Origin of the sequence: Streptacidiphilus sp. EB129, assembly GCF_041262645.1 — a bacterium.
Taxonomy (GTDB): Bacteria; Actinomycetota; Actinomycetes; order Streptomycetales; family Streptomycetaceae; genus Streptacidiphilus.
On sequence record NZ_JBGCCS010000012.1, the window covers coordinates 1 to 112,738 of the forward strand.

The window sequence follows — 112,738 nt, forward strand, 5'->3', positions numbered from 1 at the left end:
CTGCCGGTGTTGTTGGTCCAGCCGCCCGCCGGGAACTGGTCGGACATGGTCTCGTGCCACTCGTGGCCGAGGGTCATGGTCCAGCCGTCAAGGGTCCCGGGGGAGTTGACGAAGCCGACGCCGCAGCCGGAGCCGGAGTCCATGTTGTAGGGCTGGTTGGAGAAGGCCACATCGCCGTAGGGCGAACTCACCGCGCCGCCGGTCAGCGAGCTGTCGCCGGTGTAGTCGTGCCAGGCGCAGTACTGGCCCTGGTAGTTGTCCGGGTTGGTGCCGGTGGGCGACAGGATCACGTAGTAGGCGTCGCGGTTGGCCGCGGCGGTGGTGTTGCCGAAGTGGCCGGCCGCGTTGACGGCCTCCTGGCCGAGCTGGTGGCCGGTGGAGGCGCTGGGCGAGGCGGCCGAGTTGTCGTACCAGACGCCGGAGAGCACGCCGCCGCTCTGGTAGGGGACGTAGCTGGCGCCGGAGGCGGGGCAGCTGACGGCGCCGGTGGCCACGCCGTTGCCGTCGCACCACTGGGTCAGGTCGGCCGACCACAGCTCGTTGCCGGTGCCGATGCCCTTGAACATCTCCTGGGCGACCGGCGCACCGCCGTCCGCGTCGTTGGAGAAAGTCGCGTCACCGCTGCCGTTGGTGCTCTGCGAGCCCCACTGGTTGCCGTAGAACACCAGGTAGACCTTGGCGTGGCCGTCCAGGACGCCGACACCGTTGGTGCCGCCGCCGTAGGACAGCGTCTCCGGACCGGTGGCAGCCTGCGAGGAGGCGTGCGAGGCGGCCCAGGAGTCCATCTTGGAGTTCTGCGAGAGCGTCGGGAGGACACCGTGCCGGTAGGAGTGCTGATAGGCCGGGCTGTACGGGTTGGCCGCCGGTGACGCAGCAGCGGAAGCCGGTGGGGCAGCCATACCGAGCGCTGCCACACCGGCCAGGGAGAGCGACGCGAGGCCGGTGAAGGCCGCTCGCGCCGTTCTGCGACGAAGGGGTATGCCCATGGTGTGGGGATCCTCTCTCGTGGGCGGCCCGCGGGCTGCCCGGGAAGCGGAACCGGAGGCGAAGTGTCTTCAGATATGTCGTGCACGCATCAACCGAAAGAATGCAGGGCTGCGCCTGCTGTGACGGTGAACGAATCTGAGTGGCTGTCACCACCGAGTGTGGTGCGTGCTGCAAGCTAGAGAAGCAGGGGCGTGTACATGCGTCAATACACCCATCAGGTCCGTTTTGGGTAGAAAAGATCAACGATCTTACTATCTGGTCGATAGCGGCACGTCGAAGGCGTCGACGCGCGTAGTCTTCGAGCCGGCACACTCGGCCCGATATGATGGTCGACCAGTCCTGTACGTCGCCTGTGCGCCTGCGCACCTGACAAGGTGTTCAGGCGGTGTGCGAGAGTGATCCCATGCACCTCGTGCCTCCCGCGCGGGCCCACCAGCCCTCGATCGACGACCATCGCGCCTGCCAGGCCATCGAGGCTCTCGGCACTCCCGAACACCTCGCCGCCTGGTCAGCGCGCTTTTCGTTGCTCGGCGACCCGCACCGGCTCGCGATCCTGCTCTGCGTCGGCCACGCGGGTCCCATCAGCGTCACCGATCTCGCCCTGGCCACCGGCATGAACGCCACCGCCGTCTCCCAGGTCCTGCGGTTGCTCCGGGCCTCGGGGACGGTCACCGGTACGCGTGACGGGCGTGTGATCCGCTACCGGCTCACCGACCGTGCCCTCGACCCCCTGCTCGCGATGGCCACCCTCGGCCCCGCGGAGGCATCCGCCGCGCCACCCGCCGGCCGGAGCTGAGGCAGGCGGGCTCCGGGCCCGCGCCGTCGCGTGGCCGGGGGAGGGTCAGGGCGCGGGGCGGGTGGCGCCCACGAAGCGCGGTCCCCAGAACGGGTCGTGGAAGACGTCGTTGAGGACGCGGACGACGGTGCCGGTGTGCTCCGCGTGGATCATCGCGCCACCGCCCAGGTAGATGCCGACGTGGTGGATCGGTCCGCCGGGTTCGGCGAAGAACAGCAGGTCGCCGGGGATCAGCTCGTCCGTCTCCAGGTGCCGTCCCGAGTCCCGTTGGCGGACGCTGTAGTGAGGCAGACTCACGGCCCCGCCGGTGGCCTGGTACCAGGAGTACAGCGCGAGGCCGCTGCAGTCGAAGCCGACGGTGTGGTCGGCCTGGCACACTCCGTCGAGGTAGCCGTTGTCCTGGTCGCAGAACCCGACGGTCGGCCCATGGGTGTCACCGCCGCCCCAGGAGTAGGGCGTCCCCAGGGTGGTGAGTGCCATGGCGGCAACCGCCTGACCCCGGACGCGCTCCAGAGCATCGGCCACGCACGTTCGGCCCGCACCGCTCCAGAGGGCGGACACGGACGCGAGCGAATCGTCAGGAGTCTGGAGCCGAACCGGACAGGGCAGGGGCCGGGCATCCGCGTGCACCGCGCCGGTCGGCACGAGCAGCAGCGACAGCGCCACGATGCCGACGGCGGCGGACCGGGCGGCCCATGGCCGCCGCGGGCGGCCTGCTGCCTCCCCACCGCCGACGGCGGGCGGCACTGCCTTGCGGGACTGCAGGGACATCCGGGTACTCGCCTTCAGGATGACAGCGTCGACGTCCGTTCCCGGCAGACCTTCGCAGGCCCGGCGGGCGCCGTCCGGGACACGCACCGCCGGAGTCCTCCGGCCGGCGCAGCGGCTTCATTCGATCGGCCCTCCGTCGCCGGGGGCGCGCTGTTGCTCCTGGGGGCTTGAGGCCGTCCCGGCCGCCCTTCTCCTACCTGCCGACCCGCTGACCGCTCACCCGGGAGCGGCACCGGGACGGACGGCATGGGCGAAACGGCGGAGGCCCGCAAGGCCGGATCCATTCCGGCTCGGCGGGCCTCTCAGCCTGTTGTCGCCCGTTTCTCCCGGGACGCCTGATGACGTCCCGGGTGCCCTTCCGGTTATGCGCCGGCGGCCGCGGTGTAGCGGGCACGGTTGTCCGCTCCGAGGTGCTCGGTGACGATGCCCGCCGCCACCATGCTCTTGAGAACGTTGCGGAAGTTGGTCGCGTCGGAGGACTTCCACTCCGAGCCCATCACCGCGCGCGACACATCGGCGGCCGACTGGGGTTCCTGCGCGGCCTGGAGCAGTGCCGTGATCTTCGTGCGGTCCGCGCGCACCGACTTGTCGGCCGGCGTGGCTGCGGATTCCTTGGCGGTGCGCCGTTTGGCGGCGGGGCGCTTGCTCGCGGACGCCGGTGCCGGCTTCTGCGCGGTCGCCTTCGTGTCGACGGCCTTGCGGGTGCGCTTCCGGGGTGCCGCCGCCTCTTCGGCAGCGACCACGCTGTCGGCGACGATGGCGCCGGCGGCGGCCGCCGCGTCGACCTCGGCGTCGGCGGGGGCCGGGGCCGGGGCGTCGGCGGGAGCGGTCACGGTCGCGATGGGCGCGGAGCGGGTCGCAGACCGCTTCGAAGCAGCCCGTTTGGCAGTGCCCTTCACGGACTTCGTCTTCTTGGCGGCCGCGGGGCCCTGCGGCGTGGGAGCGGTGGCGCCGTAGAAGGCCGTGCCGGACTGAACCGACTTCGCCGCGAGGCCCGCCTCGGTGAGCACGGCCAGGGCACGACGGACGGACTGGACCGCGGCGTTGTCGGCGCCCGGGCCGTTCACGCCCTCGACGATCTCCGCGACCGTGTGCACCCCGGAGGTCGCCTCCAGGTAGCCCAGGACCTCACGCTGACGTGCGTTCAGCTCTCGCGGCGGTGCCGGCTCCGATGCGTCGGCGACTTTCTGCTCCGCGGCCTCGACCGGCTCGGTCGGGGCCGTCCCGGTGGCGACCGGCGCTTGAACGGCCTTGCGCGGCGCGCGAGTCTGCGGAACGGCTGCGGATTCCGTCACCGCCTCGTCGAGCTCACTGAGTTTTGCCGCCAGAAGTTGACGGCTCGCCATCAGCATCTCGATGGCCTCGTGCCGGGAGGCGAGTTGTGTGGTGAGTTCCGCCACCTCGACTCGGGCCGCCTGGAGTTCGCCGTCCAGCTGGCTCAATTGTTCGCTGAGGTAGCCGCGAATGCCCGCGACCACCGACTCAAGCTTGGTGATTGGTGATTCCATGAGCTCGCCTTACCCATCATCGAAAAAGTTGTGTTCCGCGATAGTACGCACAACTGATCAGAGTTGCGTTCCCGCCTGCTGAATTTTCATTCGCCCGTGGGACGGAGGATTGCTGCGGCGCCGCCCCGGGTTCCGTCTGTGCTTGTCTGGTCGCCCTGTTGACCACTCCTGGGAATCCGGCGCAACTGCGGCGCCGCGCGAGGGCATTCGGTGCTCGGCGCGCAGTGGTTCAGAGTGCAGTGGTTCAGAGTGCAGTGGTCAGAGCGCGAGCATGCGGTCCGTGGCGCGAACCGGTGCGGGCAACGCGGTGGCACCGGACAGGTAGCGGTCGACGGCGGCGGCCGCCGAGCGGCCCTCGGCGATCGCCCAGACGATCACCGACTGGCCCCGGCCCGCGTCGCCCGCGACAAAGACGCCCGGCACGTCGCAGGCGAAATCCGGGTCGCGGGTGAACGCGCCGGTGCGGGTGAGCCCGAGTCCGAGTTGCTCCATCAGCCCGCTGTCCCGCTCCGGGCCGGAGAAGCCCAGCGCCAGCAGGACCATCTCCGCCGGGATCACCCGCTCGGTCCCCGGGAGCGCGCTGCGGGTCTCCCCGTCGGCGTCGGCCAGGTGCAGCGCCTGGACGCGGCCTTCGCCGTCGCCCTCGAACCGCAGGGTCGAGGCAGCGAAGACGCGTACGTCCCGGTCGTCCCCGGCGCGGCTCTCCTCGTGCGCCGGGGAGACCCGATGGATGCGCGGATAGGTGGGCCAGGGCTCCTCGGGCGAACGCTGCTCGCCCGGTTGCGGTCTGATGTCGAGTTGCACCACGGAGGCCGCCCGCTGCCGCAGCACCGTCCCGAGGCAGTCGGCGCCGGTGTCGCCGCCGCCGACGATCACCACACGCCTGCCGCGCGCACTGAGCGGCGGCTCGGCGTAGTCGCCCTCCTGGACCCGGTTGGCCAGTGGCAGGAACTCCATGGCCTGGTGGATGCCGGCCAGTTCGCGCCCGGGCACCGGAAGCTCGCGGGGGGTGGTGGCCCCGACCGCGATCACCATCGCGTCGTAGCGGGCCAGCAACCGCCCGGCGTCCACGTCGGCCCCGACCGCGACGCCGGTACGGAAGATCGTCCCCTCCGCCCGCATCTGGGCGATGCGGCGGTCCACGTGGTGTTTCTCCAGCTTGAACGCGGGGATGCCGTAGCGCAGCAGCCCGCCCGGCCGGTCGTCGCGCTCGTACACCGCGACGGTGTGCCCGGCCCGGGTGAGCTGCTGCGCGCAGGCCAGCCCGGCGGGCCCGGAGCCGATCACCGCCACCGTCCGGCCCGAGAGACGGTCCGGCGGCACCGGCTGCACCCAGTCGTGGGCCCAGGCGTACTCGGCGATGGCCGCCTCCACGTTCTTGATCGCCACCGGATCCGCGTTGATGGCCAGCACACAGCCGTTCTCGCACGGAGCGGGGCAGGTCAGACCCGTGAACTCGGGGAAGTTGTTGGTCGCGTGCAGGCGCTCGCTCGCCGCCGCCCAGTCCTCCAACGAGACCAGCATGTTCCACTCGGGGATGAGATTGCCCAGCGGGCAGCTGCTGTGGCAGAACGGAATGCCGCAGTCCATGCAGCGTCCCGCCTGCTCGCTGATGATCGGCAGCAGTCCGTGCGGCGCGTGCACGTCCCGCCAGTCCCGGAGCCGTTCCGGGACCGGGCGCAGCGGCCAGTTGCGGCGTGGACTTCTGAGAAAGCCCCATGGGTCTGCCATGGCGGGCTCCGATTGCCCTGTCGGTCCTGAAGGTGTCGGTCCTGAAGGTGGCGGTCACGAAGGTGGCGGTCACGAAGTGGAGGGTGGCCCGTGGCTGCGCGGGCACGTCCGTCGTAGCGGTGGCGGAGCGGGAATCGCGACGTCACCGGCGCCCCGCTCCCTGGCTACCACGATACGTTTGCGTCCGGTCCTGTGCCCAGGCTGCGGAGACGGCAGGGCCTCCACCTGGTCTGCACGGTGATCCGCGGCGCCGTGCACCTGTCTGAAACAAGCAGGTGCTCCGACCCCGGACGCCCCTCTACCACCGGGGCGCCGTTTGCTTCCGTGGCGGGTGGCCGTACGCTGGGCGTTCCCATGCACATCTGAGGCGTGGACATCATGGCCGAGGAGATGAACATGGCACAGGGACGTACCGGTATCAGAGGCGCCCGGATCGGGTCGGGCCCGATGGGGGAGTCGGAGCGCGGTGACCTCGCACCTCGCACGGCGGTGTCGTTCTGGTGCGGCAACGGCCACCACACCGAGCCCAGGTTCGCGGTCGGCGCGGCGATCCCGGAGGTGTGGGACTGCCCGAAGTGCGGACTGCCCGCCGGGCCCGACCCCGACAACGTGCCGGGCGCCGTCACCAGCACCCCCTACATGACCCACCTGGGCTACGTGCGGCAGCGCCGCACCCAGGAGGAGGGCGAGATCCTGCTCAACGAGGCACTCGCCAAGCTGCGCGGAACCATCTGACCGACGCCGCACCGGGACGGCCGCGCCGCGGCCCCGCCGCTGACGGCTGCCACCGTGGTCGCCCCCAGGATCGGGGGCGACCACGTCAACGTGCCGCCTGTGGGTGAGTGGGTGTCAGGTGATGGTCCAGTGCTGGAGGGCGGAGCCGGTGTCGGGCTGCTGGGTGACCAGGGCGCCGTTGCCCGTCGAGGCGGTGCTGAGCAGCAGGCCGCTGTTGAGGGAGGCGATGGCGTAGCCGCCGCCCGCCAGCGCGGTGAGGGTCCAGTGCTGGTTGCTGTTACCGGTGCAGGTCCACTGGATGACCTGGGCGCCGGCCGCGGTGGATCCGCCGCTGACGTCGGCGCACAGCCCTGAGGCCTGGTTGACCAGGGTGTAGGAGCCGTCGGCCTGCTCGGTGAACGTCCACTGCTGGTTGGCGCCGCCGTGCAGGCCCCAGGTGATGAGCTGGGTGCCGGCCGTGGTGGAGGAGGCGGGGTCGTCCAGGGCCTGGCCGGAGGTGGTCAGCGTGTGCGCGCCGTTCAGGTCGTGGAAGACCTCGAACTCGTAGAGCGAGTAGCCCCAGGACGTGCCGCGCTGGGTGCCGTACATGCGGATGTAGCGGCCGGTTCCGGTGAAGCCGGTGAGTGTCTCGGTGCCTCCGGTGCCGTTGGTCCTGGTGTAGAGGGTGGTCCAGGTGGAGCCGTCGTCGGACATCTGGATCTGGTAGTCCTTGCCGTAGGCCGCCTCCCAGGCCAGTACGACGCGGTTGACGGTCTGGACCGAGCCGAGGTCCACCTGGAGCCAGGTGGGGTCGGTGTAGAGGCTGGACCAGCGGGTGGTGGGGTTGCCGTCGGTGGCGTTGCCCGGGGGGAAGTCCGGGGTCTCGACGCTGGAGGCGGTGGTGGGCCTGCCCTGCGCCAGGTCGCCGGGGATGACCGGCGTGGGCCACAGCGGGTTGCGCCCGACGGCGTCCATGATCGGGACGAAGGCGGCGTAGGTGGCGACGGGCTTGGGGGAGCCCCAGGTCATCTGCGCCAGGTCGCGCAGCGGGTACTTCAGGTTCGCGGCGGTCTGGTCCACGGTCTCGGCGGTCGGCTGGTCGCACCAGACGTGGATGACGGACCCGAGGTTCCTGGAGGCGTCGTTGATCGTGGTGGAGCCCTGGAACAGGTCGGGGTTCCACGACTCGTACATCCACGTGGTGTCCGGCTTGGCGCCGCCGTAGACGTAGTACGTGGGCGTCCACGACTCGTTCGCGACCGTGTGGCCGGCGTCGATGAGCTGTTGCGGGGTGAGGCCGTAGTTGTACCAGTACTCGACCGTGATGTCGGCGTTGGGAGTGATGGTGCCGTCGCCGGACTTGATCCCGTCGTTCCACATCCGCATGGTCTTGCCGCCGGCCCGGACGATGCTGTCGGCCCAGTTGACGAAGCCGTAGTAGGTGTCCTTGGCGGTGGCGTTGGCGCCGTAGTGCTGTCGGGCGTAGGCGAGCAGCTGCGGGTAGGAGCTGTAGTCCGCGCCGTACTCGTCGGCGCCGAGGTGCCAGTACGGCGAGGACGTGAACAGCGGCAGGTACTCGGTGATCAGGTCTTTCATCAGGGTGTAGGACGCCGGGTTCGACAGGTCGATGTCGCTGGAGTCGGGTGTGCTGCCGTCGGGCAGGTGCAGCTTCAGCTCGGGGTGCGCGGTCAGGATCGCGTCCATGTGCCCGGGCATGTCGATCTCCGGCACGATCGTGACGTGGTAGGCGTTGCCCAGCGCGATGATGGCGGCGATGTCCTGCTTGGTGTAGTGCTGCGGCGAGGTGATCTCGGGATGGGTGGTGCTCTCCAGCCGGAACCCGAAGGTGTCCGACAGGTGCAGGTGGAAGTAGTTCTCCTTGAGGTAGGACATGTCGCGGATCTGGTTCTCGACCCAGTCGGTGGGGAAGAAGTTCCGCCCGGTGTCGATCATCAGCCCGCGTTCGGCCTTGACCGGCCAGTCCTGGGCCGTCCCGGCCGCGATCGTCGGGCTCTGGTGGAGCAGTTGGAGCACGGTCCGGGTTCCCCAGAACTCACCGGTGGAGGTGGCGCCGGCGATGGTGACGGCTGCGCCGACCGTCATCTGGTAGCCCTCGGACGGCAGGGAGGTCGCCCCCAGCGTCAGGGCGATGTCACCGGGGCCCGGGGTGCCCTGGACGACGGCGACGGTGCGTCCTTCCAGCGCCGTCAGGTCGGCGGCGAAGGTCTTCGCGTCGCCCGAGACCTGCGCGCTGTAGGCCGGATCGACGACGACCCGACTCGCCGTCCCGAAGGTGAACGATCCGGTCCCGGCGGTCCACTTCTGCAGCGCCGGAACGGTCTGCGGTGCGGGCGCGGCGGCTGCGGCCGACGCCGGGGACGCGGTGGTGGCGAGTGGAGCGGCCGCGGCTAAGAGTGCCGCGGCGACGAGGAGTCTGATGAATCGCATGGCCTGCCCGGTCCTTGGAGGGAGTGGTGCTCGACGATGATCGACGCCTGTTCGCTTCTGCTCGATCACTAGGACTAGCGGACAATATTGAGCAACCGACGTGCAGGCGCAAGGGCTTCGCCCAGATTGGTCTGGACAACATGCCCGGCGAAGGCCCCGGGCTCCAGGTCGGGACCGGAGTCGGCCGCGCGGAACCTAGCCGACGGTCCGGCAGTGACCGGGCCGGGCGTAGGAGGTCACCACCAGTCCGCGGACGGCGGTGCGGGCGCAGACCTGGAAGTCGGCGGCCAGGACGGCCTGCTTCGTGGCGTCCTGCCGGCTGGCGCTCGGCAGCGCGCCGCCGGCGGTCCGGACGGTGATGATCCTGGCGGTACGCAGCATGGCGGCGCGGATGTCCTGCGGGGACTTCTCGATCCCGCCGAGCGTGCCGGAGTCGGCGACGTCCCCGGACAGCGCGAGGTCGGTCAGTCCGGCGTAGTCGCCGGGGTAGGACAACTCGGACTGCCTGCGTTCGAGTGTCAGGAAGAGCACGCCCGCTCCGGGGGTGGCGTAGCCGTGGACCGCGCGGGCCGCCGCGGCGAGGTCGTCCGGCCAGGCCTGCGGGGTGCGCCACTTCAGCTCGACCGGCAGCAGGAGCAGCAGCGCCGCCGGGACGACCAGCAGCACCCGCCAGCCGAGGCGTGGAACGGAGCTGCCGAGCCGGTCGAGCGCGGCTCCGATCAGCAGGGCGAGGCCGAGGTACTCGAAGAGGACGTAGCGGTCGACGTACACCGGGTGGACCACGGTGACGAGGAACAGCACGGCCTGCGGGAACAGCAGCAGGGGCAGTGCGAGCGCCCGCAGGGTCATCCCGCCACCGGTGCGCGGCGTGCGGCCGGTGCGAGGCGTGCGGTCGGTGCGCGGCGTGCGGGCGGTTCGGCCGACCCGGGGCGTGGGTGCGAGGATCGCGCACAGCAGGCCGAGCGCGCTGATGCCCACCGCGAACAGGACCGTGCCGGTACGGGGCGGCAGTATCCAGGTGATCTGGCCGGACTGGGTGGAACTGAGCAGGGCCAGGGGGACGAGGCCGAGTCCCACGGCCGCGACGGCGCAGACCCAGCCCCACGGGAGGCCGCGCCGCCCCCGTACCCGCAGCAGGCTGATGCCCTGGGCCGCCACGGCCAGGACCACGTACTCGTGCAGCAGGCAGGTCAGCAGGGTGACGCCTGCGTAGGCGGCCCAGCGTGCGGCGCCCGGGCGGTCCAGGGCGCGCAGCAGAAGCAGCGCCGAGGCGGCCACCCCGGCGCAGATCATCCCGTAGGAGCGGCCGTCCTGGGCGTACAGCTGGATCGAGGGGAAGACGGGGAAGACGAGTCCCGCGGCGAGTCCGGCGCGCGGGGTGGCGAGCCGGCGGCCGAGCAGGGCGACGCCTGCCGCCGCCGCTGCCACCCCGAGGACCGAGGGCAGCCTCAGCGTGATCAGCCCGCCGCCGAACACCGTGAACAGCAGGTGCAGTCCCAGGTAGTAGAGCGTGTGGACGGCGTCGACCTGGTGGACCAGCTGCCAGATCTGGGCGGTGCCGCGATGTGCCACCTCGTAGCTGACGGCCTCGTCCAGCCAGAGGCTGTCGCCGCGCCGGATGCCCCACAGGCCCAGCGCGAGCGCCAGCGCGGCCGGGGGGAGCGCGATGGCCGCCGTACGACCGATCCGGGCCCGCGTCCCGGCGGCCGCGGGTATCGCCGCATCGTCGTGCGACGGGTCGGCGGTCCCGCCGACGGCGATCGGACCCGGCCGGCCGCGCAGCGCGCCGACCCGGGCGGAACGATCAGCGGTCCGGTGGTCCGGGAGGGGAATGGCGTCCATGGCGAGCGAGTGTCTCAGTCTCGTCTGAGTATTCGATTCACGCGGTTCGCATGCCCGGCGGTGCGCATGCGAAGGGCTCGCGCGCCGTGGGTGTCGCTCCTGCGGCGCAGTCCGCCGCGCGCCCACCGGGCACCCCGGATACGTTGGCCCTGACCACGCCGCGCGGGCGTCGCGGACGACAGGAGCCAGTGATGGTGGACCAGACATGGGCGGACCCGCGGCTGACGCCGGGTACCGAGCTCGTGCCCGAGATGGACCTCCCGGAGCCGGGCGCGCAACGCCGCTGGACCGTGCTGCTGCGCTGGCTGCTGGTGATCCCCCAGCTGATCGTGCTGACGGTGCTGAGTATCGTCGGCTGCTTCGCGGTGATCTTCGGCTGGTTCGCGGCGCTGGTCCTCGGGCGGCTGCCCGGTCCCGTCCACGGCTACCTGGCGGGCCTGCTGGTCTACGAGACGCGGGTGCACTCGTACGCCATGCTGCTGGTGGACCGCTATCCGCCGTTCGGCTTCGACGCTCCGGAGTATCCGGTGCAGGTCGAGGTGCACCAGGGGGAGCTGAACCGGCTGGCGGTGCTGTTCCGGTTGATCCTGATGATCCCGGCGGCGATCGTGCAGAGCCTGGTGACCTCGGGCTGGTACGCCTTCAGCTTCATCACCTGGGTGATCACCCTGGTGCTGGGCCGCATGCCGCTCCCGCTCTTCCAGGCGACCGCCGCGACGGCGCGCTTCGCGATGCGGTTCTCGGCGTACTCCTCGCTGCTGACGGCGGCGTACCCCAAGCGTCTCTTCGGCGACGAGGCCCTGGCGCTGCCGGAGCACCGGTCGGCGTCGCGTCCGTTGCAGCTGTCCGGCGGGGCGCAGCTGCTGGTGGTGCTCTTTCTGATCCTCGGCCTGGCGAGCGGCACCGTGTCCTCCTTCGTCCAGACGGACAACGGCAACCCGACCATCACGAACAGCTACTCCCAGGGCTCGGCCCCACGACGCTGACGCCTGTTCAGGCCTCGCCGGCCGGGCCCGCCGGCGGGCCGGAACCGGCGCCCCCGTCCCGGCCCCGGATCGTCGCGGCGGCACTGCGCAGTTCGGCGAGTGCCGTCCGTACCGCTCTTCGCGCGGTGCGTTCGGGGCGGTGGAGCACGTCGATGTGGCGCCGGGCGTGTACGCCGCTGAGCGGCCTGAGCACCAGCGCGGGATGCGGGCGCGTGGTCCAGCGGGGCATCAGGGCCAGGCCTCCTCCGGCGGCGACGACTTCGGCGGCCACCGTGAACTCGTTGATGCGGTGGGCGATGTCGATCCGCCGGTTCGCGGCGGTCGCGATGGCATCGATGGTGGCCATCAGCGGGAAGCCGTCGTGGACGGTGATCCACGGCTGGTCCGCGACCTCGCGCGGGGTGAGCCGGCGTCTGGCGGCCAGCGGGTGGTCGGCCGGCAGCGCGACGTCAAGCGGTTCGTGCAGCAGCGTGGTGGCGGCGACGGTGGGCGGCCACGGCGGCGTCCGGCCCAGATGGTGGGCCAGGACGAGGTCGTAGTCGCGGGTCAGGCGGGGGAACTGGTCCTGGGCGACATCCTCGTCGGCGAGGGAGAGCCGCAGGCGTCCGGGCCCGTCCGGGCCGCGCAGCAGGAGCGGGAAGAACGCTGCGGCCGCGCTGTGGAAGGCCGCCACCGACACTCCGGCGTCGGGCTGGTCGACGAACTCGTCGATGGTGTGCCGCGCCCTGGCCAGGGCGGTCTCCACCTCGATCGCCGCGCCTGCGAGCGCCTCCCCGGCGTCGGTCAGCACCAGCCGCCGTCCGTCCCGTTCGGTGAGCGGGACCGGGCTGGAGCGTTGGAGCAGCCGCAGCTGCTGGGAGATCGCGGAGGGGGTCATCAGCAGCGCCTCGGCGACGGCGGTGACGCTCCCCAGCTCACCGAGCTCCCGCAGGATCCGCAACTGCCGCTCGTTCACAACTGCCGCTCGTTCACCCACCCAGTGTAGCGAAACTTCAAGGTCGTTGAAGAAGCTGGTCCTTGGCTTCAGGGTCGGGGATGGTGCAGCGTGGGGCCATGTTCCAGAGTCGCCGCACTGACGCAGTACTTCTCCTGGTCGCCGTCGTCTGGGGCTCCAGCTACCTGGCCGCGAAGACGGCCACCGGTGTGCTTCCGGTCCTGGTGGTGCTGTTCGCCCGGTACGCGCTCTCCGCGATCGCCTGCCTGGTCCTGGTGCTGGTCGCCGCCCGCCGCGGGCAGGGCTGGTGGACCCGGGAGGAGGTCGCCGTCGGGGGGATTCTGGGGGTCACCCAGGCGACCGTCCTGGTCGTGGAGACCTACGGCGTCGCACACACCAGCGCGGCCAACGCGGGCCTGATCATCAGCCTCACCATCGTGCTGACCCCGCTGTTGGACCGTACGGCGGGTGGCGGCCGGCTGCCGCCGCGCTTCTTCGCCGCCGGGGGCGTGTGCCTCCTGGCCGTCGCACTGCTCATCTCCGGCAGCGGCTTCCACACTCCGCGGATCGGGGACCTGCTGATGCTCGCCGCGGCCGTCGTGCGCGCGGTGCACGTGGCGCTGGTGGGACGGCTCACCAGCCGCCGCGCGGCGCGGCCGCTGCAGCTCACGGCCGTTCAGACGGTGGTCGGTACCGCCCTGTTCGCGATACCCGCCGCGAGCAGCCTGCCGGCACTGGGCCGGATCGACGCCCCGGTCTGGGGACAGCTGTTCTATCTCGCGCTGTTCTGCAGCGTGTTCGCGTTCCTCGCCCAGACCTGGGCGGTGCAGCGCAGCTCCGCGAGCCGGGCCAGCCTGCTGCTGGGCACCGAACCGGTCTGGGCCGTCGCGGTCGGCATCGGCCTGGGCGGCGAACGCTTCACCGCCCTCGCCGCCGTCGGTGCGGCGCTCATGGTCGCCGGTACCTACTGGGGACAGGCCGTCGAACGCGCCCACCGCACGGGAGCTGCCGGCGGCACCGGCCGCACCGTCACGGACGAGGAGATCCCGGGCCGGACAACGGCACCTTCCAGCGCCTGATCCCGGAGCAGGGGAGGAGGACCCGTCGCAGGTGGGGGTGGGTCAGAAGGTGATCTCCACTGCGACGATGGGGTGCCTGCGTCGACGGCCGGTGAGCGAGGCCCACCAGTCGCCGACCCGGGCCAGGACGTACTTGCGGGCGAGCAGGCGGCGCACCTTCTCGACGCCCTCCGCGTCGAGCAGACGGCCGGTCCCCTCGGCGCTCGCCGCGCCCGGTGCGACCCGGCCGCGCACGTCGCAGGCGACGACCCTGACCCTGGGGTCCCGGCGCAGCCGCTTGACCTTCCAGGAAGCGGCCTCGGTCCACACGTAGAGCAGCCCGTCCTCCACCACGTGCCAGACCGGGGTGGCCACCGGTGTGCCGTCCTTGCGATAGGTGGTGAGGCTGACGTAGCGGGCGCGGGTCAGCGCGTCGAGGGTGCTCGGGTCGAGTGTGGTCACCCGGTAGACGCTACCGGTTCCCTCGGGCCGGGCACCGGATCAGGCCGCCGACATGCACCTTCGCCGGACGCCCGTTGCTGGTCGCACCGGGAGTGGTCTCCACGCTCCGGCTCCCCTGGGAGCACCGCGCCCACGCCGAGGACCACGTCCACCTCGACCAGCCGCCCGCGCTCGCCTTCCATGTCCTGGACGACGAAGGCCGGCTGACCACCCACTACCGGTGGGTCAACGCCTAGCCGACTCCCGGGCACTGGTGAACCGCGCAGCAGTTGCCGCTGCTGGTCGAGACGGCAGCGGCCGCGGTGGTCACGGTCGCGACCCGCAGCCCGTTCGCTCTGCGCGGGCCTGGCCTTCGCCGCCGGAGCCGCGCTGATCACCCTGCGCGGCCCCGCGCCGCCGCCACGGACTGACCGTCAGCCCGGCTCCCGGCCCGCAGTACTTCCCGGTGGAGCGCTCGCGCACGTCCTCCGGGAGCATGCCCTCAGCTCCAGGTCTGCACGAGGACCTGCTCACCCTCCCCGTCCGGCTCCTCGAAGCCGGCCAGATAGCGGTTGAGCAGGCCCTCGTCCACGGTGACGGCGTTGGCACCGTCCTCACGGTTACGGACCGCGAGGCGACGGTCCAGCGTTGCCCGGTCCGCCTTGAGGTGGACCAGCTCCCAGCGGCAGCCGTGGCTCTCGACCAGTGCCTTGTACTCGTCGCGGGCGGCACGGCTCCAGAAGCTGTAGTCCACCACCACATCCCGTCCGGCCCGCATCAACGCGACCAGTTCCTGCCGCTGCTCGCGGCGCACCTCGTCCTTGAGCTCGTCGTACCTCTCCGGCTCCAGCACCACACCGGCATCCCGCCCACCGATCCGTTGCCAGACCACCTCGTCGATCGAGAGCCGAACGTAGCCGCGCCGCACCAGCGCCATGGCGTACGTGGTCTTGCCTGCTCCCGGAGGTCCACACATCAGCACCACTGTGCTCGTCGGCTGCGTCATGGGGCCAGGCTACTGACACGGCCGACGGGAGGTTCGTCAGCCGAGAAGGGCGGAGAGTTCCCGGGCGACCGCGCGCCAGCCGGCGCGGTCCTGGTCCGTCGGCTGGGCCTGGCCGCCCGGCGCGGAGACCCGGGGAAACCACCGCTTGTAGGCCGACGCGTCCGGCTTGCGTCCGGCCTGGGCCAGCAGGGTCGAGGCGGCGTGGTAGCGGACCAGGTACTCGTCGTCCTGGACGGCCCGCGCCAGACAGGCCGTCAGCTGCGGGGTGGGGAGGAACTCACGCAACGCGATGGCGGCGTCCATCCGCACACCCCAGAACTCCCGGGCGTCGAGCACCGTCGCCACCGTCGCCGACCACTCCTGCCGCCCGGTCAGGGCGAGCAGGGCCTGGGCCGATCGGATCCGGACCCGGGGATCGCCAGTACGCGCGGCCTGCTCAAGCGCGGGGACGGCCGACAGCAGGCGCAACTCGCGGATGCCCTGCGCGGCCAGGTCGTCCCCCTCGCGCAGGCCCGTCAGCAGCATGCGGGCCGCGAGCGCGCGGTCGGGTCCGGTGGTGGCCCGGAGCGCGGTGAAGTCAGGCCCTTCGTGCCAGACCAGGTAGGGGTCACCGAAGATCGCCAGACGGTAGGCCGTCCAGTCCGGATCGGGCCCGACCTGCGGATCGGGCTCCGGGGCCGGGAGCGGCGGTTCGAAGGTGGCCATCGTCGTCTCCCCCCTGACTCCGTACGACGCCGAGGTGCTCAGGGCTGCCTGCCCACGCTCCTCGCTCCTGACGACCGTAGCCCCTTCCTGTGCCCCCGCGTCGATGGCGGTGATGCGTCAAGGGGGGATGCGGAGGTCGGGCGTCCGTATACCTGAGGTTGAATGTCGACATGATTCATCAGCTCCCCCTGGCCGGGCACCTGCTTGCCGCCTTTCTGCTCACCTACGCCGTGGGCTTCGAGCGCGCGCTGCGCGGGGCGGCCGCGGGCGACCGGACGTTCTCGCTCATCGGGGTGGGTGCGGCGCTGGGTGCCGAGCTGTCGCAGAACGGCGCGCCCAACGCGCTGACCGGGGTGATCACCGGGATCGGGTTCATCGGCGGTGGCCTCACCTTCCGCCAGAGCCGGGCGGACGGGGACGTGGTGCGCGGCATCACCACAGCCGCCACCATCTTCGCGGCCGCCGCGATCGGGGCCGCGGCCGGGGAGGGGCTGCTCGTCCTGGCGGCCAGCGGCACGGCGCTGGCCCTGCTCGCGCTGGAGATCCGCCACATTCCGCTGCTGCGGCTGCTGGACGGCCGCCGGTGGGCGCCCCGCTTCGTCGAGGACGAGTGCGTCGCGCCGGAGGACCCGCTGTGCGGACCGTTGCCGGCCGGCGCCGACCTCGTCGACGCCGCCGGGCATGGATTCGCTGCGGACCTCACGACCACGGGATCCCGGCCGCGCACACCGCAGCCGGTGGGAGCGGTGGATTTCCCGGAGGCGGAGCGCCTGGTCCACTGAGGCCGCCGGTCGTGGGACCTGCCAGGCCCCGGAGCGCCACAGGGCCGATCCGATCAGGCCGGGTCGCCTGGTTGAGTCTGGGGTGTCGGTGTCGGGCGGCCGTGGCCGGCGCGGCGACGACCGAAGAGGAACGCGCCGGCCAGCAGCAGCGCTCCGACCACGCCGGCCACGATCGGCAGGATCGTGCCGAAGAGCGAGATGGCGTCGCGCCCGTTGTTGGCGTCGTGTACCGCGGACGACACTGCGGCGGAGGTCTGCTGGTAGCTGACGTCGGCGACCGGCAGCAGGGGGATGAAGGTTCCGCCGACCGGGGAGACCACCCCGGCCATCCGCTGCTGCGACCGCTTCACGTCGATCACGACCCCCGTTTCGGGTTCCACCCAGAACGTGTCGGCGCCCTGCAGGGTGTAGGCGAGCGGCACCGGATTGCCCAGCTTCGGCAGCAGCGCCGCCAGTTGCGCCTTCTGCGCGGGCGGGGCCGAGCTGACCTGGACGGCCAGTGCCAGCGTCTGCTCGGGGATGGCCGGAGGCAGTCCGGCGAGTACCTGGCTGTCGGTGATCCGGGTGGCGGGGATACCGGCCTGGTACACGTACGTGGTGAGCCCCGACCTCGTCTCGGTGCGCGAGTAGGTCACCGGGGCCGTGGTCGCGGTCTCCGGGACCCATCCCGTGTAGGTCGTCTTCTTCGCGCCGAGGGGCCAACTGACCGTCAGGCCGCTGGCATTGACCACCGACCAGCTCTTCGGGTGGCTGCTCGCCGGCTCCAGCGTCTTGCGGTCCAGGGCATACGACCAGGTGGTCTTCTCGACCGGGACACCTTGCGCGGAGGTCGTCCTGCTGTCGCTCACCAGAGCCGTGTCGCCCGAGGTGCTCTGCACGACGACGGAGCGGTCGACGGTCATGGGCACGTTCTGCTTGAACGCCGCCAGCAGATTGCCCTCCGCCACCGCCCGCGCGTCGAGGAGCGTCGCGAAGGTGCCGGTGTAGGTGCGATGGGCGTTGGTGTCACTGGGCAGCCGCGCCACGACGTCCGGTGTGATGACGAACGAGAGCACGAACGCGCCCGCGATCAGGATGACGCCGACCACGCCCGCGATGACGCGTACCACCTTGCTTGCCTGCATGCTCGTGCTCCCGGTTGCCCTCGGTCCGCGACGCCTTGTTGCTAGGGCCCAGGATTCGGCCGATCCGGCCTGCACGCGACAGCGGCGCCGGACCGCGGGGGCGCGGCGAGGCCCCGTGCTCGTCGCCGAACGAGGCCTGACCTGCGCCGGTGGCCTCGCTGAGCAGCCGCGGCGCCACAGCGGGGGACTTACGCCGTCCAGGTGCCCGGCCGCCGGGCTGACAGGCTGCCGGCCGGACGGACCGCCGGGCTGACGGACTGCCAGGCGGTGCCTGACCTCCGGCCTCGCCTCGTCGGTGTTCCCGTCGCGGTGTTCGCACCGGCCGAGTGGGGCTAGTCTTCGGCGGGTGATCGAGAACCTCGTGCGAGCGCACGTCGACGCCTTCAACTCCCGCGATCTCGAAGCCCTGATGGCGGGCTTCGCCGACGACGCGGTGTGGATCACCGGCAGGTCGACGGCCCGTGGACGGGCCGAACTCGCCGCCCTGTTCTCCGGTGCGATGGACGGTCTGCTGCCGACGCTCACGGTCCAGAGCCTGATCGTCGGCGAGGGCCGGGCAGCCGCGGAGATGGTCGAGGTGTTCACGCACGAGGGTGTCGAGCGGACCGATCACATCGCGGGTTTCTACGTCATCGAGGACGGGCGCATCGCCTCGGCGAAGATCTACCGGGAAGGCAGCGCGGACGTCGGCGAGTAGTGCTTGACGTGGGCGTCCGGCCAGGCCGGACGCTGTTTCCACCCGCTCACGGGCCCTCGGCTGCGGTGGCGAGCGCGGCCAGGTGGCCGTCCAGGAGACGGACCTGCCGCTCGGGCGGGAACTCCTCTGCCGAGAACAACGCCTGCACGATGAGGCCGAGCACGAAGGACTGGGCCGACGCCGCCACATCGTCCGGGTCGGACGGCGGCAGTTCCCCGAGGCGTTGCGCCTCCCGTACGTGGTCGCGGATCCGTTCGCGCGAGCGCGCGTAGCGGGCCGCGTGCCCGGCCGCGAGCTCCGGATCGGCCAGTGCGGCGTCCCAGGAACCGACCCAGATCCGGTTGTCCGCGGCGGCCTGCGGCGTGGACGGCAGGATGTCCAGCAGCGCCGCGCGCAGGGCGGCGAGCCCCTCGGCCCCGGTGGGCCTCGGCTGCGCCGCACGGTGCTCGTCCAGGAGGGTCAACGCGTGCGCGACCAGGTCCTTCTTGCTGGGGAAGTAGTGGGTGAGCAGACCGGTGGTCGCACCCATCTCGGTGGCGACCGCACGCAGCGTCAGGCCGCCGAACCCGTGCGCGGCCAGCACCCGCCACACGGCCGCGGACACGTCGCGGCGGCGCGCGTCGTGATCTCCCTTGTGGCGTGGCATGCGGACAGGATACGTTCCCACAACACCTGTTATGCAAAACACCTGCTACGTACGTGGAGGGTCCGATGCTCGCCACCCTGCTGCGCGACAACGCCGAACTGCGCGCGCTGGAGCCGTGTCACGCCGAAGAGTTCCTGGCCCACCTGGACCGCGCCCGTACCCACATCGCCCCGTGGGTGGGCGCGAGCTTCGTCGCCTCGGATCTCGGTGGCGCGCGGGCCGTGCTGCAGCGCTACGCCGACGGCCTGGCCGGCGACCGGCAGCGCCTCTACGGCATCTGGCTCGACGGCACGCTCGTCGGCGGCACCATGTTCGTCGGCTTCGACGCCGCGCTCGGCTCGTGCGAGATCGGCTGCTGGCTTGAGCCCGCCGCGGAGGGGCAGGGGCTGATCACCCAGGTGGTGCGCCTGATGATCGACTGGGCCTTCCGGGTACGCGGCCTGGCCCGAGCCGAGTGGCGCACCCTGCCGGACAACACGCGCAGTATCAACGTGGCCAGGCGGCTCGGCATGAGCCTCGACGGCACGCTGCGCCAGGCCCTTCCGGGCGCCGACGGGATCCGGCGCGACAAGCAGGTCTGGTCCGTGCTCGCCGCCGAATGGCCTGCGCAGGCCCAGCCGCCCACGGGGGATGCCGGCGTGAAGGCCGAACTCGACCGGCTGATGTCGGCCTTCCTCGGGGCGTTCGCCAACACCGGCGGCGGCCGTCCGCGGGTCGACGTCATCCGCGAGGTGTTCGTCCCGCAGGGAATGATCATCAGCAACGCCGGGGACGAGCCCGTGGTCTACGACCTCGACGCGTTCATCGCGCCCCGGGAGCGCATGCTCACCGACGGGACCCTGACCGAGTTCTCGGAATGGGAGGCCGGCGAGCGGACCGAGATCTTCGGGTCGATCGCGCACCGGTTCAGCGAGTACGGCAAGTCCGGGTTCCTCAGGGGCGAGTGGTTCGAGGGATCCGGCCGCAAGACCACCCAGTTCGTCCGGACGCCGGACGGCTGGCGGATGAGCTCGATGGCCTGGGACGACGTGTAGGGCCAGGATCGGCGCCGCCGACCGGCGGGCCGGTCAGTCCGGGGGGCAGAACCGCCCCACGATCCGGGCGAGGTTCACCCCGTAGCCGACTCCGAAGGCGTGCGGGGTGAACAGCGCGTCGCTCTGCGGGTCCCAGTACTCGGCCCGCAGCCGCTGGAGCGTCGGCGGCCGGAAGTCGTAGGGCAGGCCGATGATGCGGCCGTGCCAGGTGCGCTCCGCCGCAGGCTGCCGCAGTTCCTTCGCCACGGCGGCACCGACGAGCGCGCAGCCGACCAGTATGACTGCCCGGTTGAGGTTCTTGTTGCGGGTACGAGAGGTCATACCTGGACGCTAGGCGCCTTCGCCCGTCCGGAAAAGAGCCGAACGGCTGGGTGACACCGCGGGTGTGGTCGGGCGCAACCCTGTGATGAAAAACTTTGCTGAAATTCGCAGAAAGAGCTTCCAGGGGCCTTGTCGGCGGGTGCGAGTGGTGGCACTGTCATGCCCGCACGGGTGCAGTGGCCCCGGGGCGGGTCCCGGTGTCGCGGGCAGCCGTCACCGCGGACGAACCCCCCACCCACTGCAACCGCCCCGGAGCCGCAGATGCACCTCTTCCCCCACGCGCCCGCAGCCCGCAGACCGCGCAGAGCGCGCGCACTACGGGCCGGCCTCGCCTCGGCCGCACTGGTGGCGGCCACCCTGCCGCTCAGCCTCGCCGGCGGCAGCACCCCCGCGGCCGCCTCGCCGCCCGGTGGCGGCAACGACGTCATCGCCAACCTGTTCCAGTGGAACTGGAACTCCGTCGCCTCCGAGTGCACCAACGTCCTGGGCCCGGACGGATACGGCGCGGTGCAGGTGGCACCGCCCGAGGACTCCATCAGCATCGCCGGCCACCCCTGGTGGGAGGTCTACCAGCCGGTCGACTACAGCCTCAACAGCCGGATGGGCAACGAGTCCCAGTTCACCGCCATGGTCAACGCCTGTCACGCGGCCGGCGTCAAGGTCTACGCGGACACGGTCATCAACCACATGACCGGCCAGGGCAGCGTCTCCTACGGCGGGGTGACCGGCTTCAGCAAGTTCGACTACCCGGGCCTGTACTCCACCGCCGACTTCCACAACTACCCCAACGACTGCCCGGAGTCGGACGACCAGATCCACAACTGGAACGACTACACCGAAGTCACCGAGTGCGAGCTGTCCGACCTCTCCGACCTGCGGACCGAGTCCGACTACGTGCGCACCCAGATCGCCGGGTACCTCAACCACCTGCTCAACGACGGCGCCGACGGCTTCCGCATCGACGCCGCCAAGCACATCGGCGAGACCGACCTGGCCGCGATCGAGGCCAAGCTGACCAAGCCGGCCTACATCTACCAGGAGGTCATGCCCGGCGGCACCGGCCAACTGGCCCCGAGCGCCTTCGAGTCGACCGGCGACCTGCTGGACTTCACCTACGGCACCAGCATCAAGAGCCAGTTCACCGGCAGCATCGCCAACCTCAAGACCTTCGGCCAGTCCTGGGGCATGGAGCCCAGCAGCAAGGCGGTCGTCTTCGTGGCCAACCACGACACCGAGCGCAACGGCTCCACCCTCAACTACAAGAACGGCGCGACCAACACCCTGGCCACCGAGTTCGAACTGGCCTGGGGATACGGCACGCCCCAGGTCTACTCCAGCTTCGACTGGACCAACAGCGACGACTCCCCGCCCGCCGACGCCAACGGCTACGTCACCAACACCAGTTGCGGCAGCGGCTGGGAGTGCCTGGACCGCAACCAGGGCATCACCGGCATGGTCGGCTTCCACAACGCCACCAAGGGCCAGACCATGGCGAACTGGTGGGACGACGGCAGCAACGCCATCTCCTTCAGCCAGGGCGGCAAGGGCTGGATCGCCCTCAACAACGAGTCCGCCACCCTCAACCGCACCTTCAGCACCGGTCTGCCCGCCGGCGCCTACTGCGACGTCATCCACGGCCGGGCCGCCTCCGGCGGCGGCTGCACCGGGCCGGTGGTCACCGTCGACGCGAACGGCAACGCCAGTGTCGCCGTCGCCCCCACGGACGCGGTCGCCATCGACGTCAACAGCCCCTGCGCCGGCAGCACCTGCAGCCAGACCGGCCAGGTCTCGACCACCTTCGACGAGTACGCCACCACCTACTACGGCCAGAACGTGTACGTGGTCGGATCCATCCCGGCGCTGGGCAGCTGGAACACCGCGCAGGCGGTGCCGCTCTCCTCGGCCGGGTACCCGACCTGGTCCGCGACGCTCACCCTGCCGGGCAACACCAGCTTCGCCTACAAGTACATCAAGAAGAACCCCGACGGCACCATCACCTGGGAGAGCGACCCCAACCGCTCCTCCACGACCCCCGCCTCAGGGTCCGTCACCCTCAACGACAGCTGGCGCTGACCCGAGCAGGCACCACACCCGCACACCGCGCGGCCGAGGGATCCTTCCCCCGGCCGCGCTCTCTTTCTTTCTCCGCCATGGCACGGCACGGCCCGGCTCACGTACAACGCGTCAGCGACAACGTTGCCAGAAAGCGGGCGCGTGCGCTACCCGCCTGTCGGCGAGTCCCGTGCGGTCGCGGGGCACGCGCTGCGATGCCCCTCGTCGGCCGGGTCCCGGCCCGAAAGGGCGGTCCGTGTACGGGTGGTGGATCGGCCGCAGATGGTTCTGACCGAAGCCTTGACAGTGGTGGACGGGCCGTGAGTTCATGCCACCCATGGCAACGTTGTCTTCTTCAGAAGTGGCAGAACCGCTGCTCGACGCACGCGGGTTGAGAAAGACCTACGGGCAGGTGGAGGCGCTGCGGGGGGCAAATTTCACCGTGTACCCGGGTGAGGTGGTGGCACTGATCGGCGACAACGGCGCCGGCAAGTCGACCCTGGTCAAGAACCTGGTGGGCGCGGCCGTTCCGGACAGCGGGGAGATCCTGCTGGACGGCAAGCGGGTCTCCTTCAACAGTCCCAGGGACGCCCAGCTCCTCGGCCTTGAGACGGTCTATCAGGACCTGGCGCTGGCCGCGGACCTGGACGCGGCGGCCAACCTGTTCCTGGGCCGGGAGCAGGTACGCAAGGGCCTCCTCGGCGCCTTCGGCGTGCTGGACAAGCGTGGGATGAGGGAGCGGTCGGTGGCCGCGTTCGCCGAACTCGGGGTCCAGCTCAAGGACATCGACGCCCCGGTGGCGACCCTGTCCGGTGGCCAGCGGCAGAGCGTGGCCATCGCCCGGTCCGTGGCCTGGGCCTCGCGGGTGGTGTTCATGGACGAGCCGACCGCCGCACTGGGCGTGGTGCAGCGCGAGCGGGTCCTCGACCTGATCCGGCGGGTCCGTGACCGGGGCATCTCCACGGTTCTGATCAGCCACAACATGCCCGAGGTGCTCTCGGTCGCGGACCGGGTCGAGGTGCTGCGGCTCGGTCGGCGGGTCGCTCGGTTCAAGGCTTCGGAGACTTCCCTGGAGGAACTCGTCGGCGCGATGACCGGAGCGCTGGAGCACGAGGAGGAGGCAGCATGAGCGACGCACGCGAGGAGACGGTGGCCGTCCCGGCGCAGGCGCCCACGGCCGAGGCCCGCCGGCCGCAGCAGCTCGTACCGGCCGCCGCGCGGCTGCGGCAGCTGGCGCGCGGTCAGAACACGCTCTGGACCTTCCTGGTGCTGCTGGTGCTGGTCGCGGTGTTCTCGGTGCTGAGCCCGGACGCGTTCGCCACCAGCTTCGAGTTCAGGAGCATCGCGATCGAGTCCTCGATCCTGGTGGTGCTGGCGGTCGGGCAGACCTTCGTCATCGTCACCTCCGGGATCGACCTGTCGGTCGGGTCGGTGCTGATCTTCTCCGGGGTGGTCGCGGTGAAGACGATGAACGCCCTGGACTCCAGCCCCGGCGCCGGATGGTGGGTGGTCGTGGTCGGCGCCCTGGCGGGCATGCTCGCCGGCCTGGCCTGGGGGGTGTTCAACGGGATCTGGGTGGCCAAGGCCAAGGTGCCGCCGCTGATCGTGACCCTGGGCACGCTCGGGATGGCGCTCGGCTTCGGCCAGGTGCTCACCCACGGGGTGGACGTCGGGAACATTCCCAACTCGCTGGCCGACTCGATCGGCAGCGGCAGCGTGCTGGGAGTGCCCTGGCTGATCGTGGTCGCGGTGGTCGTGGTCGCGGTGGCCGCCCTGGCGCTGAACACCACCCGCTTCGGCAGGTACACCCGGGCGGTGGGCTCCAACGAGGAGGCCGCCTCGCGGGTCGGCATCCGGGTGGACCGGCACCTGATCAAGGTGTACGCGCTGTCCGGTCTGCTGGCCGGACTGGCCGGTGTGCTCAACCTGGCCCACTACAGCAGCACCACGCTGACCAGCGGCGCCCAGGACAACCTCAACGCCATCGCGGCGGTCGTGCTGGGCGGCACCAGCCTGTTCGGCGGTGTCGGCACAGTGATCGGCACCGTCATCGGTGTCTTCATCCCGGCGGTGCTGCAGAGCGGATTCACCATTCTCCAGGTCCAGTCCTTCTGGCAGACGGTGGCGGTGGGCGCGGTGCTCATCCTGGCCGTCTACTTCGACCAGCTCCGACGGCGCAGACGAAACAACAGATGACCCCGCGTCAGGCCGGTGTCACGGACGGCGGCCGGACGGCGGACCCAACCGAGGAGGAAGTCACTTGCACACCAAGGTTCTTGTCACCGGCGCGACCACACTGCTGATACTCGCGGCGGCCACCGGCTGCAGCAGTTCGGGCGGCTCGGGCGGTTCCGGTTCCGGTTCCGGCGGCGGTACGGCGGCGGGAAAGAGCATCACCTTCGTGGCCGGAAAGACCGGCGACCCCTTCTACATCACCATGAAGTGCGGCGCGCAGGCCGAGTCGCAGAAGCTCGGCGTGAAGTTCACGGCGACCGGTTCGGCGGACTGGAGCGTGCCCGAGCAGGTCTCCTCGGTGAGCAGCGTCACCGCGTACCACCCCAGCGGGGTGCTGATCTCGCCGGTGGACCCGAACTCGCTGGAGGGGCCGATCCGCACCATGCAGGGCAACGGCACCAAGGTCGCGATCGTGGACACCAGCCTCACCGACGCCTCGATCGGGGTCACCCACATCTCCTCCAACAACTTGCAGGGCGGCGAGAAGGCCGCCGACACCATGGCCGCGCTGGTGAACAGCACCGGCGAGGTGGTGGTGCTCACCCCGGACCTGACCACCACGACGACCAACGCGCGCATCCAGGGCTTCAAGCAGGAACTCGCCGCGAAGTTCCCGGGCATCAGGATCGACGATGTGCGCCAGGTCGGCGACACCGCGCAGGGAGCCGCCTCTGCGGTCAGCGACGAACTCTCCGCCCACCCCGCGCTGGTCGGCATCTTCACCGCCAACTCGCAGACCGGTGAAGGCGTCGGGACCGGTCTGAAGAACGCCGGCAAGCAGGGGAAGATCAAGGTCGTCTCGTTCGACGCCGGACCCCAGCAGGTCGCCGCGCTGCAGAGCGGCGCGGTGGACGCGCTGATCTCCCAGGACCCCTACGGCATCGGACAGCAGGCCGTCGACCAACTGGTGGCCTCGCTCACCGGCAAGCCGGTCACCGCCACCATCCAGACCGACCTGGCCAGCATCACCCGGGACAACGCGGCCAGCCCCTCGGTGGCCCGCTTCCTCTACAAGACCGACTGCGGCTCCTGACCCACTGCCGTTCCTGACCCACTGCGGTTCCTGATGCCGGGGGCCCGCCACCGGCGACCGGACCATCCGGCCGCGGCGGGCCCGACCGGGCCCAACCGGTCCCTGCGCCGACCCCTCCCACACCGACGCACCCGACAGCCTCACCCCACACCGTCACACCCCACACCGTCACACCCCACACCGTGGACGGCTGCTGCCGTCCCGCCCCTCAGAGGTGGTCACGTGTCCCGCCCCACCAGCGCCGCCCGACGGCGCCCACGCGTGCTGCTGCTCGCCGCAGCGGTCTTCGCGGCGCTCGCCCTGTCCCCGACCGCGCAGGCCCAGACCGCGCCCGCCCATACCGCGCCCGCCCAGAGCATGCCGGCCCTGCCGGCTGCGGCGGCCGACCCCGCCGCCCTGGTCGACACCTTCGCGGGCACTGGAAGCGGTGGCCAGGTCGTCGGCCAGGTCGACACCTTCCCCGGCGCCGACGCGCCGTTCGGCATGCTCCAGTGGAGTCCTGACACACCGTCACGCCCGCCCGGTGGCGGTTACAACTACGCCGACACCAGCACCACGGGCTTCAGCCTGACCCACCTGTCGGGCCCGGGCTGCTCGGTGGCGGGTGACTTCCCGTTCCTGCCCGTCACCGGGGCGTTGCCGGCGGACCCGGCGTCCGTCACCGCGTCCTTCGACCACGCCGCCGAGACCGCCCACCCCGGCTCGTACGCGGTCACCGCCGGGGGAGTGCGCACCCAACTGGCCGTCACCGCCCGCGCCGGGGTCGGCAGTTTCACCTACCCGCGCACGGACCAGGCCAGGATGCTGGTCAAGGTCGCCGACAGCGCCAACGGCAGCTCCGCGGCCGCCTTCCAGACCGTGGGCGACCGCGAGATCACCGGCACGGTGACCAGCGGCCACTTCTGCGGCCAGCCCGACACCTACACGGTGCACTTCGACGCGCGCTTCGACCGCCCGTTCACCGCGTCCGGAACCTGGGGCGGTCAGACCGCCGCCACCAGCAGGGTCTCCGCCGGAAGCACCGGGATCAGCGTCACCGGCCGACAGCAGCCCACCAAGCGGCAGTCGACCGTCAACGGGAAGTCGTCCTCGGCTTCGGCCACGCAGGGCGGCGGGGTGGTGGCCGGCGGCTGGCTGACCTTCGACACCCGCAGCAACCCCGTCGTCGGCATGCAGGTCGCGGTCTCCTACGTCAGCGTGCAGGGCGCGCGGGCCAACCTCGACGCCGAGGCGCACACCTGGAACGTCGGCACCGTGGCCGCCGAAGCCAAAGCCGCCTGGAACAGCGAACTGCGCAACGTGGAGATCCACGGCGGCAGCGCGTCGCAGCAGGCGACCTTCTACACCGCGCTCTACCACGCGCTGCTGGACCCCAGCACCTTCAGCGACGCCGACGGCCGCTACCCCGGCTTCGACGGCGCGGTGCACCGCATCGCGCGCGGCCATGTGCAGTACGCCAACTTCTCCGGTTGGGACATCTACCGCTCCGACATCCCGCTGCTGGCCATGGTCGAACCCCGGCGCACCGGTGACATGGCCACCTCGTTGCTCGACGACGCCGACCAGATGGGCGGCTGGCTGCCCAAGTGGCCGGTGGCCAACGGCGAGAGCGGCGTGATGAACGGCGACGCCGCCGATCCGATCCTGGCCGACGTCTACGCCTTCGGCGCCACCGGCTTCGATGCCGCGCACGCGCTGCGGACCATGGTGCACGGCGCCGAGTCGACCGGCGGCGCGCCGGGCCAGGGCTGGTACGTGGAGCGCCCCAACCTCGCCGCCTACCTCAGCCGCGGATATGTCCCCAACATCGGCTCCGACTCGATCAGCCCGGTGCCCAACGGCGCCTCGGAGACCCTGGAGTACGCACTCGACGACTTCGCCGTCTCCCAGCTGGCCGCGTCCCTGGGCCAGGGTTCCACCGCGACCCGCTTCCTGGGACGCTCGCAGAACTGGGCCAACCTGTTCGACACCGCCACCGGCTACGTCCGCCCCCGTGACACGGACGGCGCCTTCCCCACCGGGCCGCCGGTGCAGACCACCGGAGGCTTCGGGCAGAGCGGTTTCCAGGAGGGCAACGCCGCGCAGTACACCTGGATGGTGCCGCAGAACCTGTCGGCGCTGATGCGGGGCATGGGCGGCGACCAGGCCGCGGCCGCGCGCCTCGACGACTACTTCACCCAGCTGAACGCCGGCCCGGACCTGCCCTACCACTGGCAGGGCAACGAGCCGGCCTTCGACACCCCCTGGGCCTACGACAGCGCCGCCCAGCCCTGGAAGACCCAGTCCACCGTGCGCGCCATCATGGACCAGCTCTACCCGCTGGGCCCCGGCGGCGAGCCCGGGAACGACGACCTCGGTGCCATGAGCTCCTGGTACGTGTGGGCGGCGCTGGGCGTGTACCCGCAGACCCCCGGTGTCCCCATGCTCGTCGTCGGCAGCCCGCTGTTCCCCCAGGCGGTCATCCACGAGGGGCAGGGCCGCAGCCTGACCATCAACGCCCGGAACGCGGGCGACACCTATGTGCGGAGCCTGGCGGTCGACGGCCACGCCTCCACCCACACCTACATCGACGCCAAACGGACCAGCCGGCTCGACTTCACCCTCGGCACCACCCCCGACACCCACTGGGGCACCGCGGCGAGCGACGCCCCGCCGTCCTTCGGTGCCGGTCCGGTGCGCTTCCCGCCGACCACCCGCGCGGCGGTGTCCGCCGCTCCGGGACAGGTCCGCACCGCGCCGGGCAGCGGCACCACGGTGAACGTCACGGTCGACAACACCGCGGGCACCACCCCGGCCACGGTCACCTGGAAGGCCACCGCCCCCGCCGGGCTGACAGTGACTCCGGCCGGTGCCACCGTCACCGTCCCGGCCGGTCGGAGCGCCACCACACCGCTGGCCATCGCCGCATCGGCGACCGCGACCACCGGCTACTTCCAGGTCGCGGTGAGCTCCCGGGCCGCGAACGGTGCCGTCATCCAGGGCACCGCGCTGCTGGTCACGGTGGCGCAGCCGGGCCAGAACATCCCGACCGCGTACGTCTCCAACTACAGCGACAACACGGTCACCCCGGTGGACACCAGGACCCACAACGCCGGTCCGCCGATCCCGGTCGGCAGCGGCCCCGACGGCATGACCACCGCCGCCGGACACCTGTTCGTCGCCAACAACAACAGCAATGACGTCACCGTCGTCGACACCACGACCAACGCGGTGAGCGCCACCGTGAAGGTGGGCAACACCGCGGCCGACGTCGCCGCCACCCCGGACGCCAAGACGGTGTGGGTGAGCAACTTCGGGGACGGCACCGTCCAGCCCATCGACACCGCCACCCTCACCGCGGGTGCCCCGGTCAAGGTCGGCAGTCAGCCCGAGCGGCTGGGCGTCCGTCCCGGTGGGGCCGAGCTGTGGGTGGTGAACCAGGGCGACGGCACCGTGAGCACGGTCGACCTGGCCACCCGTACGGTGACCCACACCATCGCGGTGGGCGCCGCCCCGTTCGGCGTCACCTTCAACGCGGACGGCAGCCGCGCCTACGTCACCAACAACGGGGCGGGAACGGTGTCGGTGATCGACACCGCCGGCTACCAGGTGACGGCGACCGTCACCACCGGAGCCGGACCGCAGTACGCGAAGGTCTCCCCGGACGGGAAGGTGGTGTACGTCGCCGACAGCGGCGCGGGCGGCATCACCCCGATCACCGTCGCCACCGGTACGGCGGGCCCGCTGATCCCCACCGGGTCCGGCGCGTACGCGGTGGGCTTCAGCCCGGACGGCGGCACCGCCTGGGTGGTCGACAGCAATGTGAACGACGTCCGCCCGATCACCGTCGCCACCGGCGCGGTCGGTGCGGCCGTCACCGTCGGCAACGTGCCCGACGGGGTGACCGTCACCGGCTGACCTCCCGTCGCCGCCATCGCACTCCTGCCCGGCACGCCGATCCCCTACGGCGTGCCGGGCAGGTCCGGCGGTGGGGGTATTGGTGTCAGCGCCCGTAGTCGTCCTCGATGCGCTCGATGTCGTCCTCGCCGAAGTAGTCGCCGAGTTGGACCTCGACGAAGACCAGGTCCTCGGCTCCGGTGTTCTGCACCCGATGGACCGCTCCGGCGGCGATCGACACGGTGGAACCGGCCAAGACCCCGGTGGCCAGGCCGTCCAGGGTCACCGTGCCCTGGCCGCGGACCACCACCCAGTGCTCACTGCGCCGCTCGTGGCGCTGGTAGGAGAGCCGGGCACCGGGGTGCACGACGATCTCCTTGAGCTTGAGACGGTCGTCCTCCTTGAGGACCACGTAGTGGCCCCAGGGGCGGTCGGTGCGGCGGGCCAGTGCTGGATCACTCATCGGAGCCTCACTATGCATCGAAGTTCCCACCAGATAGACAACGTTGTCATTAATGATAGCGGTATCCACTCACGCACCGCGCCGTCCCGTCGGGAATCCGCTGCGATCCGGCTGCGGGACGTCGCCGCCGGCTCCGTGACCTGCGGAACGAGTTACAATCCGGCCACGTTGTCCGCAGTCCTGCTGCGCGTCCCCCCATACCTTCACGAGACCGTGCCGACGTCACCGGCATCCGGAAAGGCGGCATCCGATGCCGGATGAGGCAAAGCGGCCCGCGGCCACGGCACGCCCGACGATCAAGGACGTGGCGGCCGTCGCCGGGGTCGGCTTCAAGACGGTCGCCCGGGTCGTCAACGGCGAGCCCGGCGTCAAGGAGGCCACCGCGGAGCGCGTACGCAAGGCGATCGACCAGCTGGGGTTCCGCCGCAACGACGGTGCCCGGCTGCTGCGGGAGGGCCGCCGTACCAGCAGCATCGGGCTCATCCTGGAGGATGTCTCGGACCCCTTCTACTCCCAGCTCAGCCGGGCGGTGGAGGAGGTCGCCAGGGCACATGGCTCGTTGCTGTTCACCGGCTCGTCGGCCGAGGACGCCTCCCGTGAGCGCGAACTCGCGCTGGCCCTGTGCGCCCGCCGGGTGGACGGCCTGATCGTCGTGCCCACCGCGGCGGACCACGGCTACCTCGCCCCGGAGGTGGCGGCCGGCACCAGCGTGGTCACCGTCGACCGGCCGGTGGCGGGCCTGGACGTCGACACCGTGCTCTGCGACAACGCGGGCGGCAGCCGGACCGGAGTGGAGCACCTGCTGCGCCAGGGGCACCGCCGGATCGGCTACCTCGGCGACTCGGAGAACATCTTCACGGCCGCCGAACGACTGCACGGCTATCGCGGCGCCATGGCGGACGCCCGGTGCCCGGTGCAGGACACCTGGGTGTCCATGGGGCCGCCGGACCTGGTGCACATCCGGCTGGCCCTGGAGCGGATGCTCGTCGGCCGCTGGCCGGTCACCGCCCTGATGTGCGGCAACAACCGCACCACCGTGGCCGTCCTGCGCGAACTGGCGGCCCTGGACCGCCATCCGGCTCTGGTCGGCTTCGACGACTTCGAACTCGCCGACCTGCTGAGCGTTCCGGTGACCGTGGTGGCCCAGGACCCGGCGCAGATGGGCCGCACCGCCGCCGAGCTGCTCTTCCGACGGATCGAGGGCGACCGCGGCCAGTCCCAGCGGATCACCATGCCCACCCGGCTGCTCCCGCGCGGCTCCGGCGAGCAACCGGCCTGAAGGCGTCGACCGGACCCGATCGGGGCGCCGGGGGCCAGGCGGTGGGCGCCGGCGCCGGGGCGTCGGATGCTGGGCGGTGGGCGGTGCGGGATCAGGTCACCGCGACGAGGCCGAGCTCCTCGGTGGCGAGTGCCGCCGCGCCCACCAGCCCCGCGTGGGTGCCCAGCGCGGCCTCATGGACCGTCAGGCCGCGGACGAAGCCGAGCGTTGCGAAGGCGTCGAGCTGCTCCCTCAGCGGGTCGAAGAGCACGGCGCCCGCCTGGGCGACCCCGCCGCCGATCACCGCCATCTGAACCTCCGTCAGGGCCGCCGTCGCGGAGATGCCCGCGGCCAGCGCGCGGGCGGCTCGTTCGAACGCCGCCACGGCGATCGGGTCACCGGCTCGTGCCGCCTCGGCGACCGCCTGGGCGGACGCGGTCCCCGCGTCGGGCCGCCAGCCGCTGTCCACCGCCCATCTGGTGATGGAGGGTCCGCTGGCGTACAGCTCCAGGCACCCCCGCGAGCCGCACGGGCACCGCTCGCCGTTCAGGTCCACGGTGATGTGCCCGATGTGCCCGGCGTTGCCGGTGGACCCGAGATACAGCTTCCGGTCCAGGATCAGGCCGCCGCCGACTCCGGTGGAGACGACCATGCACAGGGCCGCCTCGGCCTCCCGGGCCACCCCGAGCCAGTGCTCGGCGGCCGCGATGGCGACCCCGTCCCCCGCCAGCGCCACGGGCAGCGGACCCACCAGGGCTTCCACCCTTCGGGTGAGGGGGAACCCGCGCCAGGCCGGGATGTTGACCGGACTGACCTCGCCCCGGCGGCGGTCGACCGGTCCGGCGCTGCCGATGCCCACCGCGCGGACCCGAGGCCACAGCGGCGAACGCTCCAGCTCGCCCAGTACCCCGGCCACGGCTCCCATCACGACCTCCGCGCCCTGGGCCGCCGGTGTGGCGCGACGCACCTGCTCCAGCAGCCTGCCGCCGGAGTCGACCAGCGCTCCCGCGATCTTCGTGCCGCCGATGTCCAGTGCGGCGATCAGATCCCGACGGGGGCAGCCACCGGACGGCTCGGCGCCGGACGGTACGGCGCCGAGGTCGTGCGCGGGGCTGGGGACATGGTTGTTCGCGCTGCTGCTCGTCATCGCCGGGCTCGCTTCATCCAGGGCTGCTGTCGTACCTGCTGCCACCCGGTCGGCGACCGGGGCGGGGCGTGGTGGCGAGCTGGCGCCCGCCATGAGTTGACAACGTTGTCTTCCCTAGACTAGCAGGAACCCGCGAGTCGGAGGGCGGCCGTCACCCGCCCGGCCGAGGAGCGCAAGAATGACACCTTGGTTGCCAAACTAGGAGGATGGATGACATCTTAGGTGTCATGAATGACGCCTTCGACACCGTCAGTTTCGAGACCGAGGACGGCTTCCTCGCCTACCGCGACACCGGCACCGGCCGGCCGGTGGTGCTGCTGCACGCCTTCTTCGCCGACCACACCATGTGGGACGACCAGGTGCCGGCCCTCGCCCGGCACTACCGGGTGATCGCCCCCGACGCCCGCGGACACGGCGGGTCCGCCAATGCGAGCAGGCCGTTCCGCTCGACCGACGACCTCGCCGCACTGCTGCGCCACCTCGACATCGGCCCGGCGGTCCTCGTCGGCGTCTCCATGGGGGCGATCACCGCGGTGGACACCGCACTTGAGCACCCCGACCTGGTGCACGCGGTGGTGATCAGCGGAGGCAGCGTGCCGACATTCCAGTTCGGCGAGGGCTGGGCCCGGGACGTCCAGGCCGCTCAGGCCGCCGCGCTGGCCGCGGGCGACATGGAGGGCTGGATGGACGCGTTCGTGCTCTGGGCGGTCGGCCCGCACCGCAAGCCCGACGACCTGGATCCGGACGTCCTGCGGCGCATTCGGGAGATGGCCTGGCGAACCCTGGTCAAGCACACCGCCGACGAGCCGAACCACCACATCCCCGTGCCGGACACCGCGAACCGCGCGGCGGAGATCACCGTCCCCTTCCTGGCCGTCAACGGCGCCCTGGACACGCCCGAACTCGCAGGCATCGCCGCACACTTCGCCCGCACCGTCGCCAACGGCCGGGTGACGACCATCGACGACGCCGGCCACTACCCCAACCTGGAGCAGCCGGACGCGTTCCTTCGGGTCATCGAGGATTTCCTGCAGATCGTGAACGCCGAGGTGGACCCGGCTCACGGCGGGAGGGGCTAGCAGGGCGGCTCCGCGGTCGAGACGTCCACGTCGTCGAAGAGCTCCAGCATCCGGCTCAGCACGCGGACGCAGGTGGCGACCTCCGCACCGGTGAGGTCGCCACCCGCCTGGCGCAGCAGCGCGTGCTCGCGGGCGGTGACGGCGGCGACCGCCGCGCGGCCGTCGTCGGTCAGGCGGATCAGCGAGGAGCGCTGGTGCGCGGGGTTCGGGATGCTCTCCACGAACATGCGCGCGGCGGCGTCGTTGACCATGCGCTGCACGAACTGACGGCTCAACGACTGGGCGCGGCCCATCTGCGGCACGGTCATCGGTCCGTGCTCGCGCAGCAGATCCAGGACGGCGCGCATGCCGACGGAGATTCCCTGCGTGGCGTCCTGCTCGATCTTGCGCTGGACGCGCCGGTACAGCGGTCCGACGAGGGCGAACACCCCCATCAGCTGTTCCGGGAGTTCGTCGGGGGAGAGGGGGCGCTCGGTGCTGGTGTCGGTCTGGGCCATAACCTCATGATGACACCCAAGGTGCCATAGATCCAAGAATATGACACCGTGGGTGTCGCATCGGGCCCCCTGCGTTCACGCCGACAGGGAGTGACCGCCGTCGGCATCCTCCACGCAGGCTGCGGCGAGCTCATCCAGCGAGAGGTCCAGTGCGTGGGCGAGGGCGGCCACGGTGAAGAAGGCCGGGGTCGGGGCCCGGCCGGTTTCGATCTTGCGGAGCGTCTCTGCGGATACCCCGGCCGCCGCTGCCACGTCCACCATGCTGCGGTCGCCGCGGGCCCGGCGGAGCAGGGCCCCGAAGCGCTCTCCGCGTTGCCGCTCCTGCGGACTCAAAGGAACTCTCACCATGCCTGTGATACTAATACCGGTATAAGTATTGGGTAGCACCGCATGGCGGGGAGTGGCGACACATGGTGGAGATCAAGACCGACACGGCGCTGGAGGCGATGCGTGAAGCCGGACGCGTCGTGGCCCACGCCCTCGCGGCCGCACGGGAGGCGGCAGCCGTGGGGGTTCGCCTGCGCGAGCTCGACGAAGCCGCGCGCACCGTCCTGAACAGGGCCGGGGCGCGCTCCCCGTTCCTGGGCTACCAGCCCTCCTTCGCCCCCACGCCCTTCCCGGCGGTGATCTGCGCCTCCGTCAACGACGCGCTGGTGCACGGCATCCCCGACGACTACCGCCTTCGCGACGGCGACCTGGTCAGCATCGACTGCGGAGCCGAGCTCGACGGCTGGACCGGCGACGCCGCGATCAGCTTCACCGTCGGCACCGCCCGTCCCGCCGACCTGGAACTCATCGCCGCCACCCAGCAGGCGCTGGACGCCGGTATCGCCGCCGCGACGGTGGGCCACCGCATCGGAGACATCTCCCACGCCATCGGCACCGTCGCCCGCAGCGCTGACTGCGGCATGCCGGCCGACTTCGGCGGCCATGGCATCGGCCGCCAGATGCACGAAGACCCCCACGTCTCCAACCACGGACGACCCGGCCGCGGCTTCCCCCTGCGCCACGGCCTCACCCTCGCCATCGAACCCATGCTGATGGCCGGAGGACGCAACGACTACCGCACCGACCCCGACGGCTGGACCCTCCGCACGATCGACGGCAGCCGCGCCGCCCACATCGAACACACCGTCGCCATCACCCAGGACGGCCCCCGCATCCTCACGCTGCCGTGACCTCGCATTCCGCGCAGCGCTGTGGCGCGGCCACCGGGCCGTCCGGGAGCGTGACATCCGCAGCCACCAGGCCCGGATGACCCGCAACTTCGCGCTCACCTGCGCAGCGGTCACCAGCGCCTGACGGGGGATCGTGCCGACCCGCACGAGGGGAGCCCGACGGGGCCGACGTACCCACCATGGTTGAGCGGGTCGGCGGCTATCTCGCAACCGCCGGCTCCGCCTCCTGGTGGGCCGGCACGCCGGTGACGTTGTCGATGTTCTCCTCGACCCAGCTCCGCAGCAGGTGCAGCGGCACGGCTGCGCTGTGGCCCAGGGCGGTCAGGGCGTACTCCACATGCAGGGGCACCACGGGGTAGACGGTGCGGTCGACGAGTCCCACGTCCTCCAGGCGTCGCAGCGTCTGGGTCAGCACCTTGGGGCTGACGCCCTGGAGGAGTCGCTGCAGGGCGCCGAAGCGCTGCGGGCCGCCTTCCAGGGCTCCGATGGCCAGGGCCGACCACTTGTTGGCCAGCAGGTCCAGCATGGCGCGGCAGGGGCACTGGGCCGCGTAGACGTCGTGGTGGGCGTGCTGCCCGGTCTGGCAGTCGGTGGTCACGAAGGCGCTCCTCAGCAGCATGCTTCCCATCGGGAAGTGGATTCCCTCGATGGTAACCATCCCCCGGCGGCTGCGTTCGCCCCCCGTGGACCGGTGGCCGGCGTGCCGATCGGTCCGGGAAGGGCCGTGCGACCCGAGAACGCCCTCCGTGGTTTTCGACAAGTACTGGGTGGGACCGCCGTCGGGCGGTCGGAGACGGAGACTTCGTGGAACCGGATCACAGGATGACCGGCGACGCCGACGGGGACAGTGATGCCCAGCTCACCCGGTCGGCGGCTGACTCGGCGGCGTTCGCCGCGCTGGTACGACGGCACTCGCCGGCCCTGCACGGGTACTTCGTCCGGCGCAGGCCCGGTGCGGCCGACGACCTGCTGGCCGAGGCGTGGCTGCAGGCGTTCGCCACCAGGCGCACTTTCGACGCTGCGCGCGGGTCCGCCAGGGGCTGGTTGTTCGGCGTCGCCCGCAACGTCCTGGCCGCGCACCTGAGGAAGGCCGGGCGGGACGTGGCCGGCGCCCCCGCGCCGCTCGACAGCGACCCCTGGGAGGCCGTGGACCAGCGGCTCGACGCAGGCGCGCTGGCCCCGCAGTTGCGGCATGCGCTGGCCGGGCTTCCGCCCGACGAGCGGGAGTTGATGCTGCTCGTGGCCTGGGAGCAGCTGACGCCCAGCGAGGCGGCGGCCGTCGTGGGCATTCCCGCGGCGACGGCCCGCACCCGCCTGCGCCGCGCCCGCGGCCGCCTGCGCGAACGCCTCACACCGACACCCGAGCCGCCGCAGTACATGGCCGCGACGACAGGCGACCTCGCTTGAAGCCCCGGCATCCCCACCACGTGTCCACCCAGGAAGGGACCCGAACCCCCGTGACCGAAGACCAGACCTACCTCGACTTCCCCGGAGCCGACGCGCTGCAGGCCGCGGGCCGCGTCGCACCGCCGTCCACGCAGGTCCTCGACGCCGCCATGGCGGCCGTCCGCGCGGCGGCCGACCAGGAGAGCGCGCGTCAGCGGACGAACGACCAGCCGCGGCCGACGCGGGACGACCTCGTCGTGGGCACTCCGGTGGCCGCACGACGCCTCATCTCCGGCCGACGGATCGCGGCCGTGTTCGCAATGGCCGCCGTCGCAGCGGGACTTGTCGTCGCCACGAGCACGACCGCGACACCCACCGGCACGAGCACAGCCGCGCCACAGCACACCGCCGACAACGGGGCCACCGCGTTCCTCGACGGCGTCGCCCAGGTCGCGGACGCCCAGCCGGCCTCCGCCGCCCCGTACTGGAGGGTGCAGTACAAGAACGTCAAGACGGGACCGTCGCAGCGGCCGCTCTCCTCGACCGCGACGGTCTACGCCTCCCGGTCGGGGTACATGATCGAGTCCAACGGTCACGTCTACAAGAAGGGCAGCGCCGCCGCATGGAGCGTCGGCGGCAAGCTCGTCGGCTGGGACGGCCTGGACCGCCTGCCCACCGACCCGGCGACCCTGGTCGGGATGCTGGAGGCCGGACAGTCGGACCATTCCGGCGCCTTCGACCAGGCCGGCACCATCCTCGGAGGATCACCGGCCGGCCCACAGCTGCGCGCCGGGCTTTTCCAGGCCCTGGGCCGGCTGCCCGGCGTCAAGGTCGTCGGTACCGTCAGGGACAGCATCGGCCGCAGCGGCACCGAGGTCATCTACCCGGGCGCCTGGGGCGCGGAAGCCCTGATCATCGACCCGAAGACCAGCACCCTCCTGGCGACCGTCTGGTGGCAGGCCGACGGCAGGTCGGACACGACCTACCTCTCGACCGGCCCGGCCATGACCATCGGCTGACCAGCCGTCAATTCCATTCGTCAGTCCCGGTCCCGGGGTCGGTCCTTCAGGGCTGACCCCGGGTCTGACGTTTCCCTCATCGAGGAGAGCCTGCCACCACGGCGGTCTGTCGCTGTAGACGTCGTGTGTCGGGTCGCCGGGTTGCGATCATGGATGACGATCGGTCAGCAACCGCAGTGCGACGGGAAGTCGGCCGGCGCGACGGAGGCGGATGAGGTGGGATCGGCGGCGCTGTGGGCGGGGAAGACAGCGGTTCCCTCCTTGATGGTCTCCATCACGGTGAGGATCCTGATGTCCTCCGGCGGGACGGTGAGCGGGTTGGCGGAAAGGATCACCAGGTCGGCGAGCTTGCCGGGCTCGATGCTGCCCTTGCGGTCCTGTTCGAAGTACTGGTGGGCGGCGTTGATCGTGATGGACTTCACCGCGTCCAGGGCCGAGACTCGTTGCTCCGGTCCGAGGACGGCATGGTCCGTGCGGGTGCGGCGGGTGACCTGGCCGGCCAGGATCGCGATCGAGTTGGGCAGCGCCACGGGGGCGTCGTGGTGCGAGGTGTAGATCAGGCCCTGGTCCAGCGCCCAGCGTGCCGGCGAGATGTTCTCGGCGCGCTCGGGGCCGAGGACGACCTTCCGGTACCAGTCGCCCCAGTAGAACGTGTGCATGGAGAAGAAGGACGGGATGACGCCGAGCCGTGCGAAGGCGTCGATCTGGTCCCGGCGGGCGGTCTGGGCGTGCACGGCCACGGTCCGCCGGTCGGCGCGGCCGGCCACGGCCGTGGCCTCCTCCACGGCGGCGATGAACTGGTCGATCGACGCGTCCCCGTTGACGTGCGCCAGGACCTGCCAGCCTCTGGCGAAGGCCGTGCTCACCTGCGCGACAACGACCTTGTCATCGTCGATCGCGGGGTAGCCGCAGTAGTCCTCGGGCATGCCCTCCGGCGGCGTGAGATAGGGCTGGGTGAGCCACGCGGTCCGGCCCTGGGGGGAGCCGTCCAGGAACAGCTTCACCCCGGCGGCACGCACGCCGTTCACATAGGCCCCACTGGCCCCGACGGGATCCTGCTCCGGTGAGGCCGTCGCCGCGTCGGCCCGGGCGTAGGCCACGACATCGATCTCGAAGGGCGAGGCCGCCGCGGTGTCCCGCAGGGCCTGGAGATTGGCCAGAGTGCAGCCGCCTTCCTGCACCGTGGTGAAGCCGAAGCTCGCGGCCGTCCTGGCGCCCCGGATGAACAGCGTGTTCAGCACCGCCTCGGGCAGACCCGCGATCGCCCGGTCCGAGGCGGGACTGAAGGCGGACTCCTCCAGGACGCCGTCGGGTTCGCCGTAGGGCGGGGCGATGACATCGGGCAGCCGCCGGATGACGCCGCCGTCCGGGTTCTTGGTAGCGGCGCTGTAGCCCAGTTCCTTCAGTCCGCGGCTGTTCACCGCCCCCAGGTGGAAGGACTGGTGGATGGCCAGCACCGGCCGTTCGGTGGACACTTCGTCCAGGTCGGCCCGGGTGGGGTGGCGGCCCTCGGCGAGCATGGCGTCGTCGTAGCCGAACCCGACGATCCAGCCCGAGTCCGCTCCCACCGCTGTCTGGGCCCAGGCCTGCAGCTTGTCCTGGAGTGAGCCGATGTCGGTGACGTCGCCGTCCGGTTCGGCAAGGAGGTTGGCGTAGGTGGCTTGGAGCCCGATACCGCCGAGGTGCCCGTGAGCGTCGATGAAGCCCGGCAGAAGTGTCCGGCCGCGCAGGTTGCGTAACACGGTCCGCGGCCCGCGCCACAGACGGATCGCGCCCGGGTGGTCACCGACGTAGACGATGAGGCCGTCCTTGACCGCCACCGACTCCGGCTCGCGTTCGGCCGGTCCCGCCGCCACCGTCACGATGTCACCGCCGAAGAAGATGACATCGGCCTCGCCCGTCACTGCGGCCTGGTCACTCATGGGACTCCCCTTGTGGTGGCGTAGGTGCTGCGTGAGCGGCCCGCCGACGGGCCGTGCTCCCAGTGGGTACCCCGGGACTCCAGTCCGTACACGGACGGCAGCGCCGCCTCATCCGGAGCGGTGGGGTCAGGCGGTCACCTTGGCGATGAACGCGGCGATGTTCCCCACGGTGCGCTGGATCTTCTCGTCCAGGGTGAGCGACTCCTGGAGCCGTGCGCCGGCGCCCGCGTCCTTCTTGCCCCGCACGTACAGCGAGCAGGCGAGGTCGCTGCACAGGTAGGTGCCGACCGAGTTGCCCTGCTGTCCGGCCTTCCCCGCCTTCGGCGCGACCATCAACGAGACGCCGCCGGTGTGCGCGGTCAGGCATATCGAGCACAGGCTGCGCCGCATGTGCCGGACGGAGGAACTGGGGGAGCGCAGCGCGAGAGCCGTGGGACTGCCGTCCAGTGCGGTGACCAGGTAGGCGCGGTCCGGGGCCTGAGGGTCTCGCCAGCCGAGGAAGTCCAGGTCCTCCCAGGGCTGTTCGGCCAGGTCACGCGGGACGGACAGGCGCTTCGCCTGGCCCTTGGTGCAGTTCACGAACGCGGCACGGATCTCTTGCTCTGTCAGCGGTTTCATACAGGGGAGGCTAGTTTTCCTAAAGGTATGAGGCAAATGTATTGTTGCCTCAGTCGAGCGGGAGGAGGATCATGGCGCGCGCAGGACTGACCAGGGATCGCCTCATCCGGGCGGGTGCGGAACTGGCCGACCGGGTCGGCTTCGACCAGGTGACCCTCTCGGCGCTGGCCAGGCAGTTCGAGGTCCAGGTCGCGAGCCTGTACGCGCACCTGAAGAACTCCCAGGACCTCAAGACCGGGATCGCCCTGCTCGCGCTGGAGGAACTCGCGGACCGGGCCGCCGACGCCGTGGCCGGCCGGGCCGGCAAGGACGCACTGACCGCCCTCGCCAACGTCTACCGCGACTACGCCCACGAACACCCCGGCCGCTACGCCGCAGCCCAGGTCAGACTCGACCCCGAGACGGCGGCCGCCGGCGCCGGTGTCAGGCACGCCCGGATGACACGGGCGATCCTGCGCGGCTACGACCTGACGGAGCCGGATCAGACCCACGCGGTCCGGCTGCTGGGCAGCGTCTTCCACGGCTACGTGACCCTGGAGATGGGAGGGGGGTTCAGCCACAGCGCCCCCGACACTCAGGAGACCTGGTCGCGGACCCTGGACGCCCTCGACGCCCTGCTGCGGAACTGGCCGCCCGCCTGACCGAGGTGCACCCGCCGCTGGTCGCCAAGGCCCCCCGGGAGTCAACTCATCCTCCCTGCTGCGCAGTTGATCTGCCCTGCGGCAGCGGCGATCGCCGGGGAGCCGGGACTTCCGGTGCTGCTTGGCAGCCGGATGATGTCTTGGTAGGGTTCCGGTGGACACATAGTCCTCGCCTACTGCGAAGCCTCAATGCGCCGCAGTGTGAGCGTCATGGCAGACGTCTTTCCTGCCAGGAGCCAGTAAATCCGGGTAAACGCCCGAGCAATTGCCCGAGTGGCGGTGCCGTACCCCACAGGTCGTCTGCGCGGTCGCGGACAGAGGCCGTGCGCGTTGAGTCACGCGCGCTGCACGGACAAGTCGCAGCGCAGGAGCATGCGGGCGCTGTTCCGTCGCGCCTTCGGCGGGGGAGAGGTGATTCTCCCCCCGTGTGTCCTCCAATCCCAACTCCCTTCCAGAGAAGGAACATTCGTGAGTACTGCCACCAAACCGACGAGCGCTCGCCTGAGCGCTCATGCGTCGGAGACGAACGTGGCCCGCGCACCGAAGCGCCGTCCCACGAGCACCGGGCTGAACGCCATGGTGCTCGCCGAACCCCACCAGACCACCATCCCCAGCCAGGCCCTGCCGGAAGTCCAGGCGGACGGGCCGTCGGGCAAACAGCCCGCAACCGCGAGCAGTCGCCATGACACGGCGCTGATCGCCATCACCGGCATCCTGGACATCCAGGGCAACCACGCGTTCGTACGCACGTCGGGTTATCTGCCGGGACCGGACGACGCTTATGTGACGCCGGCTCAGGTTCGCAAGAACGGTCTGCGTAAGGGTGACGCGATCACCGGCGCGGTGCGGCAACCGAAGGACGGCGAGCGGCGTGAGAAGTTCAACGCGCTGGTGCGTCTGGACTCGGTGAACGGCAGCGAGCCGGACTCGGGCCGCAACCGTCCGGAGTTCAACCGGCTGACCCCGCTGTACCCGCAGGAGCGGCTGCGTCTGGAGACCGATCCGGGTGTGCTGACGACCCGGATCATCGACCTGGTGGCGCCGATCGGCAAGGGTCAGCGTGGTCTGATCGTCGCCCAGCCGAAGACCGGCAAGACGATGATCATGCAGGCGATCGCCAACGCGATCACGCACAACAACCCCGAGTGCCACCTGATGGTCGTCCTGGTGGACGAGCGTCCGGAAGAGGTCACCGACATGACCCGTTCGGTGAAGGGCGAGGTCATCTCCTCGACCTTCGACCGTCCGGCCGAGGACCACACCACCGTCGCCGAGCTCGCCATCGAGCGTGCCAAGCGGCTGGTCGAGCTGGGCCACGACGTGGTCGTGCTGCTGGACTCGATCACCCGCCTGGGCCGTGCCTACAACCTGGCGGCGCCGACCTCCGGACGCATCCTGTCCGGTGGTGTCGACTCGACCGCGCTCTACCCGCCGAAGAAGTTCTTCGGTGCCGCGCGCAACATCGAGAACGGCGGCTCGCTGACCATCATCGCCACCGCGCTGGTCGACACCGGCTCGCGCATGGACGACGTGATCTTCGAGGAGTTCAAGGGCACCGGAAACATGGAACTGCGTCTGGACCGCAAGCTCGCCGACAGGCGCGTCTACCCCGCCGTGGACATCGACCAGTCGGGCACCCGCAAGGAGGAACTCCTCCTCTCGGCCCAGGAACTGGCCGTTACCTGGAAGCTGCGCCGGGTGCTGCACGCCCTGGACGGCCAGCAGGCGATCGAGCTGCTCCAGGACAAGGTGAAGCAGAGCAGGAGCAACGCCGAGTTCCTCGCCGAGATCGCCAGGACCTCGCTCGCAGTCAGGGACTGAAGCCGGCACGCCGGCATGGCGAACGCATGCCGCAGCCGGGTGGTGCTACCCCGGTGTCCGGTGTGGGGCGGTGGTCTCGGCGGTGACGTAGGCGTGTTCTCTCAGCCGCAGTTCCTTGAGGAACCAGCTGAGAACGAACGCGGTGAGCCCGATCGGCACACTGACCAGGAACACCACATGCAGCGACTGGCTGAACGCCAGGATGAACCCGTGCCGGATCGGAGCGGGCAGTGCGTCGAGCTGTGCGGGACTCGCCGTGATGTTGCTGCCGTGGATCTGGTGCACCGCGGCCGGGGGAAGGTAGACGGGCAGGTTGGCGGCCAGCCGGTTGTTGAAGACCGCGCCGAGCACGGTGACCCCGAAGGAGCCGCCGATGGTGCGGAAGAAGGTGGTCGAGGAGGTGGCCGTACCGAGCTGCTCGCGCGGCACCGCGTTCTGCACCGCGACGACCAGGATCTGCATCACCATGCCGATCCCGAAGCCGACCACGAACATGTACGCCGCCGAGACCGGCAGCCCGGTGGAGGGGTTCATCAGCGACAGCAGGTAGATCCCGAATGTCATCACGGCGGTGCCGATGATCGGGAAGATCTTGTACCTCCCGCGCGCGGTCACCAGGCGACCGCTGGTGATGAAGGTGATCAGCATGCCGCAGATCAGCGGGAGGAGTTGCAGGCCCGAGCTGGTAGGGCTCGCGCCGTGCACGGTCTGCAGGTACAGCGGGATGTAGATGATCACGCCGAACATGACCGCGCCGATCAGGAACCCGATCGCGTTCGCCACGGAGAACACCGGATTGCGGAACAGCGCGAGGGGGAGAACCGGCTCGGCGGCCCGCCTCTCGACCAGCACGAACAGCCCGGTCAGCACCGCGGCCGCGGCCGCCAGCCCCAGAATCGGCGTCGAACCCCAGCCGTACGTCGAACCGCCCCAGGTGGTCAGCAGGATCACCGCGGTGACCGCTGCGCCGAGCAGGGCGGCGCCCGCGTAGTCGATCACGTGGTGGGTCCGGGTGCGCGGCAGTCGCAGGACCGCCGAGATGACGAAGACGGCCAGTGCGCCGAGCGGCAGGTTGACGTAGAACACCCAGCGCCAGCTCAGGTGCTCGGTGAGGTACCCGCCCGCGAGCGGTCCGATCACGGACGAGGCGCCGAAGACCGCTCCGAAGTAGCCCATGTAGCGACCGCGCTGGCGTGGGCTGACCACGTCCCCGATGATGGCCTGGGCGCCGACGATCAGGCCGCCGGCGCCGACTCCCTGCAGCGCCCTGAAGGCGATCAGCTCGGCCATGTTCCGCGAGAGGCCGGACAGGGCGGAGCCGACGAGGAACACCACGATCGCGGCCTGGAACAGCCCCTTGCGCCCGAACTGGTCGCCGAGCTTGCCCCACAGCGGCGTGGAGATCGTGGAGGTGAGCAGGTAGGCGGTCACCACCCAGGACAGATGGTTCAGCCCGTGCAGGTCCCCGGCGATGGTCGGCAGGGCCGTGGCGACGATCGTCTGGTCCAGCGCCGCGAGGAACATGCCCATCATCAGCGCCGACAGGATGATCAGTATCCTGCGGTGCTCCGCGCGTGGGTCCACCGGGGTCGGCGACGACTCCCGGCCCGCGGTGCCGGCGCCCGGGCCCGAAACGTTCTCAGCCATCGAGTTCCTCCAGGCTCCGTTCCGTCGACCGCCTGGGCGCGGTTCACGTCGGACGCGCGGAGGAAGCCGGCGCCTTGCCGATGCGCCATACAACCAAGCTAACCGTTCAGCACGCGTTGGTCGCGATGAGCTGCCCCGCCGCCGCGGGTTCCCGCGGTGGGCGCCCTGCACCGTGGCCGCCCCGCACTGCCCGCCCTGCACCGTCGACGCCCTGCACTGTGGCAATTTTCCTGACGACTTGTCATTGACTGTCCGCCGCTATTGATGCGCACACGCCAATGCATTGCCGTGTGCGGTTCCCGCCGTTACCGTCCCGGTGGACTGCCACCGACAGCGAGGAACCGTGCCAGGCCCTGTCGGAGGGCCTGGACGCGTCAGCGCACGAGAGAGGCCGTGCTCGTGATCCGCTCGATCGGAAACGCCGCGCCGCGCCGGGCCCTGCAGCTCGCGGCGGTCGCACTGACCGTGCTCACATCCCTGGCCGGCACCGCGGGCTCGTCCCTCGCGTCGTCCGGCACCGCCCGCAGCTCGCCGATCCTCGTGGGCGAGATGCGCGCCAACCGGCTCGCGGTCATCGACCCCGCCTCCGGCGCGGTGGTCGGGACGCTGCCCGCAGGTGTCGAGCACGGGGTCGGCCACGATCCCGTGGGGGAGACGACCAGCCCGGACGGCAGGCAGATCTACATCGCCGACGAGGAGGGCAGCGACGTCTCCGTGGTCGACGCCGCAGGTGGCACGGTGGTCGCCACCGTCCATGTGGGCGGCGGGCCGACCTCGGTCGCCTTCTCTCCGGACGGGCGGCAGGCCTACGTCACCGAGCGGGCGGGTATCGGGGTCATCGATGTCGCGACTCGCCGGCTGGTCGCGACGATCGGCGACAGTTCGGTGCCGACCACGGTCGAGTTCCGGCCCGACGGCCTGAAGGCCTACGCGCTGAGCCGGGTCGGCGGCTCGGTTGCCGTGATCGACACCGCCACGGACACGATCACCGGTACGGTCACCGGTCTTGACGTCCCGTCAGCGATGGCGGTCACCCGCGACAGTCGGCAGCTGTTCGTCGCCAACGCGGGCCGCCGTTCGGTCTCGATCGTCGACACCGCCACCGGTACGGTGACCCGGACGATCGGCATGAACGGCGCGATGCCGGTCGGTCTGGTCCTCGCACCCGACGGATCCGCGCTCTACATCGCCTCCGAGGTCCGCAAGGGCCTCACCGAGTTCAACCTCAGGACGCAGACGGTGCACATCCTCGGCCTGGGCGGGGCGGTGGGACCGCAGCAGATCCAGGTGTCCTCGGACGGACGGACGGCGTTCCTGTTCGAGGGAACCAGCATCCTCGTGTTCGACACCCGGACCCGGTCGGTCACGGCGACGATCCCGCTGGGCCTCGCCGCGAACAGCATCACCCTGTCGCCGAACGGTCGGCTCATCTATGCGATCAGGCAGCTCCCCGGTCAGCAGAACGTCATCGCGATCAGCACCGTGACCAACGCCGTCACCTCGACGTTGCAGGTCAGCGGCAAGCCCGTGCAGCTCGCGTTCTCCGGTGACAGCGCGCATGCCTTTACGGTCAACGCGACCTACCGGCCGCCGCAACCCTTCGAGACGGTCTCCGCGATCGACACCGCGACCGGGGCCGTCACCGACCTGCCGGCCGCCGTCGGGATCGTCGAGGGCGTGGCGATCTCCCCGGACGGCGGCAAGGCCTATGTGGCCGACCGGCTGGGCAGCGCTGTCGCCGTGGTCGACCTCCGTTCGGGCGCCGTGACCAGGGTGATCCAGGTGGGTTCGGTACCGCAGGGCATCCTGGCCAGTCCGGACGGAAGGCGCGTCTACGTCACGAACCGGGACCACAAGTCGGTGACCGTGATCGACACCGCCACGGACGCGGTCGCCGCGACCGTTCCCTCGCTCTGCAACTCCCCGGGGGCGATGGCGTTGTCGGCCGACGGCTCGACCCTGTACGTGGGCAACTCCTCGACCAGCTGGTGCATCATGCGCATCGACACGGCCACGGACACCGCGACCATGCTCTCCGGCTCGGAGGGCCCGACGACCGGGCTCGTGGTCGGCCCGCACGGCACCACGCTCTACGCGGTCTACCAGAGCCGGATCCGGATCGCGGGGAACGGCACCGGGGCCACCGAGGCCGTGACCAGACTGGTGGCCCGGAACACCACGACGCACAACGTCGAGTGGACGCGCACCGTCTCCACCGGCGGGGCGCAGGGCGGCATAGCGGTCAGCCCGGACGGGCGGCACCTCTACATCGCCCAGAGCGCCACGAATTCGGTCTGGGTCTTCGACGTCCGGACCCGCAGGGTCACGGCGCGGATCGCCGTCGGGGCGCAGCCGCGGGCGATCGCCATCACCCACAACGGCCGGCAGCTCTATGTCACCGACTTCGGCAGCCACAGCGTCTCGGTGATCGACACGGCCACCGGCGCCGTGACCGAGACGATCCAGGTCGGCAACGACCCCGACGCCGTCACCCTCCCGGGCCAGCTCACCGGTTCCTGACCCGGGGGAGCCGGGGATGCCGGTCGGCGCATCAGCAGCGCCCGTTCCACGAACGTCCAGGTGGTGGTCGTGAGCAGGTAGCACCCGGCCGCCAGCGGGACGAAAGCGGCGAAGAGCACCGTCCCGAAGGAGAGGTAGGGGGCGAGCGAGGCGGCGGGAACGGTCGGGTCGAGGGTGCGCCGGGCCCGGCGGAAGGAGGCGAGGGACACGGCGGTGAGCAGAGCGAACAGGGCCAGGAAGACCGGCAGTTGGGCAGGCGCGGAGCCGAGCAGACGGCTGCCCAGGGGAACCCCGGCAAGGGTGGACGCCAGCAGGGTGTTGGCGTGTCCACCCAGCGAGGTCAGCGAGAAGAGGCGGTACATCACCGCGAAGAAGGGCCACTGCACCAACGCGGGCAGGCAGCCCGCGAGGGGGGACGCGTTCTCGCGGCGGTAGAGGTCGGCCTGGGCGGTGCGCAGCCCGGCCGGGTCCTTGGCGTGGCGCCGGGACAGCTCCTTGAGCTGCGGGGCGAGCCGGACGCGGGCCATTTCGCCGCGGACCTGGACCCGGACCAGGGGATGCAGGACAAGGCGCACGAGCAGGGTGAACAGGACGATCGCGGCCACCGTCGCATCCTGCCCCTCCTCGTGGTCCTCCCGCCGCGTCCCTCGCCGGGACTGTCCTCCGCAGGCTACCGGTTCCCGCCCCGCCCGCGGTGAGAACTCCACGATCTCGGACATGACGAGGGACCTCTGTCCGGGATGGCGTGAAGTGGTGGTTTTGCGTCACTATCGAGGGCGGGGCTCTGTAGCCGTGTGCCAGGAATGATATGTATAGGACATGACAAGTCCATCGTTCGCCCTCGTGGACCCACTACTCACCCTGGGCCTGCCGATGTACGAGGCACGTGCGTACATCGCCCTGGCCAATCGCCGTGCGATGACCGCAGCCGAGGTCGCCGCTGCCGCGCGCATCCCGAGGCAGCGGGTCTACGACGTCCTGGAGAGCCTGGCCGGCAAAGAGCTGATCGTTCGGGACCGGTCCCGCCCCGCCCGGTTCGACGCCCTGGATCCCAAACGCGCGATGACTCATCTGGCCAACGCCCGCATCGACGTCAGCAGAAGGGCGGCCGCGCAGGTCGCGGCGCAACTGCGACCCGCCTGGCGTACGGCATGCCAGGAGCACCAGACGCTTTCGCCGGCTCCCTCGGTCGCCGGGCAGTTCGCCCTGGCCGAAGTCGGCCAGTGGCGGGACGCCGTGCGGCACTCGGTGCTGGCCACCGCCCGCCCGCCCTTCCAGGGCATCTCGGACCCCTCGTGGATCCGGCGCGTCGAGCAGCTCACCGACGCGGGCGGCACCGTGCGCTGCATCTACCACAGCGACATCCTCCGGGACCCGGACCTGCTGACCGCCGCCCGCCACTTCGCCGCCGCCGGAGAGGACGCCCGGGTCACCCACAGCGTCCCCACCAGGATGATCCTCACCGACGGCCGCAGCGCCCTGATGCCTGTGCCGCACGCCCAGGAGAACTTCGCCGGCACGGCCGTGCTCCTGATCGAGCACCCTCAGGTGGTCGCCGGACTGGAGCGGTCGTTCGAGTCTCTGTGGGAACAGGCGACCCCCCTGTGCGAGGTCGTCGAGGGAATGCCCGCCCGCGTCCGAGCCCGAGCCCGGGGCGGAGACGGGACCGGGTGAGTACGACGAGGTCGGTCAGACGAAGGTTCGGTAGCTCCGCCACAGGCCGAACTTGGCCACGGCCAGGGCCGAGGTGTCGGTCGGTACGTAGATTCCCGCCGAGCCGTCCGCGTTGCCGCAGTCGGTGCCCCGAAACATCAGGATGTCGGCCCCGGTCTGGTTGATGACGGAGAGGACGCCCGGCGTCCCGAGGTGGTGACAGGTCCCGGTCTTCGGGTTCGCGACGGTCACGCTCGCACCCGTGAGGGTGCCGAACGTGATGGTCCCGCTGGCGGAGTCACCGCTGCTGCATCCCGTCAGGGCCAGCGACAGAACAGCGGCCCCGGCGTACACGCTGCGGGTGCGTCGAGAAGTCACGGAAGGCTCCCGGTGAGTCTTGAGAACTGGCCCTATGACAGCAGCCTTGCCCGGTTCGCCGGGCGCAGCGAGAGGGCGTGCTCCAATCGGGTGGTGGCGGGGTGCCGGTGCCCGCGGTCGAAGCCCTGACGGACACGCCCGCACGCGCGATGCTCCTCCCCGTGCCCGTCGGTACGGGGAGGAGCACGCCGGATCGGCGCTGCTCGGCGAGCTGCCGTCCCCCTCGCCATCGCGGTGGTGACGCAGGGTGATTGATCGGCGGTATCGGTCCGGATCGGACCTGCGCGGAGTACGGTGGAGTTACCGAGGGTTTCTCGCACACTGGCTGTCGCGCCCCTGTCGTTCTCGGCGAGCGCCGACGCCGGGACCGCAAGCGGACCCGGGGATCAGGACACCGCCATGGCAACCCTCCTTCCGCCTGCCGTATGGCTCCCGCCGCCCCGTGGCGATGACTCCGCCCTGCGGCTCGCGCTTCGGCCGGCCGACTCCCCCGCAGGCCTCCTGGACGGCGCCTGGTGGCCGCGCTCCGATGATCTCCGGAGCGAACTTCCCTCCTTGGTCGCCGAGTTGGATCTGTTGTGGGGACGGATCACCAGAGTCACCGTCAACCCCTGCCACTGGCAGCCCCTCCCCGGCCGAGTGCCGGCCGCGGGTCATGTCGTCAAGGTCGGCTGGTTCACCACCGAACAGGACCCGCGCAGCCTCCTGCTCCTCTCCTATACCGTCGGCCGCTGGGACCTGCTGGTCATCCCGCCGCGGACCGACCCGGCCGCAGCCGCCCGGCTGATGGCCGCGGCAACCGATCCGGCCGTGACGCTCGGCGCCAGCGCCCTGATGGCCACCGAGGCAGCAGCCTTCGGCACCGCCGAAGCCCGGCAGAGTGACTCGGGAGCGGTGGCGGAGTGGGAGTCCGAGGGCGGAGCGGCGATGTCCCTGGCCGTGCCGGTGCCCCTGGTTGTACTGCTGACCATGCCCCTCGGCCGTATGTACGCGTCCTCGGGAAGGTGAGCACCATGGACACCCTCTTCACGGTCCTCGTGCTCGTCGCCATGATCGGCATCGGGTCGCGCCTCGTCCAGTTGGCCAACGCCCGAAGCGCCGCCATTCCGGCCCTGACCCGCGCTCACCGCTGGCTGCCCCGGCGCCGCACGCCGTCCGCACCCGCGGACCCCCACGAGTCCGCGGACGTCCTCGACGATCCCGGACCTGGACCGGACGAGTCCGGGCTGTGCGCCAACGCTGCCCGCAGCCGGGTCGACAGCTGGCCTGCGCCCGTCGACCCCGAGGAACGTCTCACCCGTCTCTGAACCGAAGCGCCCTGCCGGCTCACCGCGGCAGCGTCGTTCCCCGGGGGCACTCCGCCGGGCGGGCAACCGCCCGGAGACAGGTAGGCATCATGACCACGAGCACAGCCACCACCCATTCCGTCGGCCCGCAGACCCGTCCTGCAGTTCGGCTGGCCCTGACACCCGACGGCCCCCGAGCCCGGCTCGATGGTGCCTGGTGGCCGCACTCGCGTGACCTCGTCGTACAACTTCCGCAATTGATCCAGGAGTTGGCGCACTCCTGGGGGCGAATCACCCGTGCTTCGGTCCGCGAGTCCGCCTGGGCGCAGCTGCACCACGACGTGACGACCGAATCGCACGACGTACGGGTGAACTGGTACGACCCCGCTCAGGACCCCCACTCCATCAGCCTCTTCTCCTACCGCATCGGGCAGTGGGAACTCCTCGTGGTTCCGCCCGGGACGGCGATGTGGCGGGCGCACCAGCTCATGGCCGCTGCCGCTCACCCCGGCAACCAGCAGAGCGCCGGCTCACTCCTGACCCACGGACCCGTGTCGCCGGCGAGCGCCGCACCACACGGTCACATCCGTATCCGCACCCGCCACGCGCACGAGCGGTGGTCCATCCCCTGAACGGGTTCGGCTCTCGGCGAGAGGTGTCGCCGAGCACGGTCCACGGCTCAACTCGGCCATCGGCCGGCGAGATCCCTGCGGGTGCGCACCCCGAGCTTCCGGTAGATCCTCCCCAGGTGGAACTCGACCGCCTTCGCGCTGATCAGCAGCTCCTCGGCGACCTGGCGGTTGGTCAGGCCGGAGGCGACCAGTCCGGCCACCGTCGCCTCACGATCGGTCAGGGCGACGTCGGGGGAGGGTGACGCTCCCCGGGTCACGGCCGCGCGCTGCTGAGTACAGTTCCGGACGAACGCGAGGGCGCCGAGCGAGGCGAAGCTGTCCTGTGCTCGCTGGAGCATCCCGGAGCCGGCTGTGGTCCGCCCGAGCGAGCACAGGAACCGGCCGTAGGCGTACTCCAGTTGAGCCCGGTGCAGGGGCGGGCTCGGTGCGCGGGTCTGCGCGGCCGACAGTCCTGCCTGGTACGCCGCTTCTGCCGCAGCAGGGGTGCGCCGGGACTCGGCCGCCCGGCCTGCGAGCCGATGGAAGGTGACCATCAGGTACGGGACACTTTCCGCACACGCGCCCAGCTCGGCCAGGCCCGCCTCCGCCGCTGGGTTCGCCGTCTCGATCGCCGCCTCCACGTACGCCGGCAGCCACAGCGGCGCGAACTTGGCCGGCGCGTCCTCCAGGCCGGCGGAGCCGCCGTTCAGCCACGTGATCGCGGCCAGGATGTCCGCGTGGCGACGGTACGCCTGGAGGGCGACGGCGTCCGCGCAGGCGGCGATCACCAGGCGGTCGGGTTCCGCGGAGCCGAGTGTCCTCCCGTTCGTCCACGTCCACACTCGGCCTCGCGGCGCCGCATCCGTGCCGCGAACCGCCGAGAGCATGGCCCGCAGTGCCCGCCCCGCGGTATCGCCGTCGGCCTGCTCGAGTACGTCCACCGCGGCATCGGCCTGTTGCCAGGTCCCGAGCAGGAAGTGGGCGATCGCCAGCCGCTCCAGCCCGCGCAGCCGGTCCGGGTGGCCGGGATTCCCGCCGTGACCTCGGACCAGGTGGTCCAGGTCACCCGCGCCCGCCTCCAGATCGCCCGCCAGCACCCGACACTCGCCCCGCAGCAGCAACAGTCCCGCGTCCCGCAGCTCCGGCACGGCAGTCCACCGCTCCGCCGCGGTCGGGTTCGCCTCGCCCACCGCCGCGCGCCCGTCCAGGGACCGCAGTACCCCGCACGGACCCTCCGCGTACGACTGGCCCAGCAACAGCAGGCGCCGGGTCGTGCGGACCTGCACGGCGTCGGCGCTCGCGGCGTCCAACGCCCTGGTCGCCGCCTCGATCGCGGCGCCGCCCCGTGCCAGACGGCACGCCACGGCGGCCTCCACAGTCTCGATCACCGCAGTGGTCTCGATCACCGCAGTGGTCTCGATCACCGCAGTGGTCTCGATCACCGCAGTGGTCTCGATCGCCGCAGCGGTCTCGACCACCGCGGCGGCCATGCTCGCCTCCGCGACGGCCAGGGCGCGGCGCGCCGCTCGCAGGTGGTCGACAGCTGCGCCGAGACGGTGTTCGAGCAGGGCTCGACCGGCCTGGGCGCAGTACCGCAGCGGCGAGGGGGGTAACGCCTCGACCCGCAGCCACAGGTCGTCGTCCCCGAGCCCCTCCGCGTAGACGTCGTGCATCGCGGCCAGGAGCAGCCGGCGCTCCCGCTCGCTGCGGTCCGCGCTGAGGTCGGCCGCCCACACCAGCAGTTGCCGTGTCGGCACGCCGGCCTCGTCCTCCTCTGCCCCTCCGTCGACGGCGGCAGCCTCCAGTGCCGCGGCCAGCCCCGGGTCGGGGCGGTCGGCTGCCAGAGCTCGGTGAGCCAACGCCGAACGCGGATCGAGTACCTCGGCGGCGGCACGGTGCAGAGCCCGCCATCTCGTCGGGCTCAGCGGGGCGCTCACGAGGAAGCGCCCGCTCGCCTGGTTTCCCTTACGTGCCGGGTGCAATTCCGATCCTTCGTTCGCGCCGGTTGCTCGCATTTCGTGCTCGCGAGTCTGCCTGATGACGCGGTGGCCGGCTTACAACGAGGAGTACAAGAAGTATGGCCACTAAGGGGATTGACTGGCCGACACGAGCTCGGTGATCGGCCTGGGCTCACCGCTGTGCTGTCGCGGCTGCTCAATCGCGCAACGGAACCTGCGTCTTACGCCGCGATGGCGCGCAGGGGACCGGGGCCGGTGCACCCGAGACTGATCCGTATCGACTCAGCGGTCACTCGCACCCCATTCGCGGTTCGTGCACTCGGCCGACAGCAGGGTTCGTTCGCGGCGGTTCTGAAGGAGGGTCAGAGGAACAGTGCCTACCTACCATTCCCCCGGAGTCTATGTCGAGGAAGTCTCCTCGGGCTCCCGGCCCATCGAGGGCGTGGGCACCGCCCTGTGTGCCTTCGTGGGCTTCACCGAACGCGGAGTCCCCAACCAGCCGACGCTCGTGACCAACTGGACGCAGTACACCAAGGCCTTCGGCGGCTTCGTCGAGGGTGCGTACCTTCCGCAGTCGGTCTACGGGTACTTCCTCAACGGCGGCGGGGCCGCGTACGTGGTCCGCATCGGCGCCACCGACGGGGACGGCGAGGAGCAGCCGTCCGCGAACGGCCGAGCAGAGGGGACCGGGGCGGAGGGGAACGGGACGCTGGGCTCCGCCGCGCGGGGTGAACTTTCCGCGGCGGGAGAGGGTGCCCGTCCGGCCCTGCGCGCCAGGGCGTTGACGCCCGGGGAGGCCGGCAACGAGCTGAGCGTCGAGATCAGTGACGCGGGCGAGCCGGGCGAGGAGTTGTTCAAGCTGGTCGTCAGGCACGGCGACCGCGAGGCGGAGGTCTTCGACAACCTGTCGCTGCGGCGCGGCCCGCGCCACGCCGCCACGGTCGTCAAGGAGTCCTCGACGCTCATCGCCCTCGACGAGGTCAAGGGCGCGTCGGCGCTGGTGCCGGCGAAGGGGACGCGGGTCGCGCTGAGCGGAGGAGCACCTGCGCCGGCCCTCGCCGTGCCCCAGGGGCCGGTCCCGGCGCGGATCACCCCGGCCGACTATGTCGGGGACACCGCCGACCGGACCGGCTTCGCCGGTCTGGAGGCGATCGAGAACCTGACCATGCTCTGCGTCCCCGACCTGATGGCCGCCTACCAGCGCGGCGCCGTGGACCTCGAAGGCGTCAAGGCCGTGCAGCTCGCCATGATCGCGCACTGCGAGCTGATGGCGGACCGGGTGGCGATCCTCGACCCGCCGCCGGGGCTCGGCGCCCAGCAGGTCAGGGACTGGCGGATGGACGAGGCCGGATACGACTCCAAGTACGCGGCGCTGTACTGGCCCTGGCTCAAGGTCGTGGACCCGGTCAGGGGCGGGCCGACGCTCATTCCGCCCAGCGGCTACATCGCCGGGGTGTGGGCGCGCAGCGACGAGACCCGCGGCGTGCACAAGGCCCCGGCCAACGAGGTGGTGCGCGGCGTGGTCGACCTCGCCACCAACATCACCCGGGGCGAGCACGACCAGCTCAACCCGGTGGCCGTCAACTGCATCCGGGCCTTCCCCGGTCAGGGCATCCGGGTATGGGGCGCGCGAACGCTCTCCAGCGATCCCGAGTGGCGCTACCTGAACGTGCGCAGGCTGTTCAACTTCGTCGAGAAGTCCATCCTCGACGGCACCAACTGGGTCGTGTTCGAGCCCAACGACAGCTTCCTGTGGGGCTCGGTGCGCCGCACCATCACGATGTTCCTGCGCCGGGTCTGGCGCAGCGGCGCGCTGTTCGGGCGTACTCCGGAGGAGGCGTTCTTCGTCAAGTGCGACGAGGAGAACAACCCTCCGGAGAACCGGGACGCCGGGATCCTGACCGTCGACATCGGGATCGCCCCGGTCAAGCCGGCGGAGTTCATCGTCTTCCGGGTCTCGCAGTACTCGCAGGGCGCGGCTCTGGAGGAGTGAACCGGTGCCGGGTCCAAGCTTCCAGCCCGCGTCCGGGTCGACCGGGCAGTCGTATTCCACCATCGTGTCCGCGCCGGTATTCGTGGTCTCCTCGAATATCCAGATCACCGGTGGATACCAGCTTCAGAACATGGCGTTCCAGGAACTCGCCGGCATCAACAGCGAGATCAATATCGAGCAGTACGTCTCGGTGGACGCGGCCGGGTTCGTCAACCACACCAAACAGTTCGGTCTGACCAGGCCGCCGACGGTCACGCTCAAGCGCGGCCTGGACAACAGTCTGGCGCTCTGGGCGTGGCATCAGATGGCCCTCAGCGGCGATCCCGGCGCGCGCGCCCAGTATCTGAGTCTGGACATCTTCGGCGGCGGGCTCCCCAGGGCGAACAATCAGAAGCCGTTGATGAGCTACACGCTCGTCAACGCCTGGTGCGCGAAGATCAGCATTTCCTCCGCCAGGGCCGGGGAGGGCGTGGTCACCGAGGACGTCACGATCGCCTGCGACATGATCACGCAGGGCGACGGCGGCGGATGACACGGCGCGACCCTGAGTGGAACTGACGGGCAGGACAGGGAATTTCGAGTGGAGAGGGGGACGGCCCGATGGCAGTCGCCAGCGGCAACCCGACGGTGATGAGCGCGTCGACCTTCGTGATCTCGGTGGACGGGGTGCAGGTCGCCTCATTCAGTGAGCTGTCCGGGATCAACACCGAGGTGGAATCGGTCGAGTACATCTCCACCGGTCCGGAGGGGATCGTGCACACGAAGCAGTACGGCAAGACCAAGCCGCCGACGGTCACGCTCAAGCGGGGCCTCGACACCGACGGGAAGATCTGGTCCTGGCACCAGGCGGTTCTCCAGGGCGACCCCCTGGCCCGCAAGACCTGCTCGCTGCAGTTGTTCGCGGCGGGTGCGCTCCCGAGGTCGGGAGGAAACCCGATCATCACCTACCTCCTGGAGAACGCCTGGCCGTCGAAGCTGGAGATCGGCGGGATGAAGGCCGGCGCGACCGAAGTGGTGACCGAGACCGTGGTGCTGCACTGCGACTCGATCCTGATGCAGCCGGCCGGTTGAGCGAGGAGACGTCATGCTGACGCACCCGTCCGCCGCCGACGTCGACGGCGCGCCGCCCGACTCGCCCGGCCTGCTGACCCGCTACCCGTTCGTGCTGCCCCGGGGCTATCTGGACGAGCAGGGCAGAGTGCACCGGGACGGCGTGATGCGCCTGGCGACGGCGCGCGACGAGATCACCAGCCAGAGCGATCCCCAGGTCAGGCAGAATCCCGCCTACCTCAGCGTGCTGCTGCTCGCCCGGACGGTGACCCAGCTCGGCTCGGCCCCGGGGGTGGACGCCCTGGTGATCGAGAACCTGTTCGCCTCCGATCTCGCGTTCCTCCAGGACCTCTACCGGCGGATCAACCAGGACGGGCACACCGAGGCCGACGTCAGCTGCCCCGCCTGCGGGCACGGATTCGCGGTGGACATCGCCGGTGATGCGCCGGGGGAATCCTGAGGTACACGGCCGACCGGCTCTGGGAGGAGGCCGTGTACCTCGCCTACTACCTGCACTGGCCGCTGGCGGACATCCTCGACCTCGAACACCCGGTGAGGGCCCGGGTGATCGAGGAGATCGGCCGGATCCACGGCCGCCTCGACGGTGGCGAAGCAGGACCCGCCCAGACCTTCCAGCCCTGACCCCGGTGTACGGAGAGGAGACGAGATGCGTTGGCTGCCTCGATGGCAGCGCGGCAAGCACCGCGATGTGCCACCCGGCCCCGCCCTGCCGCCCGGCCCCGCCCTGCCGCCCGGCTCCGCTCTGCCGCCCGGCTCCGCTCTGCCGCCCGGTCAGGCGCACTGGCGACGACTGCCGCCTCTTGCCCCGACCGTCCGGCGGCCGCCGCTGACCGCAGCCGCCTCGATGGGCGTGTTCGCGGCCGCCAACGCCCGGCCGCTCATCCAGGCGCCGGGCCGCAGTCGCCTGACCGACCGTCATGCCGGGGACGCGGCGAGGCCCCCGACGCCCCCGCGGGCGAACCCGGCCCCCGACGTGGAGCGGATCGCCGGACGCGTGACGGGACTCGTCGCGGTCCGCCCCGAAGCGCCGCAGGAGCAGGTGACGGCGGAGGAGCAGGAGACGGTCACGCCGCCCCCGGCCCGCGCACGGAGGCGGTCGGCCGTCGCGGACCGTGCACCGACCCCGGTGCCACCGCCGGAGACGCTGCCTGCCGCGCCGCGGCTCACCCCGCGTGTGCTCGCGTCCGCCGGGCCTCGGCCGAGCCTGGTCGAGGCCCGTGACGAGTACGTGGGCGATCCGCTGCCCGACGCCGCACCGGAGGCTCCCTCGGCCTGGCTGCGGATGGTCGAGTCCTACCGTCCGCCATGGGCGACGGGAGCCGCAGCTGCCCGGCCTGTGCCGCAGGCTGCCGTGCCGCCCATACCCGAGGGCGGCGGCTCGTGGTCGAGCGAGGCGGCGAGCGCACCACCACGCCCGTCGCAGGACCCGCGTGCGGGAGCGGTGAGGCCGGCGCGCCGCGCCTCCCTCGCCGAGAGCCGACGGCTCGGCCTCGGCATCCCACTTCGTCAGCCGAGCGCCCTGGAACCGGAGTTGCCGGTAGAATCGCCCGCCGAATCCCTCGACGCGCCCGTTCAGGACAAGCAGCCCGGGCCCGCTGAGGCCGCTGAGGCGGCCTCGTCGCCCGCGTCCGCTGCTGACGCGGGCCGGTTGCCGCGCCTCGCGGCCGAGATCCCCGTGGAGACACGGAGGGATACCGACGACCCCGAGCCGCCCGAGGCCGCGCCGGACCTCCCGATCGACGAGCCGGTACGGCCCTCCACGGGCGCGCCGTCCGGCGCCCGGGCGAGGCGTCGGGGCACGCCGCCCGCGTTGACGCTGCCGGTACCACGTGCGCGGGCTGCGGAAGGTACCGGGTCCGGCGATCGGGGCGGGGCTGGCGACGAGGCCGTGCTCCCGGCGGTGCGGCTCCCGGCTCCACCCGTCTACCGTTTCGTCCTCGGCGCGCGGCCGACTCCGGCCGCTGCCATGGCCGTTCGCCCGACCGCGCCCGCACCGACTCCGCCGGCGAGCACGGGTACGGCCACGGGCGCTCGCGCGGAGAAGCCGCTGACACGGCCGCGTGCTCGGCGTCGGCCGGAGCACGCCCACGACCACGACCACGCCGAGTCCGAGCCGCCGCCCGCCCCCTCCCCGCCGCCGGTGCAGGCAGCCCCGCCCGAGCTCGTCCACGCCGTGCGCCGGGCTCACGGCGTGGACGTCTCCGACGTGCCGATCCACCGCGGTCCCGAGGCGGCGGCTCAGGCACAGGCGCTCGGAGCGCACGCCTTCACCCGAGACGGCCAGGTGTTCCTGCCCGCGGACAAGGGGCCGCTCGACCAACCGCTCGCGCGCGGCCTGCTCGCGCACGAACTCACCCACGCCGCCCAGCAGCGGACCCTCGGCTCCCGGCTTCCTCCTGAGGACTCCCACGCCGGCATGGCTCTGGAGGCCGCGGCCGTGGCGACCGAGCGGTGGGCGCGGGGCCTGGGCGCGGCCCCGGCGGCGGGCGATGCCACCCCGCTGGCATCGTGGACCGCGCCGTGGCAGGCGGCGCCCGCGAGCGGCGTACAGCGGCAGGCCGGTGACGTGACGGGCGTGGCCGAGCCCGCGTACGGGCCCACGCCGTTCGCATCCGAGGCCGCTTGGACTTCGGCACCGCAGACGTCGGCACCGCAGACGTCGGCACCGCAGACGTCGGCACCGCAGACGCCGGTGCCGTTCGACGCGGAGCTGGCCGCGGCCAGGGACAAGCTCATCGAGCTCAGCGGCCGGCGTCCGCTCGACCTCGACGACCCCGGCGACATCGAGGAAGTGGCGGTCCGGGTCTACCAGAAGATCCACGGACGGCTGCGCCGTGAGCTCCTGGTCGACCGCGAACGCGCGGGCCGGCTCGGCGAGACGGGACGGTTCGGATGGACGAGATAGACGCGACCGACGAGACACGAGGGAATCCATGAGCATGACGCGGTCGCTGTCCGGCGCGGCTGGGCAGGCCCGGAACGTCGCCGGGGCGGTCGGTATGAGCCACCGGTACGCCGTGCTGATCGACAACGTCGCCTACCACTTCGGCGACTGGTCCAGGGTGACCGGCCTTTCGGTGTCCTGGCAGCAGATCGAGCACCGGGTCGGGGACCGCGGCAACCAGGTCTGGCTCTTCCCCGGCGCCACCAGGTACGAGCCGATCACGCTCAGCCGGGCGGCGGGGCCCTACTCGCGGGTCGTGCAGCAATGGCTGACGCAGACCTCGCAGCACCCGCGGCCGCAGAGCGGCACGATCCAGCTGGTCGACTACGCCGGGATCCCGATGGTCCAGTGGCGGCTGAGCGAGTTCTTCCCGATCGCCTGGTCCGTCGAATCCTTCGACGCGGCCGGGGCCAAGCCGGCGATCGAGACACTCAAGCTCGCGCACACCGGCTTTCTTGAGGACGACCTGAACTCCTCGGCCCCGCCGCTGCCGTCGCCGATGATCACCTCGTTCTGACAGCCGGCACCGAAGCCCGGCAAGGCACACCGGAAAGGCAATGCATCAGTGAACATCGCGTCTCTACCACTCGGCGGCGGGGCCTCCGCGTCCACCGCCCTGTCGTTCGGGCAGGGGACGACCGGCAACACCGCGTTCCGGTACTACGGCCTGTCCATGCGTTTCACCGTCACCTTCTCCACCGGCGACGGCAGGGAGCCGCTCGGCGAGTGGTCCTCCTGCAAGGGGCTGAGGGTCGACTTCAAGACCGAACCCGTCAAGGTGGGCGGCGACTACAGCGGCGAGGTCAAGCTGCCCGCCCAGGTGACCTACTCCCCGGTGGTCCTGGAGCGGGCGATGGAGGCACGGCCGTCCCAGCTGTTGCAGGCCTGGCTCGGCAGGCTGGTCACGACCTGGATGAACTACGACAGGGACGGCACCCGGCCGCCGAGCGGAACCGTGGACATCGCCCTGCAGGACGTGCACCAGAACGTCGTCGCCTCCTGGAGCCTGCGCAACGCGTACCCGGTCTCGTGGAGCGGACCGGTCCTGGACGCCAGGCAGAACGCGGTCGCCCTGGAGACGCTGACCCTTGAGCACGAGGGCTTCCTGCCACAACCCGCCGTATAGGAGCCGAACCCATGGTCACCCCCGCGAGCCTTTCGGCGCAGCGCGCCGCGCTGACGCCGACGAGCATTCCACGGGCCACGGCTGCGCCCGCGCTGACCCAGCGCGGCAACGCGAAACTGGGCCCCGCGGAGGCCGCCGGCGCCTACTACGTCATGTTCGACTTCAACCCGGCGGCGATCGTGATCACCCACATGGCGCCGGTGATGCCGTCCGCCGGGCTGCGCCATGGGAGAGAGAACGGTGCGCAAGACGGAGGGGACTCCGGGAACGTCGCACTGGTCACCATGCCGGCCGAGGAGGTGGAAAGGGCCAAGGGCACCACGAGCATCGCCATGCGCTCGCTGACCTTCGACGGCGGCGACGTGGAGCGCAACTGTCTGCGCCTTCTCTCCTGGACCCATTTCCAGCCCGTCACCGACCCTGCGTCGGAGAAGAAGACCGAGCTGCCCCGGCTGAAGTTCGTCTGGGGACCCCAGATCTACCTCGTCCACCTCAACCAGGTGACGATCACCTACACCAGGTTCAGCCGGTCCGGGATGCCGGTGCGGGCCGCCGTCGACCTGACGCTCCATTCGATCCCGAACATCCCCGGGCCGACCAATCCGAGCTCGGGGGGCCTGCCCGGGCGTCGTACCCACCTGCTCGCCGGTGCCGAGAGTCTGCCCGAACTCGCCACGCGTTGCTACGGCGGACCGGGGCGCTGGCGGGAGATCGCCGCGGCGAACCGGTTCGAGGACCCGTTGCGGGTGCGGCCGGGGACGCAGGTCTACCTGCCGAGCACACAGGAGACCGGACGATGACGGTGTCGCAGGATCTCGGCGCCACCGTGTGGCCGACGGTACTGGTCGGCCCCGGTGCGGGCCGGGAGCTGTCCGGCGTCGCCGCGAGATGCCTGGTGCGGGCCGAGGTCGACACGCACCTGCTGCTGCCGGCGATGTTCGCGCTCGCTTTCGAGGACCTCACCGGGGCCGCGCTGGACGAGGCGGGGCTCGATATCGGCGCGCGCGTCCAGGTGCTGGCCAGATCCGGGCCGGGCGGCCGGCTGATCGTCGGCGAGGTCACCGCCGTCGAGGGGCACTACCAGGGCACCGTCGGGCGGACCGTGGTCCGTGGCTACGACCTGTGCCATCGGCTCCAACGGGCGCGCAGGACCAGGTCGTTCGACGACTCGACCGACTCGGAGATCGCGCTGCTGATCGCCCGGGAGGCGGGGCTGCCGCTCGGCGAGATCACCGAGACGGCGACCGTTCACGAGCACCTGCTGCAGTGCAACCAGAGCGACTGGGAGTTCCTGGCGCAGCGGGCCGGCGAGACCGGCTTCGAGTTCGGCATGGTCGACGGGCTCTTCCGCTTCCGCCGGGCCTCCGTGCTCGCGGACTCCGACGAGGGCCTGCCGGTACTCGCCATGCCCGGTGCGCTGCTGCGCTTCGAACCGCGCGTCACCGCGGGGAACCTGACCCCCGATGTCGAGGTACGGGTCTGGGACCCGCTGCGGGCGAGGCTCTCCGCCGCGCCCCCGGTGCCGACGTCATCGACCGGCGCCTCCACCCCGCACCCGCAGGGCCTGCCCGAGGTCGCGGCGCTGTTCCGCCCGGCCGCGGAGGAACCCGAGGGCACGGCCGACGAGCAGGAGCCGCAGGCCGGGGAGGACCTCGGCCCCGCACCGAGCACGACCGCCCTTGTCGTCAACACCCTGCCGGTCGCGAACGCCGAGGACGCGTCCGCGGCTCTCGCCGCGTCCCTCGGCGGGACCTTCGCCGAGGCCGAGGGCGACGCGTGGGGCGACCCGGCGATCCGTGCCGGCGGCACCGTCAAGGTCACCGGCGTGCCCAGGCGGTTCCCCGCCACCTGGCTGGTGACCCGCGCCCGGCACGTGTTCGACCTGGCGGAGAACGGCTACCACACCGAGTTCGCCGCCGGTGGCGCGCACGACCGCTCGCTGCTCGGCCTGACCTCGGCCGGCGGTGCCGGCCCGGTGCGGATCCCCGGCCTGGTCTGCGCGATCGTCGACGACATCGGCGACAGCCACGCCCGGGTGCGGCTGACGCTGCCGTGGCTGTCCACCCAGGTGCGCACGGACTGGGCCCCGGTGGTGCAGTTCGGCGCCGGCAAGCGCGCCGGCGCGATGTTCCTGCCCGAGGTCGGCGACGAGGTCCTGGTCGGGTTCGAGTTCGGCGATCCGCGTCGCCCCTACGTCCTCGGCGGCCTGGTCACCGAGGACAGCGCCTACAGCCTCGGCGGCAGCGCGATCCGGCAGGGACCGGGCGGTGCGGACTCCTCGGTCGCCCGCCGCGGGTTCGTCTCGGCCTCGGGCAACCGGCTGGTGTTCCACGACGAGATGAGCGCCGACGAGGTGGGCGAGGACCCGAAGCCGGAGCAGTCGCGGATCATGCTCGGCACCGGCGACGGCGCGTTCGGCCTCGGCATCGACGTCGTCCAGGGGTCGGTGGAGCTCGCCTGCGCGCCCACCGACCCGGCGGGGCAGCTCACCATCAGATGCGGCCAGGCCGGGACGGTCAACATCGTGACCGGCCAGGGCGGCACCGTGACCATCGACGGCGGCGACTCGCTGACGCTGAAGTCGGCGGGATCGCTCACCATCCAGAGCCAGGGCACCGTCTCGGTCTCCGGCGCGTCCATCTCGCTGGGCGGGTGACGGGCGGCGATGACCGACTTCACCGGCACCGGCTGGTCGTTCCCGTTCTCCATCGAGCCCACGGGCGCGGTGGCCATGGCCTCCGGTACCGCCAAACTGGAGCAGGCGATGCGGCTGATCCTGGAGACCTATCCCGGGGAACGTCCGATGCGGCCGCGATTCGGCAGCACCCTGCGGGACTACGTCTTCGACGGGGCGAGCGTCCACAAGGCCGCCGAGATAGCCGACGTCGTCAAGGACGCCATCGAGCAGTGGGAACCGCGCGTCGACGTGGCCGAGGTGGACGTCTACCCCGACCAGGAGCGTTCCGGTCTGCTCTACATCGACATCCGCTACGTCGTCCCCGGCACCAACAGTCCGCGCAACCTCGTCTTCCCCTTCTACACCATCCCCGAGCACGAGGAGGGCGAGTACTGATGCCCCTGCCGGTTCCCGATCTCGACGACCGCCGGTTCCAGGACCTGGTCGACGAGGCCAAGCGCCTGGTGATGCGGCGCTGTCCGGAGTGGACGGACCACAACGTCTCCGACCCGGGCGTCACCCTGATCGAGACCTTCGCCCACATGACCGACCAGTTGCTCTACCGGCTCAACCAGGTGCCCGACCGACTGTATGTCACCTTCCTGAACCTGATCGGCCTTCGGATGCTCCCGCCCACCCCGGCGCGCGCACCCGTCACCTTCTGGCTGTCCAGTCCCGCCCGCGTGCAGCTGACGATCGGCGCCGGCACCCGCGTCGGCACCCTGCGCACCGCCACCGCCGAGTCGGTCGTCTTCACCACCCGGGAGGACCTGGCCGTGGTGCCCTGTTCGCTCGCACGGATCAGGACCGCGGTCGAACCCGGGTCCGAGTCCGAGGACGAGCGGGCCGGCCGGGCCGCGAGCGGCGTCGGGGACGAGGTGTCTGCCCGGACGGCGGACCGCTCCCGGCTGCTGGCCGACGGCCGGCCGTTCCCCGCGTTCCACCGACGCCCCGAGAGCGGAGACGCACTCCTGATCGGCCTGTCCGAGCCGGTGCCGGGGTGCGTGATCCGGCTCGGCTTCCGCGGCCGGGTCGAGGGCGTGGGCGTCAACCCGAAGCACCCCCCGCTGGTCTGGGAGGCGTGGACCGAGGGCGGCTGGACGGAGTGCGAGGCGGGGCTCGACGAGACCGGGGGCCTGAACACCTCGGGCGCGATCGTGCTGCACATGCCGTCCGCACACCGGGCGAGCGTGGTCGACGGCGACCGCGCCGGGTGGATCAGGGCACGGGTCGTCGAGCCCGAGGAGGGCCAGCCCCCGTACACCGACTCGCCGGTGGTCGACGGGCTGACCGTCTGCACGGTCGGCGCCACGGTCGAGGCCGTGCACGCCGAGCCGGTCGGCCTGGAGACGCTGGGCGAGGCGGAGGGCGTGCCCGGGCAGCAGTTCCCGCTGCGGCGCAGTCCGGTGCTGGCCGGGTACGGCCCGCCGGTCATGGAGACCAGCTCCCCGGACGGCTGGCAGGAGTGGACCGAGGTCGAGCACTTCGCCGACAGCGGACCGCGGGACCGGCACTTCGTCCTGGACGCGGTCTCGGGAGTCGTCCTGCTCGGCCCGGCGGTGCGCGAGGCCGACGGCAGCCTGCGCAGCTACGGCGCCGTCCCCGAGAAGGGCGCCGAGGTGCGCATCCGCGGCTACGCGACCGGGGGAGGCGCGCGCGGGAACGTCGCGACCGGGTCGATACGCCGGCTGAAGTCCTCGATCCCCTCGGTCACCGCCGTGGAGAACCGGCGCCCGGCGGCAGGCGGGGTGGACGGGGAGACCCTGGACGAGGCCAAGGACCGCGGTCCGCTGCTGCTGCGCACCCTCAGCCGCGCGGTGACGGCGGAGGACTACGAGATCCTGGCCCGCGAGGCGGCGCCGGAGATCGCCCGCGTGCGCTGCGTGCCGACCGGCCGCGACCCCGCCGAGGCCGGGGGAGTCCGGGTGCTGGTCGTCCCGGCCGCGGCCATGCAGGAGGGGCGGATCCTCTTCGAGAACCTCGTCCCGCCGGAGCCCACGCTGTCCCGGATCGCCGCCCGGCTCGACCGGGCGCGGGTGGTGGGCACGCGGGTCGTGCTGGAGCCGCCGCTCTACCGCGGCGTCACCGTGGTCGCCCGTCTGGTCGCCCGGCCTCGGGTGAACGTCGAGCGGGTACGCGAGGACGCCCTCGACGTCCTCTACCGCCATCTCAATCCTCTGCCGGGCGGCGGGCCCGACGGCACCGGCTGGCCGTTCGGCCGCCCGGTCCAGGCCGGCGAGCTGTTCGGCCGGTTGCAACAGGTGCACGGGGTCGAACTGGTCGAGGACGTACGGCTGTTCTCCGCCGACCCGGTCACCGGTGTACGCGGCAAGGAGGCCGGCCGGATCGATCTCGACGCGAACAGCCTGGTGTTCTCCTACGAGCACCAGGTGAGGGTGGAGGCGCACTGATGCGGCGAGCTGTGGAGGGGTTGGCCACCCCGTACCCGATCGGCACCCTGCTGCCCGCGGTCTTCCAGGAGGACCCGGTGGCGATGCGGTGGACCGGGGCCCTGGACGAGGTGCTCGCCCCGGCGATCTCGACCCTGGACTGCCTGGCCGCCTACACCGACCCGATGCTCGCGCCCGCCGACTTCGTGCGCTGGCTCGCCGGCTGGCTGGGCGCGGTCCTGGACGAGAACTGGCCGCTGGAACGGCAGCGGGCCGCCGTGGCGCACTGCGTGCGGCTGTACCGGCTGCGGGGCACCGTCGAGGGTCTCCGGGCCCTGGTCGAGCTCGCCACCGGTGGGGAGGTGGAACTTGCCGAGAACGGCGGCGTCCGCTGGTCCACGGCCCCGAACACCCCCCTGCCGGGCGAGGCGGGGGCCTGGCTGTCAGTCAGGGTGACGGTGCCCCGGGGCGCGACGGTGGACGTCGTTGCGCTCGGGGAGCTGATCGCGGCGGAGAAACCCGCGCATGTTCCTCACGGGCTGGAGGTCGTTGAACGATGATCGTGTGTCGCAAGTGCGGGCTCCACAACCGCGACGAGGACGTCTTCTGCGGCTCCTGCGGGGGCTTCCTCGAATGGACCGGGGAGGTCCAGACGCCGAAGGTCGCGCAGGAACTGGTCCAGGAGATCGAACAGCAGCGGGAGGAGGCGGCCGCCAAGCCGCCGGTCGGCCTGCTGCAGCGGGTGATTCAGGGGACGAACAACTTCATCGCCGGCCCGAGGCCGGAGGGCGCGGGGGCCGCCGCTACGGCTCCCGGCCAGCAGCAGAAGGCGCCGCCCCCCGGGCCGCCACGGCCGGGCGCTGCCCCGTCCCCGCGGCGGGGCCCCGGCGCGCCCCCGCCCCCGCCGCCGCCCAAGCCGAAGCCGAGCGCGGCGCCCCCACCGCCACCACCCCCGCCGGGCGCTGCCACGCCCCCACCGCCATCGCCACCGCGGAGCGCGGCCACGCCCCCACCGCCGCCACCGTCGCGTGGGCGGAGCGCTGCCCCGCCCCCACCGCCGTCGCCACCGCGGAGCGCTGCCCCGCCCCCACCGCCCAAGCCGAAGCCGGCCGCGGCGCCTCCTCCTCCGCCACCACGGCAGGGGGCCGACACGCCTCCGCCGCCGGGGCAGACCGCCACCCCGCCGCCACCACCGCGCGTGCAGACCGCCACCCCGCCACCACCGCGCGGGCAGACCGCTGCCACGCCTCCGCCACCACCGCCACCACGGCAGAGCGTTGCTGCCCCACCGCCGACGAAGCCGATGCCGAGTGTTGCGCCCCCGCCGCGGCCGCGGCCCGGCGCTGCCACGCCTCCGCAACCACCGCCACCGCGCGGGCAGAGCGCCACCCCGCCTCCGCCGCTGCGGAGCCCCGCGGAGCCTCCGCCTCCGCCGCGTCGGCCGGTGCGGAGCGATGCTGCGGCGATGGTCGCGCCGGTCGAGCGCGCCGATCCCGCATCCGACTCCGCGTCACCCGCGCCCGCGCCGGCGCCGGCGCCGCAGGCGAAGGACACGCGGGCCACGGGACCGGTGGCCGAGGAGGTCCGCGAGCAGGCTCCGCGGATCGCGCGGGCCCGCGCGGTCGCGGTGACCAGGACCGCGCCGAGCCGTCGCCTGCAGCCGGGCGACCTGGTGTGCGGTGTGTGCGGGGAGGGCAATCCCAGCACCCGCAACTTCTGCAGTCGGTGCGGCACCTCACTCGTCGAGGCGGTGAAGGTCAAGGAGCCGTGGTGGCGAAGGTTCGTGCCCAGGCGCGGCCCGCGCGTCGTCCCGCTCGAACCGGGCGCGGGCGTGGGTGGTGGCAAGGCGGACGGCAAGGCCGCCGCGCAGCTCGCGAAGTCCCGCTTCGACCTGAAGTTCCTGCTGCGGCAGATCTACCGCAAGGTCCGCGTCGTCGGTGCGGTGGCGATCCTCTGCGCCGGCATGGTCTACGGCGCGTATCCGCCGTTCCGCAGTGTCGTCAACGCCAGAGTGCAGAGCGTGAAGGCGTCCGTCACCAACGCGCTCGGCAACCGTCTCTCGCCGATCCACGCCGTCAGCGTGACGGCGAATGTCTCCATGCCCGGATATCCCCCGTTGAACGCCGCCGACGAGAACACCACCACGTACTGGCTGGCGCCCTGGTCGACCTCACGCGAGCCGACCCTCACCTTCACCTTCGCACACCGCGTGACGCTGAAGCAGATCCTGCTGCGGTCGGGTGCGGGCAACGCCTACGTCCAGGACGGCAGGCCCAGCGAACTGCGTCTGGTGTTCTCGAACGGCGAGTCCTTCACCGTCACCCCGCAGGACAAACCGCAGGAGCAGCCGATCACGATCAGCCACGCGGACCTGATCACCAGCATGCAGATCCAGGTCGGTGCGGTCTATCCGGGCAGCAGTGGTTCCAGCGTCGCCATCACCGAGATCGAACTGTTCGGCCTGACGATGTGACAGGGCCTGACGATGTGACAGGGGAGGACACGTGGCAGATTTCGTCATCAGGACCGGGGACCTGCTGGAGGTGACGATCCCGCCGCCCACCGCGGTACCCGCGCTGGAGGCGCCGGTGGCGCTGACGGGTTCGAGCACCGATGTCACCGTCGGCGGCCTGCCGGTCTGTCTCCAGGACGACGAGCTTCCCATGGTGCTGCGCGTGCCGCTGGTGTACACGGAACCACCCTTCACCGTTCCCGGCACGGGCACCCTGATGCTCACCCTGCTGCCGGAGAACATGACACGGCAGACCAGCAACGGCGGCAGGCCGATCCTGATCGGCACCGGGACGTTCACAGCGATGTTCACCGTGGAGACGCCCGCCATGCAGCCCACCCCGGCCGGCCCGGTGCCGGATCCGGAGCCGGAGAAGCCGGGCACCGCGCGGTTCATCACCACCAACGCGTCGGTGACCGCGGGCTGAGGGCCCCGCGAGCGGGGTCAGCTTCGCGGCGGTGCCGGTACGGGCCGGGCGGCCCGTTCGGTGACCGTGCTCCGTTCCCACCGGCGCACGCTCACCGGGGCCCCGGCCGGCTCCGTCCCGGACGGGGCGGAGCCGCTCGACGTGGCGACGCCGGGCCGGCCGGCGGCGGGGGCGGGGAGCCGGCTCGCGCCGAGCACGATCTCGCGTGGCGCCGGCGCCAGGCCGGTCGCCATCGGCGGCACGGTGGCGGCCACCAGGTCCAGCACCAAATGCGCGCGCGGTGCGATTCCGAAGCCCGGCCACAGGCCCTGCGTCGAACGCCCCGGCTCGTCCCCCGCACAGCGCACGAAGGTGGGGAGACCGGTTGCGGCCAGAGCCCCCGTCAGATGGTCGTCCGCGATGGTGTCCGCAGTGGTACAGGCGTCGATCAGCAGGCCGAGCAGGCTGTGCTCGTCAAGTGCTCGCCGGGACGTCTCGTCCCCGGCGCCGGGCGGGTCCGCCCACGCGGTGACCGCGTAGGAGATCCGGTAGTAGCGTGCCGCAAGCTGCCTGCCCAGCAGCCGCCCGTCGCCGTCGCGCACCTCCGACCATCCGGAGGTGGGCTGTTCCCGGCCGTCCCTGCGGATGTCCCAGAGGAACAGGCTGACGAATGCGCTGCCGGATCCCCGTGCTTCCCAGTCGGCCCGCGGCGCGTCGAACCTGACGCCGGTACCCGGCGGCAGGACGGTTCCGAGCCAGTTCGCGAGCGAGAGATCCGCGTCCCGCAACATCCGATGGCCCCTTCGTTGCCGACGTACCCGCCGTATGCGTTCAGACCGTCAGTCGCGTGGCGGGCACTGCCTGGGCGGTGCCGAGGAAGCTCGTCACCGCGGACTGCCCGTTCAGCAGACAGCCCAGCGCCGCGGCGTGCATCGCCTCGACGGGCGCGATCGTCGAGGCCGCGACCAGGGCAGGGCTGACGCCCGCCAGGCTCCCGGCCGCGGCCGTGTAGGTCTGCGCCGCCTGGTTCTCCAGGCCCTGCACTGCGGACACGGCCTGCTCCACGCGCGACGCCGCATGGATCGTGTCCATCAGCTTCGCGTGGTCCGAGAGCGCGGCCGTGGTGACGGCCGGTTTGTGCGCGGCGCGCAGGATCGCGTTCCAGGTCGCGGCGTGCCGGGTGTGATGGTCCGTCGCGGTGCGCAGGTACGCGGCCAGTGCGGGGAAGGCCGGGCCGAGCTTTCCGGCGCGCAGCGCCGCGTCCAGGGCCTGGTAGGCGCTCACCGCCTGGTTCTCCAGGGCGGCGGCGAGAGCCACGGTCCGCAGGTCTCCGGAGTACGGCGACGGCGGTGGGGGCGGGCTGCTGCTGCATCCGTCCAGCGCGAGGCCGATTCCGACCCCTGCGGCGCACAGGACGAAGGACCGCCGGGACTGCAGACCGCGCGCGCCGCCGGTCCGGTCGCCGCGCGGGACGGGCGGGGGTGGGGTTCCGGTCGTCGCTTCGGTCATCGCACGGTGCTCTCGTCGATCGCGGACGCGTCCGCGGTGGGGTAGGCGGCCTGTGGGATGCCGACCGTGCCGGCCGCCGCCGGAATCGCCCGCGCGGCGGCCCGGGTCACGTTCTGCCCGTCGTGGCCGGAGTCGAGCAGGGTGCGGACGATCAGCAGTTCCGAACCGTGCTGCGCCTCGACCGAGGCGATGTTCACGAAGAGGGCGCGCAGGCTGCCGCCGGCGGCCAGGGCCGCGAAGCGGGTACAGGTCTGCGCGTTGATGTCTTCGAGCTCGTTGAGCAGGTCGGCCAGCGACGCCGGATCCGTCATTCGGGCCATCATGCGGCCCACGGTCGCGCCGTACCGTGTGTCGACGGCGTGCTGCTGGGCCGCGCCGGCCTTGGCGACAGCCTGGTTGAACGCCTGTGCGTGCGCGAGGTGGTGAGCCCTGTTGCGGGTGATCAGCGCACTCAGTCGGGGGCTCCCTTTCGCCACGAAGGGCAGCTCTGCCGCGGAGGTGTAGGTCACGACGGCGAGGTTCTCCAGCGCCGCGGCGGTCTGGAGCACCTGCACGTCGAGCGGGGCCTCCGGTGGCGTTGTGGTCGGTGACCCGGTCATGTGGTGGCTCCAGCTGTCGCAGTGGCAGTCGGGGAGACCCCGGTGGAGGTCTGGATCGTCTCCGTGCACGTGGCTGTGATCGTGTTGTGGCTGTTCGCCGGATCGGTGGAGGTGACCACCACGGTGAAGGTCACCGGCTTGCCGTTGAGATGGGCGAGGGTTCCGCTCACCGTTCCGGTGGTGGGGTCGATGTGGTCGCACTGGCTCGGGCTGCGGACGTCGCACGGCAGGTTGGGGGAGGAGTAGGTGTACGTCGTACTGCCGTAGCCGCCGGTGGGACTCGTGGCGGTCACGGTGAACGGGTCCAGCGGGGAGTTCGCGGTCTGGGTGGGAGCGGGGCTGGGGGTGTTGAACGCCACGGCCAGCGGCGGGACCGCGGCGGTCAGGGTCAGGTGGGTGGGGAAGTGCTCGCCGAGGGCGTCGGTGACTGTCACGTCGCCGTCGAGGGGGTCCGGGGTACAGGTGACCTGTACGGCGGTCTGCCCTGACGACCCGCCTGCGGGGGTCTGTGTCTGCGTGCACGGTCCGTCCGGGGTGCCGGAGAGCTCACCGGTCGACGGATCGAGTGACATCCCGGTGAGGGTGCTGCCGGTGCCCAGGGCAAAGCTGTACGGTGCCTCGCCCTCGGTCGGCCGGATCGTGCCCTGGAACTGCGTGCCGACCGTGCCGCTCCAGTTGTACGCGCTCGGTACGTCGAGTGTGTTGACGACCACGATCTGGAGCGGGTCGCTCGCGGACACCCCGGAGTCGGCGGTGTCGGTCGCTGTGACGGTGAACTTGTACATTCCAGGGGTGGCGGGCGACTGCGCCTTGCCGGTGATACTCCCGGTCGCGGGGTCGAGTTGGATGCCGTACGGCAGGGCGCCGGTCACCGTCCAGGCGACGGACCCGCTGCCGGAGCCGCCGATCACCTGAGGCGCCTGCAGACCCGCGTAGGGAAAATTCAGTTCCGCGTCGGGCGGTGGGGTTCCGTACAGGAAGCCGAGAGGCTCGGCGACCTTCAACGAGAGGGAGGTCAGGCTCGCGTTCTGCTGCGGGGGGCCGGAGTCCGCCACGGAGATGCCGAGACTCGTGGTGCCGGCCGCCACCGGTGTGCCGCTGATGACACCGGTGGCAGCGTTCAACGTCAGGCCCATCGGCAGGCTGCCCGAGGCGACGGACCAGGTGTACGGGGGCGTGCCGCCGGTCGCCGCGAGGGTTTGCGCATACTCTTTCCCGGTCAGGGCGTTGGGCAGCGGTGAGACCGTGGTGATCTGCAGCGACCCCACCACCGTCATCGTCAGGGACTCGGTGGAACTGAGCGGGGGCGTGCTCGAATCCACCACCTGCACGCTGAAGGGGAAGCTTCCCGTCGCGGTCGCAGTGCCGGTGATCGAACCGTCCGTGTTCACCTTCAAGCCCGGTGGCAGCGTGCCCGTCAGTGACCACACGTACGGCGCGGTACCGCCTCCCGCGCTCAGCTTCACCCCTTCCGGGTGCAGCTTCGACGGGTAGATCACCCCGATCGCCGCCTGGGGCACGCTCGAGTCCGTGGCGGTGAAGCCGGTCACCACCGCCACGGTGAAGGCCTGCGAGGCGGTGCGGTCCGGCTTGCCGGCATCGGTGGCGCGCACGGTGAAGGTCAAGGAGCCCGCCCCTTGCGGGGTTCCGCTGAGCACCCCGGACGTCGGGCCGAGCGTCAGTCCCCTGGGAAGGCTCCCGGAGGAGACGGACCAGGTGTACGGCTCGGTCCCGCCGGTCGCGCTGAGCGTCTGCGAGTACGGCGTATCAGTGACCGCGTCGGGCAGGGCCAGGGTGCTCAGCAGCAGGGGCTTGGCGACGGTGAGGGTCAGCTGCTGGGTGGCCGACTGCCTGGGCGCGGCCGAATCGGTGACCTGGACGGTGATGTCGAAGGTGCCGGTCACGGTCGGGGCTCCGGTGATCGCGCCGGTGGTGGCGAGGCTCAGCCCGCTGGGGAGCGCGCCCTGGCCGGGCGCCAGCGACCAGCTGTAGGGCGCGGTGCCGCTGACCGCCGTGAGGGTCTGCGAGTAGGCGGTGCCGGTGGTCGCCCCCGGCAGCGAGGAACTGTTCACCGCCAGAGCGTTGATGACGGTCAGTTTGAGCGCCTTGGAGGCGAACTGGTCGGGCGGCCCGGCGTCGCTCAGGTGCACGGTGAACGAGGTCGTTCCCGCCGTCGTCGGGGTTCCACTGATGACCCCTGCGGTGGGGGAGAGCGTGAGCCCGGGCGGGAGCGAGCCGGAGCTGACCTGCCAGGAGTACGCGCCGGTGCCGCCGGTGCCGTTGAGAGACTGGGAGTAGGCCTTGCCCAGCGCCGCCTGGGGAAGCGCGGCGGTGGAGACGGACGCCGGGCCCACGACGTTGACCGTCACCGAGCCGGACAGGACCGTCGGGCCCGCCGCACTTGAGCCCGACGGGCCCGCGACGGGCCCGGGGGCCGCATCGGGGGCGGACGAGGCCCCCGCCGGGGCGGGAGCGCCGGTGGCCGGAGACGCCGTACCGGTGGCGCCGGTCGCCATGATGGTCGCGGTGCCCTGACCGACCGCGGTCACCACGCCGGTCTGCGAGACCGTGGCGACATGCGGAGCCGAGGAGCTCCAGACGAGCTTGGGGAGCGGTCCGCTGCCGCCCGCGAAGGTACCGGTCACCGTGGCGTGGTCGGTCCCCCCGGTGACGAGGGTCGGCGAGGCCACGGTGACCGCCAGCGCGGTCGGCGGCGCGGGTTTGGGGCTCGGGCTCGGCGTGGCCCTGGCGGCGGACTTCGCGGAGCCGGCCGCGTTCTGCGCCTGCGCGGCCGCGGTCGCGGCGGAGTGCACGACCGGCTGCAGCACCGCGAACCAGAGTGCGAGCAGCAGGCCGCCGGCCACGACCGCGATCCCGAGCAGCGGCAGCAGCCACTCGGGCAGCGTCTGCTTCTCCAGCATCACGCCCTCGGCCTTCACCGCCTCGCCCTGCTCCGGCAGCGCGGAGACCTGGAACGGCAGGGTGCGGTTCGGCCCCTTGAAGAAGGTCTTGCGCGGGACGGCTTTCAGGCGCACGAACGTGGCCGTGCCCGGCCGTGCGACGAACACCTCGGGCCTGGTCCTGAAGGAGAGCTTGACCTCCGGGTCGAGGGCCTCGACCCGGATGGGCTCAGGCCGGTTGCCGCGGTTCTCCACGACCAGCCTGAACCGCGCCGCGCGCCGTCCGGTCGAGCTCTTGGGCACCAGTTGCGCACCGAGGTCGCCGAACTCGCCGACCCGGACCCGGCCTTCGACGATGGACGAACCCTCGGAGTCCTCGGTCGACATCGCGCGCAGGCCGAACCGCACCTCGCCCGGAGCCGTCGAGGCCGCGCGCGGCGGCCGGAACGTGATGCGGATCCGTTCGGTGGCGCCCGGCAGGAGATTGGCCTTGGCGGGTTCGACGCTCGCCCACCCGGCCGTGTCGCCGAGCACGTCGAGCAGGACCCGGTCGACCACCATCCCGGTGTTCTCCACGCGCAGGAAGCACGTGGCCTGCTCGCCCGGCACGACCTCGACCGCGTCGCTGCCATCCTCGAAGACGACGGACATTCCCATCGGCCTGGTCCCCTTCCGCTGATCGAGGGTCAGCCTGGCAGCGGGTGCGGCCCGGCACCTGCGTGAACAGGCAGCAAAGAGCGCAGCCGCCGCGTGCCTGCGTCAACTCGATTGCGGCAGCGCGGACTTCCTCTCACCGCCCGGGCCGGTGCGCGATTAGGCACCGGCTAGGGGGTTCCCTAGTCGACACCGGCTGTCGATACATGGTCAATTTGTGAAGGGCCACACACATCACGCACACTCCAGCATGGAGGATTCCTTGGAAGGCCGGATACCGGTGTCGATCTACGCCGATGACCCCATCACCCGGACCGGGCTGGCGACCGAGCTGCGCCGGCGCGCCGAGATCGAGCTCGTCGATCCGCCCCTGGGTGGCTCGGCACGGGTCGTGGTGTTCGCGCTCGACAAGCTGACGGTGTCGGCCCTCGATCTGATCAGGGCGGTGCGCTCGCGGGAGGGGGCGGAGGCCGTGCTGGTCGTCCCCGCCCTCACCGACGACGACCTGCTGACCGTGGTCGAGTCCGGGGCCCGTTCGGTGCTGTGGCGGTGGGAGGCCACGGCCACCTCGCTCACCCATGCGGTGGTCAGGGCCGCCGCGGGCGACGCGGCGCTGCCCTCCGATCTGCTGACCCGCCTGCTCAAGCAGGTGGGCCGGCTCCAGCAGCATGTGCTGCGCCCCCAGGGCATGACCCTGGGCGGACTCTCCGACCGCGAACGCCGGGTGCTGCGCCTGGCGGCCGAGGGCTTCGGCACCGACGAGATCGCGGGCGAACTCGCCTTCTCCAAACGCACGGTCACCAACGCGCTGCACGACATCACGGTGCGGTACCAGCTGCGTAACCGTACGCACGCGGTTGCGTTCGCCATCCGGGAAGGTCTGATCTGATCCTAGGTCAGGAACGAACAAACCCGGCCGAACTCGGTCACTTTACGTCGGATCCTCGACGTCGCGCTCACGAACTCACTGTTGACGGCTACGCACGCAGGGCAGGAACCATGTCGATGGCAACCGGTGCTTGGTCCTTCCCTCCTGCTCCGCGCCGTCCACCGGGAACCGCCGTGCGCCTCCGTGGCGCCGAATCGCCGTCTCCGGAAGCCCGTTCGGCTGCTCCGGTGCGGCCGGCGGAGCGGCTCACGACACCACTGCCCGGAGACGCCCCGGCTCTCGCGGACGGTGAGCAGGAGGCGCTCGGCGAGCTGCGCAGGCAGGCGTTGTACCAGGCGACCGTGCGCACGCTCGACGAGCTGCCGGAGGCGAGCCTGCGGCTGCTGGCCGCGATGGCCGTGGTGAACCGCAGGACGCCGCTGCCGATCCTCGCGGTCATCGCCGACGTGGCCGACGCCGGCGCCGCGCTCGACGACCTCACCGAGGTCGGGTTCGTCACCTGGTTCCCGCACGGCCTGGCCGAACCCGTCGGCATCGACTCCCAGGTCGTGCGCGACGTCGTGTACTGGACCCTGCCCACGCCGCTGCGCCGGGCCATGCACCTCGCCGCGGCCGAACAGGTCAGCGGCATCCACGGGTTCAGGCACGCACTGCTCGGCGCCCGCCGGCGCGATCCGCAGCTCGCCGCGCGGCTGGAGGACGAGGCGATGCGCTACCACGGGGCCGGAGACCCGGAACGGGCCGGGACCCTGTTGCTGTGGTCCGCCGACGTCACGGTGGACAGCCACGACCGGGAGCGCAGGCTGCTCCTGGCGGCCCGGTGGGGCGAGCGGATGCCCACCGCCGGATGGGCCACCGCGCTGGGCCACCGGCTCGCCCTGCTGGAGCCGAGCGTGGAACGCAACCTGTTCCTCGGCCGGCTCGCCACCCGCGAGGCGCGGTACGAGGCCGCGCACTCGCTCTTCGACCAGGCCAGGGAGCTCGCCGGAGACAGGACCGTCCCGGTGCGCGCGGTCGTGGAGCTCGCGGCCGCCACCCTGCACGCGGACACCGGGGACCTGGAGGCCGAGGAGCGGGTGGCGCTGTCCCTGCTGGCGCAGGACGGACTCCCGGAGCAACTCCGGCAGTGGGCGCTGTACTTCGCGGCCGACGCGCACGGCAGCCTGCACCAGTCGGCGGACGCCGCGCTGCGCCGGCTGGAGCAGCTCGCGCCCGGCTTCGGCACCTCGGAGGCCGACCGGCCCGGGCACGGGATCCTGCGGTGGGCCCGCGGCATGTGGCTGGCGCAGAGCGGCCGGCCGGCCGAGGCCATGCGCGACCTCCAATGCGTGCTGCGCTCGCACGACGGCCCGGTCGCGCCGGTCCTTCCGCTGTCGTACGCCTACCTCGGCCATGCCTACTTCCAGCTCGGCGACTGGCGGGCGGCGCTGCGCGAGGCCCGCGAGGGGATGCGGGTGGCGGAGGCACGCAACGACCGGCGCGACGGCATCCCGGCGGCCGCGCTGGCGGCGTGCGTCAGCGCTCTGTGCGGCGACTGGGAGACGGCCGCCGAGCGCCTGGACGCGGTGATCAGAGACCAGCGCGCGCTGGGCCGCCCCCGCTCCGCGGTGTTCCCGGCGCTGGCGGCGGCGAGCCTGGCCCAGGCGCGGGGGGAGCCCGGCCGGATGCTCGCGGCGCTCGCCCCGGTGGCCGCCCAGCCGGGGCTGTTCGCGCTGCACCAGCTGTGGTGGCGCCCGCTGTACGTCGAGGCGCTGATCGCGACCGGCCGGCTCGCCGGCGCGCACTCCGCCTACGCCGCGCTGTGCGCCGCCGTCGAACCGGGCGCCCGCCCGACGGCGGTCATGGCCAGGCTGGAGGCCCGGCTCACCGAGGCGGAGGGCGGGGCGGCCGCGGCGGGCCACCTGCTGGCCCGGGCGGTCGAGCAGGCGGCCGACGAGGACTCGCCGTTCAGCCTCGCCGAGCTCGAACACGACTACGGCAGGCTGCTGCTGGGCGCCGGGCGCCGACGGTCGGCCATCAGGTGGCTGCTGTCCGCCCACGACCGCTATGTCGACCTGGGCGCACGGCCGTTCGCGGACCGGTGCCTGACGCAGTTGGAGGAGGTCGGCGCGCAGATCCCCCGGGCCGGAACCGGTGGCGAGGAGCGGGCCGTCGAGACCTCCGGCCACGCACCCGCCGCAGCGGCACTGACCCAGCAGCAGCAGCGCATCGCGCGGCTCGCCGCCGACGGCATGACGAACCAGCAGATCGCGCGCGTCCTGTTCGTGAGCGCCAAGACGGTCGAGTACCACCTGGGAAACGTCTTCTCCAAGCTTGGCATCGCCTCACGCCACCAGGTCCGCACGGCACTCGACGCGGTGGACGACGGTCACGCCGAGACGGCGCGCGAGCACGAGGCCGGGCCGGCCCGCCGGCCGCGGTAGTCAGGGCGACCCGGGATTCCCGGCCCGGGTCGCCCGCCGGCCCGAGGAGGCCCGAAAACGCAACGCGGGTAGCACCGCCGGCTACCTGCCGGCGGTGCTACCTCGGTGGTGCCGTGATCAGTGGGGGCCGGGGAAGGTGGTGCCCTTGGTCCAGTCCGCGCCGATCACCAGCTTCAGTCCGGCGGCGGTGCCCTGCTTCAGGTGGTCCGCGGGCAGACCGAGGGCGACGGCGACGGTGTGTGCCTCGACTGCCTCGCCGGGACCGTAGGTCAGGGTGCTGACCGCCGCCGGGAAGGAGGACGCGGCGACGCTGCGGTGGCTGAACCCGGCGGCCAGCAGAGCGCTGAGGATCTGGTTCGCCCGGCCGCTGATCGCGGTGCCGTTGGTCACCGTGACGGCGATGGCGGCAGGCGCGACGGTGGGTGCGGCGGTCGAAGCGGCTGTGCCGGGTGCCGCGCCGGAGCCTGAGGACAGGGGCAGGGCCGGCGGCGTCGCGAGTGAGTGGTCGACCGGATGCCGGCCGGACAGCTGGCCGGGGACGACCGCGGCCCCCAGGCCGACGAGCGCGAGCGCGGCGGTTCCACCGGCCAGGAGAGCCGCGGCCCGGCGGCGGCGCCGGAGGCGCCCGTTGCGGACACCGGCCTGCACGATCGATCGGGTGTCGGGCTCGTAGCGAAGGAGAGTGGCGCGGAGAGCTTCGGTGAAGTCTTCCTCGATGGGCATGGCGGGTCACCGCTTCCTTTCCTGGAAGTGGGTGGGGTCCGGGTCGGTGATCGGGGTGGGGCAGGCGCCGTGGTGCCCGGTCACGAGCTGACGAGCTCGGAGAGGTCGCGGCCGAGGATGTCCCGGATCCTCGCCAGGGCGCGCATGCTCTGGTTGCGTACCGCACCCGGGCGGATCTCCAGGATCGCGGCGGTCTGCTCGACACTGCGGTCCTCCCAGAAGCGCAGCAGCAGTACGGCCCGGTCACGGGCGGAGAGCCGGCCCAGGGCTTCGAGCAGCGTGACCCGCAGGGCGGGGTCGTACGCGCTGGCCGCGCCGGTGTCGGGCAGCGCGTCGGTGGGCTGCTCGGAACTGCTGCGGCGTCGTCGGTGGGACAGGAACGTCCGCACCAGGACGGTGTGGGTGTAGGCAGCCGGGTTGTCGATCGTGGAGATCTTGTGCCAGCCGGCGTACATCCTGCCGAGCGTGTCCTGCACCAGGTCCTCGGCAAGGTGCACGTCCCCGCCGGTCAGCAGGCACGCCGACCGGAACAGAGGCGCGGACCGCGCGGAGGCGAACGTCATGAATTCCTCTTCGTCCCGGCGCTTCATCCACAATCCTGTTCGTCGTCCACACTCTAGAGACGCAGTGGCTCCGGAGATCCGTCCCAGCCCGGTTGCCGCGGCCGTTCAGCGGCTGAAGCCGGTCAATGTGCGAAGAAGGCCACGAGCAGCGGCGCGATCGACTGCGGCCGCATCACCACCGCCGCGTGGCTCTGGCCCCTGAGGATCTGGTGGCTCGCCTCGGGCAGCACGCCGGCCAGCGCGTCCGCGCCGCTGTGGAAGAAGGCGCCGCTCCTCTCGCCGGTCAGCACCAGTGCCGGGGCCCTGACGTTTGCCCAGCGGGTGCTGGAGAGCGGCCTGCCGTTCTGGGTGCCGTCCAGCACCGTGAGGTCGTAGGGCAGCGTGTGCGCCGCGGCCTTCATCGTCGACCAGCCCGGCATCAGCACCATCAGGGCGACGAAGATCCTGGGGATGCCGACGGCCTTCGAGAAGAAGAGCTTCACCACCGCGCTGCGCCGGTCCGCCGCGACCAGCGCGTCCACTCTGGCCGGCAGGTCGGGCGGGAGCGGTGGCCGGCTGTCGTCGACGATGAACGGCGGTTCGAAGAGCGCCAGCTTCTCGACCTTGCCCACCAGCCGGTTCGCGGCCTCCAGCGCCAGCACCGCGCCGGAGGAACTGCCGAACAGGTGGGCCCGTCCGCCGTTCTCGTCGATCAGCGCTTCGATGTCCTCGACTTCGCGCTCGATCGCGTAGGGCCGGGTGTCGCCGCTCGCGCCTCGGCCGCGGCGGTCGTAGTCGACCACGGTGAAGTTCGGGGCAAGTTCCCGGGTGAAGCGCCGGGTGCCGGTGCGGTCGGCCAACGCGGCGGAGACCACGATGACAACGGGGCCGCTGCCGCTCCTCTGATAGGCGATGACGGTGCCGTCCTTTGACCTCACCTGCTGCACGCCCTGCGTGACCTGCTCTCCTACCTTGCTCATGGTCGGTTCCCTCGCTCCGCGTCGGTGACCCGGACCGGGACGGGGCCCCGCGGATCCGGTGTCTGGCCAGTGGTCGATACCGACGACGTGGAAACGACAGCAGAGCGAGCCGACCCCCTGAACGTTATCGTTTCGTGACAGTCAGGCCCGGTCGCCCTCGACGAGGGTCTTGAAGTGCTGCAGGTCCTCACGGACCGTGCGTTCGATCGCGCTGGCCTGGGCAAAGCCCCTGGGGCCGCCGAGGGTCTCCTTGATCGTGGCGGGATCGTACTCAAGCCTGATCTGGACCGTGGTGTGCTGCCGGTCGCGCGGCAACAGGGCGAGCGTCGCCTTCAGCGGCGGCCCGCTCACCGTCTGCAGGCTCATCAGCCGGCCCCGGCCGCGGTCGAAGATGTCGGCCTCGACGGCCTGCTCATTGCCGTCGATCTCAAGGTCGAGGCACGCGTGGTGCCGGCCGTGGGCATGGGCGTGTGTCACGCCGTCGATGAATTTCGGGTACTCGCCGACGCGGTGGAGCTGGTCCCAGGCCACCTTGGCCGGGACGGCGACGTCGATCTGCTCTTCGAGGGTGGTCATCCGGATGCTCGCCTCCTGGGCGGCTCGGTCAGTCGTCGGACTCGAGCCGGTCGCCTTCTGCCTTGGATTCGTCCTGGGCGTGCATGACCTGGTCCGAGGTTCCGCCCTCGTCCGGGATCTCGTCCTGCGCGGCGCGCATGTCGCCTTCATCACCGTTGACGGTTGATCCGGACATGGCTACCTCCATCGGGATGATGTCTCCAGCCTGCGCCTTCGCCGCGTCCCCGGGCAACCGCTCCCGACCTCATCCCCGCCCCGGGGCCGGCATCGGGCATGGACACGGCCCCGCCGCCGTGACTGTGCCGTCCGACACCGGAAGGTCCCCCTCACTGTGCAGTCCGGTCCTGCACGCCGACCGCAGCCGTCGTAGTGTCCCGCCCAGATCAGGCAACCCGCCGTCGTACACCGAGCTCGCCATCACCTGCTCCTGGAGTGGTGGCGATCAGCACCCTGGCGATATGGAGCACGACTTTGCGTAAGTCTCTTACCGCGCTGGCCCTTTCAGCGGCGATATTCACCCCGACCATCGCGCTGGCCGGCCCTGCCGCGGCCAAGGGCCCGATCAGCCACATCTGTCGCGCCTGGACCAACCCCGGCTACGCGGGGGTTTCCATGGAGCCGTGCGTCACGATGTCCGGCAGTACTGTCGTTCCGTATGGATGGGTTTACAGCCCGAGCACCGGCGTCCATGTCTTTCTCCGTGTCGGCTGGCGGGCGGGTACGAGCGGCCCCGTCACCTGGGGTGGCCCCATCGGCGACGGGGGTGTCGTCGATGACAGCAACAACGGCGGCGCCAGCACGGAGGTCGGGGGCGGGAATACAACGCCGCCGGCCGGATACTGCTACTACGTTCAGATGTGGGACACCGAATCGGGCGTGTACCGCGACGAGGCAGAGTCCCCCTCGGTCAACTGCTGACGCACGAAGCCGCGGCCGGCCGGTGCACCGGATCTGCAGTCGAAGGTCCACCCCGGTGTTCGGCCTGCTGACCGCGTAGGACCTGTCGGCCGGACGGTCACCGGCTGGGCCGTGGGCCAACCGGTGACCGTCCGGGTGCTGCTTCTCAGGGATGCTGCCGCCCCGCGCAGCGTTCAGCCGGGGAGCAGATCGACGTTGCCGTCGAACTGCCAGAGCGGGTTCGGCACCGCCTTTCCGTCAGTGACGATCAGGAAGTAGCCGTTCACCTCCACCGGGCCGTCCCCGTCGGCGGTGTACCGGCCGTTCGCGGTGACGTTGAGCTGGTAGATGGCCTGGGCGGTGGCGTTGTAACCGGGGGCGATCCAGGACACCGTGCAGCGCCAGTCGTTGCCCGATCCCTCCTGTGCGCCGAGTCCGTCGCTCTTGTCACAGACCGCGGTGGTCTGCAGCTGCGCTTCGGTGACCGGTGGCTGGCGCATCTGCGCCTGCTGGGACCGGTAGAGGTGGGCGAACGCCGTGGCCACCGAGCGTTGCACCTTGGCCTGGTCGATGCCGGAACCGCTCGCCCCGGCCGTCACCGCGACCACACCGACCGTCGCGGCCAGCACGCCGACCAGCGGGAGGACACCCAGGGTCAGCACCCTGCGTCCGGCACCGTCGTTGTTGACATTGGTGAAGTCCCGGCGGATGAAGAGCAGGTAGGCCAGTGCCGTGGCGACGACCGCCCACACCAGACCGACCCCGACGCCGATGAGCAGGGGACCGAGTTGCCGGGGAGCGGCGAAAAGGCCGTTCCAGGAGATGAAGGCGTAACCGGGCAGTGCCAGGCGCACCGGGACCGGCAGCGGCAGCAACTGCGCCACCTGCATCCCGAGGGCGGCGAGCATGGGCAGGAGCAGGCCCATCGGGGACCGGCCCAGGGCGACGGACCCGAGCAGCCCGATGGCCGCCAGGGCGAGCGTCGGCGCCAGCACGCAGACCCAGGCCAGCAGCACGTTCACGGCCGCGTCCCCGCCGGAGAGCAGGTGGCCGTCCAGCCCGATCAGCGGCTGGTTCCCCTCCGCGAGCAGTCCGCCGAACACGCTGGAGACGGCCAGGCCTGCCACCAGCAGCACGATCACGCTGACGCTGGCGATCGCCTTGGCCGCGAAGATACGCCGGTGCGAGCGGACCGCGACGAGCAGATGGCGCCAGGTGCCCAGCCGGTCCTCGGAGGCGAACACGTCGCCGGCGACCATGGACGTAACCAGCGGCAGCGCCCACGTGCCGGCGACGCCGAGCACCACCAGCGACCCGGCCCAGCCGGTGGCGTGCATCGACCGCCCGAACAGGGTGTCCGACGGCAGCGTGCTCTGCTGGTCGATCGCGAAGACCAGCAGGCCCGGACCGAGCCAGCACAGCCCGATCAGCAGGCGCACCCGCCAGGCGGAGAACTGTTTGACCAACTCGAGGCGGAGGATCCGGGCCACCGGGACCGGGCGCGCGCCCGCTCTCCCGGCCCCGGCCCCGGCGGTGGGGGCGTCGGCGAGGGTCGTGGTCATCGGTCGGCCTCCTGCTCGGTCAGGGCGAGGAACGCGGCTTCCAGCGGTGAGACGACGGGCGCCAACTCACGCACCGCGATGGCGTCGCGCGCCATTCGGGCCACGAGTTCGTCCACGGCTGCCACCCGTGCGCGGACGACGATCACGTCGGTGTCCGGTCGCGCCGGGGCGTCGTAGCCGTCGATGATGCTGATGCCGGGCGTTCCGGCCGCGACCGCGCGAGCGGCGGAGGTATCCGACGCGCGCAGCCGGTAGTCGAGTTCGCGGCTGTCGTCAGAGAGCTTCGACACCGGTCCGGAGAAGACCACGCGCCCGCCGGCCAGGATGGTGACCTCGGAACACAGCGCCTCCAGATCGTCCATCCGATGGCTGGACATCACGACCGTGACGCCTTCGGCGGCCAGCCGGCTGAGCACACCGTGCACGTGCTTCTTGCCGACCGGGTCCAGGCCGTTGGACGGCTCGTCGAGCACCAGCAGCCGTGGCCTGGTCAGCATCGCCGCGGCCAGTCCCAGCCGCTGGCGCATGCCCAGGGAGAAGCCACGGACCTTGGCGTCGGCGACGTCGGCGAGCCCGACCTGCTCCAGTGCCTCCTCGACACCCGTGGCGGGCGCGTCATCAGGGCGCAGCGCGACGAGCGTTGCAAGGTTCTGCCTCGCGGTGAGCGTGGGGTAGAGGCCGGGCCCGTCGACGAACCCGGAGACACCGTCGGGCGCGGGCAGCGCGCGTCCCACCGGTGCGCCGAGGACCTCCAGACTCCCCTCGTCGGCGACGGCCAGGCCCAGCAACAGGCCGAGGAGCGTGGTCTTGCCGGCGCCGTTCGGGCCGACCAGGCCGTGGATCTGACCCTGCGTCATGCTCACATCGATGTGGTCGAGGGCGACGACATCACCGAAGACTTTGGTGATGCCGCGGCCTCTCACCGCGACGGGTGTGTCCATCCATTCATCCATCCCTCAGCCGGCGTCCAGCTGATCCTGTAGAACCTGAGCCTGTAGAACCTGAGCCTGTAGAACCTGAGCCTGTAGAGCCTGAGCCTGTGGAAACCGAGCACCGGGTGGTGCACCGAAGTGCACCACCCGGCGCCCCTTGTGCGACCTCGTCAGCTCAGCTGACGTTCAGCGCGGTGTCGTCGAGCACGAACGACGTCTGGTACTCGGCGTCCTCGGCCCCGGTGAACTTCAGCGTCACCTGCTGGCCGGCGTAGGCGCCGAGGCTGACGGTGTGCTGGGCGTAGCCGGTGTTGTGGTTGAGGTTGGAGTAGGTGGCCAAGGTGCCCAGGACGGTGCCCGAGCTGTTGAGCACCTGCACCTTGAGGGTGTCGTAGGCGGTGGTCTTCGAGGTTTCGGCCGTGTTGATGTGCAGCCAGTAGCTGAAGCTGTAGTTGCTGCAGCCGCTGGGCAGCGTGACGGTCTGCGCCAGGGTGTCGGTGGTGGTCTTGCCCCAGCCGTCGAGCCAGGCGTCCCAGGTGCCGCTGTGCGGCGGTTCGAGGCTGCTGCTGTTGATCACGTCGACGGGACTGTGCGTCGAGGTCACGGTCCACGGCGCGGAGTTGGAGCTGCCGTTCTCGAAGCCCGGGTTGCCGAGCAGCTGCTGTGCCGGGCAGCCCGCGCCGGTGGGGGTGACCGTCGCCTCGTTGCTCGCCGCCCCCTCGCCGACGCCGTTCACCGCGGTGACGGTGTAGTAGTAGGTCTGACCGGCGGTCAGACCCGTGTCCGTGCACGAGGTCACCGCGCCCAGGCCGCTGCAGCCGCCGCTGCTCAGCAGGGTCTCGCCACCGCTGGTGGTGCCGCGGTACACCTTGTACGAGGTGACGTTCTCTCCGCCGGTGTTGGACGGCGGCGTCCAGCTCAGCGCGGCCTGCCCGGTGCCGGGTGTCGCCGTCAGGCCGGTGGGCGCGCCCGGTACCGTCGCGGCGATCGGCGAGGCCGTGATGGTCACCGTCGAGGATGCGGAGTTCGCCGGCGAGGCGCTGTCGGTGACGGTCAGCGTCGCGGTGTAGGTGCCGGCGGTGCTGTAGGTGTGGCTCGGGTTCTGGCTGGTGCTGGTGGTCCCGTCACCGAAGTTCCAGCTGTAGCTGTACGCCGGCGTGCCGCCGGTGCCGGTGCCGGTGAAGCCGACGCTCAGCGGTACCTGACCGGAGGTCGGCGTGGCCGAGGCGCTGGCCGCCAGCGGGTTGCCGATGGCGTTGACCGTGGTCGTCACCTGTGACGTCGCGGTGTTGGCCGGCGAGGCGCTGTCGGTGACGGTCAGCGTCGCGGTGTAGGTACCCGCGGCGGTGTAGGTGTGGCTCGGGCTCTGGGTGGTGCTGGTGGTCCCGTCACCGAAGTTCCAGCTGTACGTGTACGGGGCCGTGCCGCCGGTGGCCGAGCCGGTGAAGGTCTCCGTCAGCGGCGCGTTGCCGGTGGTCGGGGAGCCCGTGGCGCTCGCGGACAGGGGGGTCGAGCCCTGGACCCAGAAGTCCTCGAGCGGGTCGCCGAGCGCGGCCTGGTCCGCGGTCGTCATCGGGAAGGTGGACGCGCCCAGGTTGTCGTTCGGGTCGATGACGCCGGAGTGCACGTTCTCCATCGTGCGTTCCATCGCCGCGATCACGTTGCCCGTGGTGTACGCCACGTGCGAGACGTAGCCCTGCTTGACGTAGGTCGGCGACCCGATGACGAGCAACGGCACGCGGTAGGTGTTGCTGACGTGGTCCGGGCCGTTGTTGCCGTTCTGGGTGTCGTCCTCGGTGACGACGATCAGCGTGTTGTTCTTGTAGGTCGGGTTGCTCATGATGGAGCTGACGATGTTGTTCGTCGCGGTGTCGTTGCCGGGGATGTCCTGGTAGGTGCCGGGGTGGTCGTTGAACAGCTCGACGTAGTTGTAGGCCGGCATCCCGTTGGTCTTGATGAAGTTGAGGTAGTCGTTGGAGATCGTGCTGTCGGGGAGGCTCTGGTTCTGGCAGGTGTACTCGTTCGTGTGCAGTTCTTCGGGTATGCTCGTGCCCGGGCGGTTGGGCGGCAGGACCTCGACCTTGCCGTCGGCCGGGTTCTTCCAGTAGCCGCTGCCACTGTTGAGCATCCAGTAGATGTCGCCGTTCATGATGAACGTGTACGGGCTGGTCCCGCTGCTGGTACCGGTCGGAGCCGTGCAGGCGTTGGTGCCCTCGTCCGTGGGACCCGCGTCGCTCTGCAGGAAGCGGTCGAACTGGGTGCCGTTCGAGGGGTACGACTGCTGCTGGCTGCTGGACGAGGACTGCCCGGAGAACATGAACCAGTGGTTGGGGCCGGACGGCGGCTGAACGCCGGTGCTGTACGAGTCGGACAGCGCGTAGGTCTTGGCCAACTGGTGCAGGGCCGGCACGGAGCTGATGTGGTTGGTGCTCTGCACCTGGCCGTTGCAGCTCGGGCTGATCGTGGTCGCGCAGTCGCCCAGGTAGTCGTCGAAGGTGTGGTTCTCCCGGTAGATGACCACGAAGTGCTGGAACGGCGGGAAGTACGGCGCCGTCGGGTTCACCGCCGCGGTGGGCTTCGCCACGACCGTCTGATGGCCGGCGACCTTCTGTATGACGCTCTTGTTGGTGATCGTGAAGTTCTTCGGCTGCGGGAACTTCGCGAACTCCACGCCGGGCGCGGCGAACACCGCGCCGGTGCAGTCGAAGTCGTCCGGCTTGTACGTCTGCGGACGCTTACCGACCGGCAGGTTCTTGGCGTTCGCCGGGCTCGTCGCCGGGTTCCACCCCTTCAGCGTGCACGAGCCGACACCGGTCGCGGGGTGCTTCCCGGCCCCCTCGGCTGTGGCCAGCGAGGCTCCCGCTAACGTGACGACGGCGAGCAGAGCCACACTCGCCGATCTCTTCTTCCACTTCCTCATGACACTCCTCCGCGCATGACCGTGTATGGTCAGATGGCTACGCTCCGTATGGTCACGGGGAAACCGACGCCGAGCAAGTAGATGCGCGTAGAATTTTCTGGAACTGGGACTTTTCGTCTGGCGTTCGTCCCCTGTTGCCGGGGGGTTGGGCGGCTCGTGGACCCCGGGCCCGAGTGGGCGTTCACCAGCGGTCAACCTGAAGCGAGTTGACGAGGCGACACCTGGGGGTGCCCGGGTATGGTCGGCGGATCGCCCCTGCTCTACGGTGATGACCATGCCGGACGCCGTTGCCTATGCCGAGGACCGGTGCGCGCTTCGCTGGCCACTCCTTGCGTGGGGCCTGATCGTGCCCGTGCTGGCCGCTCTGACGGCTGTGGTGCTCGCGATCACGGTCAACGCGCAATGGTTGATCGCCGTACCGTTCGTACCGATGTTCGTCCCGTTCCTGGCCTCCATCGGCCTCCTGCACCGGAACTGGCCCACGGGGATCCGCATCGACGAGGTCGGCGTCCGGATCGGCGCCGTCCGCTCCAGGAGTGCCGCGCAGCGCACTCCGACGCTCACCCGTCAGAACTGGGGCCTGTTCGAGTGCCCCTGGCAGGGCATCGAGGGCCTGCGCGTGGTGACCGACCCGAAGGTGCTCCGGGAACTGCAAAGGTCGCCCGGTTTCCACACCCTGAGCAATCGGTGGGGCAAACCCCGGGCCATGACCACCTGCATGCTCGGCGTACTGTCCGCCCCGTACATGCGTGCCGCGCTGCTCATCGACGTCGACCCGGCTCAGGCCCGGGTGCCGGCCGCCCGGATGGTCTCGTTCTATCCGAACCTGCCCGGACGGCCGCTCCGGACCAGGCTGCGCGGCGAGCCGGGGCCGGTCTGGGTCGTGCCCACGCGACACCCCGACCGACTGCGACTGGCGCTCGGCACCTGCGACCGGCTGCGAGCCTGAGCGAGGCCGCGCCCGCGCAACCGGCGTGCCGCTGACGGAGCCGGTGTTCCGGTGGGCGCGGGCTCCGGCGCGCGGCCCGGCTCAGGCCTGGTGTCACCGGGGTCGGGCATGATGGACCGGTGGACTTCGAGCCGTACCGGGGCGAACTGACGGCGTACTGCTACCGGATGCTGGGCTCCTACCAGGACGCCGAGGACCTGGTGCAGGAGTCGCTGCTGCGTGCGTGGAAGGCACGCGAGCGGTACGACCCGGCGCGGGCGTCGGTACGGACCTGGCTGTACCGGATCACGACCAACGTCTGCCTGACCGCCCTGGAGGGCCGCGCACGGCGTCCGTTGCCGTCCGGACTCGGCGCGCCGGGCGAGGACCCCGGGGTGCTGCCGGTACCTGCCCCGGAGATTCCCTGGCTGGAGCCGTTCCCCGACGCGCGGTTCGATCTGGAGGCGCGGGCGGACCTGCGGCTCGCCTGGGTGGCGGCGGTTCAGCTGCTGCCGGCGCGGCAGCGGGCCGTACTGGTGCTGCGCGAGGTGCTCGGGTTCACCGCGGCTGAGGTCGCGGGCCACCTGGGAGCTCCGCCTGGGCGAACTCCCGGCCCATCGACGGAGACCTCATCGACGTCGTCAAGCGCGAGCAGCGCGACGTGCTCGTGATGGGCAGCCTGGGCGTCGTGCACCAGCTGATGGCCGCGGACCTGGTCGACGAGTACCGGCTGATGAGCTTCCCCACCGTGGCCGGCGCCGGCCGCAGGCTGTTCCCGGCCGAGGGGCCGCACGCGGACCTGGAGTGCCTGTCGGCGGAGCAGGTCGGCGCCCTCGTCCTCACCCACTACCGCAGGGCCGCCCGCTGACCGGTTGTTCCTGCGGTGCACCGTGATTGTCCAGCGGTGCACCGTCTTTCCGGGACCGGCGTGTCGCCGCTGGACGCCGTCGGACGCCACGGGAAGGATGGCGCGGGCCGGCAGGGTCGGAGTGTTGGAGGGATGGCTGGTGGACGAGTTCGATGTTGTGGTGCTGGGCGCGGGACCGACGGGGGAGAACCTGGCGGACCGGGTACGCGCCGGCGGGCTGAGCGTCGCCGTGGTCGAGCACGAGCTCGTCGGCGGGGAGTGCTCCTACTGGGCGTGCATGCCCAGCAAGGCCCTGCTGCGTCCGGCCGCCGCGCTGGCCGACGCGCGGCGGGTGGCGGGTGCGCGGGAGGCCGTGGCCGGAGGCCTCGACGTGGCGGCGGTGCTGCGCCGCCGGGACGACTTCGCGTCGCACTGGAAGGACGACGGCCAGGTGCGGTGGCTCGACGGCGCCGGGATCACTCTGGTCCGGGGCCACGGGCGGCTCGACGGTGAGCGGCGCGTCGTGGTGGAGACGCCCGACGGCGGACGGCGGACGCTGCTGGCAGGGCACGCGGTGGCGTTGTGCACGGGGACCCGGGCGGCGCTGCCGGACCTGCCCGGGCTGGCCGAGGTGCGGCCGTGGACCAGCCGCGAGGCGACCAGTTCGCGTACCGTGCCCGGGCGGCTGGCGGTGGTCGGCGGGGGAGTGGTGGCGGTCGAGATGGCCACGGCCTGGCGGGCACTGGGCAGCGAGGTGGTGTTGCTGGTGCGTGGGTCACGGCTGCTGCCCAAGGTCGAACCGTTCGCCGGGGAACTGGTGGCGCGGAGCCTCGCCGAGGCGGGGGTCGAGGTGCGCTTCGGCACATCGGTCACGGGTGTCCGCCGCGACGGCGCGGTGGAGCTCACCCTCGACGGCGGCGAGACGCTGACGGCGGACGAGGTGCTCTTCGCCACCGGCCGGGTACCGGCCACTGCCGAGCTGGGGCTGGAGAGCGTGGGGCTGGCCGCGGGCAAGCCGGTGGAGGTGGACGACACCGGGCTCGCGGCCGGCGTCCCGGGCGAATGGCTGTACGCGGCGGGCGACGTCAACGGCCGGGTCCTGATGACGCATCAGGGGAAGTACCAGGGGCGGGTGTTCGGGGCGGCGATCGCCGACCGCGCGGCGGGCCGGGAGCTGGACCTGGCGCCCTGGGGCCGCAGCGTGGCCACGGCGGATGCGCGGGCGGTGCCGCAGGTGGTGTTCACCGACCCCGAGGTCGCGGCCGTCGGCCTGACCCTGGACGAGGCGCTGAACGCCGGACGCCGGGCCCGCGCGGTGGACTACGAGCTGGGTGGCGTCGCCGGCGCCTCGCTCTACGCGGACGGGTACCGCGGCCGTGCCCGCGCCGTGGTGGACCTGGACCGCGAGACCCTGCTCGGCGTCACCTTCGTCGGTCCCGGCGTGGCGGAGCTCCTGCACGCCGGGACCGTCGCCGTCGCCGGCGAGGTCCCGATCGCCCGCCTGTGGCACGCGGTCCCGGCGTACCCGACCATCAGCGAGGTCTGGCTGCGCCTGCTGGAGACCTACCGCGACCAGGGTGCCGACTGAGTTTCCTCACCGTGGTGAATCCCCTCCGGACGGCACCGTCGAGCGCCGACCGGCGTGGCCGAGGGCGGAGACCGCCACGACGAGCGGCCACGCGGTCTCACTCGTCGTCAGTACCCGCTCGGCGATCCCGGCGGCGGTGTGGACCTGGACGCTGACGACGAACCAGGCCACCCCGGCGAGCAGGAACGTGGTCGCCGCGGCGGAGATGACGGGCCTCAGGCCCCAGGGAGTGAAGGGATCGCGACCGGCGGCGAGCATCGGCCAGACGGCGAGCGCCGCGCCGCCGGCTCCGGCCGCCGCGGCGTGGCGCACCGAGGCGGCGCCGGTGCTCGTCTCCGGGGTCATCGCGACCAGGACCGTCGCCGTTCCGCCGCAGATCAGGGCGAGCCGGCCGGTGGAGGCCGCGGCTCGTAGCCCGAAGGCGGTGATCCAGTGGCAGGCTCCCACCGCGAACATCGCCGAGGTCATCAGCCAGCGGTCGCGGGCGCCCTCCGCCGCGAGCGAACTGATGGTCTGGGTGACGGGGTCGTAGCCCGGCCCCTGCAGGTGGCCCGCGATCGTCCACCCGCCGACCAGCAGGACGAGTGCACAGGTGGACGAGAGCACCGAGGCGAGTCGCATATGCGAAGATTAGCCGCGAATATCCGTATTTCTGTGAGTGCGCCGCCCGCCGTCGTATCCGCCGAACCTCAGCTCAGCAGCCCGGGCGCGAAGTAGTCGCGCAGTCGGGCGATCTTCCCGTCGCGGATGCGAAAGATCTGTACCAGCGAGACCGCCGGGTCGTCCCCGTCCTTGTCCCCGTCGAAGACCGTGTCGATCTCGGCGATGAACACGTCGGGATCAGAGGTGGTGTGGAGCAGGTATCCGGACTTCTCAAGGTTCGGCGAGCGGTCGAACGTCACCGGTTGCTCGTAATAGGCCGCCATCGCGCTACGGATCTCCTCGCGCCCCACCAGCCTCCTGGGGAAGGCGCCACCGGCAGGCATGAGCGGCGCTTCGAGGACACCGTCCGCGGTGAAGTTCTCGGCAAGAGCATCGGCATTCCGGGTCATGGCTCCGGCGTAGAGGTAACTCTCGAAGATCTGCTGCGGCGTTCGGGACACGACGGCCTCCCTCGACTCGGACTCGGAAGGCCAGACAATCACAACGACGCTTCCCACAGGCGTGATCGCCTGCTCAGCGCTGGACTCGACGGAAGTCGCCCGGGGCGCGGCCGGTTTCGCGGGCGAAGAACTTTGCCGAAGTACGGTCGCCGCCCGCGGCCGGCTGACGAACGTTCAGCGGCACACCCTCGTCGGCGCGGAAACCGCCTGAGCCGGACGCGCCGGCGGCAGGCCGCGGTCGTCGAGACGAACGTGCACGCGGTGAGCCGCTGCCGGTCGCTGGGCTTCGAGGTGCTGGGCACCCTGCCGGACGGGCGTTCCCGGCGGGGCCTTGGCGCCACGCGTGGTGTCACGGCGCCGCCGGGAAGCGCCTGCGGATGGCGTGACCGCCGTGGGTGCCGTCGAGCAGGGCGTGCAGCAGGCCGGTCAGGCTGTCGACGTCCTCGGCGGACAGCCGGCCGGTGATGTGGTCGGCGAGCTGGTCGGTCGCCTCGTCGAGCCGGGCGGCCAGGCTGCCGCCCGAGTCGGTGAGTCCGATCAGCACGGCGCGTTTGTCCTGGTGGTGCGGGGTGCGGCTGACCAGGTCCCGCTGGACCAGTGAGTCGACCAGCCGGCTCGGGCTGCCCTGCTCGCAGACCAGCATCCGTCCGAGGGCTGCCAGGGTGATCGGCCCGTGGGCGGCCAGCACGTCGAGGACTTCGGCCTGCGCAGGAGTCAGCCCCAGGTGGCGCAGGGCCTCGCCGAGCCGACGGCTGCCTTCACGCTGCGCCGCGAGGATCAGGTACCGCAGTTCGTGCTGGGAGACCCGGTCGGGCCGGTGCTGAGGGGACGTCACGGACGGTCCTTTGGTCGGTCGACTGCCTGGTCGGCTGCTGGTTGACGTGTGGCCGACTCCAGGATATCAATGACACGACATTGATGACACAACATCGATGTCGTGTCATCGGTGGTTCCGCGTTGTACCCACCCCGCCGTGCCGCCTCTGCAGAAGGACCATGATCATGTCCAGTGACTTCGTCGTGCTCGGCGCGACCGGCACCACCGGCGGCCTCGTCGCCGACCACCTCGTCCGGCGCGGGGCGAGCGTTGTGCTCGCCGGCCGGGACCCCGGACGGCTGGCCGAGGTCGCCGGACGGCTGGCCCCCGGCAACCCGTCGGTGACCACCACGGCGGTCGACCTCGGCGATCACTCCGCCGTGTCGGCCATGGCCCGGGCAGGCCGGGTCCTGGTCAATGCCGTCGGCCCGTTCGCCCGGCTGGCCCCCGCGGTCGTGACCGCGTGCCTCGCCGCCGGTACCGCATACGTCGACATCGCCAACGAACGAGCCGCGGTGCGTGCCCTGCTCGACCGCGACGGCGAGGCACGGGAGCGCGGCGTATCGCTGGTCACCGGGGCCGGATTCGGGCTGACCGCCACGGAGGCGCTGGTGCTGACCCTGCTTGCCGAGGGCGTCCGCCCGTCCCGGGTGGTGGTCGCCGCCGCAGCCGGGAGCCCGCTCGACACCGAGGGCGTGCGGAACACGGTGGCCGAGGCCATCGCGGACGGTGCCACGACCTACCGGGGTGGTGAGCTCGTCCGTGCTCCCTTCGGCCACGGGGCCACGTCCCTGACCTTCGGCGGGGCCGCACGCCAGGTGGTACCGGCGCCGGTGGGCGATCTGGAGGCGGCACTGCGGATCAGCGGGGCAGCCGACGTCACGGCCTACGTCGCGCTGCGCGGCAGCGCCGCACCGGACCCGCGCTCCTACAGCTACGCCGAGATCACCGACGAGGAGGGGCGCGCCCACACCGCCGAACTGAGCACGGGCGAGGGCTTCGTGTTCAGTGCGGCGATCGCCGCCGAAACGGCGTTCAGGCTGCTGGGAACCACCCGGCCGGGCGCGTGGACGCCGTGCCGGCTGCTCGGCGTCGACCTCGTCACGGGGGTGGCCGGCACGGCCGTCGAGGTGTCCGGTGGCGTCCTGCGGTCGGGACGGTGAGCACGGTGAGCGCCATCTCGATGCCCGCCGGGCCCGCCAGCGGTGCGGTGCCCTCCCCGTCGTCCGAGCTCTCCCCGTCCTCCAGGGTTCACCAGTCCTCGGGGCTCTCCGTGCATCGGCTCGGCGACCATCTGGTCAACTTCTACCTGGTGGAGGCCGGTTCGGCCCTCGTGCTGGTGGACGCCGGACTCCCCGCGCACTGGGACGCCCTGCTGGACGCGGTGCGCACCCTCGGACGCCGGCCCACGGACATCGCGGCGGTACTGGTCACCCATGGACATCCCGATCACATCGGACTCGCCGAACGGGTCCGCGCCGTCTCCGGCGCGCAGGTGTGGGTGCACGAGTCCGACGCCCCGATCCTGGCCGCGCCCCGTCGGCTCAGCAAGGTCTGGCAACCGGAGCGGTCCCTGCTGCGCTACGCGGTCCGCCGCCCGATCGGCCTGCGGGCACCGCTGCACCTCGCCCGGGGTGGGGCGCTGCGGGTCCCCGCGGTGCGGGAGCTCCACACCTTCCGCGACGACCGGCGGTTGGAGGTCCCGGGGCGCCCGCTGGCGATGCACACTCCCGGACACACCCACGGCAGCACCACCTTCCTGTTCCCGCAGGCGTCCGTCGCATTCACCGGGGACGCCCTGGTCACCCGGGACAGCGTGGCCGGCCGCAGCGGGCCCTGCGTGATCTGCCAGGCGTTCACCCAGGACAGTCAGGCGGCACTCGCCTCACTCGACCGGATGGCGGAACACGACATCGACACGGTCCTGCCGGGCCACGGCGACCCCTGGACCCGCGGGCTGACCTCGGCGGCGCATCACGCCACCGCCGCAGGCATCCGCTAGCGCCCTGGCGTAGGACAAGGTTCAGGTGCTGCGCGAGCGCTGGTGCCGGGTCGCGGGTCCGGCCGCGAAAAAGGGCACCCTGTAGCCGAGCATGACCGGCGGCCTGCTCGCCCCGTCGCGCGTGCCTCTGGTCATGCACTAGTTCTCTGACTAGAGTCAGAGAATGGATGGGGTGCAGATCGACCAGGTCCGGCGGTTCAACCGCACCGTCAGCGAACGCGTGGGTGTGCTCCACGACCATTACCTGGGCCGCGACCGGCCCGTCGGTGAGGCCAGGCTGCTCTGGGAGATCGGTGAGCAGGGCCAGGACGTACGGCGGCTGCGCGAGCGTCTCGGGCTCGATTCCGGGTACGTGAGCCGGCTGCTGCGCTCCCTGGAGACCGATGGCCTGGTGACGGTGGAGCCGCAGCCCCGGGACAGACGGGTGCGCACCGTCCGGCTCACCGACGCGGGCCGCGCGGAGCGCGCCGTGCTCGACGGCCGCAGCGACGAGCTGGCAGACTCCCTGCTGGAGCCGCTCAACACCGCCCAGCGCGCCCGGCTGGTCGCCGCCATGGCCGAGGTCGACCGGTTGCTGACCGCCGGGACGGTCACGCTGGAGGCCGTGGATCCGGACCACCCCGACGCCGATCACTGCCTGCGCTCCTACTTCGCCGAGCTGCAGGAGCGCTTCGAGACCGGCTTCGACCCCGCGCGGAGCCTGCTGCCCGACGCGGGCGAACTCCGGCCGCCGCGCGGGCTGTTCCTGATCGCCCGGCTGCACGGCGAGACCGTCGGCTGCGCCGGTCTGAAGCTGCCGCCCGGCGCCCCGGCCGAGATCAAGCGCATGTGGGTCGCGCCCGGGACCCGGGGCCTCGGCCTGGGCCGCCGGTTCCTGGCCGAACTGGAGGCGCGGGCGGCTGCGCACGGCCGTGACCTACTGCGCCTGGACACCAACAAGGCTCTCGGCGCCGCGATCGGCCTGTACCACTCCTGCGGCTTCCAGGAGGTCGCCGCCTTCAACGACGAGCCCTATGCCGACCACTGGTTCGAGAAGCGGATCGCCGCAGCCCCGTCCGGGTGAAGGCTCCGACGAACCCGCAGTTCCGACGAACCCGCAGTTCCGACAGAGCCGCAGTCCCGACAAAGCCGCAGATGCGGCCCGCCAAGCGGAGCGCGCACCTCGGAAATAGGATGGACGGGCTGAGTCCAGCTCGGCACGGTTACCGGCCCCGCCGCCCGGTCCGGTCGGCTGGGTAACTCCAGCGGCCGAGGCCGGGCGCGTGACGCGGCGGCGGCCGAGGGATTCGACGCAGCTCGGAGGGTCGATGACCCGACGCCATCCCGCAAGTGCCGACGACCTGCTGAGCGAGCTCGGACGGCTCGCCGCCCAGGCGCTGGAGCGGGCCGAACTCCAGCAGGCCCGGGTGGAGCTGGCGGAGGCCCTGCAGCGCGGGCTGCTCCCTGGCGCGCTGCCTCAGCTGCCGGGCCTGCGGACCGCCGCCCGCTACGCGCCCGCCCGGCACGGTCTGGACATCGGCGGCGACTGGTACGACGGGTTCGCCCTGCCCGGCGGGGCTCTGGGCTTCTCGATCGGCGATGTCCAGGGCCACGACGTCGAGGCGGCCGCGTTCATGGGGCAGGTCCGGATCGGTCTTCGTGCGGTGGCCGCCACCGCCGCCGACCCTGGTGAGGTCCTGGTCCGGGCCAATGACCTGCTGCTGTCGATGGAGTCCGCGCTCTTCGCGACCTGCAGCTTCCTCTGCTTCGACCCGGTCGCCTGGGAGCTGGCCGGCGCCCGGGCCGGCCATGTGCCGGCGGTCTGGGCCACCGCCGACGGCAGCTGCGGCATCAGCCGCAGCGAGGGGGGCGTACCGCTGGGCATCCTGCCCGGTGAGGTGTATCCGGTGACGCGGCGCAAGCTGCTGCAGCCCGGAGCGTTCGTCCTGCTGACGGACGGCGTGGTCGAGGGGCCGTCGTTCCCGATCGAGGCGGGTCTGGAGGAGGTCACCCGAGTGGTCCGAGCCGGGGTCGGCGCCGAGCCGGGCGAGCTGGCGGCAGAGGTGATCAAGGTGGCCGACCTCACCGGTCACACCGATGACGCCGCGGTCCTGGTGCTGTGCCACGACGCGCCGCCCGGCGGGGCGGGGTGAGGGAACAGGGCCTTGCTGCGCGTGTCACGGCCGGAGTCGGTGCCGGATCGTTGTCTGATGTCTGCTGTGCTGCGATACGAGGGACTCCGGCGTCCGGCCACGGCAGGACTGCTGATCCTCGCGGTCGCCGCCGCCTACTTCACGGGTGGACGGATCGGCCTGCTGCGGCAGGTGGTCGTGGCGGGGGCCAAGGTCACGCCGCTGTGGCCGCCCACCGGCATCGCCGTGGCCTGCCTGCTCACGCTCGGGCTCCGGATCTGGCCCGGGATCGCGCTGGGCGAGTTCCTGGTCATCGTGTCGATCGGACCGTTCAGCCCCGCCTCCGCGGGGATCGTCGCCGGCAGCACGCTGGCCCCGGTGTGCGCCTGTCTGATGCTCCGGCGTGCGGGTTTCCGGATCGAGATGGACCGGCTGCGGGACGGGCTGGCGCTGGTCTTCCTGGGAGCCCTCGGCGGGATGCTGGTCAGTGCGACCGTTGGGAGCACCGCCCTGGTGCTCGCCGGTTCGGTGCCGCTGCACGAGTTCTGGTCCACCTGGTCGGCCTGGTGGGCGGGCGACGCGATGGGCGTGCTGGTGATCGCACCGCTGCTGCTGGTCGCCCGTACGGTGCGGCTGCCCAGGGATACCGAGGCGGCCCGATGGGCCGAAGCGGTACTGGTGCTGGCTGCCACCGCCACCACCATGGTCCTGGTCACCATGACCTCGCTCGACCTGCTCTTCCTCGTCTTCCCGCTGCTGATCTGGACTGCCCTGCGGTTCCAGCTGGTCGGTGCCGCGCCGTGCGTCCTGCTGGTGTCCGTGGTCACGATCGTGGCCGCGACCGACCGCACCGGGCCGTTCGCGCACGAGAACATCTTCGAGATCATGGTCACCCTGCAGGCGCTGAACGGAGCAGCGGCGCTGACCACACTGCTGCTGGCGGCGGTTGTCACCGAGCAGCAGAGCACCTACCGCAAGATCGAACAGGCGTGCGAGGCGCTGGCCGAGGTCGTGGCCCGACTGGCACCGCACGACCGCTGACCGCCGAGAAGGCCCCGATCGGTTGGCGGAGACGTTCGTGGCGGCGTCGGTCCTGGGGGCATGCGAGAGGCGGCCGCGTCCTCGCAACCGCCCCGGACCTGGCCCCGGCCACAGCCTGCGAGATCGAGCGGGCTGGGCGCTTACGGGGTTGGCTGCTGGAAGGTGACCTCCGGGTTCGTCGGTGACGGACCGTCGAGCAGGGGCTGGGGGATGCCCTTCAACTGGAGGTCGAAGAAGGCCGCGACATAGGAGCGGGTGAGCTCCGCCGCGCGTTGCCCGGGGACGGTCGCGCCCGGGATGGGGATGTTCAGCTCGGAGGCGAGCACGGTCAGGTCGGTGAAGCTGACGTGCTCGGTGCCGCTGACGGTCAGCCAGCGCTTCCAGCCGTTCAGGTTTGCCCAGGCACTGTCCCAGGAGGGGTCCTCGCCGGGGGAGTGTCCGGACTGGGTGCCCAGCAGCAGGAAGGGGCGGTGGTCCAGGCCGGTGGCGGGGATGGGGATGTCGAACGTGCCGTCCATGTCCACCCCGGCGCGCACCCGCGGGTCGGCGGCCATGGCCGAGGCGGCGGAGCTGCCGCCGACGGAGTGGCCTGCCATGCCGATTCGCTGCGGATCGATCATGTGTGCGTAGTGCCAGGGAGAGTGGTGCTCCGTCAGTTGGTCGATGACGAACGAGATGTCCGTGGCCCGGATCCGGTTCACCTCCGGCCACCCGTGCGGGAGGTGGTCGCAGAAGGTGCCGCAGGTGAGGGTCTGGCCGTCGGGGAAGGTGGTTCCCGAGTCCTCGTAGGTGTGGTTGACCAGGGCGACCACGTAGCCGCGGCTGGCCAGGTCCTCGGCGAGGCTGGTGAGGGTGGAGCGCGGCATGGTGTACCCGGGGGAGAGCATCACCAGGGGGAAGCGGCCGGGCGCAGGGCGGGCGTCGTTCCGTGCCCAGGTACGGGCGTCGCTGACCGCCTGGGGCGGGATGCCGGCTCCTGGTACCTGTCGCTGCAGCAGGAGCTGCGCTTCCTCGGTGGTCATGTACTCAGCGGGCTCGCCGGTGTCGGGTCGTGCGGGGTAGTAGACCGACACCATCAGCTGCCGCGGGCCGGCGGCGGGTACCCAGGGGTCCGGACGGTCCCTGTCGACCAGGTGCAGCGTGCTGAGCCCGACCGCGTGCGGGCCGGTGGGGCGCGGCAGCGCCAACTGGACGCCGACGCCCCGCGAGGCGGCCGCGGTGCCGGTGGCCGTAGCTGTGGCGGGAGCGGTGGCTGCGGAGGCGGCTCCCGCCGTGGCGACGGACAGGGCGAGGACAAATGCGAGCGCGGCCGGTGCGGCGGCGCGAGGAATTCCCGTCATTGCTGCAATTTAGGTTGCACACAGGCAAGTTGACGTCAACTCAGAGGTGGATGGAGCGGACCGGGGCCCTTAGGGGATTGCCGGGAGACGTCCCTGAGGCGAGCCGGCGCCCCTTCGGGGAGGAGGCTGTGGCCCGGCAACCCACCGGCGATCACCGGATCGGATGATTCACCACGGCAACCCGCACCCAAACCGTGTCCCCGCCACGAGGCACGGAGTTGACCAAACCGTCGGCACGATCGGGAAAAATGACGTGGAAACGGGGATCGAGGTGGAGGTCAGCGGCGTGTACCACGCCTACCGTCGTCGCCCGGTGCTGCGCGGCGTGAACCTGCGGCTCCGGGAGGGCGCACTGGTCGGCATCGTGGGGGAGAACGGAGCGGGAAAGACCACTCTGCTGGAGATCCTCTCCGGTGAACTGCGAGCGGACCGGGGCACGGTCCGCCACCACGGCAGGTTCGGCTACTGCCCGCAGGCGGCCGTCCTCAACGACGCCCTCACTGTCCGCCAGCACCTGGAGTTCCTCCGGGCGGCCTACGACCTCCCGCATCTGCGCCGGGCCGAAGAAGTCATGGACCAGCTGCACTTTCGCGAGTACGACCAGCAGCGCGTCGGCACCCTGAGCGGCGGCACGCGCCAGAAACTGAACCTCACCCTGGCCCTGATGCACGACCCGCACGTACTGCTGCTGGACGAGCCCTACCAGGGCTTCGACTGGGAGACCTACGGGCGCTTCTGGGACCTGGCCGCACTTCTGCGCCAGGAGGGCCGCAGCGTCCTGGTCGTCTCCCACCTCGCCTACGACACCGCCCGCCTGGACGAACTCTGGCGCCTGGAAGGCGGCCTGCTGCGACCCGCACAGGAAGTGCGGGTCGCATGACGGGTCAAGGACACGCGAGGCTGTTCGTCACCGCCGCCCGGTACGCGCTGACCGAACATCTGCGCAACCGGTTCGCGATGGTTCTCATCGCCGCCTTCATCCCCATGTGGACCGCACTCGCCTATCTGTCCATCCCCGACGAGCAGACCAGGTTCCGGCTGCGCGCCACCGGGGGCATCCTGACCCCTGCGGGCAACCAGCTCACCGAAATCACCGGCGCCCTCAACGCGGTCACGCTGATCATCGGCTTCATGATGTACGCCTCCGCCTTCTCCGGCGGCGGCTTCGACCGCCGTCTGGCGCTGGCCGGTTACCCTCGCACCCACCTCCTCCTCGCCAAGATCACCTCCCTCACCCTCGCCTCCGGAGCCGTCGCCGTCTACGCCACCGCGCTCATCCACCTGCTCTGGACGCCCCGGCAGCCCCTCCTTCTCGCCGCCGCCCTCTTCTGCGCGGCCATGACCTACGGCGCCCTCGGCGTCGCACTGGGCTCGTTGCTGCGCAAGGAGGTCGAGGGGATGTTCGCCATCGTGATGATCAGCGTCATCGACGTCGGGCTGCAGAACCCCATCGCCAACTCCGTCTCCAACAGCCCGGTGGTGCGGCTACTGCCCTCGTACGGGGCCATGCAGGTCGGCACCGCCGCTGGGTTCTCCACCACCGCCCTGCCCGGCTACCTCGGCATCCAACTGCTGTGGTTCACCGCCGCCGCCCTGATCAGCCTCCTGGCCTTCCACCGCCGCACCCGTAACGCCCTCCCCCGACACCCCCGCATCCCCCACAGCCGACGCTCTCAGGCCACCACGCCCTACTCCAAACCTGCCTGACCATCCGCACGCCGGGCGGAACGCCGGTCGGCACGAGTCGGGGGGTGCGCAAGCTATCACGTCCGGCGGGATCGCTGGCACCGATCGGCATCAGTTGTCGCGGATCGGGGGAAATGGCAGGAGCGCGCTGGCCCGGTCGGGGGTGGGTTGTTCAGGATGGGGACTCACGGAGGCTCGCTGAGGCGCACACGGCGAGGCAGGTACGAGGAGTTGCCAGAATGCATATGTGGGCTGCATGCCTGTGGGGGCTTGGGGGTGCCGCCGCCTTTGAAGGCTGGACTCTCCACGAAGTGATCGACTCCGTAGGCGGTTTCCCGTGGAAGCACCGTGGCCATCTCAAGGTTGCTCCCTACGCCGTCGCCGTACTGATACGCCTCGGTGTCGGTGTGATCGTCACGGCCGCATGCAGCGCCTCGGGACAGGTGGCGGGACCGGTGGCGGCGCTGGCCGTCGGGGTTGCGGCACCCAAGATCCTTCAGCAGATGTTCAGGAGGATCCCGTCGCGACCGGAGCTGTTCCCTCCCTCGGTTGGCCAGGGACAGCCGTTGATGAGGCGGCGGCCGATCGTTCCGCCGGTCCGTGGTGGAGTTGACGCACAGGTCGGCGCCCCCGTCCGCCGCAGGAGGCGTCGTGTCCGGTAACCGTTCCCGACGAACGACAGCGGCAGAAGTCCTTCGCGGTTGCTCACCGGTCCAGAGGCCTCCGAACCGAGCGCCAGGTGAGAGCTTCCGGACCTGGCTTCGCGCGGCGCTGGCCTTCGAACCGCTCGACCTGCCGGGGCCCGGTGCCGATCTCTACAACGCGGAACTGGCCGATGCCGACCTGCGAGGCGCGAACCTCAAGGGCGCGGATCTGACCGGCGCAAGCTTGGCGAGGGCGCTGCTCCATGATGTGGACCTGCGAACCGCGATCATGACTGACGTCAATCTCTGCCATGCCGAGCTCTGGCGTGCCGACCTCTCCGACGCCTCGCTCGAGGAGGCGAACCTCTACCGGGCGGACCTGAGCGGGGCCAGCCTGGTGCGGGCGCAGCTCGTCAATGCGCATATCGCGGATGCACAGTTGCAGGGGGCCCTGCTCGCCGAGTCCAACCTGAACTACGCGATTCTGTCCGGCGCGGCGATGCAGCGAGCGGACCTACGCCAGGCGCAGTTGTGCTGGGCCGTGCTCAATGGGGCGGTGCTGCGCGGTGGCCGGCTCGGGAGAGCCAATCTGACGGGGGCGTTCCTGAGCGATGTCGACCTGGCGGGCGCCGACCTTTCGCATTCGACCCTGGACGGCGCTTGCCTCTCCTCCGCCCGACTGACCAATGGCGACCTCACCGCCGCGAGCCTGACGGCCGCCGATCTCACTGACGCCGACCTGACGGGGGCACACCTCGACGATGCCGATCTCGTCGGCGTCAGTTGGTCCCTTCGAACCGAATGGCCCGCGCACCTCTACATGGACATCCGCAGCCGCTCCGTGGAGGTCACCGCCGGAGTCTTCCGGATTCTCGGCGAGGACGCCCGGCTCTGGGATGTTCCACGAGAGCCCGCGCTGACCTGATATCCGAGGTGACGCCCATCCTGGCAGCTCGGTGAAGAAATCGGTTGCGTGCGGGCGATGGTGGTGGATGCAATGTCCGGCATGGTCACCCAGACGCGCCCGCCACGGCGAGATGAGTTGAGCGCTTGCCACCGGGCCTTGCCACTCTACGATCCGCGTGACCTGCAGCCGCATCGTCATACAGGAGAGGCCGACGCATGATCACGCCACCATCGTCACCTGGGGCGGGGCAGACTGACAGATCATCCGTCCAGATCGGCGCTCTCGTTCCGCTGACCCGGCCTGGCTGGGTCGAGGCGGGCCGTCACTTGCTCGCTGGACTTGAGCTGGCCGTTCGCGACGTCAATGAAGCCGGTGGGATCGTCGGAAGACCACTCGAACTGGTGGTCCGCGACACCGCGGCTGATCCGCAGCGGGCCGCGGCGGCCGTCGATGAACTGGCTCACCTGGGTGTTGCCGCCCTGGCGGGGGAGTACCACAGCGTCGTCGCTCGCGCCGCTGCCGCCAGGGCAGACGCTCTCGGCCTGCCGTTCCTCTGCTCGTCGGCGGTTCTCGACGCGCTGACCGAACAGCCGACGGAATGGGTCGCGCGCCTCGCCCCGGCGCAGTCCCACGGCTGGCAGATCTATGCAGACTTCCTCCTCGGCGCGGGTCACAGCCGAATCGCCGTGGCAACCGAGTCGAGCGTCTACTGGGCTTCCGGGGCCCGCATTCTGCGGGACCGTCTCGCTCCACGCGGCGGCACCGTCGTCGAACTCGACCTGCGTGCGCTCGCCCCCACGGCCGTGTGCGACGAACTCGTCGACAGTCGCGTGACAGCCCTCCTGCTGCTGGCCGGCTCCCCGGAGCCGGCAGTGTCGATCGTCAAGGCCGTCCGCGGCGACCGGCGCCTCGCCGAGATCATGATCGGTGCTCCGGCCGGGCAACCGGAGTTCACCGAATGGGCGCGGTTGCTGGGCGACGACGGCGCCGCGATCCCGTTCCTGCGCTACCTGCCCGAGCGCCTCAGCCCCCTCGGTGCACGCGTCGGGACCGCCCTCCGCGAGCGGCTGGCCGAAGCGCCCTCCTTCGTCGCCTTCGAGGGCTACGACACGGTCGCCGTCCTTGCCGATGTGCTGCGTTCTCACGGCCCGGACCGGGCGCGCACCGCCGGGTCGTGGCCGCGCGTCGCAGTCGAAGGCACCCGCGGGCTGATCCGGTTCTCCCGCAGGCCAGGCATCAGCGTGTGGCAATGGGCCTGGACGCCTGTCCAAGTTGTTGATCGAGATCCGGCGGACCCCGATCGCTTTCGGATCCTCCACACCGGCTGACAGAACCCGGAGGCCCGATGCGGGTGCTCCCTTCTCGGCGCGGGGTCAGACGGTGGTGCGCAGGACGAGCTTGCCGCGGGTGCGGCCGGCCTCGCCGCGCCTGTGTGCCTCGGCGGCCTGCTCCAGCGGGAAGACCTCCTCGACCTCGACCACGACGTCCCCGGCGTCGATGAGGTCGGCGATGCGCGCCAGCGCCGGGCCGTCCGGCTCCACCAGGAACGGGGAGACCCGGACCCCGCGGGCCTTGGCGGCGTCCGCCAGTTCGGGGGAGACCCCGCCCGGGATGGCGACGAGCAGGCCGCCCGGGTGCAGCACCTCGAGCGAGCGCAGGCTGGTCCTGTCATGGGCGTCGCCGACCAGGTCGATGACGACGTCGACGTCCTGGACCGCATCCTCGAAGCGGACCGCGGTGTAGTCGATGAGCTCGTCGGCGCCGATCTCCCGGAGCCAGGCGTGGCGGCCGCTGCTGGCGGTGGCGATGACCTGCGCGCCGAGGTGCTTGGCGAACTGGACCGCGAGGTGGCCGACACCGCCGGCGGCGGCGTGGACCAGCACGCGCTGTCCGGCGCGCACGTCGGCGGTGTCCACCAGGGCCTGCCAGGCGGTCAGCGCCGCGAGCGGCACGGCGGCGGCCTGCTCATGGCTCGCGGTGGCGGGCTTGCGGGCGAACTGCCGGGCGGGAGCAGTGACGTACTCGGCGTAGCCGCCGGCCGCGCGGGGGAACCACGGCATCCCGTACACCTCGTCGCCCGCGCTGAGGGTGGTCACGCCGAAGCCGACGGACTCGACCACGCCGGAGACGTCCCAGCCCAGGACGAAGGGCGGCTCGCCCAGCACCCCGGACATGCCGGTCCCGCGCCGCGTCTTCCAGTCCACCGGGTTCACGCCGGCGGCGTGCACCCGCACCAGCACCTCCGTCGGCAGGGGCTCGGGCCGGGGCACCTCCTCCACCCGCAGCACCTCCGGGCCACCGAAGCCGTACTGGACCACTGCTCGCATCATCTTGTTGTCTGCGGACATACGTCATCTCCCGGGTTCACATCGCGCGGAAGACCGTTGGTGGCCTCCCTGCTGACGAGAACGAACCTATGCCCGGAGCTGTGGTTACCTGCAAGGGGAACTACTTCCTTTTGGAAAGTAACCAGGTGATCGTGGAGAACGCGGTGCTGCTTCGTCGGGTTGGGTTCCAGGCCGCGACACAACTGATCGGAGGGTCGGGTGCGTTGGTCACTGCGTTCCGTCGCCCGACTCGTTCCGACGGTGGGCCGCATAGCCGGCGGCGATCTTGACGGACAGCGGCAGGTCGCCGACGAATGAAGCTCCTCAGGGAGCGTGACCGAAACCTCGCTGGGTTGCTCGGTCCGTCGTGGCGGGGACGGTGTTGCTGCTCGTGCGTTCGATAGGGTCCTGCCATGATCCGATCGCCCGAGAACGGCCCCTCCCCGTCCCCCGTCACCGCGGACGACCTCGGCCTTGCCGTGCAGCTCGCGGTGGCAGTCCTTCGCAAGGCGCCCCCAGCGGCTTGGAAGGGCATGGCCGGTTCGCTGGAATGGGACTGCTGGGAGACGGTCGAGCACCTCAGCGACGATCTCTTTGCGTATGCCGCGCAACTGGGGCCCAGGACACCGCCGTTGGATGGTGAGGTGCCCTTCGTGTGGGAGCGGCGGCGGCCCGGCGGCCCGGCGAACGCCGTTCACGCGGACCGGGCCGCGGGGCCCGCGGGCCTGTTGCAGGTGCTGGAGGCGTGCGGTGCGCTGCTGGTTGCCATGGTGCGTACGACGCCTCCGGAGGCCCGCGCGTACCACGGCTTCGGAATCTCGGACCCCGAGGGCTTCGCCGCGATGGGGGTCGTGGAGACTCTGGTGCACATGCACGACCTGGCGCAAGGGCTCGGGCTCGCCTGGAGTCCGCCTGCCGATCTGTGCTCGCGGGTGCTCGCCCGGCTGTTTCCCAACGCGCCGAGTGCCACGGATCCGTGGCCCACCCTGTTGTGGGCGACCGGACGCGCCGAACTGCCCGGACACCCTCGTCTCACCACATGGCGCTGGGACGGCAGGCCGCGTATGACCGAGAGTTCCATTCCCGGCTGACGATCACCTACCGCGACGGCGCTCCCTGAGATCCGTCTCAGGCGCTTCCGGCGAGCAGTTGACGGCCGTGGGAGAAGAAGTCGGCCACGCCGCGTACGGCGCCGAGATCGCGGATCGTGCGCGCGGCGCCGAACGGGGCGTTCCAGAACTCCCCCTGCTGCACGGCGTGCGGGCCGACGTAGGCGTACGGCTCCGGCTGGAAGTCGTCGCCCGGCGAGACACCGTAGTTGGCCGCGTCGACGGTTACGCCGATGTCGAAGTGCTCGGGCCAGATGACCGGGTCGCTGCCGGGGAACGTCCCGCGCAGCGCCGCATCGCCGATGGCGAAGCAGCGGGCCAGCCACTCGGCGGCGGCCGGATCGACGTCGATGACCTCCTCGCTGCCGACGCCCGCCCCCTCCTGGTAGAGCCCGGCCGGAGCGCCGACCGCGACCCCGACCTCCGCCGCCAGTACGGCACAGGTGGTGCGTACCAGCGGCAGGTACCGTCCGGCTGCCACCAACTCGGCGCCGACCACCCGAAGCCACGGCTCAGAACGGGTGGCGAAGCCGCCCGGGCAGGCCTCCAACCTGATCGTGCCGCTGGTCCGGTACTGCGGGCCGGCCAGCAACGTCTCCGCCACCGCGTGCAGGGCCCGGCGCGTACGTACAACGGTCTGGGAATCCATGGGCCCCATCCTCGCCGACCACCACATCCACGCCACAGCGGCGCGCCGGGGAGCCGCGTAGTCCATATGCTGATCACAACAGGCCCGCCGCACCGGCTGGTGGATGGCCGGAGTCCGCGACCCCGAGAGCGTCGCCGAACACTCCTGGCGCACCTCCCTGATCGCCTCCGTCATCGCCCAGCTCGAAGGCGCCGACCCTGCCAAGGCGGCCCTGCTTGCGGTATGGCACGACTCGCAGGAATCGCGCACCGGCGACGTCAACTACCTCGGCCACAAGTACTCCGGCCAAGCCGACGCCCTCCTGGCCACCGACTCCCTCGACTGGCTCCGCACCGCCCTCGGAGAGACCCCACCGCCCAGTAAGCCGCCGCCGTCAGCCCGCATCGCCATCACCGTCGCCGTCACCGTGACACTCTCCCTTCCTCATGATCCGCTGGGGGCAGGTCAAATGTTCGCAACTTGACGTGCTGCCAGCGCGCGGCGCCGTCAACATGCTGCCCATGACGATGGACGAGGCCGCGCCGAAGGAGTGCTTTGTCTGCGCAAAGCATCAGGGGACGACGTTGATGCCCGGAGGGCCGGTCTGGGTCGACGAACTCGTGGTTGTCTCTCATCTGTCGCCGCGTGCTCCTGGGGCTCCCGGCGAGGTCTACCTGGGTCACCTGTTCGTGGAACCCCGACGGCATGCTCCGGGCCTGCCTGATCTCGCGGATGCGGAGGCGCAGAGCGTGGGCCGGTGGTGCGCCCGGGCTGCTCGGGCACTTCGCCAGGTAGCCGGTGCCGAGCACGTTTACGCGGCAGTCATCGGGGACAGCGTTCCCCACCTGCACGTTCACCTGTTGCCCCGGTATCCCGGGACCCCGCGCGAGTACTGGTGGGACCGGGTCGACGAATGGCCCGGAGCGCCGCGCGGCGGCGAGGCAGAGGCGGCCTCCCTGGTTGAGCAGTTGAGGGCGTCGGCGCACTGAACTGGCCGCCGCACCCGGCCGCCGATGAGCGCCGATCCCGCCTTCGCGCAACCGGGTGGGCGTACGCGGCCGGGAAGCGGCCACGGGCGTGGCGGGTGTCCGCCGGACGGAGGACCGGGCGAGTGTCCTGCCGGGTCCGGTCGGGTCCGTCCGCACATAGTGCGGGCATGACACGCACCAGAGCGGCCCTGGCCCTCGCCACCGCCATCGTGATCGCGACAAGCCTTTCGGCCACCGCGGGGGCTGCCGCCGGGCCGGGCGCCCGCCACCTCCCGCACGGCTGCGTCAGCTCCCCGGAGCCGCACTCCGGGCCGGCCAGGCAGGTGCTCGACATCGCCCAGCAGGGCAAAACGCGGTACGGCCTCAACTCGGTCATCCTCAAGGTCACCGTCGGTGGCCGCGAACTCGTCACCTCCGCGCTCGGCGAGTCCATGACGGGCGTACCGGCCGAGCCGGACATGCACTTCCGGGCCGGTTCGGTGGGCATCGCCTACATGGGCACGGTGCTGCTGCAACTGGTGGACGAGCATGTGGTGCGTCTCGACGACCCGATCTCGCGCTGGCTGCCAGAGGTGCCGCACGCCGACCGGATCACCCTGCGGATGCTCGGCGCCAGTACCTCGGGCCTGCACGACTACGTCACCGACCCGGCCTTCCTGACCGAGCTGGAGGCCCACCCGTTCCGCCACTGGACCGACCAGGACGTGCTCGCCTACCCCTTCAGCCACCACCTCTGGTACAAGCCAGGCACCAACTGGAGCTACTCGCACGGCAACTTCGTGCTGCTCGGCGAGGCGCTGGAGCGGATCACCCACACCCCGCTGGACCAGCTGCTCCAGCAGCGCGTGATGGGCCCGCTCGGGCTGCACAACACGCGGAACGACTTCACGCCCCAGATCCCGGAGCCGGTGCTGCACGCCTTCACGTCCGACCGCACCATCTACGAGGAGTCCACCTACTGGAACCCCTCGTGGACGACCGCGCGCGGCGCGGTGATCACCACCGACATCTGCGACCTGGCCCGCTCGGCGCAAGCCATCGGTACCGGCGAACTGCTCTCGTCGAGCGGCTTCCGGACCCAGCTCGACCCGGGCACTGTCGGCCTCGGCGGACCCACCAAGAAGTGCCCGTCCACGGTGTGCCTGCACAACACCGAGGCGCTGCACTATGGCTTCACCGTCCTGGTGGAGAACGGCTGGATCATCCAGAACCCGTCCTTCGCCGGGTATGCGGCGATCCAGGCCTACCTGCCGAGCAAGCGGCTGGCCATCGCCGTCTCCACCACCAAGGGTCCCGGCTCGCCCGACGTCAACACGGCCGAGGTGATCGCCTCGCAGATCGCCGCCGCGTTCGCGCCGGACCATCCGATCCCCGCCCCCACCATCGTCCTGTGACCGGAGCTGATGACTGCAGCTGCTGACCGGAGCTGATGACTGATCACCGACCTGGGGGCCCGGGCGGCTTGAACCTCAGGTCCGCGGGCGTGGGCCCGGGTGGGTGAAACGCGGGGTCGGAGCGTGGCCGCCGGCCACGGCCGAGGTACACGTGCCATGTCGCGCCGCAGCTGCGGCGCGGCCACGACAGAGCGATGAGGGCATGGCCGGGACACGGCCGGAACGGTGGATGCATGGACGTGACCGCTCGACCCTGGCGCCGCTGGGCCACCGCCGTCACGGCGGCGCTGGCCCTCGCGCTCACGACGGGCGCGGCGCCGTCGTCCGCGACCGGGACGGGGGACGACCTCGGGCCCGAGATCACCGCGATCATGCACAAGGCCCCCTACGTGCACTCCCAGTGGGGCCTGCTGGAGCTGGACGACCAGGGCAACGTCGTCCACTCCGACTTCCCGGACCAGTTCTTCCTCCCCGGCTCGACCGCCAAGCTGTTCGCCGTCTCCGGCGCCTGGCACGCGCTCGGCGGCGACCACCGGTTCACCACGCCCGTGCAGGCGCTCGGCACGCGCCGGGGATCCGTACTGACCGGCGCGCTGTCCCTGGTCGCCCAGGGCGACCTCACCATGGGCGGACGCACCAAGCCGGACGGGTCGGTGGACTACGTCCCGATCGACCACACCTACGCCAACGACGCCCCGGGCGCCACGCTGACCCCGGAGAACCCGCTCGCGGGGCTGGACCAGATCGCGCGTCAGGTCCGCGCCGCGGGGATCACCGAGGTGAGGGGGAACGTCGTCGTCGACGCCCGGCTCTTCACCACCTTCCCGCCACTCGATCCCGCCCCCAATCCGCTGATCATCAACGACAACCTCATCGACCTGCTGACCACCGCGACCACGCCGGGACACCAGGCCAAGCTGAGCTGGCGTCCGCAGGTCGCGCCGTACCAGGTCACCTCCAGCGTGCAGACCGTCGCCGCGGGCGGGACGTCCGCCATCACCGTGACGGCGTCCCCCGACGGCACCCGGATCCACCTGTCCGGCACGATCGCCGCCGGCTCCCAGCCGGAGCTGCGCGTCTCGTCCGTCCAGGACCCGGAGTCCTTCGGCCGCACCGCGCTGATCGAGGCGCTGGCCCGGGCCGGGGTCAGCGTCACCGCGGCGCCGACCGGCGCCAACCCCGTCTCGCTGCTGCCGGGTTCCTACACGGGCACGCCGCGCGTGGCCGCGTACGTCTCCCCGCAGTTCTGGCAGTACGCGCGGTTGATCTTCAAGGTCAGCCACAACCTCGGCGCCAACCTCACCGTCTGCCTGATGGCGGTGACGGCCCACAGCCACCAGTGCGGGGACGGCTTCCCGGTGCTGCACTCCTTCCTGGTGCAGGCCGGGATCGACCCCACCCAGGTCAACCTGCTCGACGGCCGCGGCGGTGACCCGAACGACCGCGTCACGCCGCGCGTGGAGAACGAGATTCTGCGGTACTGGGCGCACACCCCCGACGCGGCACGGTTCCGCAAGGCCCAGCCGCTGATGGGCGTGGACGGCCTGCTGGCCTTCGTCTGCCCGAGCAGCTCCGACTGCCCCGGCAAGGGCAAGGTCTGGGCCAAGACCGGCACCGTCGCCGGCGAGGACGCGGTCAACCAGCGCATCGCCGAGGGTGCCCTCAGTATCGGCGGCTACCTGGAGGTCCGTGGCGGGCGGTTCTACACCTTCTACCTGGTCATGAACGGAGCCTCGGTCCCGGACATCCAGGGCGTCATCGACGGCGGCGACGACCTGGCCCGCATCGCCGGCCTCCTCCAGGTCCAGGCCGCGGAGGACGCCACCGCGCACTGATCGCCCGCGGCGACGGCTCGCACCACCATTCCCTCAGGACGGCATGACCCTCCGGCACTCAGGTCATCGTCGGCATCTCGCCGACGGTGGTGCCCGGGTCGATCACCACGAACGCGGCACCCTGCTGGTCGCTGAGCTCGGCGAAGCGGCCGAAGGGGCTGTCCATGGGCCCGTCGTGGACCTGCCCGCCCAGCTTCGTCGCCCTGTCGACGGCCTCGTCGCAGTTGTCGACCGCGAAGTAGACCCGGATCCGGGCGGGCGCCTGCGTTCCCTGTACGGTGCCCGTGCTCATCCGGCCGAGGACCGGGTGCTCGGGGCCGCCCAGGTTGAAGGCCCGGTAGTCCATGCCGGTCGCGGGGTCCTCACCCGTCTCCATCCGCTGGGAGCCGTACGGGAAGACCTTGGTCAGGAACGCGTCGGCCTTGCCGGGGTCCGGGGTGACCAGTTCCGCCCAGCAGTACGAGCCCGTCTCGCCGACCTTCTCGAAGCCCTGGTGGTCGCCCGGCTGCCAGACGGCGAAGAGCGCCCCGCTGGGCTCCCTGGCGATGACCATGGAACCGAAGGTGCCCACCTGCATGGGCCCCATCACCAGCTCCCCGCCGGCTGCCTTGATCTTCTCCGCGGTGGCGGCCGCGTCGGGGGAGGCGAAGTAGAGGGTCCACTGCGAGACGGGCTCCTCACCGCCGGGCATCGGCGGCACGATGGCCGCGACCGCCTTCCCGTCGCGGTAGGCCAGGGTGTAGTCGCCGAACTCGCTGGCGGCGTCGCCGAACGTCCAGCCCAGCACCTCGCCGTAGAAGGTCTTGGCGCCCCCCACGTCCTTGAACATCGCGTCCGCCCAGCAGGGGGCGCCTTCCGGGAATTCGGTCATGATCGACTCTCTTCCGCTATGTCCTGGATGGTCTGCTTTCCTCCCACTGTAGGAACGGCGACCCGCGGGCTCCACTCGTTGACATCGCCCGGAGGTTCCGCCCGGCCCCCCAGCGGTCTCGTCACGGGCCGGGCGGGCCTGGATCCTCCCTGGTGGGGACGTGGGTGACCTGCCCTATGCTGACTCGGTGAGTAGCGAACCGGTTCCGTCCGAGGGCACCGCCGTTGAGTTGATGCGGGCCATGACGCGGCTGCGCGCGCGGCTGCGCACCGAGGCTCCGCTGGACGACCTGCCGTGGAACTGGTCGCACCTGACCACCCTGGGCAGGCTCGTGAACGACGGTCCGGCGACCGCGAGCGAGCTCGCCCAGGCAGAGCATGTGCGCCGGCAGTCGATGGCGGAAACGCTGGCCGCCCTGCGCGGCGGCGGTCTGGTCACCACCACCAGGGACCCGAACGACGGGCGCAAGAGCCTGGTCAGCGCCACGCCGGCGGGGCGGGTGCTGGTCGAGCGGATCCCCGCGGCGCGGGAGGCCTGGCTGTCCGGCGCGATCTCGGCGACGCTGGGCTCGGAGGAGCGCACGACGCTCCACAGGGCCGCCGAGATCATGAACCGGCTGGCGGACTCCGAGCTCTAGCGATGGGCCAACCGGCGGTGGGTCAGCCGGCGCCGGGCCCGGGGCACCTGGCGGTGGGTCGGCTGACGGCAGGTCATCGGCCCGTGGGCGTGCTGAGCCTGGTGAGCTCCGCAGCGGTGACGACATCGGCCTGGCGCGGGAAGACCTTCTCCATGAGGACCCGGTGGACCTCCGGGTCCGGGTCGGCGGTGGCGTCCGACAGCACGAACAGGCGGTAGTCGTCGTCGGCCGCCTGCCGCAGGGTCGTCAGGACCACGCCGCTGGTGGAGAGTCCGGCGAGCACCAGGGTGTCCACGCCCCGCTGGCGCAGCCCGGCGCGCAGGTCGGTGTCGCTCGCGAAGGCACCGAACCGGACCTTGCGTACGGTCAGGTCCTGCTCCTGGACGTCCAGGGACTCGTGCACCGCCGTCGCGGGGGAGCCCTCCGCGAGGTATCCGGTCGCTGCGACCTGGGCGAAGGTCTTGTTGTGGGCGGGTATGGCGGCGACGTCCGCATCGGCGAGCGCGACGCGGACGAACACGACGTGCGCGCCGTGGGCGCGAGCCCAGGCCAGCGCCTCGCCGGCGCGGGCCAGCACGCCCTCGGGATCGGGGACGGCGCCCAGCACGACCGGCTGGAAGTCCATCAGCAGCAGGGCGGTGCGGGCCGGGTCGATGGCGGCGGTGTCGGCGGTGGTGGTCATGTCGGTGGTCATCTCTCTGGTTCGGCTTTCTCTCGGGAATTCGCTGGTGGGGCGGGTACCGCGCCGCGGCCCCGGGACGGGGCCGGGTCGGTGCGGCGTCAGTTCGCCGACCGCCGGTCGGCCTTGGCCAGTCGGCGATCGAAGACGGTCATGACGAGGACCAGGACGGCGATCACGACCAGCACCCAGGCGATGTGGTGCAGGCCGCTGTCGTCCACGCGGGTGTGGAAGGCGGTGCCGGTGATCGCCGCCGAGGCGATCGAGCCGACATAGCCGAAGGTGCGCAGCAGCCCGGAGGCGGTGCCGACGGCGTCAGCGGGGGCCTCCTGGTAGAGGACGGTCTGGTTGGCGACCGTCCCCGCGCCGGAGGTCAGGCCGAACACCGCACTCACCGCGATCACCGCGGCCATCGGAGTGCCGCCGCCGAGGAAGAGTGCGGCCACCGCGCCGACGAGCAGCAGCACCGCGCAGGCGATCAGCGGCGTTCGCACGCCCACCCGTCGCGACACCACCCGGGCGGTCACGGCGGTCAGCACGCCCATCGGCAGCAGTGCCAGTCCTGCCTGGTAGGCGGACAGCCCCCGGGATGCCTCCAGCCACTGGGTGAGCCCGTAGAGGATCACATACGTGCCCAGCAGTGTCAGGCCGTTGCGCAGGTAGGTACGGGTCAGAGCTCCGTTGGCGGCAAGCAGCCGGACGTCCAGGAAGGGATGCGTGGCGCGCAGCTCCCAGCCGACCAGCGCCACGGCGAGGACGAGGGCGGCGGCGAGCGGGGGCCACTGCAGGTGCGGCAGGGCGTTGAGGAAGACCACCACGGCGGTGAGCGAGCCGCCGAACAGCAGCATGCCCGGCAGGTCGAGGCGGGCGGCCAGGGTCCGGGGGGAATCGGGACGTGCGGAGCCGGTGTCCGGCGCGATCCCCACCAGTGCCAGGACCAGGGCCAGCGTCGCGGCCGGGATGTTGATCCAGAAGGCGGTCTGCCAGCCGAGCCAGCCGACCAGCAGCCCGCCGACGGCGGGGCCGACGGCGACGGTGGCGGCTCCGCTGATCGCCAGACCTCCGAGGACCTCGCGCGGCGGGGCCACCCGGCCGGCGCGCTCGGCGCGGCGGCGTATCAGCAGCATCGCCGTCGGGTAGCCCGTCGAGGTGCCTGCCCCGATCAGCACTCTGGCGACGATCAGCATCGGCAGGGTGTGGGCCAGCGAGCCGACGATCCCGG

General features: G+C 71.4%; 102 protein-coding genes and 5 pseudogenes (1 of these 107 cut by a window edge). 62 read left to right on the forward strand and 45 right to left on the reverse strand.

What is annotated here, in order from left to right; all coding sequences use genetic code 11:
• A partial coding sequence (locus ABH925_RS16680) for a hypothetical protein (RefSeq protein WP_370148629.1) occupies positions 1-986 on the reverse strand: 986 nt, incomplete at its 3' end.
• Between the two features lie 404 nt (positions 987-1,390).
• Here ABH925_RS16680 and ABH925_RS16685 point away from each other — a divergent pair.
• The gene (locus ABH925_RS16685) at positions 1,391-1,783 is read left to right on the forward strand and encodes an ArsR/SmtB family transcription factor (RefSeq protein WP_370148631.1); all 393 of its coding nucleotides are present in this window, start codon (positions 1,391-1,393) and stop codon (positions 1,781-1,783) included.
• A 45-nt stretch (positions 1,784-1,828) separates the two neighbouring features.
• On the opposite strand, the gene ABH925_RS16690 is transcribed toward ABH925_RS16685, so the two are convergent.
• The 3 genes from ABH925_RS16690 to ABH925_RS16700 all read right to left on the reverse strand — a co-directional run bounded on the left by ABH925_RS16690 (position 1,829) and on the right by ABH925_RS16700 (position 5,793).
• A complete protein-coding gene (locus tag ABH925_RS16690; RefSeq protein WP_370148633.1) occupies positions 1,829-2,554 on the reverse strand; it encodes a C40 family peptidase in 726 nt (241 codons plus the stop codon).
• Positions 2,555-2,916: 362 nt separating this feature from the next.
• Positions 2,917-4,062: a hypothetical protein gene (locus ABH925_RS16695; RefSeq protein ID WP_370148634.1), complete on the reverse strand. Its 1,146-nt coding sequence runs from the start codon at positions 4,060-4,062 to the stop codon at positions 2,917-2,919.
• 258 nt (positions 4,063-4,320) lie between these two features.
• Positions 4,321-5,793, reverse strand: a complete 1,473-nt coding sequence (locus ABH925_RS16700; RefSeq protein ID WP_370148636.1) for a glutamate synthase subunit beta — start codon at positions 5,791-5,793, stop codon at positions 4,321-4,323.
• Positions 5,794-6,189: 396 nt separating this feature from the next.
• Here ABH925_RS16700 and ABH925_RS16705 point away from each other — a divergent pair, with 396 nt between their 5' ends.
• Positions 6,190-6,528 (forward strand): RNA polymerase-binding protein RbpA, encoded by a 339-nt coding sequence (locus ABH925_RS16705; protein WP_370148638.1) that lies wholly within the window; start codon positions 6,190-6,192, stop codon positions 6,526-6,528.
• Between the two features lie 114 nt (positions 6,529-6,642).
• On the opposite strand, the gene ABH925_RS16710 is transcribed toward ABH925_RS16705, so the two are convergent.
• Positions 6,643-8,955: a family 20 glycosylhydrolase gene (locus ABH925_RS16710; protein WP_370148639.1), complete on the reverse strand. Its 2,313-nt coding sequence runs from the start codon at positions 8,953-8,955 to the stop codon at positions 6,643-6,645.
• A gap of 195 nt (positions 8,956-9,150) precedes the next feature.
• Positions 9,151-10,797, reverse strand: a complete 1,647-nt coding sequence (locus ABH925_RS16715; RefSeq protein WP_370148641.1) for a glycosyltransferase family 39 protein — start codon at positions 10,795-10,797, stop codon at positions 9,151-9,153.
• 191 nt (positions 10,798-10,988) lie between these two features.
• Between ABH925_RS16715 and ABH925_RS16720 the strand changes: the two genes are divergently transcribed.
• Positions 10,989-11,783, forward strand: a complete 795-nt coding sequence (locus tag ABH925_RS16720; protein WP_370148643.1) for a DUF4389 domain-containing protein — start codon at positions 10,989-10,991, stop codon at positions 11,781-11,783.
• A 7-nt stretch (positions 11,784-11,790) separates the two neighbouring features.
• Here ABH925_RS16720 and ABH925_RS16725 read toward each other — a convergent pair whose 3' ends face one another.
• Positions 11,791-12,738: a LysR family transcriptional regulator gene (locus ABH925_RS16725; protein ID WP_370148931.1), complete on the reverse strand. Its 948-nt coding sequence runs from the start codon at positions 12,736-12,738 to the stop codon at positions 11,791-11,793.
• A 98-nt stretch (positions 12,739-12,836) separates the two neighbouring features.
• Between ABH925_RS16725 and ABH925_RS16730 the strand changes: the two genes are divergently transcribed.
• The gene (locus ABH925_RS16730; RefSeq protein ID WP_370148644.1) at positions 12,837-13,796 is read left to right on the forward strand and encodes a DMT family transporter; all 960 of its coding nucleotides are present in this window, start codon (positions 12,837-12,839) and stop codon (positions 13,794-13,796) included.
• Positions 13,797-13,838: 42 nt separating this feature from the next.
• Here ABH925_RS16730 and ABH925_RS16735 read toward each other — a convergent pair whose 3' ends face one another.
• Positions 13,839-14,237 (reverse strand): PPOX class F420-dependent oxidoreductase, encoded by a 399-nt coding sequence (locus ABH925_RS16735; RefSeq protein WP_370148645.1) that lies wholly within the window; start codon positions 14,235-14,237, stop codon positions 13,839-13,841.
• A gap of 29 nt (positions 14,238-14,266) precedes the next feature.
• Here ABH925_RS16735 and ABH925_RS16740 point away from each other — a divergent pair.
• Positions 14,267-14,473: pseudogene (locus tag ABH925_RS16740) on the forward strand (phosphodiesterase); the annotation flags it as partial.
• A 245-nt stretch (positions 14,474-14,718) separates the two neighbouring features.
• On the opposite strand, the gene ABH925_RS16745 reads toward ABH925_RS16740, so the two are convergent.
• A complete protein-coding gene (locus tag ABH925_RS16745; protein ID WP_370148647.1) occupies positions 14,719-15,222 on the reverse strand; it encodes an AAA family ATPase in 504 nt (167 codons plus the stop codon).
• A gap of 36 nt (positions 15,223-15,258) precedes the next feature.
• On the reverse strand, positions 15,259-15,927 hold the full coding sequence (locus ABH925_RS16750; protein WP_370148650.1) for a HEAT repeat domain-containing protein: 669 nt from the start codon (positions 15,925-15,927) through the stop codon (positions 15,259-15,261).
• Between the two features lie 170 nt (positions 15,928-16,097).
• Here ABH925_RS16750 and ABH925_RS16755 point away from each other — a divergent pair, with 170 nt between their 5' ends.
• Positions 16,098-16,709, forward strand: coding sequence for an MgtC/SapB family protein (locus ABH925_RS16755; protein WP_370148652.1), 612 nt, complete (start codon positions 16,098-16,100; stop codon positions 16,707-16,709).
• A gap of 53 nt (positions 16,710-16,762) precedes the next feature.
• On the opposite strand, the gene ABH925_RS16760 is transcribed toward ABH925_RS16755, so the two are convergent.
• Positions 16,763-17,833 carry a DUF3068 domain-containing protein gene (locus ABH925_RS16760; RefSeq protein ID WP_370148653.1) on the reverse strand — a complete coding sequence of 357 codons (1,071 nt, stop codon included), beginning with the start codon at positions 17,831-17,833 and terminating at the stop codon, positions 16,763-16,765.
• A gap of 346 nt (positions 17,834-18,179) precedes the next feature.
• Between ABH925_RS16760 and ABH925_RS16765 the strand changes: the two genes are divergently transcribed.
• Positions 18,180-18,530, forward strand: coding sequence for a nuclear transport factor 2 family protein (locus ABH925_RS16765; RefSeq protein ID WP_370148654.1), 351 nt, complete (start codon positions 18,180-18,182; stop codon positions 18,528-18,530).
• Between the two features lie 46 nt (positions 18,531-18,576).
• Here ABH925_RS16765 and ABH925_RS16770 read toward each other — a convergent pair whose 3' ends face one another.
• Complete coding sequence (locus ABH925_RS16770; RefSeq protein ID WP_370148657.1) at positions 18,577-19,176, reverse strand: TetR/AcrR family transcriptional regulator; 600 nt, start codon at positions 19,174-19,176, stop codon at positions 18,577-18,579.
• A 65-nt stretch (positions 19,177-19,241) separates the two neighbouring features.
• Here ABH925_RS16770 and ABH925_RS16775 point away from each other — a divergent pair, with 65 nt between their 5' ends.
• Positions 19,242-20,210: a GNAT family N-acetyltransferase gene (locus ABH925_RS16775; protein WP_370148659.1), complete on the forward strand. Its 969-nt coding sequence runs from the start codon at positions 19,242-19,244 to the stop codon at positions 20,208-20,210.
• A 33-nt stretch (positions 20,211-20,243) separates the two neighbouring features.
• Here the strand turns inward: ABH925_RS16775 and ABH925_RS16780 are convergent, their stop codons facing one another.
• Entirely contained in the window at positions 20,244-20,531 is a 288-nt protein-coding gene (locus tag ABH925_RS16780) for a DUF5808 domain-containing protein (RefSeq protein ID WP_370148660.1), read from the reverse strand.
• Between the two features lie 261 nt (positions 20,532-20,792).
• Between ABH925_RS16780 and ABH925_RS16785 the strand changes: the two genes are divergently transcribed.
• From ABH925_RS16785 to ABH925_RS16805, 5 genes are all read left to right on the forward strand, one after another.
• Positions 20,793-22,604, forward strand: a complete 1,812-nt coding sequence (locus tag ABH925_RS16785; RefSeq protein WP_370148662.1) for a carbohydrate-binding module family 20 domain-containing protein — start codon at positions 20,793-20,795, stop codon at positions 22,602-22,604.
• A 340-nt stretch (positions 22,605-22,944) separates the two neighbouring features.
• Positions 22,945-23,712 carry an ATP-binding cassette domain-containing protein gene (locus ABH925_RS16790; RefSeq protein WP_370148664.1) on the forward strand — a complete coding sequence of 256 codons (768 nt, stop codon included), beginning with the start codon at positions 22,945-22,947 and terminating at the stop codon, positions 23,710-23,712.
• Complete coding sequence (locus tag ABH925_RS16795; RefSeq protein WP_370148667.1) at positions 23,709-24,779, forward strand: ABC transporter permease; 1,071 nt, start codon at positions 23,709-23,711, stop codon at positions 24,777-24,779. Before ABH925_RS16790 ends, ABH925_RS16795 begins: the two co-directional genes overlap by 4 nt.
• A gap of 64 nt (positions 24,780-24,843) precedes the next feature.
• A complete protein-coding gene (locus ABH925_RS16800) occupies positions 24,844-25,851 on the forward strand; it encodes an ABC transporter substrate-binding protein (RefSeq protein WP_370148669.1) in 1,008 nt (335 codons plus the stop codon).
• Positions 25,852-26,073: 222 nt separating this feature from the next.
• Positions 26,074-29,748: a GH92 family glycosyl hydrolase gene (locus tag ABH925_RS16805; RefSeq protein WP_370148671.1), complete on the forward strand. Its 3,675-nt coding sequence runs from the start codon at positions 26,074-26,076 to the stop codon at positions 29,746-29,748.
• A gap of 85 nt (positions 29,749-29,833) precedes the next feature.
• Here the strand turns inward: ABH925_RS16805 and ABH925_RS16810 are convergent, their stop codons facing one another.
• Positions 29,834-30,190 carry a phosphomannose isomerase type II C-terminal cupin domain gene (locus ABH925_RS16810; RefSeq protein WP_370148673.1) on the reverse strand — a complete coding sequence of 119 codons (357 nt, stop codon included), beginning with the start codon at positions 30,188-30,190 and terminating at the stop codon, positions 29,834-29,836.
• 250 nt (positions 30,191-30,440) lie between these two features.
• Here ABH925_RS16810 and ABH925_RS16815 point away from each other — a divergent pair, with 250 nt between their 5' ends.
• Complete coding sequence (locus ABH925_RS16815; protein ID WP_370148676.1) at positions 30,441-31,469, forward strand: LacI family DNA-binding transcriptional regulator; 1,029 nt, start codon at positions 30,441-30,443, stop codon at positions 31,467-31,469.
• A gap of 91 nt (positions 31,470-31,560) precedes the next feature.
• Here the strand turns inward: ABH925_RS16815 and ABH925_RS16820 are convergent, their stop codons facing one another.
• Entirely contained in the window at positions 31,561-32,595 is a 1,035-nt protein-coding gene (locus ABH925_RS16820; RefSeq protein WP_370148678.1) for an ROK family protein, read from the reverse strand.
• 227 nt (positions 32,596-32,822) lie between these two features.
• On the opposite strand from ABH925_RS16820, the gene ABH925_RS16825 reads away from it, so the two are divergent.
• Positions 32,823-33,674 carry an alpha/beta fold hydrolase gene (locus ABH925_RS16825; protein WP_370148680.1) on the forward strand — a complete coding sequence of 284 codons (852 nt, stop codon included), beginning with the start codon at positions 32,823-32,825 and terminating at the stop codon, positions 33,672-33,674.
• Here the strand turns inward: ABH925_RS16825 and ABH925_RS16830 are convergent.
• Positions 33,671-34,171 carry a MarR family winged helix-turn-helix transcriptional regulator gene (locus ABH925_RS16830; protein ID WP_370148682.1) on the reverse strand — a complete coding sequence of 167 codons (501 nt, stop codon included), beginning with the start codon at positions 34,169-34,171 and terminating at the stop codon, positions 33,671-33,673. The genes ABH925_RS16825 and ABH925_RS16830 overlap by 4 nt on opposite strands.
• A 75-nt stretch (positions 34,172-34,246) precedes the next feature.
• The gene (locus ABH925_RS16835) at positions 34,247-34,519 is read right to left on the reverse strand and encodes a helix-turn-helix domain-containing protein (protein WP_370148685.1); all 273 of its coding nucleotides are present in this window, start codon (positions 34,517-34,519) and stop codon (positions 34,247-34,249) included.
• A 62-nt stretch (positions 34,520-34,581) separates the two neighbouring features.
• Here ABH925_RS16835 and map point away from each other — a divergent pair, with 62 nt between their 5' ends.
• Positions 34,582-35,349, forward strand: a complete 768-nt coding sequence (map, locus tag ABH925_RS16840; RefSeq protein ID WP_370148687.1) for a type I methionyl aminopeptidase — start codon at positions 34,582-34,584, stop codon at positions 35,347-35,349.
• Between the two features lie 199 nt (positions 35,350-35,548).
• Here map and ABH925_RS16845 read toward each other — a convergent pair whose 3' ends face one another.
• Positions 35,549-35,968, reverse strand: coding sequence for a winged helix-turn-helix transcriptional regulator (locus tag ABH925_RS16845; RefSeq protein WP_370148689.1), 420 nt, complete (start codon positions 35,966-35,968; stop codon positions 35,549-35,551).
• Positions 35,969-36,153: 185 nt separating this feature from the next.
• Between ABH925_RS16845 and ABH925_RS16850 the strand changes: the two genes are divergently transcribed.
• A complete protein-coding gene (locus tag ABH925_RS16850) occupies positions 36,154-36,756 on the forward strand; it encodes an RNA polymerase sigma factor (RefSeq protein ID WP_370148691.1) in 603 nt (200 codons plus the stop codon).
• Between the two features lie 50 nt (positions 36,757-36,806).
• Positions 36,807-37,754, forward strand: a complete 948-nt coding sequence (locus ABH925_RS16855) for a hypothetical protein (protein ID WP_370148694.1) — start codon at positions 36,807-36,809, stop codon at positions 37,752-37,754.
• A gap of 164 nt (positions 37,755-37,918) precedes the next feature.
• On the opposite strand, the gene ABH925_RS16860 is transcribed toward ABH925_RS16855, so the two are convergent.
• Both ABH925_RS16860 and ABH925_RS16865 read right to left on the reverse strand, forming a co-directional pair.
• A complete protein-coding gene (locus ABH925_RS16860) occupies positions 37,919-39,676 on the reverse strand; it encodes an amidohydrolase (RefSeq protein ID WP_370148696.1) in 1,758 nt (585 codons plus the stop codon).
• Positions 39,677-39,802: 126 nt separating this feature from the next.
• Positions 39,803-40,294, reverse strand: a complete 492-nt coding sequence (locus tag ABH925_RS16865; RefSeq protein ID WP_370148698.1) for an FBP domain-containing protein — start codon at positions 40,292-40,294, stop codon at positions 39,803-39,805.
• A 71-nt stretch (positions 40,295-40,365) separates the two neighbouring features.
• Here ABH925_RS16865 and ABH925_RS16870 point away from each other — a divergent pair, with 71 nt between their 5' ends.
• On the forward strand, positions 40,366-40,935 hold the full coding sequence (locus tag ABH925_RS16870; RefSeq protein ID WP_370148700.1) for a TetR/AcrR family transcriptional regulator: 570 nt from the start codon (positions 40,366-40,368) through the stop codon (positions 40,933-40,935).
• 693 nt (positions 40,936-41,628) lie between these two features.
• Positions 41,629-42,756 (forward strand): annotated as a pseudogene (gene rho / locus ABH925_RS16875) (transcription termination factor Rho); the annotation flags it as partial.
• A 45-nt stretch (positions 42,757-42,801) separates the two neighbouring features.
• On the opposite strand, the gene ABH925_RS16880 reads toward rho, so the two are convergent.
• Complete coding sequence (locus tag ABH925_RS16880; protein WP_370148702.1) at positions 42,802-44,403, reverse strand: MDR family MFS transporter; 1,602 nt, start codon at positions 44,401-44,403, stop codon at positions 42,802-42,804.
• A 393-nt stretch (positions 44,404-44,796) separates the two neighbouring features.
• Between ABH925_RS16880 and ABH925_RS16885 the strand changes: the two genes are divergently transcribed.
• Entirely contained in the window at positions 44,797-46,923 is a 2,127-nt protein-coding gene (locus ABH925_RS16885; protein ID WP_370148704.1) for a beta-propeller fold lactonase family protein, read from the forward strand.
• A gap of 38 nt (positions 46,924-46,961) precedes the next feature.
• Here ABH925_RS16885 and ABH925_RS16890 read toward each other — a convergent pair.
• Positions 46,962-47,642: pseudogene (locus ABH925_RS16890) on the reverse strand (YidC/Oxa1 family membrane protein insertase); the annotation flags it as partial.
• A gap of 100 nt (positions 47,643-47,742) precedes the next feature.
• Here ABH925_RS16890 and ABH925_RS16895 point away from each other — a divergent pair.
• Entirely contained in the window at positions 47,743-48,597 is an 855-nt protein-coding gene (locus tag ABH925_RS16895; protein ID WP_370148706.1) for a TrmB family transcriptional regulator, read from the forward strand.
• Positions 48,598-48,612: 15 nt separating this feature from the next.
• Here the strand turns inward: ABH925_RS16895 and ABH925_RS16900 are convergent, their stop codons facing one another.
• Positions 48,613-48,954 (reverse strand): hypothetical protein, encoded by a 342-nt coding sequence (locus ABH925_RS16900; RefSeq protein ID WP_370148708.1) that lies wholly within the window; start codon positions 48,952-48,954, stop codon positions 48,613-48,615.
• Positions 48,955-49,353: 399 nt separating this feature from the next.
• Here ABH925_RS16900 and ABH925_RS16905 point away from each other — a divergent pair, with 399 nt between their 5' ends.
• The 3 genes from ABH925_RS16905 to ABH925_RS16915 all read left to right on the forward strand — a co-directional run bounded on the left by ABH925_RS16905 (position 49,354) and on the right by ABH925_RS16915 (position 50,872).
• Entirely contained in the window at positions 49,354-49,962 is a 609-nt protein-coding gene (locus ABH925_RS16905; RefSeq protein WP_370148709.1) for a DUF5994 family protein, read from the forward strand.
• A gap of 5 nt (positions 49,963-49,967) precedes the next feature.
• On the forward strand, positions 49,968-50,261 hold the full coding sequence (locus ABH925_RS16910; protein ID WP_370148711.1) for a hypothetical protein: 294 nt from the start codon (positions 49,968-49,970) through the stop codon (positions 50,259-50,261).
• An 89-nt stretch (positions 50,262-50,350) separates the two neighbouring features.
• A complete protein-coding gene (locus tag ABH925_RS16915) occupies positions 50,351-50,872 on the forward strand; it encodes a DUF5994 family protein (protein WP_370148712.1) in 522 nt (173 codons plus the stop codon).
• 47 nt (positions 50,873-50,919) lie between these two features.
• Here the strand turns inward: ABH925_RS16915 and ABH925_RS16920 are convergent, their stop codons facing one another.
• Complete coding sequence (locus tag ABH925_RS16920) at positions 50,920-52,710, reverse strand: LuxR C-terminal-related transcriptional regulator (RefSeq protein WP_370148713.1); 1,791 nt, start codon at positions 52,708-52,710, stop codon at positions 50,920-50,922.
• Positions 52,711-53,182: 472 nt separating this feature from the next.
• On the opposite strand from ABH925_RS16920, the gene ABH925_RS16925 reads away from it, so the two are divergent.
• The 15 genes from ABH925_RS16925 (at position 53,183) to ABH925_RS16995 (ending at position 67,949) form a co-directional block, all read left to right on the forward strand.
• On the forward strand, positions 53,183-54,802 hold the full coding sequence (locus ABH925_RS16925) for a phage tail sheath subtilisin-like domain-containing protein (RefSeq protein WP_370148715.1): 1,620 nt from the start codon (positions 53,183-53,185) through the stop codon (positions 54,800-54,802).
• Between the two features lie 64 nt (positions 54,803-54,866).
• Positions 54,867-55,334, forward strand: a complete 468-nt coding sequence (locus tag ABH925_RS16930; RefSeq protein WP_370148717.1) for a phage tail protein — start codon at positions 54,867-54,869, stop codon at positions 55,332-55,334.
• 68 nt (positions 55,335-55,402) lie between these two features.
• The gene (locus ABH925_RS16935) at positions 55,403-55,873 is read left to right on the forward strand and encodes a phage tail protein (RefSeq protein WP_370148718.1); all 471 of its coding nucleotides are present in this window, start codon (positions 55,403-55,405) and stop codon (positions 55,871-55,873) included.
• 13 nt (positions 55,874-55,886) lie between these two features.
• Positions 55,887-56,312: a hypothetical protein gene (locus ABH925_RS16940; RefSeq protein WP_370148719.1), complete on the forward strand. Its 426-nt coding sequence runs from the start codon at positions 55,887-55,889 to the stop codon at positions 56,310-56,312.
• 32 nt (positions 56,313-56,344) lie between these two features.
• Positions 56,345-56,494 (forward strand): hypothetical protein, encoded by a 150-nt coding sequence (locus tag ABH925_RS16945; RefSeq protein WP_370148721.1) that lies wholly within the window; start codon positions 56,345-56,347, stop codon positions 56,492-56,494.
• A 25-nt stretch (positions 56,495-56,519) separates the two neighbouring features.
• Positions 56,520-58,778 carry a DUF4157 domain-containing protein gene (locus ABH925_RS16950; protein ID WP_370148723.1) on the forward strand — a complete coding sequence of 753 codons (2,259 nt, stop codon included), beginning with the start codon at positions 56,520-56,522 and terminating at the stop codon, positions 58,776-58,778.
• A gap of 28 nt (positions 58,779-58,806) precedes the next feature.
• Positions 58,807-59,334: a phage tail protein gene (locus ABH925_RS16955; RefSeq protein WP_370148725.1), complete on the forward strand. Its 528-nt coding sequence runs from the start codon at positions 58,807-58,809 to the stop codon at positions 59,332-59,334.
• A gap of 48 nt (positions 59,335-59,382) precedes the next feature.
• Positions 59,383-59,943, forward strand: a complete 561-nt coding sequence (locus ABH925_RS16960; protein WP_370148726.1) for a phage tail protein — start codon at positions 59,383-59,385, stop codon at positions 59,941-59,943.
• Positions 59,944-59,954: 11 nt separating this feature from the next.
• Positions 59,955-60,743: a hypothetical protein gene (locus ABH925_RS16965; protein ID WP_370148728.1), complete on the forward strand. Its 789-nt coding sequence runs from the start codon at positions 59,955-59,957 to the stop codon at positions 60,741-60,743.
• Complete coding sequence (locus tag ABH925_RS16970) at positions 60,740-62,599, forward strand: VgrG-related protein (protein WP_370148729.1); 1,860 nt, start codon at positions 60,740-60,742, stop codon at positions 62,597-62,599. The genes ABH925_RS16965 and ABH925_RS16970 overlap by 4 nt, the downstream gene beginning before the upstream one ends.
• 9 nt (positions 62,600-62,608) lie before the next feature.
• Positions 62,609-63,016, forward strand: coding sequence for a GPW/gp25 family protein (locus tag ABH925_RS16975; protein ID WP_370148731.1), 408 nt, complete (start codon positions 62,609-62,611; stop codon positions 63,014-63,016).
• Positions 63,016-65,031, forward strand: coding sequence for a putative baseplate assembly protein (locus ABH925_RS16980; protein ID WP_370148732.1), 2,016 nt, complete (start codon positions 63,016-63,018; stop codon positions 65,029-65,031). Before ABH925_RS16975 ends, ABH925_RS16980 begins: the two co-directional genes overlap by 1 nt.
• Positions 65,031-65,570, forward strand: a complete 540-nt coding sequence (locus ABH925_RS16985; RefSeq protein WP_370148733.1) for a phage tail protein — start codon at positions 65,031-65,033, stop codon at positions 65,568-65,570. The genes ABH925_RS16980 and ABH925_RS16985 overlap by 1 nt, the downstream gene beginning before the upstream one ends.
• 905 nt (positions 65,571-66,475) lie before the next feature.
• A complete protein-coding gene (locus ABH925_RS16990; RefSeq protein ID WP_370148736.1) occupies positions 66,476-67,483 on the forward strand; it encodes a hypothetical protein in 1,008 nt (335 codons plus the stop codon).
• A 31-nt stretch (positions 67,484-67,514) separates the two neighbouring features.
• Positions 67,515-67,949: a hypothetical protein gene (locus ABH925_RS16995; RefSeq protein ID WP_370148737.1), complete on the forward strand. Its 435-nt coding sequence runs from the start codon at positions 67,515-67,517 to the stop codon at positions 67,947-67,949.
• A 17-nt stretch (positions 67,950-67,966) separates the two neighbouring features.
• Here ABH925_RS16995 and ABH925_RS17000 read toward each other — a convergent pair whose 3' ends face one another.
• Genes ABH925_RS17000 through ABH925_RS17015 form a run of 4 tightly spaced genes read right to left on the reverse strand, consistent with a single transcriptional unit; the run spans position 67,967 to position 73,593 of the window.
• Positions 67,967-68,719: a Pvc16 family protein gene (locus tag ABH925_RS17000; RefSeq protein WP_370148739.1), complete on the reverse strand. Its 753-nt coding sequence runs from the start codon at positions 68,717-68,719 to the stop codon at positions 67,967-67,969.
• A gap of 40 nt (positions 68,720-68,759) precedes the next feature.
• Entirely contained in the window at positions 68,760-69,437 is a 678-nt protein-coding gene (locus tag ABH925_RS17005) for a ferritin-like domain-containing protein (protein ID WP_370148741.1), read from the reverse strand.
• Positions 69,434-70,036, reverse strand: a complete 603-nt coding sequence (locus ABH925_RS17010) for a ferritin-like domain-containing protein (RefSeq protein ID WP_370148743.1) — start codon at positions 70,034-70,036, stop codon at positions 69,434-69,436. Before ABH925_RS17010 ends, ABH925_RS17005 begins: the two co-directional genes overlap by 4 nt.
• Entirely contained in the window at positions 70,033-73,593 is a 3,561-nt protein-coding gene (locus ABH925_RS17015) for a putative Ig domain-containing protein (protein ID WP_370148744.1), read from the reverse strand. The genes ABH925_RS17010 and ABH925_RS17015 overlap by 4 nt, the downstream gene beginning before the upstream one ends.
• 247 nt (positions 73,594-73,840) lie before the next feature.
• Here ABH925_RS17015 and ABH925_RS17020 point away from each other — a divergent pair, with 247 nt between their 5' ends.
• Positions 73,841-74,479: a response regulator transcription factor gene (locus ABH925_RS17020; RefSeq protein WP_370148746.1), complete on the forward strand. Its 639-nt coding sequence runs from the start codon at positions 73,841-73,843 to the stop codon at positions 74,477-74,479.
• A 227-nt stretch (positions 74,480-74,706) separates the two neighbouring features.
• The gene (locus ABH925_RS17025; RefSeq protein WP_370148748.1) at positions 74,707-76,902 is read left to right on the forward strand and encodes a LuxR C-terminal-related transcriptional regulator; all 2,196 of its coding nucleotides are present in this window, start codon (positions 74,707-74,709) and stop codon (positions 76,900-76,902) included.
• Positions 76,903-77,019: 117 nt separating this feature from the next.
• Here the strand turns inward: ABH925_RS17025 and ABH925_RS17030 are convergent, their stop codons facing one another.
• The 5 genes from ABH925_RS17030 to ABH925_RS17050 all read right to left on the reverse strand — a co-directional run bounded on the left by ABH925_RS17030 (position 77,020) and on the right by ABH925_RS17050 (position 79,898).
• Positions 77,020-77,625 (reverse strand): LytR C-terminal domain-containing protein, encoded by a 606-nt coding sequence (locus ABH925_RS17030; RefSeq protein WP_370148750.1) that lies wholly within the window; start codon positions 77,623-77,625, stop codon positions 77,020-77,022.
• Positions 77,626-77,705: 80 nt separating this feature from the next.
• Positions 77,706-78,215, reverse strand: coding sequence for a SigE family RNA polymerase sigma factor (locus ABH925_RS17035; protein WP_370148752.1), 510 nt, complete (start codon positions 78,213-78,215; stop codon positions 77,706-77,708).
• Positions 78,216-78,310: 95 nt separating this feature from the next.
• Complete coding sequence (locus tag ABH925_RS17040; RefSeq protein WP_370148754.1) at positions 78,311-79,147, reverse strand: alpha/beta fold hydrolase; 837 nt, start codon at positions 79,145-79,147, stop codon at positions 78,311-78,313.
• Positions 79,148-79,288: 141 nt separating this feature from the next.
• Entirely contained in the window at positions 79,289-79,723 is a 435-nt protein-coding gene (locus ABH925_RS17045) for an SRPBCC family protein (protein ID WP_370148755.1), read from the reverse strand.
• A 28-nt stretch (positions 79,724-79,751) separates the two neighbouring features.
• Entirely contained in the window at positions 79,752-79,898 is a 147-nt protein-coding gene (locus ABH925_RS17050; RefSeq protein WP_370148757.1) for a hypothetical protein, read from the reverse strand.
• 260 nt (positions 79,899-80,158) lie between these two features.
• Between ABH925_RS17050 and ABH925_RS17055 the strand changes: the two genes are divergently transcribed.
• Entirely contained in the window at positions 80,159-80,641 is a 483-nt protein-coding gene (locus ABH925_RS17055) for a hypothetical protein (protein WP_370148759.1), read from the forward strand.
• Between the two features lie 173 nt (positions 80,642-80,814).
• Here the strand turns inward: ABH925_RS17055 and ABH925_RS17060 are convergent, their stop codons facing one another.
• The 3 genes from ABH925_RS17060 to ABH925_RS17070 all read right to left on the reverse strand — a co-directional run bounded on the left by ABH925_RS17060 (position 80,815) and on the right by ABH925_RS17070 (position 86,034).
• Positions 80,815-82,182 carry an ABC transporter permease gene (locus tag ABH925_RS17060; RefSeq protein ID WP_370148761.1) on the reverse strand — a complete coding sequence of 456 codons (1,368 nt, stop codon included), beginning with the start codon at positions 82,180-82,182 and terminating at the stop codon, positions 80,815-80,817.
• Complete coding sequence (locus ABH925_RS17065; protein ID WP_370148763.1) at positions 82,179-83,123, reverse strand: ABC transporter ATP-binding protein; 945 nt, start codon at positions 83,121-83,123, stop codon at positions 82,179-82,181. The genes ABH925_RS17060 and ABH925_RS17065 overlap by 4 nt, the downstream gene beginning before the upstream one ends.
• Positions 83,124-83,289: 166 nt before the next feature.
• Positions 83,290-86,034 carry a PKD domain-containing protein gene (locus ABH925_RS17070; RefSeq protein WP_370148765.1) on the reverse strand — a complete coding sequence of 915 codons (2,745 nt, stop codon included), beginning with the start codon at positions 86,032-86,034 and terminating at the stop codon, positions 83,290-83,292.
• A gap of 274 nt (positions 86,035-86,308) precedes the next feature.
• Here ABH925_RS17070 and ABH925_RS17075 point away from each other — a divergent pair, with 274 nt between their 5' ends.
• The 4 genes and pseudogenes from ABH925_RS17075 to ABH925_RS17090 all read left to right on the forward strand — a co-directional run bounded on the left by ABH925_RS17075 (position 86,309) and on the right by ABH925_RS17090 (position 89,397).
• The gene (locus tag ABH925_RS17075; RefSeq protein WP_370148767.1) at positions 86,309-86,983 is read left to right on the forward strand and encodes a hypothetical protein; all 675 of its coding nucleotides are present in this window, start codon (positions 86,309-86,311) and stop codon (positions 86,981-86,983) included.
• Positions 86,984-87,102: 119 nt separating this feature from the next.
• Positions 87,103-87,549: pseudogene (locus tag ABH925_RS17080) on the forward strand (sigma-70 family RNA polymerase sigma factor); the annotation flags it as partial.
• 83 nt (positions 87,550-87,632) lie between these two features.
• Entirely contained in the window at positions 87,633-87,830 is a 198-nt protein-coding gene (locus tag ABH925_RS17085; protein ID WP_370148934.1) for a dihydrofolate reductase family protein, read from the forward strand.
• A 97-nt stretch (positions 87,831-87,927) separates the two neighbouring features.
• Positions 87,928-89,397, forward strand: coding sequence for an NAD(P)/FAD-dependent oxidoreductase (locus ABH925_RS17090; protein ID WP_370148769.1), 1,470 nt, complete (start codon positions 87,928-87,930; stop codon positions 89,395-89,397).
• A gap of 6 nt (positions 89,398-89,403) precedes the next feature.
• On the opposite strand, the gene ABH925_RS17095 is transcribed toward ABH925_RS17090, so the two are convergent.
• From ABH925_RS17095 to ABH925_RS17105, 3 genes are all read right to left on the reverse strand, one after another.
• Positions 89,404-90,018, reverse strand: coding sequence for a DUF998 domain-containing protein (locus ABH925_RS17095; protein WP_370148771.1), 615 nt, complete (start codon positions 90,016-90,018; stop codon positions 89,404-89,406).
• A 68-nt stretch (positions 90,019-90,086) separates the two neighbouring features.
• Positions 90,087-90,500, reverse strand: coding sequence for a nuclear transport factor 2 family protein (locus ABH925_RS17100; protein ID WP_370148773.1), 414 nt, complete (start codon positions 90,498-90,500; stop codon positions 90,087-90,089).
• A 349-nt stretch (positions 90,501-90,849) separates the two neighbouring features.
• The gene (locus tag ABH925_RS17105; protein WP_370148775.1) at positions 90,850-91,335 is read right to left on the reverse strand and encodes a MarR family winged helix-turn-helix transcriptional regulator; all 486 of its coding nucleotides are present in this window, start codon (positions 91,333-91,335) and stop codon (positions 90,850-90,852) included.
• 166 nt (positions 91,336-91,501) lie between these two features.
• On the opposite strand from ABH925_RS17105, the gene ABH925_RS17110 reads away from it, so the two are divergent.
• The 5 genes from ABH925_RS17110 (at position 91,502) to ABH925_RS17130 (ending at position 96,470) form a co-directional block, all read left to right on the forward strand.
• Positions 91,502-92,479: a saccharopine dehydrogenase NADP-binding domain-containing protein gene (locus tag ABH925_RS17110; RefSeq protein WP_370148777.1), complete on the forward strand. Its 978-nt coding sequence runs from the start codon at positions 91,502-91,504 to the stop codon at positions 92,477-92,479.
• A 5-nt stretch (positions 92,480-92,484) separates the two neighbouring features.
• A complete protein-coding gene (locus ABH925_RS17115; protein WP_370148779.1) occupies positions 92,485-93,318 on the forward strand; it encodes an MBL fold metallo-hydrolase in 834 nt (277 codons plus the stop codon).
• Positions 93,319-93,481: 163 nt separating this feature from the next.
• Positions 93,482-94,381, forward strand: coding sequence for a GNAT family N-acetyltransferase (locus ABH925_RS17120; RefSeq protein ID WP_370148781.1), 900 nt, complete (start codon positions 93,482-93,484; stop codon positions 94,379-94,381).
• A gap of 244 nt (positions 94,382-94,625) precedes the next feature.
• On the forward strand, positions 94,626-95,450 hold the full coding sequence (locus tag ABH925_RS17125; protein ID WP_370148783.1) for a PP2C family protein-serine/threonine phosphatase: 825 nt from the start codon (positions 94,626-94,628) through the stop codon (positions 95,448-95,450).
• Positions 95,451-95,516: 66 nt separating this feature from the next.
• Complete coding sequence (locus ABH925_RS17130) at positions 95,517-96,470, forward strand: MASE1 domain-containing protein (protein WP_370148935.1); 954 nt, start codon at positions 95,517-95,519, stop codon at positions 96,468-96,470.
• Between the two features lie 140 nt (positions 96,471-96,610).
• Here ABH925_RS17130 and ABH925_RS17135 read toward each other — a convergent pair whose 3' ends face one another.
• Positions 96,611-97,810: an alpha/beta hydrolase family protein gene (locus tag ABH925_RS17135; protein WP_370148785.1), complete on the reverse strand. Its 1,200-nt coding sequence runs from the start codon at positions 97,808-97,810 to the stop codon at positions 96,611-96,613.
• Positions 97,811-98,081: 271 nt separating this feature from the next.
• On the opposite strand from ABH925_RS17135, the gene ABH925_RS17140 reads away from it, so the two are divergent.
• From ABH925_RS17140 to ABH925_RS17155, 4 genes are all read left to right on the forward strand, one after another.
• On the forward strand, positions 98,082-98,690 hold the full coding sequence (locus ABH925_RS17140; RefSeq protein WP_370148937.1) for an ATP-binding cassette domain-containing protein: 609 nt from the start codon (positions 98,082-98,084) through the stop codon (positions 98,688-98,690).
• On the forward strand, positions 98,687-99,517 hold the full coding sequence (locus tag ABH925_RS17145; protein WP_370148787.1) for an ABC transporter permease: 831 nt from the start codon (positions 98,687-98,689) through the stop codon (positions 99,515-99,517). The genes ABH925_RS17140 and ABH925_RS17145 overlap by 4 nt, the downstream gene beginning before the upstream one ends.
• Positions 99,518-100,147: 630 nt before the next feature.
• A complete protein-coding gene (locus ABH925_RS17150) occupies positions 100,148-101,065 on the forward strand; it encodes a pentapeptide repeat-containing protein (RefSeq protein WP_370148789.1) in 918 nt (305 codons plus the stop codon).
• Positions 101,066-101,262: 197 nt separating this feature from the next.
• Positions 101,263-102,375: an ABC transporter substrate-binding protein gene (locus ABH925_RS17155; RefSeq protein ID WP_370148790.1), complete on the forward strand. Its 1,113-nt coding sequence runs from the start codon at positions 101,263-101,265 to the stop codon at positions 102,373-102,375.
• A 45-nt stretch (positions 102,376-102,420) separates the two neighbouring features.
• On the opposite strand, the gene ABH925_RS17160 is transcribed toward ABH925_RS17155, so the two are convergent.
• Positions 102,421-103,395 (reverse strand): NADP-dependent oxidoreductase, encoded by a 975-nt coding sequence (locus ABH925_RS17160; RefSeq protein ID WP_370148792.1) that lies wholly within the window; start codon positions 103,393-103,395, stop codon positions 102,421-102,423.
• 392 nt (positions 103,396-103,787) lie between these two features.
• On the opposite strand from ABH925_RS17160, the gene ABH925_RS17165 reads away from it, so the two are divergent.
• Positions 103,788-104,465 (forward strand): hypothetical protein, encoded by a 678-nt coding sequence (locus ABH925_RS17165; RefSeq protein WP_370148794.1) that lies wholly within the window; start codon positions 103,788-103,790, stop codon positions 104,463-104,465.
• Positions 104,466-104,502: 37 nt separating this feature from the next.
• Here the strand turns inward: ABH925_RS17165 and ABH925_RS17170 are convergent, their stop codons facing one another.
• The gene (locus ABH925_RS17170; RefSeq protein WP_370148796.1) at positions 104,503-105,132 is read right to left on the reverse strand and encodes a hypothetical protein; all 630 of its coding nucleotides are present in this window, start codon (positions 105,130-105,132) and stop codon (positions 104,503-104,505) included.
• A gap of 76 nt (positions 105,133-105,208) precedes the next feature.
• Here ABH925_RS17170 and ABH925_RS17175 point away from each other — a divergent pair.
• From ABH925_RS17175 to dacB, 4 genes and pseudogenes are all read left to right on the forward strand, one after another.
• A pseudogene (locus ABH925_RS17175) lies at positions 105,209-105,445 on the forward strand (HD domain-containing protein); the annotation flags it as partial.
• Positions 105,446-105,632: 187 nt separating this feature from the next.
• The gene (locus ABH925_RS17180; protein WP_370148797.1) at positions 105,633-106,100 is read left to right on the forward strand and encodes an HIT family protein; all 468 of its coding nucleotides are present in this window, start codon (positions 105,633-105,635) and stop codon (positions 106,098-106,100) included.
• A 167-nt stretch (positions 106,101-106,267) separates the two neighbouring features.
• Entirely contained in the window at positions 106,268-107,494 is a 1,227-nt protein-coding gene (locus tag ABH925_RS17185) for a serine hydrolase domain-containing protein (protein WP_370148799.1), read from the forward strand.
• A gap of 233 nt (positions 107,495-107,727) precedes the next feature.
• Complete coding sequence (gene dacB / locus ABH925_RS17190) at positions 107,728-109,329, forward strand: D-alanyl-D-alanine carboxypeptidase/D-alanyl-D-alanine-endopeptidase (RefSeq protein ID WP_370148800.1); 1,602 nt, start codon at positions 107,728-107,730, stop codon at positions 109,327-109,329.
• Between the two features lie 58 nt (positions 109,330-109,387).
• On the opposite strand, the gene ABH925_RS17195 is transcribed toward dacB, so the two are convergent.
• The gene (locus ABH925_RS17195) at positions 109,388-110,200 is read right to left on the reverse strand and encodes a VOC family protein (RefSeq protein ID WP_370148801.1); all 813 of its coding nucleotides are present in this window, start codon (positions 110,198-110,200) and stop codon (positions 109,388-109,390) included.
• Positions 110,201-110,387: 187 nt separating this feature from the next.
• On the opposite strand from ABH925_RS17195, the gene ABH925_RS17200 reads away from it, so the two are divergent.
• Positions 110,388-110,837, forward strand: coding sequence for a MarR family winged helix-turn-helix transcriptional regulator (locus ABH925_RS17200; RefSeq protein ID WP_370148804.1), 450 nt, complete (start codon positions 110,388-110,390; stop codon positions 110,835-110,837).
• 73 nt (positions 110,838-110,910) lie between these two features.
• On the opposite strand, the gene ABH925_RS17205 is transcribed toward ABH925_RS17200, so the two are convergent.
• On the reverse strand, positions 110,911-111,531 hold the full coding sequence (locus ABH925_RS17205) for a cysteine hydrolase family protein (protein WP_370148806.1): 621 nt from the start codon (positions 111,529-111,531) through the stop codon (positions 110,911-110,913).
• Between the two features lie 86 nt (positions 111,532-111,617).
• A protein-coding gene (locus ABH925_RS17210) for an MFS transporter (RefSeq protein ID WP_370148808.1) crosses the window boundary here: on the reverse strand, positions 111,618-112,738 show its 3' portion. The gene runs 316 nt beyond the window's last position; only the last 1,121 of its 1,437 coding nucleotides appear in the window; its start codon lies beyond the right edge, outside the window; its stop codon occupies positions 111,618-111,620.

Excerpts from the sequence above, each read along its gene's own strand:
- ABH925_RS17065 (WP_370148763.1), bottom strand. The coding sequence starts at position 83,123 with ATGGACACACCCGTCGCGGTGAGAGGCCGCGGCATCACCAAAGTCTTC.
- ABH925_RS16810 (WP_370148673.1), bottom strand. The coding sequence starts at position 30,190 with ATGAGTGATCCAGCACTGGCCCGCCGCACCGACCGCCCCTGGGGCCAC.
- ABH925_RS16990 (WP_370148736.1), top strand. The coding sequence starts at position 66,476 with ATGGTCGCGCCGGTCGAGCGCGCCGATCCCGCATCCGACTCCGCGTCA.
- ABH925_RS16825 (WP_370148680.1), top strand. The coding sequence starts at position 32,823 with ATGAATGACGCCTTCGACACCGTCAGTTTCGAGACCGAGGACGGCTTC.
- ABH925_RS16965 (WP_370148728.1), top strand. The coding sequence starts at position 59,955 with ATGGTCACCCCCGCGAGCCTTTCGGCGCAGCGCGCCGCGCTGACGCCG.
- ABH925_RS17060 (WP_370148761.1), bottom strand. The coding sequence starts at position 82,182 with ATGACCACGACCCTCGCCGACGCCCCCACCGCCGGGGCCGGGGCCGGG.
- ABH925_RS17090 (WP_370148769.1), top strand. The coding sequence starts at position 87,928 with ATGGCGCGGGCCGGCAGGGTCGGAGTGTTGGAGGGATGGCTGGTGGAC.
- ABH925_RS16745 (WP_370148647.1), bottom strand. The coding sequence starts at position 15,222 with ATGACGCAGCCGACGAGCACAGTGGTGCTGATGTGTGGACCTCCGGGA.
- ABH925_RS16710 (WP_370148639.1), bottom strand. The coding sequence starts at position 8,955 with ATGCGATTCATCAGACTCCTCGTCGCCGCGGCACTCTTAGCCGCGGCC.
- ABH925_RS16750 (WP_370148650.1), bottom strand. The coding sequence starts at position 15,927 with ATGGCCACCTTCGAACCGCCGCTCCCGGCCCCGGAGCCCGATCCGCAG.
- ABH925_RS17075 (WP_370148767.1), top strand. The coding sequence starts at position 86,309 with ATGCCGGACGCCGTTGCCTATGCCGAGGACCGGTGCGCGCTTCGCTGG.
- ABH925_RS16695 (WP_370148634.1), bottom strand. The coding sequence starts at position 4,062 with ATGGAATCACCAATCACCAAGCTTGAGTCGGTGGTCGCGGGCATTCGC.
- ABH925_RS16940 (WP_370148719.1), top strand. The coding sequence starts at position 55,887 with ATGCTGACGCACCCGTCCGCCGCCGACGTCGACGGCGCGCCGCCCGAC.
- ABH925_RS16705 (WP_370148638.1), top strand. The coding sequence starts at position 6,190 with ATGGCACAGGGACGTACCGGTATCAGAGGCGCCCGGATCGGGTCGGGC.
- ABH925_RS16785 (WP_370148662.1), top strand. The coding sequence starts at position 20,793 with ATGCACCTCTTCCCCCACGCGCCCGCAGCCCGCAGACCGCGCAGAGCG.
- ABH925_RS16955 (WP_370148725.1), top strand. The coding sequence starts at position 58,807 with ATGAGCATGACGCGGTCGCTGTCCGGCGCGGCTGGGCAGGCCCGGAAC.
- ABH925_RS17030 (WP_370148750.1), bottom strand. The coding sequence starts at position 77,625 with ATGCCCATCGAGGAAGACTTCACCGAAGCTCTCCGCGCCACTCTCCTT.
- ABH925_RS16975 (WP_370148731.1), top strand. The coding sequence starts at position 62,609 with ATGACCGACTTCACCGGCACCGGCTGGTCGTTCCCGTTCTCCATCGAG.
- ABH925_RS16915 (WP_370148712.1), top strand. The coding sequence starts at position 50,351 with ATGACCACGAGCACAGCCACCACCCATTCCGTCGGCCCGCAGACCCGT.
- ABH925_RS16985 (WP_370148733.1), top strand. The coding sequence starts at position 65,031 with ATGCGGCGAGCTGTGGAGGGGTTGGCCACCCCGTACCCGATCGGCACC.
- ABH925_RS17045 (WP_370148755.1), bottom strand. The coding sequence starts at position 79,723 with ATGACCACCCTCGAAGAGCAGATCGACGTCGCCGTCCCGGCCAAGGTG.
- ABH925_RS16730 (WP_370148644.1), top strand. The coding sequence starts at position 12,837 with ATGTTCCAGAGTCGCCGCACTGACGCAGTACTTCTCCTGGTCGCCGTC.
- ABH925_RS16815 (WP_370148676.1), top strand. The coding sequence starts at position 30,441 with ATGCCGGATGAGGCAAAGCGGCCCGCGGCCACGGCACGCCCGACGATC.
- ABH925_RS16820 (WP_370148678.1), bottom strand. The coding sequence starts at position 32,595 with ATGACGAGCAGCAGCGCGAACAACCATGTCCCCAGCCCCGCGCACGAC.
- ABH925_RS16690 (WP_370148633.1), bottom strand. The coding sequence starts at position 2,554 with ATGTCCCTGCAGTCCCGCAAGGCAGTGCCGCCCGCCGTCGGCGGTGGG.
- ABH925_RS17005 (WP_370148741.1), bottom strand. The coding sequence starts at position 69,437 with ATGACCGAAGCGACGACCGGAACCCCACCCCCGCCCGTCCCGCGCGGC.
- ABH925_RS16880 (WP_370148702.1), bottom strand. The coding sequence starts at position 44,403 with ATGGCTGAGAACGTTTCGGGCCCGGGCGCCGGCACCGCGGGCCGGGAG.
- map (WP_370148687.1), top strand. The coding sequence starts at position 34,582 with ATGGTGGAGATCAAGACCGACACGGCGCTGGAGGCGATGCGTGAAGCC.
- ABH925_RS16870 (WP_370148700.1), top strand. The coding sequence starts at position 40,366 with ATGGCGCGCGCAGGACTGACCAGGGATCGCCTCATCCGGGCGGGTGCG.
- ABH925_RS16770 (WP_370148657.1), bottom strand. The coding sequence starts at position 19,176 with ATGCCACGCCACAAGGGAGATCACGACGCGCGCCGCCGCGACGTGTCC.
- ABH925_RS17185 (WP_370148799.1), top strand. The coding sequence starts at position 106,268 with ATGACACGCACCAGAGCGGCCCTGGCCCTCGCCACCGCCATCGTGATC.
- ABH925_RS17135 (WP_370148785.1), bottom strand. The coding sequence starts at position 97,810 with ATGACGGGAATTCCTCGCGCCGCCGCACCGGCCGCGCTCGCATTTGTC.
- ABH925_RS16715 (WP_370148641.1), bottom strand. The coding sequence starts at position 10,797 with ATGGACGCCATTCCCCTCCCGGACCACCGGACCGCTGATCGTTCCGCC.
- ABH925_RS16685 (WP_370148631.1), top strand. The coding sequence starts at position 1,391 with ATGCACCTCGTGCCTCCCGCGCGGGCCCACCAGCCCTCGATCGACGAC.
- ABH925_RS16780 (WP_370148660.1), bottom strand. The coding sequence starts at position 20,531 with ATGACCTCTCGTACCCGCAACAAGAACCTCAACCGGGCAGTCATACTG.
- dacB (WP_370148800.1), top strand. The coding sequence starts at position 107,728 with ATGGACGTGACCGCTCGACCCTGGCGCCGCTGGGCCACCGCCGTCACG.
- ABH925_RS17160 (WP_370148792.1), bottom strand. The coding sequence starts at position 103,395 with ATGTCCGCAGACAACAAGATGATGCGAGCAGTGGTCCAGTACGGCTTC.
- ABH925_RS16795 (WP_370148667.1), top strand. The coding sequence starts at position 23,709 with ATGAGCGACGCACGCGAGGAGACGGTGGCCGTCCCGGCGCAGGCGCCC.
- ABH925_RS16935 (WP_370148718.1), top strand. The coding sequence starts at position 55,403 with ATGGCAGTCGCCAGCGGCAACCCGACGGTGATGAGCGCGTCGACCTTC.
- ABH925_RS16775 (WP_370148659.1), top strand. The coding sequence starts at position 19,242 with ATGCTCGCCACCCTGCTGCGCGACAACGCCGAACTGCGCGCGCTGGAG.
- ABH925_RS16970 (WP_370148729.1), top strand. The coding sequence starts at position 60,740 with ATGACGGTGTCGCAGGATCTCGGCGCCACCGTGTGGCCGACGGTACTG.
- ABH925_RS17050 (WP_370148757.1), bottom strand. The coding sequence starts at position 79,898 with ATGTCCGGATCAACCGTCAACGGTGATGAAGGCGACATGCGCGCCGCG.
- ABH925_RS17040 (WP_370148754.1), bottom strand. The coding sequence starts at position 79,147 with ATGAGCAAGGTAGGAGAGCAGGTCACGCAGGGCGTGCAGCAGGTGAGG.
- ABH925_RS17110 (WP_370148777.1), top strand. The coding sequence starts at position 91,502 with ATGTCCAGTGACTTCGTCGTGCTCGGCGCGACCGGCACCACCGGCGGC.
- ABH925_RS17070 (WP_370148765.1), bottom strand. The coding sequence starts at position 86,034 with ATGAGGAAGTGGAAGAAGAGATCGGCGAGTGTGGCTCTGCTCGCCGTC.
- ABH925_RS16720 (WP_370148643.1), top strand. The coding sequence starts at position 10,989 with ATGGTGGACCAGACATGGGCGGACCCGCGGCTGACGCCGGGTACCGAG.
- ABH925_RS17020 (WP_370148746.1), top strand. The coding sequence starts at position 73,841 with ATGGAGGATTCCTTGGAAGGCCGGATACCGGTGTCGATCTACGCCGAT.
- ABH925_RS17085 (WP_370148934.1), top strand. The coding sequence starts at position 87,633 with ATGGGCAGCCTGGGCGTCGTGCACCAGCTGATGGCCGCGGACCTGGTC.
- ABH925_RS16950 (WP_370148723.1), top strand. The coding sequence starts at position 56,520 with ATGCGTTGGCTGCCTCGATGGCAGCGCGGCAAGCACCGCGATGTGCCA.
- ABH925_RS16845 (WP_370148689.1), bottom strand. The coding sequence starts at position 35,968 with ATGCTGCTGAGGAGCGCCTTCGTGACCACCGACTGCCAGACCGGGCAG.
- ABH925_RS16760 (WP_370148653.1), bottom strand. The coding sequence starts at position 17,833 with ATGCAGGCAAGCAAGGTGGTACGCGTCATCGCGGGCGTGGTCGGCGTC.
- ABH925_RS17010 (WP_370148743.1), bottom strand. The coding sequence starts at position 70,036 with ATGACCGGGTCACCGACCACAACGCCACCGGAGGCCCCGCTCGACGTG.
- ABH925_RS17035 (WP_370148752.1), bottom strand. The coding sequence starts at position 78,215 with ATGAAGCGCCGGGACGAAGAGGAATTCATGACGTTCGCCTCCGCGCGG.
- ABH925_RS16905 (WP_370148709.1), top strand. The coding sequence starts at position 49,354 with ATGGCAACCCTCCTTCCGCCTGCCGTATGGCTCCCGCCGCCCCGTGGC.
- ABH925_RS16835 (WP_370148685.1), bottom strand. The coding sequence starts at position 34,519 with ATGGTGAGAGTTCCTTTGAGTCCGCAGGAGCGGCAACGCGGAGAGCGC.
- ABH925_RS17205 (WP_370148806.1), bottom strand. The coding sequence starts at position 111,531 with ATGACCACCGACATGACCACCACCGCCGACACCGCCGCCATCGACCCG.
- ABH925_RS17125 (WP_370148783.1), top strand. The coding sequence starts at position 94,626 with ATGACCCGACGCCATCCCGCAAGTGCCGACGACCTGCTGAGCGAGCTC.
- ABH925_RS16860 (WP_370148696.1), bottom strand. The coding sequence starts at position 39,676 with ATGAGTGACCAGGCCGCAGTGACGGGCGAGGCCGATGTCATCTTCTTC.
- ABH925_RS17165 (WP_370148794.1), top strand. The coding sequence starts at position 103,788 with ATGATCCGATCGCCCGAGAACGGCCCCTCCCCGTCCCCCGTCACCGCG.
- ABH925_RS16980 (WP_370148732.1), top strand. The coding sequence starts at position 63,016 with ATGCCCCTGCCGGTTCCCGATCTCGACGACCGCCGGTTCCAGGACCTG.
- ABH925_RS16700 (WP_370148636.1), bottom strand. The coding sequence starts at position 5,793 with ATGGCAGACCCATGGGGCTTTCTCAGAAGTCCACGCCGCAACTGGCCG.
- ABH925_RS17120 (WP_370148781.1), top strand. The coding sequence starts at position 93,482 with ATGGATGGGGTGCAGATCGACCAGGTCCGGCGGTTCAACCGCACCGTC.
- ABH925_RS17170 (WP_370148796.1), bottom strand. The coding sequence starts at position 105,132 with ATGGATTCCCAGACCGTTGTACGTACGCGCCGGGCCCTGCACGCGGTG.
- ABH925_RS16895 (WP_370148706.1), top strand. The coding sequence starts at position 47,743 with ATGACAAGTCCATCGTTCGCCCTCGTGGACCCACTACTCACCCTGGGC.
- ABH925_RS16830 (WP_370148682.1), bottom strand. The coding sequence starts at position 34,171 with ATGGCCCAGACCGACACCAGCACCGAGCGCCCCCTCTCCCCCGACGAA.
- ABH925_RS17000 (WP_370148739.1), bottom strand. The coding sequence starts at position 68,719 with ATGTTGCGGGACGCGGATCTCTCGCTCGCGAACTGGCTCGGAACCGTC.
- ABH925_RS17145 (WP_370148787.1), top strand. The coding sequence starts at position 98,687 with ATGACGGGTCAAGGACACGCGAGGCTGTTCGTCACCGCCGCCCGGTAC.
- ABH925_RS17015 (WP_370148744.1), bottom strand. The coding sequence starts at position 73,593 with ATGGGAATGTCCGTCGTCTTCGAGGATGGCAGCGACGCGGTCGAGGTC.
- ABH925_RS16910 (WP_370148711.1), top strand. The coding sequence starts at position 49,968 with ATGGACACCCTCTTCACGGTCCTCGTGCTCGTCGCCATGATCGGCATC.
- ABH925_RS17195 (WP_370148801.1), bottom strand. The coding sequence starts at position 110,200 with ATGACCGAATTCCCGGAAGGCGCCCCCTGCTGGGCGGACGCGATGTTC.
- ABH925_RS17155 (WP_370148790.1), top strand. The coding sequence starts at position 101,263 with ATGATCACGCCACCATCGTCACCTGGGGCGGGGCAGACTGACAGATCA.
- ABH925_RS17180 (WP_370148797.1), top strand. The coding sequence starts at position 105,633 with ATGACGATGGACGAGGCCGCGCCGAAGGAGTGCTTTGTCTGCGCAAAG.
- ABH925_RS16865 (WP_370148698.1), bottom strand. The coding sequence starts at position 40,294 with ATGAAACCGCTGACAGAGCAAGAGATCCGTGCCGCGTTCGTGAACTGC.
- ABH925_RS16755 (WP_370148652.1), top strand. The coding sequence starts at position 16,098 with ATGATTCATCAGCTCCCCCTGGCCGGGCACCTGCTTGCCGCCTTTCTG.
- ABH925_RS17095 (WP_370148771.1), bottom strand. The coding sequence starts at position 90,018 with ATGCGACTCGCCTCGGTGCTCTCGTCCACCTGTGCACTCGTCCTGCTG.